This window comes from Lichenihabitans psoromatis (genome assembly GCF_004323635.1).
Lineage (GTDB): Bacteria > Pseudomonadota > Alphaproteobacteria > Rhizobiales > Beijerinckiaceae > Lichenihabitans > Lichenihabitans psoromatis.
On record NZ_CP036515.1, the window covers coordinates 4507724 to 4623066 of the forward strand.

Genomic DNA, 115343 nt, shown 5'->3' on the forward strand with positions numbered 1-115343 from the left:
CGCGCCGGATCGCGTTCCTGACAATCGGCCAGCTTGCCCGGCAGGTTAGCGACATCGAGCGCGCCCTTGCGGCGCGTCAACTCACGCGCCTTGCGGGCCGCCTCACGCGCTGCGGCGGCCTCGACCACCTTGCCGGCCACGATCTTGGCGTCGGCCGGATGTTCCTCGAGCCACGTGCCAAGCGTTTCGTTGACGATCCCCTCGACCACGGGACGCACTTCGGACGAGACGAGCTTATCTTTGGTCTGCGACGAGAATTTCGGGTCAGGCACCTTGACCGACAGCACGCAGGTCAGGCCTTCACGGCAATCGTCGCCGGTGACATCCACCTTCTCGCGCTTGCTGAGGCCCGAGCGATCCGCATACCCGGTCATCTGCCGTGTCAGCGCCGCCCGGAACCCGGCCAGATGGGTACCGCCATCCCGCTGCGGGATGTTGTTGGTGAAGACCAGGACATTCTCGTGATAGCTGTCGTTCCACCACAGCGCGACCTCGACCGTCATGCCGTCGCGCTCGCCGCGCATCAACAGAGGCGTGCCGATCAGCGGCGACTTCGTGCGATCGAGATAGCGCACGAACGCTTCGAGACCGCCCTCGTAATAGAGGTCTTCCATCTTCGGCTCGGCATGCCGCGCATCTGTCAGAATGATGTGAACGCCCGAGTTCAAAAAGGCGAGTTCACGCAGCCGATGCTCGATCGTCGCATAATCGAACTCCACCATCGTGAAGGTCTCGCCCGATGGCATGAACGTGACTTCGGTGCCGCGCTTGAGGCGATCGCCGTCCTTCGGCGCAGGACCGATGACGATCAGCGGCGACACCGCATCGCCATGGGCGAATTCGATCAGATGTTCCTTGTCGTCGCGCCAGATGCGGAGCTTGAGCCAGGTCGATAGCGCATTGACGACCGAAACGCCGACGCCATGCAGGCCACCCGACACCTTATAGCTGTTCTGGTCGAACTTCCCGCCGGCATGCAGCTGGGTCATGATGACCTCGGCGGCCGATACGCCTTCCTCGGTGTGGATCCCGGTTGGAATGCCCCGGCCGTTGTCGGTCACGGTCACCGAGCCATCGACGTTCAGCGTCACGGTCACCAGCGTCGCATGGCCGCCCAGGGCCTCGTCGATCGCATTGTCGACGACCTCATACACCATGTGATGCAGGCCGGACCCATCATCCGTATCCCCGATATACATGCCGGGGCGTTTACGAACCGCATCGAGACCACGAAGAACCTTGATGGAATCCGCACCGTAAGCGTCCGGTTGAGTGCCGTTCGAGGCATCCGACGGAAGGGGCGATTGAGCCATTTAAACCAGTAACTTTCTGCGGCCGTTGCCGACCGTGCCAAACTGAAGCGCGACTACGCCCTATATAGCCATTCTTGGCGCCAAGCGCAGTAGGGATTGCGTCGAGGTCGGCGATGGGCTGTGGGGAGTTCCGGCCACCACCCGAGCGCACGGGCGAGGCAGGCGTGTCGGAGGCGTCGGCGTGCACCGCCAATGGCCTGCGGGCTCGGCGGATTGTCGAGCACGGCGGAGTTTGGCGACGCTCCGGCGCCGCCACGATCGGCTGTTTCTCACCGTCCGAGGCCGTTCAGGCTGGCGGTGGTCGGTTTTCGGCACCGCTTCGGAATGCGACGCCTTCGCAGGGTGAGCTCCGGCCGGCTGCCGATGCGCAGCCGGTGGCGATGAGGCTGACCTCAGGCCTTCGGGCCTCGGGGCTTTTTGGACGAGCGACGCGCCGGTACCTTTTCGGATTTGGTGCTGCCGGCTATCGCGACCGTCTTTGGCATGGCTTTCTTCGGGGCTGCTGCGAGATCGGCGGCGGCCTTCGTCGGAGCCGTGATGGCCGGCTCGCGATCGATCGACGTCAGATCGTGATCGCCGGTGTCGGTCAGGTTCGGCGCTTCGCCTTCGTTATCGATCGCGATCGACTTTTCTTCGACCGGCTCTTCCGCACCGGTGTCGCGCGGCAGCAACGTATCCTGCTCGCTGTCCTGGATCGCGATGATCTCCTTGGCTTCATCCCAATGGAGTTGATCGCGACCGTGCGGGTGGCCCTCAGCCTCCCACAATTCATGCGCTTTCTTGGCAATTCGTTCGTTATCGTCTTGTCCAGCCATCATAATCTCCCAGGAGTATCGGTCGGGAGGTCTTCCGCCTGGTGGCGAATTTCCTCGTCCATGTCGTCCAGCCCGTCCGCCGTTTCATCCGGCAAGGTCGGGCGGCTATTATTGGCCTCGATCCAATCGTCAAGCGTGGCGTCTTCGGGATCCGTGGACGGATCGTCGCTGGTGTTCGATTGCTGGTCGGCGATGCTCGGACGACCGTTGTCGAGCGGCTTGTCCTCGTCCTGATTCGGGGTTTTGGAGGTCATGCCCAAGTCCTTCATTAGTTTGAGATCGTTAACGCACCGTTAACCTTGATGGTCGCTGAAGCAGCCATGCTGATGATGACGCGAGGAGTGAACGCCGTGCTGGCGAACCGGGTTGCCGAGACGTTTCGGCGGAAGCCGGACCTGCTTAGGACAGCCGGCTCTCGGGGTCGTAGGCGAGATGCAGGCGATCCGCGGCCGCCTGCGCGAAGCGGATCAGCAGGGCGCGGCGGGTCGCTCCGGCAAGACGATGTTCCGGCGCCTCGCGCAGGATCTCGGCCCCATAGGCGTCGGCGACGATCAGTCCGGCGTCCGGCGGCATGAGGCCGACCGGCATGTCCGGCGAGACCGCGAAGTAGAGCCGGTCGCAATGCGCCCGATAGATCGGCCATTTCGTATCGGCGCGAAAGTCAGCCACGGAGGATTTGACTTCGATGATGGCCAGCGTCCCGTTGGCGCCGAGCGCCATCACGTCGGCGCGGCGCCCATCGGGCAACACGAGTTCGGTCACGCTGGCAAGGTTGCGGCTCCGCAACATGCGGCGCAAACCCTTGCAGATCACCCGCGCCATCTCCGACTGGCGCCCATCATCGGGCAGCCCGTCGATCGCCTCGTTTCTAAACGCCATCGGCTCCTGATCAACCCTGCTACGGCCGCGATTCGCAAGTAACCATAGAGGAGGCGCAAGCGGAACAAAACCGGAATAGATCGACGAGGGACGAAGCTCAGTCACGGTCGGCGACACAGGAGGGAGGCGCCTACGCCTCGACTGCCCAGCAGGCGACATCCCGGCCCTGTTTGGCAACCAGCGGGGGTTCGTCGACCCGGCATTTGTCGAAAGCAATGGGGCAGCGGGTGTGGAAGACACAGCCTTTCGGCGGATTATAGGGCGAGGGCAACTCACCCTTCAGCACGATCCTGTCGCGTTTGGCACCGGGATCCGCCACCGGCGTCGCCGACAGAAGCGCCTTCGTATAAGGATGCTGCGGATTGGCGAACAGGGTCTGGCTCGACCCGATCTCAACCGTGTGGCCGAGATAGATCACCATGATCCGGTTGGCGATGTGACGCACCACGGACAGGTCGTGCGAGATGAACACATAGGCGAGCCGGAACTCATCCTGCAGATCGGCCAAGAGGTTGAGGACCTGTGCCCGGATCGAAACGTCGAGCGCCGACACCGGTTCGTCCAGCACCAGGATCTTGGGTCGCAGCATCAGAGCGCGCGCGATCGCGATGCGTTGGCGTTGCCCACCCGAGAACATATGCGGGTAGCGGTCATAATATTCTGCCCTGAGCCCGACCTTCACCATCATGTCGCGCGCTGCCGCTTCGCGCGCTTTGGCCGGCGTATCGGTGTTGACCAGCAAAGGCTCTTCGAGCGCCTTGCCGATTTTCTGGCGCGGGTTCAGCGATCCATAGGGGTTCTGAAACACCATCTGGACCTCGCGCCGCAGCCGCTTGCGCGTCGCCGCATCGGCCTGAGCCACATCGGCGCCCTCGATGTCGAGCACGCCGGAGGTCGGCGGCTCGATCAGGGTCAGCAGGCGGCCCAGTGTCGACTTGCCAGAGCCTGACTCCCCGACCACCGCGAGCGTCTCGCCGCGATCGAGCGTGAAGCTCGCGCCCGCCAGCGCCTTCACGGTCACGGGCTTGCCGAAGAGCCCGCGCCGACCCTCATAGTGCCGATGCAGATCCTTGGCTTCGAGCACGCGGGCCGTCGTGTCGAGCACGGGACGTTCAATCGCGAGGCTCATGCGGGTTCCCGCGCAGGTTCAAGCATTCGGGCCGACGGCACGCCGTCGATCAGCGGCGTGTGGCACAGGGCCTGACCGAGGGCGGGACTGGCTTTGCGCGGCACGATCGTGTGGCAGTCGTCGAACACGAAAGCGCAGCGGGGCGAGAAGGTGCATCCGGCCGGCCGATCGAACTGCCCCGGCACCACGCCGGGAATGGCCGGCAGGCGCCGCTGGGTTGCCCGCTCGGGCAACGCCGCCATCAGCGCATCGGTATAGGGATGATGTCGGCCGGCGAAGAGTTCCGCAGTTGTGTTGGTCTCGACCTGACGCCCGGCATATTGCACCACGACGCGGCTCGCGGTTTCGGCCACCACGCCCATGTCATGCGTGATCAGCACGAGGCCCATCCCGGTCTCCTTGCGAAGATCGAGCAACAGATCGAGGATCTGCGCCTGGATCGTGACATCGAGCGCCGTCGTCGGTTCATCCGCAATCAGCAGTTTCGGATTGCAGGAGATCGCCATGGCGATCATGACGCGCTGGCTCATGCCGCCCGACAATTGATGCGGGAACATCCCAAGCCGACGCGCCGGATCGGGAATGCCGACCTTCTCGAGCAGATCGATGCAACGCGCCTTACGGGCCGATCGCGAGAGCCCAAGATGCGCCTTGAGCGACTCGCCGATCTGGAACCCGACCGTGAAGCACGGGTTCAGCGACGACATCGGCTCTTGAAAGATCATCGCCATGTCGCGGCCGATCACCGATCGACGCGCCTTGGGGGTCAGCTTGCGGAGATCCTGGCCGCAGAAATCCATCCGGTCCGCCGTGATGGTCGCGGTCCAGGGGAGTAGGCCCATGATGGCCAGCATCGCGACGGATTTGCCCGAGCCGGACTCGCCGACGATCGCCAAAACCTCGTCGCCATCAACCGTCAGATCAACGCCATCCACAGCCGTGAACGCACCATTGCGGGTTGCGAACCTCACCGTCAGGTTACGAATCTCGAGAAGGCGCATCAGCCTCTCCGCATCTTGGGGTCGAACGCGTCCCGCAGGCCATCGCCCAGCAGGTTGATCGACACGACCGTGATGAGAATCGCGAGCCCGGGCAGCGTCACGATCCAGGGTTGCGAGCGAATGAACTCGCGCGAATCAGCCAGCATGGAGCCCCATTCGGGGGTTGGCGGTTGCGCGCCGAGACCCAGAAACCCCAGCGCCGCGGCTTCGAGAATGGCATCCGACAAACCGAGCGCCGCCTGCACGATGAGCGGCGCCAGGCAATTCGGCAGCACGGTGGACACCATCAGGCGGAACGGTCCGACGCCCGCGACCTTGGCGGCCGTAACATAATCCTTGTCGAGTTCCGTCAAGGCGGAGGCGCGCACAAGCCGCACGTAGCGCGGAACGTAGACGATCGTGACCGCCACGATCGTGTTTACGAGGCTCGGCCCCAGCACCGCCACGGCAAGAATCGCCAGCACCAGATCCGGCACCGACATGATGAGGTCCATGACGCGGGTGATGACGACGTCGACGAACGATCCGTAATAAGCTGCCAACAGGCCGAGCACGATGCCGACCACGAAGGACACGCACATGACCGAGACGCCGATGAACAACGAGACGCGGGCGCCATAGATGATGCGGGACAACATGTCCCGGCCGACGCCATCCGTGCCGAACACGAAGCGCCATGTGCCGCCGCCGACCCAGACCGGCGGTGCCTTCACGGCATCGCGGAACTGCTCGACGGGCGAATAGGGCGCGATCAGCGGCGCGAAGATCGCCATCAGCACGACCAGCGTGACGATCACGAGGCCGAGCACCGCGCCCTTGTTCTCACGGAACGACAGCCAGAAGCTGTAGATCGAGGAGGCGGGCTTCGGCGCCGTCGTCAGGCTGCTCGGGGCGGCCGAAAGGGTCGCAAGATCAGCGGCCATGCCGGATCCTCGGGTTGATGAGGCCATACGTCGTATCGACCAACAGATTGACCAGAATGACGACCGCCGACACCAGCATGATGCCGCCCTGCAAGGCCGGATAGTCGCGGCGCGAGATGGCCTCGATGAGGTAATGGCCGACGCCGGGCCAGGAGAAGATCGACTCGGTGAGCACCGCCCCGGCCAGCAAGCTGCCGGTCATCAGGCCGATCACGGTCGTGACCGGGATGAGCGCGTTGCGAAGGGCGTGGACGCCGATGACGCGGAACGGCGAAAGGCCCTTGGCGCGCGCGGTGCGAACATAATCCTCGCTCAGCACCTCCAGCATCGAGGATCGCGTCATTCGGGCGATCACGGCCAGTGGAATCGTGCCGAGCACGATGGACGGGAGAATGAGGTGGCGCACCGCATCGACGAACGCGCCTGGCTCGTCCGACAGCAGGCTGTCGATCAGCATGAAGCCGGTCGGGGTGTCGTAGTCGAACCGAATGAGATCGATGCGACCAGACACGGGGGTGAGGTGCCACTGCTCGGCCACCAGCATGATGAGCAACAGACCCCACCAGAAAATCGGCATGGAATAACCGGTGACTGAAAGGCCCATCAGCACCTGATCGTACCATGTGCCGCGTTTGACGGCGGCCACGACGCCCATCGGGATCCCGATCGCGATCGCCAGCATCATGGCCACGGCCGAGAGTTCGACGGTGGCGGGGAAGAGCGTGAGAAATTCCGTCAAGACGGGATTGCTGGTCGACAGCGACGTGCCGAAGTCGCCGTGCAGCAGATGCCATCCATAATCGAGGAATTGCTTCCAGACGGGCTGGTCCAGCCCGAGTTGGTGGCGGAACATCTCGAGCCGCTCGGGCGAGATGCCATGCTCGCCAACCCGCACCTCGACGGGATCCCCCGGCACCAGCCGGATCGCCATAAAGGTCAGAAACGTCAGCGCGATGAAGGTCGGAATGGTCAGCGCGAGGCGCTTGAGGAAGAAGCGGATCACGATCGCGGATCCGCTGCCTGGCCAGCCGGACCACGATGGTCCGGCTGATTGATGATGAAAAGAATGACGATCACCTCGATTACTTCAGGTCGACGCCATCGAACTGGTTACGACCCAACGGGCTCATTTTGTAATCTACGACATTTTTGCGCATCGGCTGATACACGACCGAGTGGGCAATGTTGAGCACGGGTTCGTCGTCATGCTCGATGACCTGCATCTCGCCATAGAGCTTCGTGCGCTCGGCCTGATCGGTGATCTGCTTGGCCTTGTCCAAGCGCGCATCGAACTCCGTGTTGCACCATTTGCCGACGTTGCTGGCCGCCGGCTTTCCGCCCGGGCAACCGAGGAAGAAGAAGAAATTGTCCGGATCGCCATTGTCGCCCGTCCAACCGAACAACGCCGCCGTCGCTTCGCCATTCTGCAACCGCTTGCGATATTCGCCCCACTCGTAGGTCACAAGCTTCGCATTGACGCCGATCTTGGCGAGATCCGACTGCATCATCTCGGCGATGCGCTTGGCGTCCGGGTTATAGGGCCGCTGCACGGGCATGTACCAGAGGTCGATGTCGAGCGGCGTGGTGACACCGGCGGTCTTCAGCAGTGCCTTGGCCTTCTCAGGATCGAACGGATAATCGACGACCTTGTCGTTATAGGCCCACATGGTCGGCGGAATGAGGTTCTTGGCGGCTTGGCCGGCCCCGAGATAAACGTCCTTGATGATCGACGGCTTATCGATCGCCATGCTGAGAGCCTGACGGACTTCCTTCTTGTCGAAGGGCGGCTTCTGCGCGTTAAAGGCCAGATAGCCGATGTTGAGGCCCGGCTGCGACATGACCGTGAGATCGGGATCCTTCTGCATTTCGGGCAGATCGGCCGGACGCGGGAAGGTCGAAACCTGACATTCGCCGGTCTTCAGCTTCGACAGGCGCGCGGTCGGGTCAGGCGTGATCGCGAAAACGAGGTCGTCGATCGGCGGCTTGCCGCCCCAGTAATCCTTGTTGGCCTTGAAGCGGATCACGGCGTCCTTCTGATAGGACGAGAAGGTGAACGGCCCGGTGCCGACCGGAACCTGATCGAATTGCTCGGGCTTGCCCTTTTTCATCAAGCTGTCGGCATATTCGGCCGACTGGATCGTCGCGAAGTCCATGGCGAGATTCGCCAAAATCGCGACATTCGGCTCGCTGAGCGTCATGACGATCGTATAATCGTCCTTCTTCTCGATCGACTTGACGAGCTTCGGCATATCCATGTCGGAGTAATAGTCGTACTTGCCGCCCGAGACCTTATAGTAGGGGTTCTTCTCGTCATATTGGCGACCGAACGAGAACAACACGTCGTCGGCATTGAAATCACGGGTCGGCTTGAAGTCGCGGATCGCGCCGAATTTCACACCCTTCCGCAGCTTGAACGTAATCGTCATGCCATCGGGGCTGACGATCCAGCTTTCAGCGAGGCCGGGCTTCAGGGTGGTGGCGCCACGGTCAAATTCAACGAGCTGGTCGAATACCGGGCGGGCGGCGTCGAAGCTGGTGCCAGTGGTGTTCAGCGCAGGGGTGAAATTTTCCGGCGAACCTTCGGAGCAATAAACCAAGGTCTTGGCCGAGGCTGCGCTCGATCCGAGCAACAAAGCCGCAACCCCAAAACCGATCATTTTCAAATGGTTCATTCGTCACCTTCAGTTACGAGCCAAAGCCTGCAGCAACCCGCTTCCGGTTGCGGCCTCGATCAACACCATGTCAGGATGCTCAAATACGCGCCATATCGAAGCGTGATTTGAGCAGCGTTGCAATCGGATTCGAGAGACACGCGACGATCCGCGCTGCCCGCCCGAGGGAAGCAATCGTCATACCATTCCGACATTAGCGCCTTCTATCCATATAAAGACTTCGACATATGTTTATTGCCTCAGCGTCTTTCGGCTGATACGAGGTTTGCGAACGCACTCTCGGGGATCCGACCACATGAGCTCAGCCCAAACCACATCCGCTCACGATTATGCCATTGCCGATATCGGTCTCGCCGACTGGGGCCGTAAGGAAATCGCGATCGCCGAGACGGAAATGCCCGGTCTCATGTCGACGCGGGCCGAGTTTGGCGCGTCGCAGCCGCTGAAAGGCGCCCGCATCGCCGGATCGCTGCATATGACGATTCAGACCGCTGTGCTGATCGAAACCTTGAAGCATCTCGGCGCCGACGTGCGTTGGGCCTCGTGCAACATCTATTCGACGCAGGACCATGCCGCCGCCGCCATTGCGGCCACGGGCACCCCGGTCTTCGCCATCAAGGGCGAGAACCTCACGGATTACTGGGACTACACGCATAAGATTTTCGAGTGGGCCGATGGCGGCACCCCGAACATGATCCTCGACGACGGCGGCGACGCGACGCTGCTGATCCATCTCGGCATCCGTGCCGAAGCCGGCGACGTCGCCTTCCTCGAGGGCGCCACCAACGAAGAAGAAGAAGTCCTCTTCGCGGCCATCAAGGCGCGGATCGCCTCCAACCATGGTTGGTATGGCCGGGTCGGCAAAGCCATCAAGGGTGTGACCGAGGAAACCACGACGGGCGTTCACCGCCTCTACATCATGGAGAAGGAAGGCAAGCTTCTCTTCCCGGCCATCAACGTCAACGACAGCGTCACCAAGTCCAAATTCGACAATCTCTACGGCTGCCGCGAAAGCCTCGTCGACGGCATTCGCCGTGGCACCGACGTCATGATGTCCGGCAAGGTCGCCATGGTGGCGGGCTTCGGCGACGTGGGCAAAGGCTCGGCCGCCTCGCTCCGCAACGCCGGCTGCCGCGTCATGGTGTCGGAGGTCGACCCGATCTGCGCCCTGCAGGCCGCCATGGAAGGCTATGAAGTCACCACGATGGAAGATGCGGCACCCCGCGCCGACATCTTCTGCACCGCGACCGGCAACGTCGACGTCATCACGATCGATCACATGCGCGCCATGAAGGACCGGGCGATCGTTTGCAACATCGGTCATTTCGACTCGGAAATTCAGGTCGCGTCGCTCAAGAATTTCAAGTGGCACAACGTCAAGCCGCAGGTCGACGAGGTCGAATTCGCCGACGGCAAGCGCATCATCCTGCTCAGCGAAGGGCGTCTTGTGAACCTCGGCAACGCCACGGGTCATCCCTCCTTCGTGATGTCGGCCTCCTTCACCAACCAGACGCTCGCGCAAATCGAGCTTTGGACCAAGCAGGGCGATTACGAGAAGAAGGTTTACGTGCTGCCGAAGACACTCGACGAGAAGGTCGCCTCGCTCCACCTCGCCAAGATCGGCGTGAAGCTGACCAAATTGTCGGATCAGCAGGCCACCTATCTTGGCCTGTCGCAGACTGGCCCGTTCAAGCCGGATACCTATCGCTACTGAGACCAACCGGGGTCGTTTGAGGCGGCCCACTCGGTCGGTCGCACGGACGAGCGTTGCATGAACAACACCCTCGTGGCGGGAACACCTCGAGGGTGTTTTGTTATGCGTTAACCACTTTCTCAGTCGCTTCGTGAAAGGCTAAGTTGAAGCGAATCAGGTCGCAGCGTCGTTGTCGCTGGGGTTGGTCCTCACGGCGTCAGGCGTGGGCTCCACGGCCGCGACGCAAAGGGACTTTGGAATGGGATTCGGGAAGCGCCTTGGCGTGGCGATTTCTGTGCAGGCGCGTCGGAGCGGCTGCTCGGCCGACCAGCGCCGACCGGCTTCGCGCTCTCGTCTGCGCTCTGGTGCCGCCCCTGCAACGCCCGTTGCTTCCACCGCGCCGATCGTGAGCCGCATCGGCCAGGCCGCGCTGATCCTTATCCTGCTCAGCGGCCCGGGATCGGCAGCCGACATTCGCCTCATGTCGCTCGGCTCCATGCTCGACCATGGGGAATCCGCCGGCCTCGCCATCATCGTGGCCCTGGTTCTCATCGCAACCGTCGTCGCGCTCCTGCACTTGACCGCCCGTCGCCGCTGGGCGGAGCGCGAACAGCAGATGACGGCCGAACTCGCCGAAGCGCGCGCCAAGGTCGATCGGGCGCAGGTATTCATGACGGCCGAACCGCAGATCGTCGTCGCCTGGCGTTCCGCCACCAGCGAGCCGGAGATCGAGGGGGATCTCTCGCTCGTGGCCGATGCCCTCGTGGCGCGCCGCATCCTCGGCTTCGGAACATGGTTGCCGCCCGCGACGGCCCAATCGCTCGAACATGCGGTGGATCACCTGCGCGCGCGGGGCGAAGGCTTTCGCATGGCCGTGCTCACGGTGGCGGGTCGTCATCTTGAAATCGAAGGCCGCGCGGTCGGTGGTCGGGCGATCCTGCGCATCCGCGATGTCTCGGGTGACCGGCTCGAGTTGACGCGCTTGCGCGACCGGCACGGCCAGGTGCTCGACGAGATCGAGGCCCTGCGGCAGATGCTCGACATCATTCCCGATCCGGCCTGGATGCGGAATGAGGCCGGCCGCCTGAGTTGGGTCAACAAAGCCTATGGCAAAGCGGTCGAGGCAAAGGATCCCACCGACGCGGTGGTCCGCAGCCTCGAATTGCTCGATCAATCCGCGCGCGCCACGGCCGACGCGACCCGCGCGACCGGAACCGCGTGGATCGCCCGCTCGCATGCGGTTGTGGCGGGCGAGCGCCATCTCCTGCACGTCATCGACGTTCCATCGGCGAAATGTTCCGCCGGCATCGCGATCGACCTCTCCGAACTCGAATCGGCTCGCTCCGAACTCGAGCGGCAGATGACGTCCCACTCCCGCACGCTCGATCAACTCTCGACCGCGGTCGCGATCTTCGACCGATCGAAGAAACTGGTGTTTCATAATTCGGCCTACCGAGACCTTTGGTCGCTCGACGCCGCTTTTCTGGACAGCCAGCCGCTCGACGGCGAAATCCTCGACCGCCTCCGCGCCGAAGGACGCCTGCCCGAACAGGCCGATTACCGCGCCTGGAAAGCCAGCGTTCTTGCGGCCTATCAAGCGGTCGAGCCGAGCGAAACTGCCTGGTATCTGCCCGGCGGCCGCACGCTGCGGGCCGTCACCAACCCCAACCCGAACGGCGGCATCACCTACCTGTTCGACGATGTGACCGAGCGCTACCACCTCGAATCGAAATATAACGCGCTCATCCGCGTCCAGGGCGAGACTCTCGACACGTTGAAGGAAGCCGTGGCGGTGTTCGGCACGGACGGCCGCCTCAAACTGTTCAATCCGGCTTTTGCTGAGATCTGGCGGCTCGATGGCGCAACGTTGCTGGAGCGCCCCCATATCGATGAGATCGCAGGCCTATGCGGTCCACTCTGCGGCGATGGCACCGCCTGGACCGCGATGCGGACCATCGTGGCGGGCCTCGAAGACGAACGGCGCGGCTTCGAACAGCGGCTGCAGCGGCGGGATGGAACGATCCTCGACTATGCGGCGGCCCCGTTGCCCGACGGCGCGACGCTGCTGACCTTTACCAACGTCACGGCTGGCGTGAACGTCGAGCGTGCCTTGAAGGAGCGTAACCAGGCGCTGATCGATGCCGAGAAGATCCGCAACGATTTCGTGCACCACGTCTCTTACGAATTGCGATCGCCCCTGACCAACATCATCGGTTTTGTGCAGCTCCTCGGCGACCGGTCGGTCGGCTCGCTGAATGCCAAACAACTCGAATATGCGGGCTACGTCACCAAATCCTCATCGGCCCTGTTGGCGATCATCAACGACATTCTCGATCTCGCCACCATCGACATCGACGCGATGGAGCTGAGCGTCGGCGATGTCGACATCCGTCAGATCATGGATGAAGCGTCCGAAGGTGTGCAGGACCGGCTGTCGGATGCAGGCATCACACTGCAGATCGTTGCCCGCGAGGGGATCGGCGTCTTCGAGGCCGACGGCCAACGCGTGCGGCAGATCCTGTTCAACCTTCTGTCCAACGCGATCGGCTTCTCGTCGGCAGGCCAGACCGTGACGCTGGCGGCCATGCGGCGGCAGGATCAGGTCGTCTTTAAGGTTACCGACGAGGGTCGCGGCATGTCGAGCGATATGCTGGATCGCGTTTTCGATCGCTTCGAGAGCGACACGATTGGATCCCGGCATCGCGGCGTCGGCCTCGGACTGTCGATCGTGCGGGCTTTCGTCGAATTACACGGCGGCCAGGTGCTCATCGATTCGGCCCTCGGCGAGGGCACGACCGTGACATGTATCTTTCAGGCGCAGGCCATCGAAAGCGACGCCGTGCTGCCGACCAGCCTTCGCTCCCACTAAGCAGCAAGGACATGATCGGCCGCCGCCGCTCCTTTGCGACTCGCGATGGCATTGTTCTGTTGCCGCTGATCCTTTATCGACGGGTCAGCATGCTGCGGCGCTCTGGCTAGAGGTGGGGACCATGACTGAAACGGGAGCGGCGACGCGGTGGCAGTTCGTGCTGCGCGACGAAACCGTGACCGTCATGCTGGCCAGCAAAGTTGCGGGCTGGGTGAAGGCCGGCGACCTCCTGACCCTGTCGGGCGATCTCGGTGCCGGCAAGAGCACATTCGCGCGAGCCTTGATCCGGGAGCTCACGAACGATCCGACGCTTGACGTGCCGAGCCCAACCTTCACGCTCGTTCAAGTCTACGACGGTCGCGCCTTCCCGATCGTCCATGCCGATCTCTACCGCATCGAGACGGTGGACGAGCTCGCCGAACTCGGCTGGGACGAAGCGGCCGATGGCGCGCTGGTGATTGTCGAATGGGCCGATCGCATCGGCAATGGGATCGCGCCGGATCGGCTCGATCTCCAATTTTCAATCCCGGCCGACGCCGACCCGCGCCGCCGCGACATGGTGATGACGGGCTATGGCCGGTTCGCCCCCCGTCTCGGCGAGATCAAGGCGATCGAGGACCTCCTGCCCGAAGCGGGCTTCGATGGGGCGGCTCGGCGATATATGACCGGCGATGCCTCGACGCGCGCCTATGAGCGGTTGACCCGGTCGGATGGGCGAACGGCTGTCCTGATGATCTCGCCGCCGCGCGCTGATGCGCCGGTGGTGCGTTATGGCAAGCCCTATCACCTGATCGCGCAACTCGCGGCCGACATCCGGCCCTTCATCGCGATCGATAAAGCGCTCCGCCAGCAGGGCATCTCGGCCCCGGAGATCTATGCGGCCAACATCGACGCGGGCCTCGCGGTGCTGGAGGATCTGGGGTCGGAGCCGTGTGTCACGGCCGATGGCCCGATCGCGGAACGCTACCTCGAAGCGGTCGGGCTCCTCGGCAAACTGCATGGCGCGACGCTGCCGACCACGGTGCCGATCGACGATGCGACGCCGTATCAAATCCCGCCCTATGACCTCGACGCTCTGCTGATCGAAGCCGAATTGATGATCGATTGGTATGCGCCGCAAATCGCCAAGGTCGCGGTGTCGGCCAGCGCCCGCGCGACGTTCCTGGCCATCTACACGCGCCTGTTGCAGCCGCTGATCGACGCCCCGGCAACCTGGTGCCTGCGCGACGTCCATTCTCCCAATCTGATCTGGCTGCCCGACCGGCGCGGCACGGCGAGAATCGGCATCGTCGATTTCCAGGATTGTGTGATGGGCCATCCGGCCTACGACGTTGCCGCCTTGCTGCAGGATGCGCGCGTGACCGTGCCGGACGCTCTCGAACTCCGCCTGCTTGGAGCCTATGCTCAAATGCGAAAAGCCGCCGATCCCCGCTTCGACATGGCCGGCTTTGTCCAAGCCTATGCGGTGATGGGCGTGCAGCGCGCCACCAAGATCCTCGGTATTTTTGCGAGACTCGATAAGCGCGACCGCAAACCGCAATACCTCGAGAACCTGCCGCGGATCGAAGCCTATCTGACCAAGGGCCTCGCTCATCCCGCCCTTGCGGAGCTCAAGGCTTGGTTTGAGGCCTATGTGCCGCGCGCGCTCGGGGCCGAGCGATCCTGATGCCAATCCCCGACGTCGCCATGGTGTTTGCGGCAGGGCTCGGCACGCGGATGCGTCCGCTCACCGAAACCATGCCCAAGCCCCTCATTTCCGTGGCGAAGCGGTCGATGCTGGACCATACGCTCGACCGTCTGGCCGATGCCGGCGTTCGGCACGCCATCGTCAACGTGCACTATCTGGCCGACCAGATCGAGGCGAGTCTGGCGGGCCGCACGGCGCCCTCGATCATCATCTCGGACGAGCGCGACCGTCTGCTCGATCAGGGTGGCGGCATCAAGAAGGCGCTGCCTTTGCTCGGCCCGGCTCCATTTCTCATCTGCAACACCGACGCACTCTGGCTCGAAGGCCCGACCTCGAACCTTCGCCGGCTCGCCGCACATTGGGATCCGCACCGGATGGATATCCTGCTGCTCGTCGCCTCCACGACGACCAGCATCGGGGTCGACTGGCCCGGCGATTTCGCCATGGACGAAGACGGCCGCCTGTCGCGTCGGCAGGAACATGCGGTGACGCCGTTCGTCTATTCGGGGATCGGCATCGTCAAGCCGGAGCTTTTCGCCGAAACGCAAGCGGACGTGTTCAGGCTGGCGCCGTTCTTCTTCGCTGCGGCCGAGGCGGGGCGGCTCTTCGGCACACGGCTCGAGGGCCTGTGGCTGCATGTCGGCACGCCCGAGGCCTTGGCCGAAGCCGAAGACGTCATCGAACATTCGAACCGCTGAACCGAGACAAGCATGCGACAACCCCGGCTGTTCACGATCCCGCCGGGCGCACCGTTTCTCGACACGCTTGCCACGACCCTGCTGGACGGAACGCTGGTGCACGGTTTTTCAGCAGCAGCCGGCCCGCTCGGGCTTGCCTCCGCCACCATCTTTGTGCCGACCCGTCGCGCCGCCCGGGCCTTGGCCGCGACCCTGGCGAGCCACATCGCGGCGCCCTCGGTCCTGCTGCCCCGCATCCTGCCGCTCGGTGGGCTCGATGCGGTCGAGACGGACGTGCTGTTCGACGATCCCGGTTTCGATGATCCGCTCACGCCCGACCTTCCGATCGCGATCGGTGATCTCACCCGCCGCATGATCATGACCCGCATGATCCTTGGTTGGGCGCAGGCCGTGCGACGCGCCATCATCTCGGTCGATGGCGAGGGTCGGCGCACGCTCCACGCCAACGAGGATCTTCTGGTCGCCACCTCGGCGGCCGATGCCTGGGCCTTATCGGGCGATCTCGCCGCGCTCAGCGACGAGTTGCTGACCGAGGGCATCCATTGGGCCAGCATCGAGCCGCTCGGCACCGATGCGTTCGATCGTTACTGGCGGATCACGCTCGACTTTTTGAACATCGCCATCGCAGGCTGGCCCGCCATCTTGGCGGAACGCGGTGAAGTCGACCGCGCGGCGCGGCAGGTCGCGCTGATCGACGCGGAGATCAGGCGGCTCGAACATACCGCAAGTGGACCGGTGATCGTGGCCGGATCGACGGGATCCAACAAGGCGACGGCGCGCTTGATCGCGGCCATTTCGCGCCTGCCGCAAGGAGCCGTCGTGCTGCCCGGGCTCGATCACAGCCTCGACGAGCCGAGTTGGCGCGCCATCGCGGGGCTGAACGGTGCCGATCCGGCCGCCAGCCATCCGCAAGCCGCGCTGAAGCGCCTGCTCGGCACGATCGGGGTCGAGCGCGACGCGGTCGTGCCGCTCGGCATGGTGCCGCCCACGCTCACGATGCGGCGGCGCTTCGTCAGCGAAGCGATGCGCCCAGCCGAAACGACCGACCTGTGGCGGGCCTTTGCGGACCAGGCGGAGCCGCTCGATCTCGAGGCGGCCCTCGCAGACCTGCTCGTGATCGAGGCCGCCGATGAACGCGAGGAAGCGCTGGCGCTGGCGATCGCGATGCGCGAGGCGCTCGAGCAGGACGGCACCGCCGTTCTCGTGACGCCGGACCATGCGCTCGGCCGACGCGTCCGCGAGGAACTTGCCCGGTGGTCGATCGAAATCGACGAATCGGGCGGCGAGCAACTCGGAACGACGCCGGCCGGCGCTTTCGCGCGGCTCGTGGTCGATTGCGCCCTAAGCGATCTCGCGCCCGTAGAGGTGCTGGCTCTCCTGGCGCATCCGCTCGCCCGGTTCGGTCGCCCGCGCCACGCGGTGGCGGACCTAGCCCGCACCTTGGAGATCGCCATCCTGCGCGGAGTGCTGCCGCCGCGCGCCCTGCATGATCCCGCCGGGCTGGTCGAGCGCGCGCGGGCAAAGCGCCAGCAACCTTATGCGCCAGACCCGCTGAAACGTCTGGACGAGGCCGCTTTCGACCGGCTGGCCGCCTTTCTTGCGGATGTGACAGAGGCGCTCGCGCCCGTGCATCGCCTCGGCGCCGGCACGCCCCTGCCCGATTGGCTCGATGCCCATGCCGAAGCGATCTGGACCATGACGCTCACCCCGGATGGCGAAACGGCGATGACCGGCATCGACGGCCACGCGGTCGCGGCCCTGTTTGATGCGCTGCGCGAGGCCGCCGATGCGGCGATCACGCTGGACGGAGCCGGTTACGCGGCTCTGTTCGACCGCTTCGCCGCCGAAACGCCCGTGCGTGGCCCGAACCGCAGCCATCCACGCCTCAAAATCCTCGGGCTGCTCGAAGCCCGCTTGCTCTCTGCGGATCTGGTGTTGCTGGCCGGGCTCGACGAGACGATCTGGCCGCCGCTGGTGCAGACCGACGCATTTTTAAACCGGCCGATGCGCGCCGCCCTCGGCCTGCCGCCGCCGGAGCGACGCATCGGTCAGACGGCGCATGATCTCGACATGGCGCTCGGCCAGCCGCGCGTCATCCTCAGCCGCGCCCGCAAACGCGGCGGCGCGCCGACCGTGCCGTCGCGTTTCCTGCAACGCATGGCCGCCGTAGCCGGCCCGCACTGGGCCACCTGTCGCCAACGCGGCTCCCGCTATGTGGCACTCGCAGCGGCGCTCGATCGTCCCGCCGAGAGCCAGACGCTCAAGCGACCCGTGCCGCGACCCGACGTGGCGCTGCGACCGACGCGCCTCAGCGTGACCCGCATCGAAACATTACGGCGCGACCCTTACGCGATCTATGCCGAGAGCATCCTAAAACTCCGCCCGGTCGACCCGATCGGCGCCATCATGGGACCGCGCGAATACGGCACCGATTTCCACGCCGTTCTGCGCGACTTCACGCGGCACTATGCCGAAGGGCCGCTGCCCCCCGGTGCCGCCGACGACCTGCTCGGTCGCGCCGAAACGATCTTCGAGGGCTCGCTGGACGAGCCCCTGTTTCGCTCGTTTCTGTGGCCGCGCATTGCCGGCTGGACGCGCGCCTTCGTGGCCTGGGAAGCCGGGCGTCGCGCCCGTGCCGCACAGCTGGCGGTCGAGGAGCGGGGCGAATTGCTGATTCCGCTCTCCGACGGATCGGTCTTCAAGCTGACCGCCAATGCAGACCGGATCGAGACCGGACCCGATGGCCTCGTCACCATCATCGACTATAAAACAGGGGCATCGCCGTCGCTAAGCGCGGTGAAGGTCGGCTTCGCGCCGCAGCTCACGCTCGAAGCCGCCATGGTGGAGCGCGGCGCCTTTCCGACGATCGGCGAGGGCCGTCGGGTCGAGGGCGCGACCTACGTGAAATTCGGCACTTCCGACAGCGTCGAGCTGCGCGCTCTCACCTGGAAGGACCGCAGCTTCGAAGATGTGGTCGCCGACCATTTCGAGGGTCTCGTGCAAATGCTCGACAGCTTTCGCGATCCCGCAACGGGCTATCCGGCGCGGCCCTATCCGCAATTTGCGGCGCGCTTCAATGCCTATGATCACCTCTCGCGCGTGAAGGAATGGTCGGCCGCCGGGGGCGGCGACGACGGTGAGGACGCCGCATGAGCCAGAACATTCCGGTCGATACGATCGTCAACCAGCAGCGCGCGTCGGATCCGACTGGCTCGGCCTGGGTTTCGGCCAATGCCGGGTCGGGCAAAACCTTCGTGCTGACCCGACGCGTGATCCGGCTGTTGCTCGGCGGGGTCGCACCGAGCCGCATCCTCTGCCTCACCTTCACCAAGGCGGCAGCCGCCAACATGTCGATCCGGGTCTTCGACACCCTGGCCCGCTGGGTCACGATGGACGATGTGGCGCTGTCGGCCGCCATGATCGAAACGGGCGCCCCGCGTCCCACCCCGGCCGATCTTGCGGCGGCGCGACGCCTGTTCGCCCGGACGGTCGAGACGCCGGGCGGCTTGAAGATCCTGACGATCCACGCCTTCTGCGAGAAGATGCTGCACGCCTTCCCGTTCGAGGCCAATGTGGCGGCCCGCTTCACCGTCATCGAGGCAACACAGCAAGCCGAATTGCTGTCCCGCGCGCGAGAAGCCGCTTTGGCCGAGGCCGTCGATGACCCTGACTCCGCCCTCGGGCAGGCTGTCGAGCGGCTCGGGCGAACTTTGTCGACCGCCGTCTTCGACGGGCTCGTGGCGGAGGTGTCGACGCATTATGGTTCGTTGCGCGCCAGTCTACAGGCGGCCGGCGGCATCGATCGTCTGGGTGACGCGCTGGGACAGGCGCTCGGCACGGGCGGCCTCGGGATCGCCGACGTCGAACGCGCCATGCTGGACGATGGCCTAGCGCGCTCCGAATGGGAGAGCATCGGCCAGCATCTCGCCAGCCTTGGCAGCCCGACTGGCGAACGGCTGATCGAGGCGGCGCAGGCCACCGGCCCCGGGGTAATCGCGGCCTATCTCGACGTCTTCCTCACGCAGAAGCTCGGCAAACGGGCCGATAGCTATCTGGCCAAGAAAGTGCGGGCGGCCGAGGCGTCTCTCTGCGCATCTTTGGATGCCGAGCGCGATCGGCTCGTGGACCTGTTGGCGAAACGGCGGGCCGCCGAGGCGTTCGAGGGCACGATGGCACTGCTGACGGTGGCGGGCGCCATCCTCGACACGTACGAGGGCCTGAAGCGCCGTCGCGGCTTGTTGGATTTTTCCGATCTGATCGAACGCAGCCGCATGTTGCTGCAGCGCTCGGACAGCGCCTGGGTGCTCTACAAGCTCGATTCGGGCATCGACCATGTCTTGGTCGACGAGGCGCAGGATACATCCCCCGATCAATGGGACATCCTGCGCGCCATCAGCCGGGACTTCTTCTCCGGCGAGGGGCAAAGCCGAAGCAACCGCACCTTCTTTGCGGTCGGTGACGAGAAGCAATCGATCTATTCGTTCCAGGGCGCCCGCCCCGCCATGTTCGATGCCGCTCACCAGGATTATAAAAAGCGCGCGATCGCGGCGGGCCTTCGGTTCGAGAGCGTGCGGCTTCAGCTGTCGTTCCGCTCGGCCCGCACGGTGTTGGATGTGGTCGACCGGATCTTTGCCCATGAGGGGCATGCGCGCGGGCTCTCGGCTGGAGCCGATGGCGTGATGCCGCATGAAGCTTTGAAGCGCGCCATTCCGGGCCTCGTGGAACTGTGGAGGCCGATCGGGCCGACACCGGCGCCCGAACCCGCCGATTGGCGGTTGCCGGTCGATCTGCCCGACGCGTCCGATCCTGCCGTCGTGATGGCACGTCGCGTCGCCGACACGATCGCGCGGCTCATCGCACCCGGCTCGACCGAAACCGTTCACGACGGCCCCTCCGACCGTCGCCGGTCCGTGCACCCCGGTGACATCCTGATTCTCGTGCGCTCGCGCGGGCCGTTCTTCAATGCGGTGATCCGGGCCTTGAAGGACAAACGCGTGCCCGTCGCGGGGGCCGATCGCGTCAATCTCACGGATCATATCGCCGTCATGGATCTCACGGCGGCGGGGCGCGCTGCCTTGCTGCCCGACGACGACCTGACGCTCGCTTGCGCGCTGAAATCGCCGCTGATCGGGTTCGACGACGACGATTTGCTGCGGCTCGCCCCACAGCGAGGCGGTAGCCTTGCCGAGGCGATCGCGGCATCCACGAACGACCGGGACCGGACGGCTGATAACTGGCTTTCGATTTGGCGCGACCGGGCCGCGACACTGACGCCCTTCGCGTTCTATACGCGGCTGCTCGGTCAGGACGGAGGCCGTCGCAAGCTCCTGTCGCGCCTCGGCCCCGAAGCCGGCGACGTGATCGACGAGTTCATGGCCCTGACGCTGGCGCATGAGCGCGATGGCGCGCCGTCGCTCCTGGCCTTCTTGGCCCGGCTGGAAGGCACTGAGCTTTCAGTCAAACGCGACATGGACGCGGCCGGCGACGCGGTTCGGGTCATGACGGTTCATGCGGCCAAAGGTCTCGAAGCCAAGATCGTGTTCCTGCCCGATACCTGTGGCGTGCCGATGAAGCAACACGATCCGAAGTTGTTCTGGCTCGACGGCGAGCGGCTCGAAGAGGAGCGGCTCGACGGCGAGCAATCGAGCGGATCTCGTCCGGGTCTGCTGGTCTGGTCGCCCAAAAGCGATGCCGACACGCCAGCGGTGGCCGATCGGCGCTTGGCCGGCTGGGAGGCGACGCTCGATGAACATCGGCGTCTCCTTTATGTGGCGCTGACGCGAGCCGAGGAACGCCTCTATATCGGCGGGTTCCACGGCAAAAACGACCCCGCCCCCGATAGCTGGTACAAGATGATCGAGGCGGTCGACCTCGGCCTTGAGCCGGTACCGGCTCCATGGGATGCCAATGATACGATCCTCAGGCGCAGCGATCCGATGGGCGAGGCCACGATGGCGGTCGCGGCACCAGCGGGTTTGCCTGTGGAAGCCCCGGCATGGCTGAACCGCCCCGCTCCGCGCGAGGTTGCGGTCGCGCCGCCAATCCGCCCGTCCAACGCGCTTGGGGCAGCCGACCAACCTCCCCGCGACGCGGGCGACCTCGCGGTCGGTCCTCGCCCAACCGCCCAGCGCGAGGCGGCCCTCGTCGGGCGGCTTATGCATCGGCTGCTGCAGCATCTCCCCGCCGTCGCCACCCCTCGCCGCCGCGATGCCGGCTTGCGCTATCTCGCGGCGCAGGGCCGCGGGCTCACGGCGGAGAAGCGAGACCAGCTCGTCACGACGGCGTTACGCGTGCTCGACGAACCGGCGCTTTTGCCGTTGTTCGGGCCGGGCTCGCAGGCCGAGGTGGCGATCGCGGCCCGCGTCGACGTCGCCGGACATGAGGTCGATGTCACCGGGCAGATCGATCGGATCGCGGTGACCGACGACGCGATTTGGATTGGTGATTACAAGACCGGGGCTGCTCCGCGTGGCGGCACCGTTCCGCCGTCCTACATGGTCCAATTGGCGCTCTACCGTGCCGCCGTGTCGCCGCTCTACCACGGCCGGGTCGTGCGGGCTTTCCTGATCTGGACCGAAGGGCCGCACGTGATGGAACTTGCGTCCGGCGATCTCGATGCGGCGCTTTCGACGCTCGGGCCGCGTTGACGTCATTGAAGGGGGCGACTCGACGCCTGAGTGGCCGAGCAGGCAGCCCCCGTTGCACCAAAACAATCGGAGTTTGACATGGATATCGGTTTTATCGGGCTTGGGCATATGGGACGCGCCATGGCCACCAACTTGTTGCGCGCCGGCCATCAGGTGCGGGTTTGGAACCGCTCACCCGGACCGGCTCAGGATCTCACGACGGCCGGGGCCGTGGCGGTCGCGACTGCGGCCGACGCTTTTGCGGGCGATGCGGTCATTACCATGCTGGCCGATGACGCGGCCCTCGAACAGACGCTTGCCGGGTTGCTCGACAAAGCGCCCAAGGGATTGCTCCACATCAACATGGCGACCATCTCGGTGGCGCTGGCGAAAGCTTTGACCGACACGCATGCTGCATCGGGACTGGGCTATATTGCCGCCCCCGTGTTCGGCCGAACCGAGGTCGCCGTCGCGGCGCAGCTCAACATCCTGGCGGCCGGCGATCCGACCCTGATCGAAAAGGCGATGCCGCTCTTTGAAGCCATGGGTCAGAAGGTCTGGCGGCTCGGCCCCGAGCCCTATCGCGCCAACGTGGTCAAACTCGCGGGCAATTACATGATCGCGGCCTCGGTGCAGACGATAGCGGAAGCGATGGCGCTCGGGCAGGGCAATGGGGTCGATCCGCATGACCTGATGGAGGTGCTGACCGGGACGCTCTTCGGCGGCCGGATCCACACGGGCTATGGCAAGCTGATCGCGGATCAAGCCTTCGAGCCGGCCGCCTTCAAGCTGACGCTCGGCGCGAAAGATGTGCGCTTGACCATGCAGGCGGCCGAAGCCGTGAATGTCCCGATGCCGATCGCCAGCCTTCTCCGCGATGGGTTCATCGATGCGATCGCGCATGGCGACGGCGGCCTCGATTGGACCGCCTTATCGAAAGTCACATTCCGACGCGCCGGGCAGGATCACTAATCCGAGCGCTCAGCCGCTCGACCCAAGAGGGCGAGCGATAAAGAGTGATCCGCCGCGCCTCTTCGCTCGCAAGCCTTGTCTCTGGGAGGCCTAGTCTCTGGCAGGTTAAGCTTAATTCACGGTCGACGTGGTCGCCATCGCCGACTTGGGCAAGGGGGCATGGTCCGTCGTCGCCTTCGGCAACGTGCTGGTCAAGTCGTGAGTCTTGGTTGGAGCGGCCGCTTCGCGATTATGCGCCTTGCTGGCCGCCGCACCCAGTTTCCGGGCCGTCAACGGGCCATGATTGATGCTCTCCGGTCCGGTGGTGATCAGTTGCACCGGGGGAGCCGAGGCCTGCACGACAGGCGCGGCCTCAGGCTTCGGCCCATTCAGGTTGATCCACTTGTTCAAGAAGCCAAGCGGCTCATCTTTCGTCTCTGTTTTGGCATAGGCCGACGGCGCAGCATTGAAGGTGGCCGGCATTTCGGCCTGCGCGGTCTTCATCGGCAAGACGGCACCGACGGGCGCCGATGCAGCGACCGTGGTCGTGTTAGTGGCAACCGCGATCGGTGCGGACGGCACCGCGACCGGCTTGATCGAGCCGGTTTCGTTGATCGCGACGGTCGGCGGAACGTAACCAACATTGCCTTTCGCCAGCAGCACCTTCGAAGCGGCTTTGGCGGCAGCGACCTGAACCGCAACAGATTTCGACTTCGGCCCTGCATCGAGAGCGATCTCGGTGGCACCTGCCGCGAGCGCATCGGCGCGGCTCACGTCGGCGATCTGATGCGCGAACGACTCGTGCTGGCCACCATCCGCATAGATGATCCGCACAGGCTTGACGCCTTTGGTGACCAGCGCCGCGACTTCAGCATTGTCCCGCTGTTCCTTCGCCGCGACCTCGGCCTTGACGGCCGGATCTTCGTTCAAGGGCGGGCAGCTCGACAAAGCATCGAAGCGCGCATCTCCCTTCGGGCTCGCACCGAAGACATAGTGACGGTTGCAAACGCCGACTGGCGTTTCCGTCTTCGTCACGTCGAAGAGATCGGAACCCTTCTTCAATTCGCGCCAGAACGGCATGTTGGGGTCGAGACGCAATTTGGCGATGTTCTCGGCCGTCATGCGGAACGGGTAAGATTGCATCTGGATCGCGCGCTGACCGCCAGCGAACGACTCACGGGCCAGAGCGTAGATCTCTTCGATTTCCTTATCGGTCATCGAGAAACAACCGGCCGACGAGCAGATGCCATGCACCATGATCGAGCCGCCGGTATGCCCATTAGCCCGATCGTAAGCGTTGGGATAGCCGACGTTGAACGACAGGTAGTAATGCGAATTCGGGTTCATCTGGCCCGGCGTGATCGTGTAAAATCCCTCCGGCACCTGCCGGTCTCCCTCGGTCACCTTGGGACCGAGTTGGCCCGACCAGCGGCACATCGGAAAGGTCTTCAGGTAAACGTATTTCCCATCGGGCTTGCGCTTCCAGACCTCGAGTTCCGCTTCCTTCTTATAGGCGCGGATTAGCATCGGGGCGTCTTTCATCGTCCCTTTGGTGGCCATCAGTTGTTCGGTCGCAGGCGGGATCGGAGCGAAAGCGCGATAGCTCGTCGACGATCCGGTCTCTTCACAACCCGCCAAGAGAGCCGCTCCGGCGAGCGCGAGCGCCAGGACAACGAGTCTGCGGATCGTATGGCTTACCGACATGCTGATGAGTTCCGCTGCATTTGAGCACCGCTAAAGCGCTAAATCGAACGTGCCGCTTGTACCCTTACCGCCACGTTACCACAACGAAATCGCAGGCCAGATTCAGGGAATTTGAAAAAGTTCCTGTGTGACTTAAATATTCTAGAGTCTACGGCTTGCGGCCCATGGCGAGGAATTTCTCGGCGCGCGCCTCGATGATGGCGTCACGCGATTGGCCTTCAAAGGCCTTGAGCGACTTGGCGACGGCATCGGCCGTCGAGGCAAAGATCGCATCGGGATCCCGATGCGCGCCACCCGGTGGCTCGGCCACGATACCGTCGATGATGCCAAACCGCAGCAAATCCTGCGCCGTAATTTTCATATTGGTGGCCGCATCCTCGGCCCGGGACGAATCGCGCCAAAGAATCGACGCCGAGGCTTCCGGCGACGCGACCGTATAAATCGCATGTTCGAGCATTAGCACACGGTTGGCCGTCGCAATCGCGACCGCGCCGCCCGAGCCACCCTCGCCGATCACGACCGCGACATTGGGCGATCCCAGCGCCAGACAAGCTTCGGTGGACCGCGCAATCGCCTCGGCCTGTCCGCGCTCCTCGGCGTCGATGCCCGGGAAGGCACCGGCCGTGTCGATCAGCGAGATGACCGGAATGCCAAATCGATCGGCCATATCCATCAACCGCGCGGCCTTGCGGTACCCCTCAGGCCGAGCCATCCCGAAATTATGCTTCAGCCGCGTTTCGGTGTCGGAGCCCTTCTCCTGCCCGATGACGCAAACAGACCGCCCCTGGAAGCGGCCGAACCCGCCGATGATCGCCTGATCCTCCGCGAAGTTGCGGTCGCCCGCCAAGGCGGTGAAGTCGGTGATCAGCGCTTTCACGTAATCGATGAAATGCGGGCGCTGGGGATGCCGCGCCACCTGGGTTTTCTGCCACGGCGTCAGACCGACATAGAGGTCTGCGAGCGCCTTGGCGGCTTTGACCTCGAGGCGAGTCAATTCCTCGCCGATCGGCACCGCATTATCGGCCGCCGCGACGGTTCGCAACTCCTCGATCTTGGCCTCGATCTCGGCCACGGGCTTTTCAAAATCGAGATATGTACGCATGAAGCTCGAACCGGATCGCCTGATTTTGAGGGAAGGAGAAGGACGATCTGACGCTGGCGGCGCCAGGTCGCGGGAAGCGCCGGGAACCTGACGGCTCGCCCCGGTGAAGTCAAGCCGGAGCAGGAGTTCGCGCTGGTGCGTCAGCCGGCCGACATGGCGCAACGGCATTGACGCGAGGCGTCCGCCATCCAACATTGCGCCGACCCCGACAATCCGCGAGATCCACGCCGATGAAAGTCTCACTCCTGCAGATGAACTCGGTCAGCGACAAGACCGCCAATCTCGCGACCGCCCGCAGTTTGATCGAGCGCGCCGTCGCCGAGGATGGCCCCGATTGGGTGCTGCTGCCGGAAGTGTTCGACTATATGGGCGGCGACCGGCAATCGAAGCGCGCGGCGGCCGAAGTGCTGCCGAGCGGCCCGGCCTATACGATGCTCCAAGAGCTTGCGGCCAAGCATCGGATCGTCATCCACGCCGGATCGATCCTCGAGGCGCTCCCGCATGACGATCGATTGCATAACACGACGCTGGTGTTCGGCCGCGACGGTCGCGAATTGGCGCGGTACCGCAAAATTCATCTCTTCGACATCACGACACCGGACGGCGTCGACTACAAGGAGAGCACCGCCATCAAGCCGGGCGATGCCGTCGTGACCTACGATTGCGAGGGCGTCACGGTCGGTTGCGCGATCTGTTACGACCTGCGGTTTCCGGCTCTGTTCCAGGCCCTCGCCGATAAAGGCGCCACCATGATCGCACTGCCGGCCGCCTTTACGATGCAGACCGGCAAGGACCATTGGGACGTGCTCTGCCGCGCCCGTGCGATCGAGACCGAAACCTATTTCTGCGCGGCCGCGCAGACGGGGGCTTTCCAGCAGGGCAATGAAATCCGTCATACCTACGGCAACTCCCTGGTGGTCGACCCGTGGGGACTGGTGGTGGCCCGCGCGAGCGATGGTCCCGGCCTGGTCTCGGCCCGTATCGATCCGGCCCGCGTCGACAAGGTGCGGGCCATGATCCCGGTGGCGCGTCACCGCGTTCCCCTCCCGATCTGACCTTGACGAGAAAGACCGTTTTTGTGACCAACAGGTCGATTGCCCCGTCCTCCGTCGATCTCGACATCCTGCTCGGGCCGGACGCCAAGCGCTCGCCCGACATGCAAGCCGTGTGGGATTGGCTCATCGAGCAGGATGGCACGATGCCAAACTGGCTCGACATGTCGCCTGCCGAGGCGCGGCAGCAGCAAGACCGCGCTTACGCGCGCTGGAATAGCGAACTGCCGGTCATGGCCTCTGTCGAGATGGTGACGCTGGCCGGGAGCCCGGCCGTTCAGGCGGAGTTGCTGGTGCCGAAAGGTGCGATCCCGGGCTGTATTCTGTTCTTTCATGGTGGCGGCTGGGCCTTCGGCGGCTTGCAATCGCATGCTCGTTTCATGCGGCTGCTGGCGGAGGCCACGCAAACCCGCGTGCTCGGAGTGGATTATCGGTTGGCGCCGGAACATCCGTACCCAGCACCGCTGGAGGATTGCGTCTCGGCATGGCGAGCGATCGTGGCGAACCGGAACGATCCCGGCTTCGATGGACCGTTGGCTGTCGCGGGCGACAGCGCGGGCGCGAATCTCGCGCTGGCCGTCATCCTCAGCGAGATCGACGCGGACCGACGCAAGCCCGACCTCGGCCTGCTGTTCTACGGCGCCTACGACAACGACTTCGAGAGCCCGTCCTACACGCGCTTTGCCGAGGGTTTCGGCCTGACGCGAAGCGGCATGCAGCGATTTTGGGAGTGGTATGTTCCACCCGGCAGCACGGCGCGGGACAACCCGCTGGTTTGGCCAGCCGAGGCATCCGAGCCGGATCTGGCGCGGCTACCGCCTGTCTTCCTCAACGCCGCAGGCCTCGACCCCCTCCTCTGCGATACGGTGGCGCTCGCCAAACGAATCGAGGCCGCTGGCGTGCCGCACCGGTTGGCGATCCACGATGGCGTGCATCACGGCTTCATGCAGATGAGCCTGCGGCTGCCAGAAGCCCGGAACGCCATCCGGCAGGCTGCTGTGTTCTTCACTGAGACGGTGGGCTAGCTGGCGCGACCACCGCTATCTCACCGACAGATTGACCTTGATCAACTCTGCATTGCCGGTGGAGAGCACGCGTTCGACGACATAGCGGTCAAAACCCACATACCCCGCGGCCGAACGGTAATAGACCTGCACACCCGTGATTTTACGAGCGTTACAAGCCGAATAGGCGCTCTGCCCACCAAAGGTCATTTCGCCGACCTTATCCTTGATCAAGACCTCTCCGTGAAGCGGCGCGACGACGAGGTTGATCGCAATGGCTCCGAGCGAGCGGCACTCATGCGAGACTTGGTAGTGAAACCCCATCGGAGCGACATCGCCAGAGCGCACCACCTTATAGCCGACGCCGATGACCTCGGCGGAGGCGCCGACCGGAACTGACGCAAGCGACACGACCAACCCCAAGAAACAAGCGGCGTTCAAATTCGGCGTGTGCTTGTCTCCGCCAGTCGTCCGCGAAAGCCGACAAGACGTCGTCTTCACACTGGCGCCCCCTAGTTTATACGACAATAAGACGTGCTGATAACAAAGATCCATGAAGTCGGTCGGAGGCACCCACGCCCCGCAGACATCCTGAAGCATCGCCCAATTGAAGCCGCCGACCATCGACGACAGCACCGTCGATCAACCGTCGCCGAGTTTAGACGTCCAGGCTGGATCCCGCTCTAGCCTTGCGCCTCGGCGCCGCTCAAGGCTTCGCGGCGTGTCCGGACCGCTTGCGCTTCCGTTCGGCCTTAACTTCGAGACTATCGCCCAGCTTGGCGCGCAGCACGGAGGCGCGCGCTTCGGTCATCGTCGTGGCGCAGAAGCCGTGCCGTCCCTCACCGACATAATCGCGGCAGGTTTCCTCACGCGTCGACGAGAATTGAGCCTGTTCGCGGGCGAAACCCATGATGGCGGTCCGATCCTTCGTGGACTTCGCCAGAGCCTTGAAGTTTTCACGGACCGCGGCTTCTGCCCGAGCACGGAGATGCTCGATCTCCTTGACCCGATCCGGACCGAGATCGCCCGCTTGTGGGCCCCAAAGGCCCACCGGGTTGACCTGACAATTAGCGTCTTTGAACACGCAGACGGCTTGACTCTTGTTCACGAGCGCCGCGCCATCGAGAACATCGAACGTGATGGGGCAAGCCGGAAAGGTGATCTGAACGCGTTCGATGCCGTCCTGTCGACCCGGCATCGTCACCGGTATCGCCGTCGAAGGCGTTTCGATCTGACAGGTTTCGCGCGGATTGGAGATGAGTTCGCCTGTCAATGTCAGATGTGGCACGCTCAATGTCTTGTCGCGTGCCTCGAAGGTGATTTGCGATTTGCCGCCGTTCAGCGACAAGGTCTTGCCCGCCAGAGCGGTCGCCGGGATGACCTGCAGCGGCGCCGCATGGCGCTCGTCCGGCGGCGCTTTTGACTTGGCGCGGGTAGGTTTGGGCGTTTCACTCGTGCCCGCGGGTGCGGGCGCAACGGCTCCGGGCAGCACCATTTGGGCGCGGGCGACCCCACCCCCGACCATCGCTAGCATGATCGCGACAAGCGACGTCGCGACTCGGGCGACCCATCTTCGGTTGGACTTGGAATGCTCGATCGGCAAACGGCTACTCATGTGGATGGGTTGACCAGCAGCAACGTCAATGCCGGCGCGGCGACGTCGTTCCGCGCACAGCCGTCGCAGTTCGGCCTCAATCGGCACCGTGCGGACGGTTCGTCACAATGTCAAAGCCGCATTGCCGCGCAGCCGAACGGATTTGCGCAAGTGTGGCGCGGCTACATCCCACGAGTTTGGGAGAAGGGTGCTTCGGGTTCGGCGGCATCACGCAAGCGTCATCCATCCGCATCCGAGAGGGCTCGTCCGAAGCGAAAGCACCGGCCTATGACATGGCTGGAGCTTATTTTTGCGACCCTTTGTGGCTTCACGACGGGTTGAGCCCGACGGGCAACCGAGCGTAGACTGTCGCTCAGGGCTGACCGGTCTCCCTTGCGCCAGCCGAGAACCCGGACCGGAACGACCGTGCATTATTCGATTTTCTCAGTTCTTTCGCAGGCCTGGAAGGGACAGACGGGGTGGACGCCGATGTGGCGCGAGCCGCAGCCGAAACGCGCCTACGACGCCATCATCGTGGGCGGCGGCGGGCACGGCCTTGCGACCGCTTATTACCTCGCCAAGAACCACGGCGTCACCAATGTGGCGGTGCTCGAAAAAGGCTGGATCGGCGGCGGCAACGTCGGTCGCAACACCACGATCATCCGCTCCAATTATCGCGAGCCGGGCAACCTTCCCTTCTACGAGAAATCGTTGCAGCTCTGGGAGGGCCTGGAGCAAGACATCAACTACAACGCGATGGTCAGCCAGCGTGGGGTTCTCAACCTGTTTCATTCCGATGCGCAGCGCGACGCTTTTGCGTATCGCGGCAATGCAATGAGGCTGCATGGCGTGGACGCGACCCTACTCGATCGCGAGGCCGTTCGCGCAATGGTGCCGACACTCGACCTCGATAACGCGCGCTTTCCGATCCACGGCGGCTTGCTTCAAAAACGCGGCGGAACCGTGCGACACGACGCCGTCGCCTGGGGCTATGCTCGCGCGGCCGATCGGCTTGGTGTCGACATCATCCAGAATTGCGAAGTGACCGGCATTCGCATCGTGGCCGGCGCCGTCACTGGGGTCGAGACCACGCGCGGCTTCATCGGCGCCAAAAAACTCGGCCTCGCGGCAGCTGGCAATTCATCGCGCGTCGCCGCCATGGCAGGGCTCCGGCTGCCGATCGAGAGCCATGTTCTGCAGGCCTTCGTGTCCGAAGGCATCAAGCCGCTGGTCGATACGGTCGTGACGTTCGGCGCGGGCCATTTCTACGTCAGCCAGTCCGACAAGGGCGGCTTGGTGTTCGGTGGCTCGCTCGACGGTTACAATTCTTACGCGCAGCGCGGCAACTTACCGATGGTCGAAGATGTGCTGGAGGAAGCCGTGGCGATCATGCCGTCCCTCAGCCGGCTGCGGATGCTGCGATCCTGGGGCGGCATCATGGATATGTCGATGGATGGGTCACCCATCATCGACAAGACCGACATCACCGGGCTCTATCTGAATTGCGGCTGGTGCTACGGCGGCTTCAAGGCGACGCCGGCCTCGGGCTTCTGCTTCGCGCATACGATCGCCAACGACGCGCCGCACGATCTCAACGCCGCCTATCGGCTTGACCGTTTCGCCACGGGCCACCTCATCAACGAAGGCGGCGCCGGCGCGCAGCCGAACCTGCACTGAAGGCGAATAACCGATGCGCATCCGGTGCCCCTTCTGTGGCGAACGCAGTCACGCGGAATTCTCCTACCTCGGTGACGCGGCTCCCACGCGCCCCAATATCGGCACCCGCGCGACCGTGCCGGATACGACGCTGTTCGTCGACTATGTCTACATGCGCGACAACAGCCCGGGCGTGATGCGCGAATATTGGCAACATGTCGGCGGCTGCCGAAGCTGGTTGATCGTCGAGCGCAACGTGACGACCCACGCGATCTCTAACGTCGCCAGCGCGCGCGAGCAGGTCCTCGCGGCGACCGAAGGTGAGCATCCATGAGCGACCTGACGCATCCGGCTCATACGGCCGTCCCCGCGACGGCAGAGCGCTCCAGCATCGAACCGGCCGCGCCTGTGGGCATGGTGACGCAACCGTTCCGGATAAAAACGGCGGAGCGGGACGACCGCAAGCCGCTGTCCTTCACGTTCGACGGGCAAGCGCTATCCGGCCTCAGCGGCGACACGCTCGCCTCCGCGGTTCTGGCCAACGGCGTTCGATTGGTCGGCCGGTCGTTCAAATATCACCGCCCGCGCGGCATCCTTTCGGCCGGACCGGAGGAGCCGAACGCGCTGGTTGAATTGCGCGGCGGTGCGCGGCGGGAGCCCAATACGCGCGCCACGACGGCGGAACTCTTCGACGGCCTCGACGCCGTGAGCCAGAACCGCTGGCCCTCGCTGCGCTACGATCTGATGGCCATCAACTCCCGGATCTCGCCGATCCTCTCGGCCGGCTTCTACTATAAGACGTTCATGTGGCCGGCCGCCTTCTGGGAGAAGGTTTACGAGCCGATCATCCGCAGGGCGGCTGGCCTTGGGCGTGCCGCGACTGCGCCGGACCCCGATACATACGACAAGGTCTCGACCTTCTGCGATGTCCTGGTGATCGGCGGTGGCCCCGCCGGTCTGATGGCGGCCCTGACGGCCGGGCGTTCGGGCGCCCGTGTCGTTCTGGTGGACGAAGATTTCAACCTCGGCGGGCGGCTCCTTACCGAAGATCGCTCGGTCGGCGGCCAGCCCGCGTCGCGCCTTGCCGACACCATCGCCCGGGAATTGGCCAGCATGCCGGAGGTGCGGGTGCTGACCCGGACCACGCTGTTCGGCGTTTATGACGGGGGCGATTACGCGGCCGTGGAACGGGTCGCCGATCATGTCGCGGTTCCGCCCGCGCATCAGCCGCGCCAGCGCCTGTGGCGGATCACGACCAGTCGCTCAATTCTGGCGACGGGCTCGATCGAACGTCCGCTGGTGTTCGGCGACAACGATCGCCCCGGCGTCATGTTGGCCGGCGCGGTGCGATCCTATGTCAACCGCTTCGGCGTCCGCCCCGGCTCCAGCGTCGTGCTGTTCGGCAACAACGACGATGCCCATCGCACGATCCGCGATTGCGCGGCGGCCGGCCTGCGGGTGATGGCGGTGGTCGATCCGCGTCCCGACGCGTTGACGGGTCTCGACCATCTCCCTGGGCTTTCGGATCTTCGCCGGATCGAGGGCGTGGTGACCCGCGCGCTCGGCACGCTCGGCGTCGAGGGCGTCGAAATCCAGCCGGCGTCGGGGCCCGCCTTCACGCTCGCCTGCGATCTTTTGGCTGTGTCCGGCGGGTGGCAACCCACAATCCATCTGTCGACCCATCTCGGCGGCAAGCCCACATGGGATGCGGCGCTCGCGGCTTTCGTGCCAGGCACCCTCCCGCCCGGCATGGAAGTGGCCGGCGCCGCCAAAGGTGATTTCGCACTCGCGGCCTGTCTCGCTGACGGCGTTCGGAGCGGCTCCGACGCCGCCGCCGCCTGCGGCTTCCACCCACGCTCCGTCATCGTGCCGTCGGCCGATGGCGAGAGTACCGCGGTGACCCCCTTGTGGCGAGTGAAATCCCCGCGCCGCAAGGCTTTCGTGGATTTCCAGAATGACGTCACGGTGTCTGACGTTGCCCTCGCCGAGCGGGAAGGTTTCCGGTCGGTCGAGCATCTCAAGCGCTACACGACGCTCGGCATGGCGACCGATCAAGGCAAGACCGCCAACGTCAACGGTCTGGCCCTGATGGCTGAAATCACCGGAACATCGATTCCGAATGTCGGCACGACGCGATTTCGCCCCCCCTATACGCCCATCTCGTTCGGCGCCCTCGCCGGCCACCATCGCGAAAAGCAGTTCCGGCCGACCCGCCTCACGGCCGCCCACGGGTGGGCGACCGACCAGAAGGCTGTCTTCGTTGAATCCGGGTTATGGCTCCGCGCGCAATATTTTCCGCATGAAGGGGACAAGGGCTGGCGCGACGCGTGCGACCGCGAGGTGACGGCGGTGCGCGAGCGCGTCGGACTGTGCGATGTCTCGACCCTTGGCAAGATCGAGGTGGTGGGTCCCGACGCCGGCGCCTTTCTCGACAAGCTTTACTGCAATGTCATGTCGTCGCTTCCGGTCGGTCGGGCGCGTTACGGGGTCATGTTGCGGGAAGATGGTTTTATCCTGGACGACGGCACCGCGGCGCGGCTGTCCGAGGAGCGCTACGTGATCTCGACCACGACCGCTCAAGCGGTTGGCGTCATGGCTCATCTGGAGTTCTGCGCCCAGGTTTTGTGGCCGACGCTCGATGTCGCCTGCGTGTCGGTGACGGAGCAATGGGCGCAATTTGCGGTGGCGGGCCCGCGCTCGCGCGAGGTTCTGTCCAGCGTGTTGCCCGCGTCGTTCGATCTGTCCAACGACGCTTTTGCGTTCATGGCCGTGGCGCAACTCACCTTGGCGGGTGGAATTCCGGCTCGACTGTTCCGCATCTCGTTCTCGGGCGAACTCGCCTATGAGATTGCGGTGCCGGCGCGGTTCGGCGACGCCCTCGCTCGCGCCATCCAGGCGGCGGGAGAGCCGCACGGACTGCTGCCCTATGGGCTCGAAGCCCTCAATGTGCTGCGGATCGAGAAGGGACATGCGGCGGGCGGGGAACTCGACGGCCGCACGACGGCGCGCGATCTCGGCCTCGGCAAGATGATGTCGACCAAAAAGGATTATATTGGCGCGGCCTTGGCGCAACGCCCTGCCCTCACGGCGCATGAGCGGCCGATCCTCATGGGCTTCAAGCCAATGAATCCGACCGAACCGATCGCGGCGGGCGCGCATTTTCTGCGCCCAGGCTCGGAGAACAAACTCCGGAGCCAGGAGGGCCACATGACGTCGACCGCTTGGTCGGCGACGCTGCAGAGCCATATCGGCCTCGGCCTCATCGTGCGCGGCACCCAGCGGATCGGCGAACAGGTGCGAGCCTACGACCCGGTGCGTGGACGCGACACGTTGGTCGAGATCTGCTCGCCCGTCTTCTACGATCCGCAGGGAGCGAAATTGCGTGGTTGATCTCGATCTTCAGCCACACTCGGCCTTAGCGGCATCGCGGCATCCGGGTCTGTCGGGTCGCCCGCTTGGCGAGCCGGGCGTCGTCCTGGCCGAAAGGCTCGACCTCGACGCGTTCATGCTGCTGGCCCGCAAGGGTCAAGGGGACGCGCTGCGCGACAGGCTCGTCTCGGTCGGTCTCGATCTCCCTGAGGGGCCACGCTGGTCCGAGGCGCTGGGCATCGCCCTCGTGGGCGTCGGCCCTGACGTCTGGCTCGGGATCACGACTCGGGACGAGATGACAGAGGCTCGTCAGCGCTTCGAGCCGCTCGCACTGCTGTGCACGCTGGTCGAAGCCGGAGACGCGAGGACGATCCTCACCGTTTCGGGTCCACGCGCCCGGGACGCACTCGCCAAACTGCTGACGATCGATCTCCATCCGCGCGCCTTCGCGGTCGGCAGCGTGGCCGCAACGGTCGCGGGCGGAATACCGGTGCTGATCTGGCAGGTCGATCCGGCGCCGAGCTATACGATCGCGGTGCCGCGCAGCTTTGCCAAGGATCTGTGGCATTGGCTTACCGATGCGGCGGCCGAATACGGATGCCTCACTGCGGAGTGAGGCGGCCCATCACGCGATCGAGCCCGACCAGAAGAAAGCCGGCGCCGAGAAAGCCAAGCCCCATCGATAGCGCGTTGACGGCCGTCGCGGCCCAGCCGATCCGGCTCACATCCATAAAGGGATAGGCGTAGAGGCCATCGGCCGCGCCGCGCACCAGCGCATAGGCCAGATAGGCGAGCGGTACCATCGCCCAGAACCAGGGGTCGGACCATTGAAGCCGACCCTTCGGCGCCAGGGTCAGCCAAAACAGCGGCACCAGGACGGGCGTGACGCTGTGTAGAATGAAATCCGCCAGGATCGCGCCACCACTCAACTCGAAGATCCCGCGAAGCAAGGCCGCATAGACAATGCCGACCAACAGCATCGCAAGCGTGACGCCGCCGAGCATCCGAGGGTGAAAGACGCGCTGCTGACCGAGCGCGAGCCCGGTGAAGATGATCGCGGTCGTCAGATTGGCCAAAACCGTGAAGTAACGCAGCATCACCCACACGGTCACGCCGACAAGCCCGACCTGTTGAAAGCTGGCGGCGAACTGCACCGCAAGTCCGCTCCATGCCGTGACCGCAACGACGCCGGCGGCGAGACGCACAAGCCACGCGATGCGGCTCGGCCGGCCCGCCTGACCGGTGTCCGGCGCGGGGTTGCCCGGCCTTTCAGACATCGCTAAACGAAAGCCTGACAGGTAGCGGGCCGATGACGCGCTCGTGCCAGTTGCCGGAGCCTTCATGCGCGCTTTGCTCGATGTCGTTCTTCTCGTTCTGCATCTCTACAGCTACGTCATCATCGGGGTTGCGATCCTGTCTTGGCTGCTGGCGTTCGACGTCATCAATTTCCGCAACGATCTCGTCCGGTCGATCTGGAATTTTCTCAATGCCTTGACGGAGCCTTTGCTCCGGCCGATCCGCAACATCCTGCCCAATCTCGGGGGCATCGACGTATCGCCCATCATCCTGCTGCTGCTGCTGTTCCTCGTCGAGGACATCATCCAGCGCTACGTCTACCCCTACGTCTATTGAGCGGCGGGGCCAGCTTAACCCTGGCTTTGGCTTTGCCCGCCGGACCCCTGGCTCTGACTTTGTCCACCCTGACTCTGGCTCTGTCCACCTTGGGTTTGGCTTTGCCGCTGGCCACCGTCGAACCCAAATAAAGTCGTGATATCCAGGCGGTCGGTCAACTCGGCCGCATAGGTGCCGCGCACGGGCGCAGCCGCGAGACCATCGAGGCCGCTCGCAACGCGGATGTGCCGCTCCTGCGGACAAATCGCATGCGCCGCATCGAATCCGATCCAACCAAGGCCCCCGACATAAGCCTCGCTCCAGGCATGCGAGGTGCCATTTTCTTCCTCGCCAAGGTAGTAGCCGCTCGCGAACCGCGCCGGAAATCCGAGATGGCGGGCGCAGGCGATGAAAACATGAGCAACAGCGCCGCTCGTGCCTGTTTTTGCCGCAAATGTCTCGCTCGCGCTTTTCAGATCGCCGCTCTCACCCGCGATCGGCAGCGCCACATGAACCGCATCGAGCAGGGCATGCAGTTTGCCGAGATCGGTCGTCTCCTCGGCCACGGCGGTTTCGGCAAAGCGGCGCAGCGGCTCATCGGCGGTCGTCAGATCGCTGCCGCGCAAGAACAGATCGACAGGAAGCCGTTCCGCCGAGCCGCGGATAAGCCCAGCCGTGTCGAAATTCTCGATTTCACCGAAGAGCGAGATGGCCAATTCTTCCGAAAGGCCCTTGGCCGTGAAGGTGTGGGTGATGTTGCCAAACCCGTCCACGCCGGCCTTCAACATGCAATCGACATCGACGTCGATGCGCCAGTTCATGATGTGCTGGCCTTCATGCGAACGCGGAGTCATCCGCAGAATTTGGGTCACGTTGCGAACCGGCTCGGCAAACCGGTAGTGCAAGTGGTGACGGATACGCAGCCTCATGCTCGACCTCAGACCAGAAATTGTTCCGCGATTGCGGCGCCGAGTTTATTGTTATCGTCCAGAAAGCCCGTGATGAACTCATGCAGGCCCTGCTGGAAAATTTCCTCGATCGAGGCATTCTCCAATTGCGCCATCACACGCCTCGCCTGACGCTGGGCCGCACCTTGCCGGCCGTAGGCCTTACCCAGCGAGTCGAGGCATCGATTGATATTCTCGTAGCAGGACAGCAGCGAGCGCGGCATCTCGAGGCGCAGAATGAGCAGATCCGCGATCAGCCAAGGCTTGATGCTCTCGCGATAGACCCAGTGATAGGCCGTCAGGGCCGAGACGGCGCGAAGGATCGCGGTCCACTGGAAATAGTCGAGCGAGCCGCCCACAGCCTCGGTCTCGGGCAACAGCACATGATATTTCACGTCCAGAATACGGGCGGTGTTGTCGGCGCGTTCAACGAAAACGCCGAGACGCGAGAACCAGTAGGACGGGTCCCGCAACATCGTGCGATAGACGGAGCCGTCGAAAACCAGCGACGTCTGCTTTACGAAATCCAGAAAATGCGTGATCTCTTCCCGCCGCGCGGCATCGTCCCGGGTTCGCGATCCCTCGAAGCGCTTGAGTTCGAGCCAGGCGCCATTGATGGCATCCCACATTTCGGCCGTGAGCGCCGTCCGCACGGCTCGCCCATTGGTGCGGGCGAGTTCGATGCAGTTGCGGATCGACGAGGGGTTTGCGGCGTCGAAGATGATGAAATCCATCACCTTGTCGGGTTCGACCACCTCATATTTGGCGCGGTAAGGATCACCGGCGCCGGAGGACTCAAGCGCACTTTCCCACTCGGTTCCGGCCTGATTGTAGACGGCCGGAAGAGCGGCGAGCCGCTGTGTCGCCTCGACCGTACGGGCGAGGAAATCGGCCCGCTCCATATAGCGGGCCAGCCAGTAGAGATTGTCGGCCGTCCGCGACAGCATGGTGAATTTGCGAACGGGACGCCGCATCGAAAAAGCGGCGCGTTCGCCGTCGCTGTCGGTCCGGTTCATGAACGGGTCCCCGCGTCTTCGATGATCCAGGTATCCTTCGTGCCGCCGCCTTGGCTGGAATTGACCACCAGCGAGCCGTCCTGCATGGCGACACGCGTCAACCCGCCCGGCACCACCCGGACGCCCTTCGAGCCGGTCAGCACGAACGGGCGAAAATCGACATGCCGGGGCGAAATCCCGCCCGGCATCGCGGTGGGGCATGTCGATAGCGCGAGCGTTGGCTGAGCGATGAAATTGGCGGGGTCGAGCGTGAGTTTCTTGGCGAAAAGCTCGATCTCGGCGCGCGTGGCATGGGGGCCCACCAGCATACCGTAGCCGCCCGAGCCGTTGACCTCTTTGACCACGAGTTCAGGAAGATGCTCGAGGACGTAGCGTAACGTCTCTGGCTCCCTGCACCGATAGGTCGGCACGTTCTTCAGGAGCGGCACTTCGCCCAAATAAAATTGAATGATTTCGGGCATATAGGTGTAGAGCGCCTTATCGTCCGCCACCCCGGTTCCGACCGCATTGGCCAGCGTGACGGTTCCGGCCCGGTAGGCGCTCATCAGCCCCGGCACGCCGAGCGTACTATCGGGCCTGAACGCAAGCGGATCGAGGAAGTCGTCGTCGAGCCGTCGATAGATGACGTCGACCTGCTTCGGCCCCTCCGTGGTCCGCATGTAAACGACATCGTCGTCGACGAAGAGATCGCGACCTTCGACGAGTTCGATCCCGAGCTTGTCGGCCAGGAACGAGTGTTCGTAATAGGCGGAGTTATATTGGCCGGGCGTCAGCAACACGACGACCGGATCGGCGTCCGCGGTCCGCGGCGCGACGCTGCGGAGGGATTGCAGCAGCAGATCGGCATAATTCTCGACCGGAGCCACCCGATGGGCCGCAAACAACTCCGGAAAGAGCCGCATCATGACTTCGCGATTTTCCAGCATGTAAGACACGCCGGACGGCGTGCGGGCATTGTCTTCGAGCACGTAGAAATCGTCCGCATCGATGCGAACGATGTCGATCCCGGCAATATGCACATAGGTGTCGAACGGCACGCGCACGTTGACCATCTCGGGCCGGAAGTACGGATTCTGATAGACCAGCGCCGACGGCACAATGCCGGCCCGGAGGATTTCGCGCGGACCGTAGATGTCGGCCAGGAACATGTTCATGGCCTTCACGCGCTGCACCAGGCCGACCTCAAGTCGCCGCCACTCGCTCTGGCTGATCAGACGCGGCACGATGTCGAACGGAATCAACCGCTCGGCCGCATCTTTCTCGCCATAGACCGCGAACGTAATGCCGATGCGGCGGAAGAGCAGATCGGCTTGGGCCCGGCGCGAGGCCAGCAACTCGGGCGGGGCTTCTGCAAGCCACCGCGACAACCGCGCATAAACCTCGCGCGGCTCTCCATCGGGTCCCGTCATTTCGTCGAAAAACTGACCTTTGGGCGACACGTGATGTTGGTCTCCAGGAGGCGATTGGACACAGCGATCGAGCAAAGCTTATGCCAGGGACAGGACGAATGGCTATGCCAAAGAGTTCCGTCATAATAGGTTGGCGCGGCGCGCCGACGTCGATCATCCGCGCGAGGAGCAGATCGCATCGATGACACAGCCCGAGAGCCTCGATCGCGACGGGCACGGACGCATGCAGGCGCTTGGAACGGCCGCGTTCTATCGTAGCCTCGTTCCCCTCTCTGGTTTTCACGGCATTGCCGATTCGGCATCCTTCGTGCCGCTGCCCGACGACTGGGTGGTCGGGATCGCCGATGTGGTGTCGTCGAGCCAAGCCATCGCGGAAGGTCGCTACAAGACCGTCAACACGGCCGGCGCGGCGGTCATCTCGGCGGTGTCCAACGCACTCGGGACTCTCGAATTCCCCTTCATCTTCGGCGGTGACGGCGCAAGTTTCGCGGTCGGACCGGAGGACGCCGAACAGGCCAGCGCAGCGCTGGCCGCGACGGTCGCCTGGGTTGGACGCGAGTTGAACCTCGTCCTCCGTGGGGGCATTGTCTCGGTCAGCGACATCCGCGCCCAGTCTCTCGATGTTCGCGTGGCGCGGTTCGCGGTCTCAAACAACGTCACCTACGCGATGTTTGCGGGCGGCGGCCTCGCCTGGGCCGAGCGGCGCCTCAAGGCGGGCGACGTCGCGGTCGCGCCCGCGCCGAAGGATGCCCACCCCGATCTGACCGGCCTCACCTGCCGGTTCCACGATCTCGTCGCCAAGCATGGCGTGATCCTCTCGGTGCTGGTGCGGCCCACCTCCGGCCCCGACGACCCGCGTTTCCAAGCCCTCGTGCGCGAGGTGCTGCATATCGCCGAGCAAGGCCCGGACGAGGCCCGGCCGATGCCTGTGTTTCGGCCGGGGTTGCGGCAGCAATTGGCCGCGATCGGGATCGACGCGAGGATGCAGCCTGCAAGCTCCTCGATGATCCACCGCTGGTTGGCGGAGGCCGCCTATTCGGTTTTGGCGACCGTTCTGCTGACGACCGGCTGGAGCGTTGGCGGCTTCTCGCCGAAACGTTATCTCCGCGAGGTGGTCGAGAATTCCGATTTCCGGAAATATGATGATGGGCTGATGATGACACTCGATTGTACGCCAGCGCACGCCGATCGGATCGAGACACGGCTGCAAGACGCGGCTCGCGACGCCATCGCGGTCTATGGCCTGCATCGTCAGGATGCCGCAACGATCACCTGCGTGATCCCCTCGGTGGTGCAATCCAACCACGTGCATTTTATCGACGGCGCGTCCGGCGGCTATGCGGAGGCGGCCCGCGATCTTAAATCGAGACTGCTGGCCTGATGGGCCGGCCCGCGACGGAATGAATAGGTCTGCTTAAATTCCGTGGTGCGCTAGCTTCCGCCCGCGCCGTGTGACATCGTTAAGGCACAGAGGTTTCGATCGAGCGGCATCATTTGACCGAGAACATCTTGCAGAGTGCGAAGCCAGACATCCTACGGGTCGACAACCTGAAGGTTGCGTTCCGATTGCAGGATCGGCCGATCGAGGTCGTGAAGGGCGTATCCTTCCGGGTGCCGGCTGGCAAGACCGTGGCGCTGGTGGGCGAATCGGGTTCGGGCAAAACCGTCATCTCCCAAGCCATCATGGGGTTATTGCCCAAGGCAGGCTCGGTCACGGGCGGCCAGATCCTGTTCAGCGACCCGAAGAAAGCCTCCGAACCGCCGGTCGACATCGCATTGATGCCACGTGACGGCAGAGAGATACGCCATCTTCGCGGCGGTCGCATCGGCATGATCTTCCAAGAGCCGATGTCGTCCCTGTCGCCGGTCCATACGATCGGCAATCAGATTGAGGAAGCACTCCGGTTGCACCGACCGGTTCCGCACGGCGAGGCCCGCAACATGACCGAGCACATGCTCGGCCTCGTCGGCTTCAAGAACCCGGCGCGCGCTTACAGCATGTATTCCTTCGAACTCTCCGGCGGTCTGCGTCAACGCGCCATGCTAGCCATGGCGTTGATCTGCCGCCCCGCTCTTTTGATCGCCGACGAGCCGACCACCGCTCTTGATGTCACCATCCAGGCGCAGGTGCTTAATCTGATGCGCGAGTTGCAGACCGAGTTTGGCATGGCAATTCTGATGATCACGCATGATCTCGGGGTGGTCGCCAACATGGCCGACGAGGTCGTGGTCGTCTACCATGGCGAAGTCATGGAGGCCGGCGCCGCCGACGATATCTTCCGCCGGCCGGGTCACCCCTATCTCCGCGCTCTCCTGAAGGCGGTTCCGCATTTCGACATGAAGCCGAATGAGCGGCTCGTCGCCTTGCGCGATGCCCAGGAGGACATCAGTCCGCTCGTCAGCACACGTCCGCCCCGGCCGGAAAGCGGCAACGAGCCCCTGCTGAGCGTCCGCAATCTCCGGAAGGTCTACGGCTCGCGCAGCAGCGGCTTGTTCGGCAAGGCGGCGGAGCCCGTGGTCGCGGTCGATGACGTGAGCTTCGACATCATGCGCGGCGAATGCCTCGGTCTCGTGGGCGAGAGCGGATGTGGCAAGACGAGCGTGTCGAAGCTGATCATGCGGGCCATGAAGGCCGACGGCGGTTCGGTGACGTTCAATGATGGCACCAAGGCGATCGACGTCCTGAAGCTGCGCGGTCGGGCCGAACGAGACTTTCGCCAGCACGTCCAGATGATCTTTCAGGATCCCGTTAGTTCGCTGTCGCCCCGCATGACGGTGCTGAACATCTTGTGCGAACCGCTCGAAATTCACGGCATGGGCAATCACGACGAGCAGGTTCGCCGGGTGGGCGATTTGATGAGCGCCGTCGGGCTCGACCGCCGTTTTCTCAATCGCTACCCGCATAGTTTCTCGGGCGGGCAGCGCCAGCGCATCGGCATCGCAAGGGCTCTCGCGCTCAACCCCGATCTGATCATCTGCGACGAGCCGGTTTCGGCGCTCGACGTCTCGGTCCAGGCTCAAGTTCTCAACCTGCTGAAAGACCTGCAGCGCGAACTTGGCCTGACCTACCTGTTCATCTCGCATAATCTTGCTGTGGTGGATTATGTGGCGGACCGGATCGCAGTGCTGGCGCACGGCCGCATCGTCGAGATCGCCCCACGTGACGTTCTGTTCCGGCAGCCGGCGCATTCCTACACCAAGGCGCTGCTGGCCGCCGTGCCGTTCCCGGATCTTGACCGACCGCTCGACTTTGGAAGCCTCAAAGGCAAAAGCGCATCCGACCCGGCGCGATGGGCCCCGGCGTTCAGGGACAATGGCCGGCCCGAGACCCTCAAGCCGATCGACCTCGGCAATGGCCACATTGTTCTGGCGCAACCCAACGTGGATTTCCGGGAGTTGGCGAAATGCGTCGCATGAGCCTGCTGTTCGGGCTGTTGGCCCTGCTGCTGGCCGCCTGCTCCGCGCAAGCCGAGATCGCGACACCGCGGGAGACGCCGTATTTCGAGTATGACGTCGGCGACGGCAAGCTTCCGCCGGTCGCCCTGCGCCTGCCGCTGCATCCGCGCATCATCGACCTTCCCTCGATGAACCGCGAGACCGGACACCCCGGCGGCACATGGAAGATGCTGATGGGCGACCAGCGCGATCTTCGCATGATGACGATCTATTCCTACGCGCGGCTCGTGGTCTTCGACGACAAGCTGAACTTCGTTCCCGATATTCTCGAGAGTATCCAGATCGAGGACGACAAAGTTTTCACGCTGCATCTTCGCGAAGGGCATAAGTGGTCGGACGGGCAGCCGTTCACGACGGAAGACTTTCGTTATTATTGGGAGGACGTTGCCAATAACGCGACGCTGTCGCCCTCCGGTCCGAGCCCAAGTCTCCTCGTGCGAGGGAAGCCGCCGCGCGTCGAGATCATCGATGCGACGACCGTGCGCTACAGCTGGGACGAACCGAACCCGGCCTTCCTGCCTGCCCTAGCGGGATCGCAGCCGCTCTTCATCTTCATGCCGGCGCATTATCTCAAGCAGTTCAATGCGAAATACGCCGACACAGCCGCGCTCGATAAATTGGTCAAGAAGGCGCGCGTGATGAACTGGGGCTCGCTGCACGAGCGGATGTCGCGTCAGTACAGATGCGACAACCCCGATCTGCCGACGCTCGATCCGTGGCGCAATCGCACCTCGGCACCAGCCGAACTGTTTGTGTTCGAGCGAAACCCGTATTTCCATCGCGTTGATCAGACCGGCCAGCAACTGCCGTATCTCGACCGCGTCACGCTTTCGCTCGGCACCACGAGCCTGATTCCGGCCAAGACCGCGAGCGGCGACAGCACGTTACAGGCCCGCTATCTCGGTTTCGAGGATTACACGTTCCTTAAGCAGAACGAGGATTTAAACCACTACAAAGTCAATCTGTGGGAGAACGGTCAGGGTTCGTTTGCGGCGCTGATGCCAAACTTGAATGCCAAGGATCCCGTCTGGCAAAGGCTGCTGCGCGACGTACGCTTCCGGCGCGCTTTGTCGCTCGGGATCAATCGTCACGACATCAACCAAGCGCTCTTCTTCGGCCTTGCGCGCGAGAGCGCCGATACAGTGCTGCCGCAAAGCCCTCTCTTCAAGGAGACCTACGCGAAGGCGTGGAGCACCTATGATCCGGCCGCCGCCAACAAGCTGCTCGATGAAGCGGGGCTCGACAAGCGGGGCAGCGATGGGTTCCGTCTGCTCCCCGACGGTCGCAGAGCGGACCTCATTGTCGAGACGGCGGGCGATGTTGCCGAATATGTCGATATCCTCGAACTCGTCGGGGATGACTGGGCCAAGATCGGCCTGCGGGCCTTCACGCATCCCGCGCATCGCGACGTGTTCCGCAAACGCATCCTCGATGGCGACACGATCATGTCGATCGGCTCGGGGATCGACAATGGCAACCCAACCTCGGCGATCGAGCCGGACGATCTCGCCCCCATGCATGAATCGCAATTCCAGTGGCCGCGGTGGGGCTTATATCAAGAATCAGACGGCCACGAGGGCGATGCGGTCGACGTGCCGGAAGCCGCGCAACTGGTCGATCTCTACCGGGCGTGGCGTCGCTCCACCAACAAGGCGCAGCGGCAGGATATCTGGGGCAAGATGTTGTCGATCAACTCTGATCAAGTTTTCTCGATCGGGATCATCAACGGTACGAAACAGCCGGTGGTGATTTCCGATCAGATGAGAAATGTGCCCGTCGACGCCCTTTATGCGTTCGACCCAAGTGGCTTCTTCGGCATCTACATGCCCGATACGTTCTGGTTGGCCAATGCGCCCGGAGGCTGACGCGCGATGCTGACCTATCTGGTGCGACGCGTGCTGATCATGATTCCGACGCTCTTCGTCACAAGTGCGATCATCTTCAGCGTGATGGCGCTGTCCCCGAGCGACTATTTCTCGAACTATGCCGCCGAAATGCAGGCCCAGGGCGAGAAGGTCGATAACAGCCGCATCGATTTCATGAAGAAGGAATACGGCTTGGATAAGCCGCCGGTGGAGCGATACTTTCGCTGGATCGGTGGGTTTTTCGTCGGCGATTTCGGCTATTCGTTCGAGTACCAAATGCCGGTTAGCAACGTCGTTGGCGACCGGCTTTATCTCACGATGCTTCTCTCATTCACGACAATTATCTTCACTTGGCTGGTCGCTTTTCCGATCGGTATTTACTCGGCTACTCATCAATATAGCTGGGGCGATTACGGCCTGACCACACTGGGACTGCTGGGTCTGGCGATCCCGCATTTTCTGCTGGCGCTGCTGTTCCTCTACTTTGCGAACGTTTGGTTCGGCATTTCCATCGGCGGCCTGATGGATCCGAAGTATTTTGATCAGCCGATGAGCTGGGCGAAACTTCAATCGATCTTGGCGCATCTCTGGATCCCGGTCATCATCATCGGCACGGCCGGCACAGGCAGCATGATCCGCACGATCCGCGCCAATCTGCTCGAAGAATTGCAGAAGCAATATGTGACCACGGCGCGGGCTAAGGGCCTGCACCCGATGCGCGCCTTGATGAAATATCCGTTTCGCATGGCCATGAACTTCTTCATTTCAGATATCGGCAGCATCCTGCCGTCGATCGTCTCGGGGGCGGAACTCGTCGCGATCGTTCTATCGCTGCAGACCACCGGCCCCCTCCTGGTTCATGCCTTGCAAAGTCAGGACATCTACCTGGCCGGATCATTCCTGATGTTTCTCGCGACCCTGACGATCGTCGGCGTGTTGATCTCCGACATCGCGCTGGCCTTCCTCGACCCGCGCATCCGCCTGATCGGAGGAACAACGAAATGACAGGCGTGGCTCCTTTGCAGGGCGCGCCTCTGGCGCATTTCGTCTCGAAGGCTCCCTTCGATCCGCTCTCGGTGACGCGACTGTCCCCGGCGCAGGAGCGTATCTATCTGGCGTCGCAATGGCGGCTGATGTGGTGGAAGTTCAAACGCCACCGCATGGCCGTAGTTTCGGGCATCTTCCTGCTCGTGCTCTACGCAACGGTCCCGTTTTCGGAGTTTTTCGCGCCCTATGCTGGAGGCACGCGAGACACGGATTTCATTCGCTCACCGCCGCAGAGGATTCACTTCTTCGATAAAGGATCGTTTGTCGGCCCGTTCGTCTATGGCTCGACCTTCCATCTCGACATGAAGAACCTGCGCCGACAATATCCTCTGGACACGTCCAAGGTCGATAAGATCCGCTTCTTCTGCCACGGCGATCCTTACCTCTTTTGGGGCTTGATCCCGGGTGACACGCACCTGTTCTGCCCGGCCGAAGGCGGCAACGTCTTTTTGTTCGGCACCGACCGTCTCGGGCGCGATGTGCTGTCGCGCATTCTCTACGGCGCGCGCGTGTCGTTGACCGTTGGTCTCATCGGCATTTCGATCAGCTTCTGTCTCGGGCTCATCATCGGCGGCCTCGCGGGCTATTACGGCGGCTGGTTCGATCTTATCAGCCAGCGCCTGATCGAGATCGTGCATTCGATTCCGCACATCCCGATCTGGCTCGCGCTGGCCGCCATCATGCCGGTGACGTGGAGCCCGCTTCTGGTCTATTTCGGCATCACGGTGATCCTCGGGATGATGGATTGGACCGGGCTGGCCCGAGCAGTGCGGGCCAAACTCCTGGCCTTGCGCGAGGAAGATTACGTGATGGCGGCGCAGCTGATGGGCGCGCGTACCCCGCGCGTCATCGCGCGGCATCTGTTGCCGGGCTTCATCAGCCATCTCATTGCCTCGGCCACCATCACGATCCCGTCGATGATCCTCGGCGAAACCGCATTGAGCTTTCTCGGCCTCGGCCTACGGCCACCCATTATCTCGTGGGGCGTCATGCTCAATGAAGCGCAGAACATGAACGTGGTCGTGCTCTATCCCTGGCTGATGTTGCCGGTCGTGCCCGTCATCTTGGTGATCCTCGCCTTCAACTTCCTCGGCGATGGCCTGCGCGACGCGGCGGATCCTTATAATGCGTGATCGACCCACGCATCGCGCGGTTCCGCGCCGAGGGCGCTGAGCCCGCAATGCAGATTGGTTTTTATGCGCCCCTGAAGGCGCCGAATCATCCTGTGCCGTCGGGCGACCGACAGATGGCACGCCTGCTGATCGAGGCGCTTCGCCTGGGCGGCCATGCCGTGTCGCTGATCTCGACGTTCCGCTGTTTCAGCGCGACGCCGGATGACGCCGAACGAGCCCGCATCGCCGAGGGCGCGCGAGACGAGGTGGCGTCCATCGCGGCGCAATGGGGCGACCGACCGGCCCTGACGCCGGATCTGATCTTTGCCTATCACCTCTATTACAAAGCACCGGACTTGATCGGCGCGGCCTTGGCGCGGCGCTTCGACCTGCCCTATGTGACGGCCGAAGCGTCTCATGCGGCCAAGCGTGAGGGCGGCCCATGGCAGGCCGGACATGCGCTGGTCGAGGCGGCGATCCGCGAGGCTGCCGTCAACTTCTGCTTCACGGCCAACGATCGTCTCGGCCTCGCCGAGATCGTGCATGAGTCGGACCGCCTGATCGATCTCCCGCCTTTCATCGAGACGAGCCGCTATACGCGATCGCCTCATCCGGAGACGCGTCACGGCACGCAACTCGTGACGGTCGCGATGATGCGGCCGGGAGACAAGCTTCACAGCTACAGATTTTTGGCCGCGGCCTTGATGCGCCTTCAGCATCTCGACTGGCGCTTGACGATCATCGGCGACGGTCCGGCGCGGTCGGAGGTCGAAGCGGCTTTCGCGCCTCTTCCTCCCGACCGTCTGGTTTGGCGCGGCGCATTGGCGGGAGACGCCGTGGCCGACGCGCTCATGACAGCCGATCTGTTCGTCTGGCCGGGGTTCAACGAAGCCTTCGGCTTGAGTTACCTCGAGGCTCAGGCCTGTGGACGTCCCGTCATCGCGGTGCGCGGCGAGGGGACACCGAGCGTGGTGCGCGACGGAACGACAGGGCTGCTTACCGCGAACCATCTGGCGGACTATGCGGCGGCGATCGCGCGCCTGCTGACCGACCCCGCGCTTCGCGCGGCGTTCGGCGAAGCCGCCTCTGCGTTCGTGCACGGCGAGCGGACCCTCGCGGGCGCAGCCGCCCGGCTGCAGAGCGGCCTCGACCGCGCGCGTCAGCCGATGAACGGAGCCGCACCATGATGATCTCGGGACAGTCGGACGATCCCTGGATCGCGGTGCGAGAGGCCTTGGATCGAACGGCCGATGACGGAGGCACGACACGGTTTTGGCTGCGCGACGACGACGCGATCGCCGTGACGCCCGCTCTCAATCGCCTCGGTGACCTCAGCGGCAGCCATTCCATGCCGGTGATGCTCGCCGTTATTCCGGCCGGCGCGACGGCGCCGCTCGCGGCTTGGGTCGCTGAGCGAAGGTGGGTGACGCCTTGCCAGCACGGCTGGGCGCACACGAACCATGCCCGTCCGGGCGAGCGCGCCTGCGAACTCGGCGGCGATCGGTCGGATGAGGTCGTGCTGGCTGAATTGGCGGAGGGGCGGCGCGCTCTGCATGATCTGTTCGGGTCGGGGTCGGCCGATACGCTCGTGCCGCCCTGGAATCGCATCAGGCCGAGCGTATTGCCCGCGCTTCCGCAAGCAGGCTATCGCACGCTCTCGACGTTCGATCGGCCGACGCCCGGCGGGGTCGATGGCCTTAAGCTTCTGAATTGCGATCTCGATCTCATCGATTGGCGCAACGGACACCGCGGACGCAGCATCCCCGACCTCTGTGGACGGCTCGTTCGCGCCATCGATGCGGCGCGCCTGCATCGCGGACCGATCGGGCTTTTAGCCCATCACCTCGCTCATGACGAAGCGGCGTGGGACTTTCTCGAGCAATTTCTCGACGAGGTTCGGCCAAGCCCAGCCGTTTCTTTTATGGCCGTCGCGGCCGCCGACTGAACGATCCGCGCCGTTGAGCCCACGTCAATGCAGGTTTTCGCGCTCGTGCTGAACCTGGGCAAGTGCCCGGTTGGTTCGTTCGAGCCGCGTTGCCAAGACTCGCATCATGGCGATCCCCATATCGGGGAAACTCCTCAACAAGCCCATCAACTGAGACTTACCGATCACCAGCGTCTCGCAGCGGCATGCGGCCGTCACGGTCGCGGTTCGCGGCATATCGCAGAGAATCGCCATATCGCCGATGAAATCGTTCCGGCCGACGGTCGCGACCGTCACCTCGCTATCGCCGGCACGGACCGAGACATCCGCCTGGCCCTTGATGATCACATAAGCGGTTTCTCCGCTCTCACCCTCGCGGCATAGGGTTTGGCCCGTATCGAAGGCCATGCGTTGGGACGCGAATGCCAAAAGTTTAAGCTTCGACAATTCGACCGACGCAAAGATGGGGACTTCGCGGAGGACTTCGATGTCTTCCTTCAACAAACTCACGACACGTCCTTTCTCCGAACGCTGGAAGATGGCACGTCTTCAGGCAGACGCCCGAACTCGGGGATAATCAGCAACATTCACGACGGTGGCCGGCGTTTTCTTTTGATCTGTCGCAACTCTACCGTGCTCCATCCGGATCAAGCGAGGGAATTGTTCACCAAGAGCGGGGTTTTCAAGGTTCCACAAGATACCGAACCCAGGACCATCCTCGCCACGCGCTAGGGCCAGCACCCGCTTGAGGATCGCGGCCTGCGCCCGGCCATCGAGTTGTCCCAACGGCCGATGCGCCAAGAGCAGGTCGGGTCGCCGCAAAATCGCGCGGGCCAGGGCCAGCTTCTGACGCTGCACGGCCGTGAGGCGCTTGCCGCCACTCCCGATGTTAAACGCGAGCCCTGCCTCGAACACCACGGGGCGGAGGTCCAGATCATCGACGATCTGCTGCACGATCCCGGAAATCCGCGCTTCGGCTTCGGCGACCCCGAAGGCGACGCGGCCCATGAGCAGATTATCCTTCACGGTGGCGGCGAGGTTGTAATGCGCCGGATCGTAGAAGGCGATGTCCTGCTGGTCATCACCAAGCATGTCGTGAAAGATATGTCGCGTCTCGAGCAAGCGGTCGATCCGATCGCGATCGAGCAAGCCAAGCCGATCGCGTTCTTCGATGTAGCCGAACGCGAGATCGAGAAAGATCGCCTGGTCGGCGGCCGAGGCTTGCTGGAACTTCTTGTTGCCGATCCGCTTGATGGCAGCCTGATAATCCGGGAATTGCTCGGGCGTCATCAAGCTCAGTTGCTCAAACAGCGGGTTGTCGGGCTGCAGGCCCTCGAACACCTCCATGATCGTATTGGCGATCTCGCGACCCATCTCGAAGAGATCGACATCGAGCTTTTGGGACGCCAGAACGCGGCGCAGGACCGGATTGCTGCCAAGCCTCCGCGCGCTAAAGTCCTCGTTGATCGGCGTTCCGAAAATCAAGTTCTCGCCGATCGACGATTGCATGTTGTAGCGCCAGGGATCGAAGGCCTCCACCAATTGGGTGAGGCCCGCCGCCTCGAGCCGCTCGCGGAAGATGGCACGCGCATCGACGAACCGCGTGCGGATCTCCTCGGAATCGGTCGCGAGTTGACGATTCAACCCGAAGCTGACGATGTCGTTTTCAAGATCGACGACCTGAACGACCCGCCGAAGACGCTCGACGATATCGGCCGGCCCGGTCGCGCCAGCCGCTTCGTAGTCGGTCCAGTCGGCCAGAAAGTCGAGGCTGTTGCCCCGGCCCTTAATGATCTTATGGCGCGAGGTGTCGCTGTCGGGCAGCGCATTGGTGTGTCGCAACCCATAAAGGAGCGCATCGGCGATATCCGATTGCGGAAAGAAGGTTTCGGTGCCGACGAACGAAATGCGTCGCCCGGTGATGGCCAAGGGCCATTCCTTGAGATCGCGCCCCGCCAATACGACGCGACCGCTCATCAGGGACACGAGACGTGAGGCGACAGCCACCAGGGTTTCGCCGCCGCCGGTCGAACTCCCCTCGATCGCGACCTGCTCGTTTAGGTCCATGGTAAAGCTGCACGCATCGAGGAGGCGCGTTCCGGTGCTATCCAGCACCGCCACGTTGCTGAACGCCAATTCGCCCTCGAGATGGGGGATCGGCCCCTCAAAATCCGGCGGCGCCAAGAGCTCGATCGAGTCGTCGACCGAGAATTGCTCCATCACCTGCGTGTATTTGACCTCGACGTCGAGACGCTGCTGGTCCCAATCGATCAGGTCCTTCACGGGGGACGGGAGATCTTTGTAGGCCGAGATGACCGCGACGAGCTGGCCGATGTTGAGATGGCCCGAGATCGCGAGGAACCCCCCCACCATATAAAACAGGAACGGCGTCACCTGAGCCAAGAGGTTGTTCAGGAATTTGACGAAGAATTTCCATTGATAGAGCGCGAAGCGGATCGCGAAGATGGCCGTGAGTCGGTTGGCAAGCTCGGCGCGCTGATAGTTCGATGTGTCGTTGGTATGGATGCTTTCGATATCGTCAATGATCTCGCCGATGCGGCCGGCTAGGGCGCGCGACGTCAATTGCCGCTGCCGGCCAAGAATCAACTGCTTGCGCCTCAGGCGCGGGATGACGACGCCCTGCACCAGCAGCAGCGAAACCGCGATCAGCCCCAGCGAAAAATTCTGCAGGAGAATGAACACGATCGACGTGATGATCTGGCCGCCGAGGAACACCGGCTGCACGTAGCTGTCGCCGATGAAGCCGCCGAGTGGTTCGACCTCGTCCTTGATCATGGTGGCAATCTCGGCCGGCTTGACGCGGCGGAACTCGCTTGGCGGAAAACGCAAGACCCGGTCGATCAACTCATAGCGCAACTGCTGAAGCATGCGCTCGCCGAGGCGACCCTTGTAGGTGTTGATGTAGAATTTGAACAAGCCGTTGATGATGACAAGAAGCAAGAACAAGCCGCTGAGCACGATGAGCGACCACAGACGATTGAGGTCGAATCCGTGCATCACCTCATAGGAGCCGCCCTCGACGAGCCCGAACGGCACCGGCACCTTGACTTGAAAGAAGTGCTGCGTGGCGTTTGCGGTCTCAAAACCTTTCGCCTGGATCGGCCCATTCACGATATATTTCGGCAGGTCCAACATGAGAAAGTTGAACGGCATCGACGCAAGAATGATGAACAGAATCCAGATCTGTTCCTTGCGGGTCTGAGTCCAAATATATCTGAAGAGGCTTGCGTTCATGCGCGACAACTTGATTTCGTGCGCGTCATGGAAGCGGCGCGTAACCTGTTAACGGCGTCTAGCCGGTGATGAAGATACGTCATCATGGGCCAGTCGGGCCGATCGATCCTACAACAAAGCGCGTCAGGGTGCGACCGGATCGGTTTGGCGCCATCTCTGCTCGAGCAGACGCGCCGTCTCGACAGCCCCATTGAAGTCGAAAGTGGTTTCGCGCGGAGGCAGATCAAGGGCCCGATCGATTCCGGCTGCGAGCCGAGTCGGATCGAGGGTCGCCTCATCGACGACCACAGCCCACCCCCGTCGCTCCAGCAAAGTGGCGCGGCGCTCTTGTTCGGTTTCACCCGTCATCGCGTGCGGAACCAAAACGGCCCGGCAGGTCGGGGCGGACAGGAGATCCGCCACCGTATTATAGCCGGCCTGCGAAATCGACAGGGTCGCGGCGCGGAGGCGAGCGGGTAAATCAGCCTCGAAGGTTCGGAGCGTCACACCGGACGGATCGACGAGACGATCGGAGGCCGGAAGGTTGGGGCCGGTCAGCACCAACCAAGAGAGGCTCGCGGCGCGCGACAAAGGTTTGGCCGCGAGGGCCGCATGCAGCAAGGACGCGCCGACAGCACCACCGCCGACCGACACGATGACGTCGAAAGGCTCGGTCACCGGCATCTCGGAAGGCGCGGGACCCACGAGGCCGCTATACACGATGGTGTCGGCGATCTCGCCCGCGAGCGGGAAACTATCGCCGAGCGTTCCTAGCGTCGGGTCACCATGCACAATGACGAGATCGACATAGCGCTGCACCAGCGCGACGGTTTCGGCATCCCGGCTCGGCTTGCGATTCTCTTGCAGGATATCGCGCAACGACACCGCGATCAGCGGTGGGTGGGCGCGAGCCTGCAGGGCCTCGAGAAGCGGCAGCAACTCGAAACGCATCTGACGTCGCCCGAACGGAAAGGCCTCGATCAGCACGATATCGGGCTTGATCGTCTCGGCATGTCGCAGGAGTTGGTCACGGCGCGCGTCCCGCGCCTCTGGCCCGAACACCTCGCCATCGGGGGTCACGAGATCGGCGAACCCGCCTGGCCCGGCCTTGACGGGCGGCAGACAGGCGATGGCGGCATCGCCGAAATCAAGACGTGGTGGAAGGGTGCCGCCAACCACGACGGTCACGTCGAACGGACCGGCCGCCATGGCTTTGGCGATGCGCGAGCCGCGCACCAAATGCCCGATCCCCAACAGATGTTGGACGTAGAAGAGGAGGCGCGGACGGTTCAGGGACGTGATGCCGCGCGCGACACGGTGGAGGCGGTTTCGTTCATCGGTGGAAGCCTTGTCTCGTCGATCATACCGTCTGACCATGTCCGCATGCCGGCCTCTGGAGCAAGCCCCGTCGCATCCGTGTCGGCCGCCGATCCATCGAACAGCGCGGCCAGCGCCGACAGGCTGGTCCGGGCGTCGAAATCAGCGGCAACGCGCCGGCCGCCGGCGTCGCCGAGACGTCGGCGGATCGAGGGATCGCGGATGAGGCGATGGATGGCGTCCGCAAGGGCCTCGGGCTGGTCGGGTGGAACTAGCAGGCCATTGCGATCATGCTCGATCAATTCGGCGACGCCGCCGACATCGGTCGAGATGCAGACCAGCGACTGGCTCTGCGCTTCGACCAGCACATTCGGCAGCCCGTCGCGATCGCCATCCTGCGCGACTCGGCACGGCAGGATGAAGAGATCCGAGGCGCGATAGCGCTCGAGCACGACCGTCTGGTCCTGCGCGCCCAGGAAGGAAAGGCGCGCGCTCATCCCAAGCCGCTCGGCCTGTTGCTTGAGGGCGGGAAGAAGCGGCCCGCCGCCGATATGCGTCCACGCCCAAGCGCAATCGCGCGGCAGCAGCGCCAGCGCATCGAGGAGCGTGTCGAAGCCCTTCTTCTCGACCGCGCGACCGACACTGAGAAGCCGCACCGGCTGCGCCTGATCGAGGCCATCCCGTTGACCTCGGAACGGCGCAAGAGGTCTGAACCGATCGAGCTTCAGCCCGTGATAGACGAGATGAACCGCCTTGCCGACCGGGCTAAGGCATTGCAGCCGGTTTAGCCCGGCGCGCGTGCAGGTCACGGTCCAGATCGCGCGGCGCAACTTGCCCGCGAGCTCCCAATCCGGCGAGGTCCAGATATCCTTGGCATGCGCCGAGCACGTCCAGGGACGACCGAGGATGAGGCTGGCATAATCGACCACGCTGGCCGGCGTGTGGATGAAATGCGCGTGGAGGCGTGTGACATCCGGCGGCAGGTCGGCGGCCAGCACCATCGCCTGCCCTATGCGGCGAAAGCGGTTGCGGCTGATGTCGCGCGGAAGGTCGGCGCGGAACTGCCGCCACGCCTCCGCCAATCCCGGCCGTTGTCTCAGGCTCCACCACGCTTTCAGAACCCGCAGCGGCTCCTGGTGCAGATATTCGGGCAGATAGCTGACCGGCGCCACGATGGCGCGGTGAACCGGATGCAGCTTGGTATCGGTGGGACGGCGCAGCGCCACGATCCTAAGATCGAAGCCGGCTTGCTCCAGCCCCAGGATCTCCTCGGCAATGAATGTCTCAGAGAGGCGCGGATACCCCTTGAGCACGAAGGCGATTGGTTCCCTCAAGCCTCGCCCGCCCGCCGATCTCGTTCGACGAGACTGGGCTCGAGCAGGCTTGCCGCAAGATCCTCGCGCGCGGAGATGTAATCGTGAACGAGATCGCCGATGCGCAGCAGCCCGTCGAGTGGACGGCCATAGGCGGTTTCGGACGGTTTTGCCCGCACCGCAAGCTGGCGGAGCGCCTCGGCCATGACGGCCGGGTCGTCCGCCTCATCGGGCATGAGCATGTCGACGAGCCCCAGGCCCTGAGCGCGGCGGGCGCGAATCAACTGCTCCTCCCGCGGCGTGACGCGAGGGATGATAAGGGCGCGTTTGTCGAGCGAGAGGATTTCGCAAAACGTGTTGTACCCCCCATCGACACCACCCCGGCGGCGGCCTGAATCAAAGCCTCCATCCGATTGTCGAAATCGATGAGATGGAGGTTCGGGAAAGCCGCCGCCCGCCGATAGACCTCGTCGCGTTCCTCCGCCTTCATGAAGGGGCCGAGAACCATCACGACCGGCCCGCTCAGGCCGGGCGTGTGTTCGTGCGCGGCGATCACCTGATGCATGATGCGGGCGCCATCGCCCCCACCTCCCGCCGTCACCAGCAGGAAGTCGTCGGGCAGGCTCGGCCCATGAAACGCCGTGACGGCCGGCACCTCGCGCCGCAGATACCCGGTCCAGCAGAGCCGGTCATGCAAAGAGGCCGGCGGATCGAGGCCGGTCAGCGGATCGTAGAAGTCCTTCGGGCCATAGACCCAGACGGCGTCGTAGAACGCGTCGAGCTTGCGGAGAACATCGTTGCGGGCCCATTCGGCCTTCAGATGCGCGGGCGAATCCATGACCTCGCGCAAACCGAGCACCAGCATGGTGCCGCGCGCCTTGAGATAGGCGAGCGTGCCTTCGAGTTCTCCGCGCAGGCCGAGCGGCTCCTTATCGACGATAAAAAGATCCGGCTGAAACGATTCAGCCGTGCTCTGGATGATTGAGCGGCGTAGCGCCAGCGTCTCATGCACATCCGTATGCTGGCCAAGCGGCGTATATTCGCCGTTGATGAGCTTGATGATGCTCGGAATTTTAAGAAAGTCGACGCGGGTGCGAAACTCAAACGCGCCGACGATCGGCGAGCCGGAGACGATCAGGACATTGAGGCCCTTGAAACGCTCGACCAGCGCATGCGCGATGGCGCGGCAGCGGCGCAAATGGCCGAGCCCGAAGGTGTCGTGGCTGTACATCAGCACGCGCGCGTGGCGAAACCGTCCGGTCGCGGGGCCGTCCTCATCCGCCTCGTCGCGGATCGTTCCAGGATGAAACGGCAGAACGCCCGACCGATCAGAGTCCGACAAGATCATCGACCGCGACAAGGATGAACCCAGGATTTGACGTTTGGTCGCTCTCGTGGCGCGGCCCGTCCGTCGAACCATGCATCGCTCTGCTGTCCGCCATCCTTGCGCCAACCCCCGCCGACCGGAACCTGGCGTCCCGAATGCGACAGCTTAGAGCGGCGCTCCGGCCGTTACAATAAGGCGATCGCAACCCCTCACCGCCTGTGGCCGCGATGCCGCTGTGGGGCGCGCAAAACGATCTCCGCTGTCGCGAGCGAGCCCGACGCCGTATAGGCGGGAGCGTCGCGGTCGCGGCTCGCCCCAAAATCGCCCGCCACGATCGCATGTCACCGATCCCGATCAGGACCCCTGATGACCTTTATACCGCTCGCCCTCGTGCCGCTGTCGCTCCTTTTACACTATGTCGTCGGCGTGCCCTCGTTCGTGGATTTCGCGCTGGGCGCAGTCGCCATCGCGGTCCTGGCGGATTGGACGCGTCGCGCCACCGAGCAACTCGCCGAACGTGCAGGGCCGACGATCGGCGGCCTGCTCAACGTCAGCTTCGGCAGTATCGCCGAGGTGATCCTCGCTTTGTTCGTGCTGATCGACGGCCAGGCCGAGGTGGTGCGGGCGCAATTGACCGGGTCAATCATGGGCACCAGCCTGCTCGGCCTCGGTATCGCGATTCTGGTCGGAGGCGTCGGTCGCGAGAAACAGGTGTTCAACCGCGAACGGGCGGGCCAACTCTCCACGATGCTCATGCTGGTCGTGATCGCATTGCTGATGCCGGCGATCTTTGATCTCACCGGGCGCACCGTCACGCATACGGGCAATCTCGGCCTTTCGGACGAATTGCTGAGCCTCGCGGTCTCGGTCGTCCTGCTGGCGCTCTACGGTGGCAATCTCGTCTACACGTTGGTGACCCATCGCGACATCTTCGCCAGCGCGGACGAGCGCGGCACGGCAGACTGGTCGTTGCCGCTGTCGCTCGGCGTGCTGGTCGGCGCCACACTCTTCGTGGCGATCGAGGCCGAAATCGTGTCCGGGGCGCTCAAGACGACCGCATACGGGCTGCATCTGTCGCCGATGTTTCTCGGCGTCGTCGTCTTGGCCCTCGTCGGCACCGGGGGCGATCTAATCGCTGCGGTGTTTTTCGCCCGGCAAGACAAGATGGGCCTCGTGCTCAACATCTCGATCGGCTCCGCCATCCAGATCGCGCTTGTGGTGGCGCCGCTGCTCGTGTTGATCTCGTGGGCGCTCGGCCACCCGATGACGCTGGTCTTCTCCAATCCGCTGCAACTCTTCGCCATCGCCAGCACGGCCTTCATCGTGCGGGCCATTGCGGCCGATGGGGAAACGACCTGGTTCGAAGGCCTGCTGCTGGTGGGTGTCTATTCCTTGTTCGCCCTCGGGTTTTTCTTCGTCGACCGCGGCTAACCGAAGACGATGATAAAACGGCTGATCCACGACCTGCTATAACGGAGCCCGATGGAACTCTTCGAACTGGTGATCGGGCTGCTGATCGGGGCAGCTTTGCTGACGACCCTCTCGACGCGGGTGGGCGCGCCCTACCCCGTGGTGCTCGCGGTCGCCGGGGCCGCTCTCGCTTTGCTGCCGACCGAGAAGATCTCGGCGCGGCTTGATCCGGACCTCGCTTTGGCGTTGTTCGTCGCGCCGGTTCTGCTGAACGCAGCCTTCGATACGTCGCCCCGCGATCTCAAGGCCAATTGGGCGCCGGTGTTCAGCCTCGTGATGTTCTGCGTCGTCGTCACGGTCGCGGCCGTTGCGGTGGTGGCCCGCTGGTTGGTGCCCGATATGCCGTGGGCGGTCGCCATCGCGCTTGGAGCGATCGTGGCGCCGCCGGACGCCACCGCCGCCACCTCGATCCTGCGCCTCATCGCGCCGCCCCATCGCATGATGGTGATCCTCGAGGGCGAAAGCCTGCTCAACGACGCAAGTGCGCTGCTGATCTACCGTTTTGCGGTAGGGGCGGCGTTGGGCGCGTCGGTCACGCCGTTCCAGGCTATTCCCGCGCTCCTGTTTTCAGCGGGCGGCGGCGTCCTGCTCGGCATCGCCCTTGGCTGGTTGTTTCCGTTCCTGACGCGACGCGTCGAGGACATCCCGGTTCATGTGTCAGTGCAATTTGCCGGCACTTTCGCGGTGTGGATCGTGGCCGAGACGATCGGGGTCTCGCCCATCCTCACCGTCGTGGCCTATGCGATCATGCTGTCCCAGGTCACAGCCCGCGACCAGACGGCCGGAAACCGACGCGCTTCCTTCGCAGTCTGGGATGTCGCGATCTATGTGTTAAACGCGCTCGCGTTCATTCTCGTGGGCTTACAGCTTCACCCCATTCTTCGCGACGTGAGCGGCAAGGTCGGGCTCTATGCCGGCTTTTCGGCTGCCGTCCTCGCGACCGTGATTCTGGCGCGAATCGGCTGGGTCATGATCTACAATCGCGGCCTGACGCTCCGTCGCCACCTTGCGGCTCGCGGCGAGGGCGACGTCGTTGAAGCGCCGTCGCTGAAAGCCAGCATCGCGGTTTCCTGGTGCGGGATGCGCGGCGTCGTCACGCTGGCGACGGCGCTCGCGCTTCCTTACGGCGATGGTGCTCAGGGTGGCTTTCCCTATCGCGATCTTCTCATCACGGCGGCTTTTGCGGTGGTGCTCGGCACGCTGGTGATCCAGGGCCTGACGCTCGGGCCGATGCTGCGCTGGTTCGATTTGGCGGATGACGGCGAGAGCGATCGCGAGGAGAAAATTGCGCGGCGCGAGACGGCACGGTCCGCTTTCGCATTGCTGAAGACCAAGAGCGAGAGCGAGGCTGACTTGCTCCGGCGCGAATATGCGGTGCGGATGCAGGAGCAGACGACCGATCACAGGGTCGATGCGGAGGTGATCGGCGGGCTGCGGATGGAGGCGATCGCGGCCGAACGCGGCGCGCTCGATCGTCTGCGCCGCAATCGCACCATCGGGGATGATACCTATCGCACCATCGAGGAAGAACTCGATTGGGCCGAGGGGCATGCGTTGCGCGCAAGGACGCGCTTGCCGAGTTGGGTCCGCTGGACAAAGGTGCCGCCGACGACAAAGTCTGAGGAGACATCAGTGCCCATCCTGGTTCGCGACGCCACCGACCATGACCTCCCCGCGATCCTGGCGATCCATAACGACGCGATCCTGAACGGCACCGCGATCTGGTCGACGCAGCCGGTCGATCTCGATAATAGACGCGCCGTGATCGAGGACCGCCGGTCCAAATCCTACCCGTTCCTGATCGCCGACCGGGACGGCGAGGTCGCGGGCTATGCCTCCTTCGGTGACTTTCGCCCGCACGACGGCTTTTTCAAAACCGTCGAACACTCGATCTATATCCATCAGGATCACCAGCGCGCCGGCGTCGGCTCGCTTCTCATGCCACCGTTGATCGCGGCGGCACGCGCCGGCGGCAAACACGTCATGGTGGGCGGCATCGATGCCACTAACGCGGCTTCACTGGCCTTCCACGCTCGCTACGGCTTCGTCGAGACCGGGCGTATGCCGGCGGTGGGTTTCAAATTCGGCCGCTATCTCGATCTTGTCTGGATGCAAAAGATATTGGATGACGCCTGAGGCAGTTGCCGCTTGGTCCGCCGAAATCGACGCGTCAGGGGACGCTATTGCGCGGCATCCAACCACGGCTCTGCACGCCATGATGAGCGGAGACGCGTCAGATCCTGCAGCGGCGGCGCGCCGAACATCCTCCGATAGTCGCGGCTGAACTGGGACGGACTCTCGTAGCCGACCGCGTGCCCGGCATGGGCGGCATCGCCCGCTTGGTTCAGCATCAGGCGACGCGCCTCGTGCAAGCGGAGGTGCTTTTGATATTGCAGCGGACTGAGGCCGGTGACCGTCTTGAAATGCTGGTTCAGGGACGATTGACTCATGCCGGTCGCAGAGGCCACGGCCTGCAACGAAAACGGCTGACGATACGTGCGCTTGAGATACGTGATGGCCTTGCTCACGCGTTGCATCGCGCTGCCAGCCGATAAGATGGCGAGTAAGCCTCCCGAGCCCGGAGATTGAAGAACGCGATACAAGAATTCGCGCTCCGTCGATCGCGCGAGAACAGCCGCGTCGCGTGGCGCATCGAGCAGGCGAACCAGTCGTGTGGCAGCCTCGACGATCTCGGGCGTGGCCTCTCCGAGCGTCACGGCCGAGCGAGGCGGGTCGTTGCTTCGACCGTCCAAGCCGCTTTCGTCCATCGTCGTCCCGAGCAGGCCAAGATCGAGATCGAGGCGCAGGCAGAGATAAGGGCTCGTCACGCTCGCCTCGGTCACCTGGCCGATCACAGGAGCGTCCAACGACACGGCGAGAAGCTGTCCGCGACCATAGTGGAAAATCTCGCGTCCCAGCATGACGTGCTTGCGGCCCTGAGCCACGAGACAGAGGGCCGGCGTGTGGAGAGCTTGGATCGGCTCGGTCGGCCTGCTGCTGCGGATGAGATGCAGACGCGGCACGATGGACGCGACACTGCCGTCGGCGACGACGTGCCGGGCGATCGCAGCCGCAAACGCATGGGAGGGACGGTCGTCGATCACGGCACTCCGATCGGGCAAGACTGATGACAACGCGAGCTCAACCCGCGGCTTGTTTCGGGAGATCGTGCAAGGAGGGTGTGAGACTCGTCTACCGCACGAGAGCGTCCCGCGTCCATCTTTCCGTGTGGCGGGACGTAGCCCGCATGGATCACGGGAAGAGACGATGTCAAATTTGAGCGGCAAGGTCGTTGCGATCACGGGCGCGAGCAGCGGAATTGGGGAAGCAGCGGCGCGGTATCTCGCGGCGTCCGGTGCGCGATTGGTGATAGGCGCGCGGCGAACGGATCGGCTGGAGCATCTGGCCGCCACGATCGCGTCGCAGGGTGGGGACATCCGGTTCGCGGCGCTCGATGTGACGCGCAGATCCGACCTGGAAGCCTTTGTCGGGCTGGCGCTCTCGGCCTATGGACGCCTGGATGTGCTGGTCAACAACGCAGGCGTGATGCCGCTGTCGCCGCTCGATGCCTTGAAGGTCGACGAGTGGGACCGCATGATCGACGTCAATATCAAAGGCGTTCTCTATGGCATCGCGGCCGCGCTTCCCGTGATGAAGCAGCAGGGTTTCGGGCAGATCGTAATGTGTCCTCGATCGGCGGCCATCGCGTCAGCCCGACGGCGGCAGTCTATTGTGCTACCAAATACGCCGTGCGCGCGATCTCGGACGGGCTCCGACAGGAGAATGATCGCATCCGCGTGACCGTCATCTCGCCAGGCGTCACCACGTCCGACCTCGCCGATACGATTTCCGACCCGGTCGCACGCGAGACCATGAAAAGCTTTCGGGCCATCGCGATCGGGCCGGAGGCGATCGCCCGAGCCATCGCTTATGCGGTGGAGCAACCCGACGATGTCGACGTGAGCGAGATCGTGGTGCGCCCGACCGCGAGCCCCCATTGATGGATCAACATCGCTTCAGCGGCCTCTGGATCACGGACGACGGCTCGATCCGGCACGAGCTTCTGCCGAACGGCCGGTCCGTCGAGGCACGGGCACGCGTGAGCGCGCCTATGAAGGCCGCTTCGTCGTGAAGGGCCAGCATATCGAGTATTGGGACGACTCGGGATTTACCGCCGACGGCACCTTCATCGACGGCGTTCTGCACCACGCCGGCATGGTGCTGAGGCGCATCGATCCGCAAGGGCGTTAGCGGGCTCGGGCTATTCCTTCAGCAGTCGCTCGAGGTTCGCCAGCGTGTCGGCCTCGGCGGTCGGCTTATCCCAGCGAATGCGATTGACGCGCGGAAATCGCATCGCCACGCCGGACTTGTGACGTGACGATCGGTTGAGGCCCTCAAAGGCGATCTCCAGCACCAAACCGCCGGTCATCCCATGCGCCACCTCGCGCACGGGGCCGAACCGGCCGGTCGTGTTGGTCCGCACATAGCGGTCGAGCTTGGTGAGTTCCTGGTCGGTGAAGCCCGAATAAGCCTTCCCGACCGGCACCAGTTCAGGCCCGGCCGCGCCGTCGCGCCACACCCCGAACGTGTAATCCGAATAGAAGGACGCGCGCTTGCCATGCCCGCGCTGAGCATACATCAGCACCGCATCGACGTTGAACGGCTCGCGCTTCCATTTGTACCAGAGCCCCTTTGGCCGACCCGGCACATAGGGACTGTCGAGACGCTTCAGCATCAGCCCCTCGATCGCATCGGCGGCCTCGCCCGCGCCGGCGCTTGCCGGATCGAGACGAATCGCGGCGAGATGGGCCCAGTCGCTGAACCTCACGAGCGGCGATAGATCGATAACGGTCAGCCCGGCGCGCTGCACGAACGCGTCGAGCCGTTCGCGTCTCTCCGCAAAGGCGAGTGGCCGCAAATCCTCGCCATTGTCGAACAGCAGATCGTAAACCCGCAGATGGATCGGATAATCGGCCATTAGCTTCGGCGTCACGGCTTTGCGGTTCAGCCGCTGCTGCAAGGTGCCGAAGGATTCCACATGGCCCTCGCGAACGACCAGCAATTCGCCATCGAGCGCCACGCTACCGAGACCACCCGCCAGCAAGGCATCCGCCAAATCTGGGAATGCGCCTGAAATAACCTCGCCCGTGCGGGAGAACAGCCGCACGACGGATCGACCACCCGTCTCGACGCCGGTCACGGCCTGGACGCGGATCCCATCCCATTTCCATTCGGCCGAAAAGGCGGCGGGATCGAGCTGCGCGACGTCGCGTTCCTCCAACGCATGGGCCAGCATCGGTGTGCGGAACGGAGCCGGATCGGTCGCATCGGGTCGCGGACCCTGCCCACTCACCCAAGCGAACAGCGCCTCGTAGGGAGGCGCCATGCCGTGCCAGACTTCCTCGATCTCGTCCGGCTCGAACCCACCCAGCATCGCGACGGCGGTCTTGGCGAGGCGCGCCGACACGCCGATCCGCAGCGACCCTGTGATCAGCTTCAGCAATGCCCAGCGGCCGATCTCGTCGAGACTATCGAGCCAGGCCGCGAGTTGTTTCGGAAGCGCGACGCGGCCCGTCGTGGCCAGCACCCGCACGACGTCGGAGAGCAATGGCGCTGACGCGATCGGCCCCGTCTGCGGCCACATCAGCGCGACCGTCTCGGAGAGATCACCGACGTAATCATAGGAGAGGCCGAACAGGGTCGGGTCGGTCCGCTCGGCCGCCAGCGTGCGGATCAGCGCCGGCTTGGCGTTGGTGAAACTGAGGCTGCTGGTCAGCGCCGCCAGCGCGAAGCCACGCTCGGGATCGGGCGTCACGCGAAAATAGGCTTCCATCAGGCGCAGCTTGCCGTTGCGGGACGGCTCGAATGACAGACGGTCCAGAAGGCGGGAAAAGTCCTTCATGCGGCGGCGGGCGGGTCGATCGGCTCGTCGTCAGCCTCGTCGCCATAGCCGATCATATGCAGCGGCTGGGCGTCGAGACCTCTCGCTGTCGCCCAATAAACGAGCGCATCGGCCTCCCCATGCGTGACCCAGAGCTCGCTGCATCCCGTCTCGATCACGGTGGCGCAGAGTTCGTCCCAATCGGCATGGTCCGAGATGATCAGCGGCAGTTCCACGCCGCTCTGGCGCGCCCGAGCGCGAACCCGCATCCATCCGGAGGCCGCGACCGTCATCGGATCGGGAAATTTCTGCGCCCAAACATCTTTGATGGCACCGGGCGGGCACAGCACGATCTGCCCTGCCAAACTCTTTCGCTCGGCCGGCACGACGCGTCTGACGTCGCCGAGGTCGATGCCTAAGGATCGATACAGATCGGTCAGACGCTCCAACGCACCGTGAATGTGGATCGGTCGATCGTCCCCGGCTTGGCGCAACAGCGCCATCACACGCTGCGCCTTGCCAAGCGCATAGGCGCCGACAATATGGGTCCGCTCTGGAAAGAGGGATTGCGAGGCCAGCAACCGGACGACCTCGCCGGCCGCATCCGGATGACGAAAGACCGGCAGCCCGAAGGTCGCTTCCGTGATGAAAGCATGGCAGCGGAGCGGCTCGAACGGCAGGCAGGTCGGATCGGATGCCCGTTTATAGTCGCCCGAGACCACCACTCGAAATCCGGCCTGAATGATCGAAATCTGTGCCGAGCCCAACACATGGCCAGCCGGATGAAACGACACCTCGACGCCGCCGACCGTCTGGATCACCCCGAGTTCCGCGCTCTGTCGCGTTCCGGTGAAATCCTCGCCATAGCGGGTTGCCATGATCGCGAGCGTTTCGGGCGTCGCCATCACGGCGCCATGGCCGGCACGGGCGTGATCACTATGACCGTGCGTGATCAGGGCGCGCTCGACCGGGCGCACCGGATCGACAAAAAAATCGCCGGCCGGACAGTAAAGTCCAGCCGGCGTCAGCGTGAGAACGTCACTCGCGCTCATTTTAGAAAGTTGATCTCAGTCGTTGCAGACAAGCGTCTTTTTCGGATGCGTGACCCCGTCCGGACGCGACACACGCCGCGTCACGAACACGCAATCCTCATCGTCCGGTCCGTAAGCTTTCACCACCTTGATCGAATGGCCGATCGTGAGGGGCCGAAACGAAATCTGACCGAGCACGGGAGCGGCCGCCAAGGGAGCGCCGACGAAACATACCATGAGCAAAAGCCCAAGGCGCTTCATCGATTGTGATGTGCCAAGTCGTTCCATCGGTTCAACTCCCCTTGCTCGATGCCAAATCTGACCTGTTAGTCGCAGACGCGCACGCGGCGACGACCAATGACTTCGCCATACTCGTCATAGACGGGCTGACGGGTGAAGTAGCAGCCGCCGCCGTAAACCGGCTGGGGCGGCGGGGGCGCGTAGCCGTAAGCCGGCGCGCCATAACCATAACCGCTGTTTGATGCAGCCGAACCGGCAATGGCGCCAAGCGCCAAGCCGCCGATCACACCAGCCGCAATGGCGCCACCGTCACGAGCGGACGCCGGTACAGTGCTCACGCCGACTGCGCCGACCATGGTCAAAGCAGCGAGGCTGCCTGCGAAAATCTTCTTTTGGAACGAAGTCATAGCTCTCTCCTCTGCCTGTTCCCTGCGTCTAACAACGACTGCACAACGCTTTTGTTGCAAAGCTCTCGCCTGGTCGGACTTGCGGACTGCAAGACGCACAACCTTCGACGCTTCGCGGAACGGTCAGCGATGCTTCTAACTGATTGAAGATGAACGTAGGATATCGGCGCAAATAAATTCCGTTCTGCCGCTCCATCGCGGACTGTCGCTTCGATTGGGGTTAACACCAGCTTACGACGCAAGCGGATGCGTCCTCTCCGAAATGGTCGATCGCGTTTGAAACCTTCCTCCCAATCCTCTGGCGATCTTCTGGCCGATCGCCGGTTCGCTTATGCCGAAACTCTTCTGGCCGAAGGCGACGCGGAAGCCGCCGCCGATCTGCTCAAGCAAACGCTCGAACGCGTCCCGGCTTGGGTTCCGGCCTGGATGATGCTGGCCCATGCCGAGGAGCGGCGAGGCCGCCTCGAGGCAGCCACTGGGGCATTTCGCCAAGCCGCAACTCTCGATCCGTCGGGCATCTTCGGCGCGACGCTCCATCTCGCGCGACTGCATGGAGGAACGATCGAGGCCGATCTGTCGGATGCCTACGTGACAGCTCTCTTCGACGATTATGCGCCCCGGTTCGAGCGCCACCTGATCGACACGCTGGGCTACGACGGACCGGCCCTGATCCTCGCAGCTCTCGACCAAACGGCCGCGAGCCGTCGGTTTTCCGCCGCGCTCGATCTTGGCTGTGGCAGCGGGCTGATGGGCAGGACGATCCGGCCTCGCGTCGATCTCGTCGATGGCCTCGATCTCTCGCCCGCCATGGTGGCGCTCGCGACGGCGACCGGAGCTTACCGGCAGGTGGTGGCTGAAAGCGTGGAGGCCGGCCTGCGGCGGCGGGCTGCGGGAAGCTACGATCTCGTTTTGGCCGCTGACGTCTTTGTCTACGTCGGCGCGCTCGACCGCGTCGTCGCGGACATCGCCCGCGTTTTGACCGGTGGCGGCCTGCTGGCGTTCAGCATCGAGGAAAGCCACGGCGACGCAATCAGGCTCAACGACAGCCTGCGCTACGCCCATTCCCGTGTCTATGTGGCCGACGTGTTGGCCGGCGCCGGCCTAGCGCTTGACACGATGCAGGCGGCGGCGATCCGCCGCGAGCATGGTGTCGGATCGCCGGGGCTCGTCGTCGTGGCGCATAAAGACTAATTAGAGAGGGTGCTCGACCGCCCTGCCCCCGTTACGCGCCTGCCACAACGCTTCCTTGCTTGGTTCGAGGCGCGCCAATGGTCGCCGCGGCCCCATCAGTTGCGGTTGCTCGCGGAAGCGGAAGCCGGGCGCAGCGCGCTGCTGATCGCCCCGACCGGCGCCGGCAAGACGCTGGCGGGATTTCTCCCAAGCCTCGTCGATCTCGCGTCAGCGCCGCAGGATCGGCCCGCGAGCTTGCATACGCTCTACATCTCGCCGTTGAAGGCGCTATCGGTCGATGTCGCGCGCAATGTAGAAATTCCGGTCGCCGAGATGGGCCTTGGGATTCGCGTCGAAACGCGGACGGGGGACACGTCCGCCAGCAAGCGCCAGCGGCAGCGTCGCGACCCACCCGATATCCTGCTGACGACGCCCGAACAGATCGCGCTGCTGCTCGCCACCGCAGACGCAGGTCCGTTGTTCAAGCCACTCCGCCGCATCGTGCTGGACGAGGTGCATGCGTTGGTGACCTCGAAACGCGGCGATCTACTCTCGTTGGGGCTGGCGCGGCTGCGGGCGCTCGCCCCAACCGTTCAGGTCATCGGCCTGTCGGCGACGGTGCGCGAGCCTGACGAGCTGCGACGGTATATTTCGGGCCGAGACGCAGAGGCGACCGCCCTCGTGATCGCCCCCGAAGGCGCCAAGGCCGAGATCGACATGCTCGATACGCGGGAGCGGCTGCCTTGGGCCGGGCATGGGGCACGCCATGCCATTCCCGAAATCTATACGGCGATTCGCGCCGCCAAGATGGCTCTGCTGTTCGTCAACACACGCTTTCAGGCCGAGCAATTGTTCTTCGACCTGTGGCAGGTCAACACCGATAATCTGCCGATCGCGCTCCACCACGGTTCGCTGGATGTTGGCCAGCGCCGACGTGTCGAAGAGGCGATGTCGGCCGGTCGCATCAAGGCCGTGGTCTGCACCTCGACGCTCGATCTCGGCATCGATTGGGGCGATGTCGACCTCGTGGTCAATATCGGCGCGCCCAAGGGATCGAGCCGCCTGACGCAGCGAATCGGCCGGGCCAACCATCGGCTCGACGAGCCCTCCCGCGCGCTGCTGATCCCGGCCAACCGGTTCGAAGTTCTGGAATGCCGGGCCGCGATCGAGGCCGCAGCGGCTGGCGTGCAGGATACGCCAGTGCCGCGCATCGGCGCACTCGATGTCCTCTCCCAGCATCTTCTCGGCATGGCCTGCAGCGAGCCGTTCGAGGCCGACGCGCTCTATGCCGAAGTGCGCGCGGCAGCGCCCTATGCTGGACTATCGCGTCAGGATTTCGACGACTGTCTGTCCTTCGTGGCAACCGGCGGCTACGCGCTCAAAGCTTACGAACGTTTCGCCAAAATCCGCCAGACGACGGACGGCCGATGGCGGGTCAGCAACGGCCGTATCGCGCAGACCTATCGCATGAACGTCGGCACGATCGTCGAAGCCACCATGTTGAAGGTGCGGCTAGTGCGCGGCAACCGAAAGCCGTCGGTCGACGCCGGGGCTTCGACGACCGGCCCGGTCGGACGAGGCGGACGTGTGCTCGGCGAGATCGAGGATGGGTTCCTCGAGACCCTAGTGGCGGGCGACACATTTTTGTTTGCCGGCGAAATTCTGGCCCTGCACTCGATCGTCGAGAACGAGGCGCTGGTGACACGGTCTGCCAGCGATACACCGAAGATTCCCTCCTATGCCGGCGGCAAATTCCCGCTCTCGACCTATTTGGCCAAGGGCGTGCGGGAGTTGCTGTCGAACCCCGACCATTGGGCGGCCCTGCCCCCACAGGTGGCCGATTGGCTGCGGTTGCAGCAGGTGAAATCGACCCTTCCGCCTGCCAGCTCGCTGCTGGTCGAGACGTTTCGGCGCGGCGGCCGCTATTATCTGATCGCCTATCCGTTCGAGGGGCGGCTTGCGCATCAGACGCTCGGCATGCTGCTGACCCGCCGCATGGAACGCGCGCGACTGCAACCACTCGGCTTCGTGGCCAATGATTATGCCATCGCGGTCTGGTGCAACGTCGATCTCGGGGCACGAATCGGACATGGCCTTGTATCGCTGGACGACCTCTTCGCGCAGGACATGCTGGGCGACGATCTCGAGGGCTGGCTCCAGGAATCGGCGCTGATGAAGCGGACGTTCCGGCAATGCGCCATCATCGCCGGGCTGATCGAGCGGCGTTTTCCTGGCCGCGAAAAGACCGGGCGCCAGATGACGGTCTCGACCGATCTCGTCTACGATGTGCTGCGGCGCTATGAGCCGGATCACGTGCTGCTGCGCGCCGCGCGCGACGATGCGGCAACCGGACTCCTCGACCTCGCCCGGCTCGGTCAATTATTGTCGCGCATCGAGGGGCGAATCATCCATAAGAACCTCGCGCGGATCTCGCCTTTGGCGGTACCGATCATGCTCGAGATCGGGCGGGAGCCGGTCTACGGCGAAGCGCAGGATGCCATTCTGGCCGAGGCGGCCGAGTTTTTGGTGGAGGAAGCCTCTGGTGCGGACGACGGCGATGCCCTTCCGGGCCACAGACCCGGACCCGATCGTCCGATCCCCGGTGCCTCTGCCCGCCCTCGCGGGTGGCGTGGCTACTAACAGGAGCCGCTCGATCCACACGCATATCGACGTTGCCGGCATGCATCTGCTGGCCGATGCCGCGGGCGCGTTGCTGGCCGAGAACGATCGCGTCTTGCTGGTGGCCGACCTCCATTTAGAGAAAGGCTCCTCGCTGGCGCGACGCGGCATGCTGCTGCCGCCTTATGATACGGCGGCCACGTTGCACCGGCTCGGCACGTTGATCGCGCGCTATGCGCCGCGTCGCGTGGTGGCGCTCGGCGACAGTTTTCATGATCGCCGTGCGACGGAGCGGCTATCGATCGCCGACCGAGAGACGCTTGCGGCGCTTCAGGCGGGGCGGGATTGGCTTTGGATCGCCGGCAACCACGACCCCGAGCCGCCAGCCGGTCTCTGGGGAGAGATCGCCACGGAATGGCAGTTCGGCCCCCTGCTTCTACGCCATGAGCCGCAAGCCGGGATGGCAACCGGCGAGATCGCGGGCCATCTTCATCCCGCCGCCATCGTGGCCGGACGCGGCGGAACAGTCCGGCGGCGGTGCTTCGTGTCGGACGGGAGCCGTTGCGTCATGCCGGCCTTCGGCGCCTATGCGGGCGGCTTGAACCTGCACGACAAAGCCTTCACGGCCCTCTTCGCGCGCGGCCCGCGCATCGCACATGCGCTCGGCCGCGACCGCGTCTATCCGGTGCCGGAGCATCGCTGCCTGCCGGAAGGCTGACGCCCCGAGAGGCTCACGCTGCCGGGATGCGGCGGTTGATGATCGTCATGGCATTGGTGAGAATCTCAAGGGTGGACTCGGCCGCCGACGACACCTGCATCAGACGATCGCTCAAGCCATTGAAGTGATGGCTCCCGGTCAGCGCCGCCAATTCATAGGTGGTGTCGCGCACGGACTCCAAGACATCGCGCCGACCCGGCCCCGGCAGAAACTCGTCGTCGGCCAATTGCATCATCTCGCAAAGGACGAGATCGCCAGACGGGTCCGTGCTCCGCAACATGCTGCACTGCGCCGCGATCAGCACGCTGCTTCCGTCGCTCTTCAACAAGCGCGTGTGGATCGAATAGGCTTTTTGCGTGAGGAGAAAGCCATCGAACAAGTCTGAGGCCCGCAACAGGTCCTCCCGAGTCAGCCAGTCTTCCCAGCTTTGGCCGATTGTGTCGCCTCGCGTGCGGCCCAGCATGTCGAGGTGGACGTCATTGGCGTATAAAATCTTTTTGCCCAGCGTCGAAATGGTGAAAGCCGAGCGCTCACGAAAACCTGCAAGGTCGAGCATAAGTTGTGATCCGATTTGATTACAACTTACAATAGTTCATTCTGGTGACGGTGCAATCGGCGCGATAGATTTCACGCGGCAAAGAGGCACGATGCTCGGTCAGAAAGCCGTGCGGGATCGCATGGCCGCCGCCAGGGTTCCTTCATCGAGGTAGTCGAGTTCCCCACCGACCGGGACGCCATGCGCCAGTCGGGTCACCTTGAGATCGAGGTGAGCCAAAAGGTCGGTCACGTAATGGGCCGTGGTTTGACCATCCACGGTTGCGTTCACGGCCAGGATGATCTCGGATAGTCCCGCACCCGACACGCGATCGACAAGGCCAGCGAGGTTGAGATCGTCCGGCCCGACACCGTCGAGCGGCGATAGCACCCCCCCGAGCACATGGTAACGGCCGCGCACGACGGCGGCGCGTTCGAGCGCCCAAAGGTCGGCCACCGTCTCGACCACCACCACCGTGGTCGTGTCGCGCCGCACATCACAGCAGATCGTACACGGATCGATCGTGTCGATGTTGCCACAAGCCGAACAGGTCACGATGCGCTCGCGCGCGAGCGCCATCGCGTCCGCCAGCGGGCCGAGCAGGTCCTCGCGCTTCCGCATCAGATGTAAGGCGGCGCGACGGGCCGAGCGCGGCCCGAGCCCCGGCAGACGAGCCAGGAGCTGGATCAGGCGCTCGATCTCGGGCCCGGCGACACGATCGGCCATTCTGAAAAGCCGCTTAGAACGGCAGCTTCATGCCGGGCGGCAGGGGAATGCCCGCCGTCACAGCCTTCATCCGCTCTTCGGCGACCCGCTCGGCCTTGCGGCGCGCATCGTCGCTGGCCGTCACGATCAGATCCTCGAGGATTTCACGCTCGTCTTCCTTCATCAGCGAGGGATCGATCGTGATGCTCTTCATCTGGCCCTTGGCGGTCAGCACGAGCCTGACGAGGCCGCCTCCCGACACGCCTTCGACCTGCAACTGTTCGAGTTCGGCCTGGACTTCGCCCAGACGCGCCTGCATGGCCTGCGCCTGTTTCATCAAACCCATCACGTCCTTCATGACCCGCTCCTGCTGCGACACCCCAGAATCATCATCGATTCTAGAGGTCGTCCTCGCTCAATCCATCATCCGGGTCGCCCGCATTGGGGTCCCCCGCATCTGCGTAACCCACTTCGTCGTCGCCCATCACCGGCACCGTCGGTTCGGGTGGCGGCAGATCCGGCTTCATGTCGGTCACATCGACGATGCGGCTCCCGGGAAACAGTTCCATGATCCGGCTGACCACGGGATGCGCTTCCAGAGATTTGCGCCGCGACGCGGTCTCGGCATCCGCCAATTCGCGCAAGGTCGCACCGCCGCCATCGCGTGCGACCGCCACCATCCAACGAATGCCGGTCCACTCGTTGAGCCGACGCATCACATGGGCCGCGAGCTGTGGAGACGCGCCCGGAACCGTCTCGAACTCGATACTGCCCGGCTCGAAACGAACGATGCGAACATCCTTCTCGAGCGCCATCTTCAGCTGAATGTCACGATTGGCAATCGCCAGAGCCACGACATCCTGCAGTGTCTGCGGGAGAACAGGCGGCGACGCAGGCGCGGCCTGCGGAGCGAGGCTCGCCTGAGGCGGGCTGGCCACCAGTGCGGCCTGCGGCACGGATTGCGGCAGGGCCCCGCCAGAACCAAGCCGACGCAACCCGCCAACCGGTGGCTCCCCGGATGAAACCCCCGAAGGCGCGGTCACGCTTGCAACGACGGCTTGTGGCGCGGCACCACCAGCCTGAGCGGCGGACAGCCGCCGGATGACGTCATCCGGCGTCGGCAGATCGGCCGCATAGGCGAGGCGCACCAGCACCATATCGGCGGCCGCCAGCGGTCTCGGCGCATCCTTCACGTCGGCCAAACCCTTGGCCAGCATCTGCCACGCGCGCGTCAGCACCGGCAAGCTGAGCTTGCCAGCGAAATCGAGCCCGCGAGCGCGCTCCTCGCCAGTCAACGATGAGTCCTTGGCTGCATCGGGCACGAGCTTCAGGCGCGTCACGAGATGGACGAAGTCAGCCAGCGCCGCCAGCATCCCGCCGGGGTCGGCGCCTTCGTCATAGAGCGCCTTCATCCCATCGAGAGCGGTCGCGATGTCCCCCTTCATCACAGCCTCGAACAGATCGATGATGCGGGCCCGATCGGCGAGACCGAGCATCACCCGGATCGCGGCCGGGTCGATCGCTCCGTTCGCTCCCCCGCCGCCATGGGCAATGGCTTGGTCGAGCAACGACAGTGCGTCGCGGACGGAGCCCTCGGCCGCACGAGCGATCAGGGCCAAGGCCTCCGGATCGATGCGGACGTCCTCCTTAGCGCAGATGCCGGCCAGATGGCCGATCATGTCGGGCGCCTCGACGCGGCGGAGGTCGAACCGCTGACAGCGCGACCTCACCGTGATCGGCACCTTGTCGATCTCGGTCGTGGCGAACAGAAATTTCACATGTTCGGGCGGCTCCTCAAGCGTCTTCAGCAGCCCATTGAAGGCCGCCTTGGACAGCATGTGAACCTCGTCGATGATGTAGACTTTGGTCCGCGCCATGACAGGGCGATAGCGCGCGCCGTCGATCAATTCGCGGATATCGTCGATGCCGGTATGCGAGGCCGCGTCCATCTCGATCACGTCGACGTGGCGCGATTCGATGATGGCCTGACAATGTGTGCCGAGCGCCGGCATGACGATGCTTGGCGCATCGAGAGCGGGCCGATCCGCGGACGCCGGTAAATGGTAGTTCAAAGCTCGCGCCATGATGCGGGCCGTCGTGGTCTTGCCGACGCCGCGCACGCCACAGAGCAGATAGGCCTGATGGATCCGGTTGAGATCGAAGGCGTTAGACAGGGTTCTGACCATCGCGCTTTGCCCGATCAGATCGTCAAAGCTGGACGGGCGATATTTGCGGGCGAGAACGCGATACGGCGTCGTCGGGACCGGCGCAGGACGGTCGGAGACGATGCCGGACAGCATTGCGGATGCGGGTGGCACGTCGCTCATGATCGTCTCGAAAAAGGGGCCGGCACACGATGGCCAGCGGCCCGGGGCGGCAGACGACCTGTCGCGCCAACGCGACGAAAAGCCGAAGTAGGAGGCTGGACGGAAACCCGCTCGGTCTCGTTAGGGCTGCTTCCTTCCGGACCTGACCCGGTTGGCGAGTGAAACGTCAACCGCCAACCTCCCAAGCGCTATTTGGACCATCGAGCCGCGTTCCGCAAGATGGGCCTGGTGCTTCTGCACGACAAGGGATCACCGGTTCGGCCAATCCAGACGAATGATTTCGCTTCGCGAAAAATCGCCGTAGGAAGGGTGCAACACCCGCCTCCGACGGAATCCGACATGACCGACAGCATCAGGACCACGGCCGCCTTCGGCGCGTCGCTGGGCTTTATCGACAATCCTCTCGACCGGATGTCCGGCCGGCGCGACAATCCCGAGGAGGTCGCGTCTTTCCGCGCCGCTCCGCAGACCGTCAGCCTTGTCCTGGCCGGCGACAGCGTCGTGCTCGGGCACCAGGACTCGCCGTGGTTCGGCCTCGCGGTCGCCGAAGCCATGGGCTCGGTCCAACACAGCACGTTCTTGGGCGAGCGGAACGGCCAAGCCTATTTCGCCACCGCCCTCATGCCCGACGCGGCCGAACACCTCGCCGAGCGGAGCGACGTCCAGATCATCGATCTCCGGTCGATCGCGACGCGAGGCTTGGTGTCGAATGACGATCTCGGCGCGCTGGCGCAAGCCAAGGCCGTAACGCACTGGCATCGCCAGCATCGGTTCTGCTCAAATTGCGGAACGCCAACGGAGGTGGCCGGGGCCGGATGGCGGCGCGAATGCCCCGCCTGCGGCACGCATCACTTTCCGCGCACCGACCCGGTCGTCATCATGCTGGCGGTCGATGGCGAACGTTGCCTGCTGGGGCGGCAGGCGCGCTTTCCGGAGCGGATGTATTCCTGCCTCGCTGGTTTTCTCGAACCCGGTGAAACCTTCGAGGACGCGGTGCGGCGGGAACTTCACGAAGAGGCCGGGATCACCACCGGCTACGTCGCCTATCTCGGCTCGCAGCCCTGGCCGTTTCCCGCCTCGATCATGCTGGGCTGCGTCGCACAGGCGATCGAAACCGACATCACGATCGACACCACCGAGCTCGAGGATGCGCGCTGGTTTACGCGCGAGGAGACGCGCGCCTTGCTGGAGGGACGCCACGAGGGCGGCCTGACCTGCCCGCCTCCCATGGCGATCGCGCATCACATCATGCGGGCTTGGGCGATCGAAGGCATCGCCCCGCGCGCGCCGTCCGTCTGAGCCCACTCGCTACGCTTCCGGGTGTCCCTGGCTCACAAGCCGAAACGGGTGCGCCGGATAGGTCCCGAGGATGCGGACCTCACGCGAGAAGAACGACAGTTCCTCGAGCGCCCGCCGCACCGCCGGATCATCCGGATGGCCGTCGACGTCGGACAGAAATTGCGTGGCCGTGAACTCGCCCTCGACCATGTAGCTTTCGAGCTTCGTCATATTGACCGCATTTGTCGCGAAGCCGCCGAGCGCCTTGTAGAGCGCGGCCGGCACGTTGCGGACGCGGAACACGAAAGTGGTGACGACCGGACCATTGCCGGCCGGGGCGACGACCGCGGTCTTCGACAGGATCACGAAGCGCGTCGTATTGTGAGCCTCGTCCTCGACGTCGCTCGCGAGGGTGTCGAGGCCATAGATCTCGGCGGCGAGGCGCGGCGCGAGGGACGCGCGGGTCGGGTCCTTCGCTTCGGCGACCTCACGCGCCGAACCGGCCGTGTCGCCCGCCACATGAGCCGAGAGCCCGAGCTTGCGGATGATCTTGCGGCATTGGCCGAGCGCATGGATGTGGCTGTGCACGCTCCGCAACCCCTCCAAGGTCGCACCCTTGAGGCCCAACAATTGGAAGTGGATCGGCAGAAAATACTCGCCGACGATATGCAGGTTGGAGCCCGGCATCAGCGCGTGAATATCGGCGACCCGGCCCGCGATCGAATTCTCGATCGGGATCATGGCCAGATCGGCACGCCCCTCCGTCACAGCCGTAAAGGCATCCTCGAAGGTGGCGCAAGGAAGCGGCGTCCAGCCTGGATAGACATCCGCGCAAGCGATGTGGGAATTGGCGCCGGGTTCCCCCTGGTAGGCGATGGTCCGGGACGTCACGTCGGTTCGTTCCTCATTCCTAGGGGTGCGCCGCCATGATGATGCGGGCGCGTTCGAGATCGGCCGGCGTGTCGATGCCGAGTGGCACGGTGTCGATCACGGCGACATCGATCCGCATCCCGGCCTCGAGAGCCCGCAATTGCTCAAGCTTCTCGCGCAATTCGAGGCTCGATGGCCGCAAGGCGACGAAGCGGCGTAGCGCTTTTCGCCGGTAGGCGTAAAGGCCGATATGGTGCAGCAGCGGCCCAGGCCCGAACGGCGCCGTGACGCGCGTGAAATACAAAGCCCGCAGCAATCCGGGCCCAATCGGGCTTCCGACCACCTTCACGACGTTCGGATCGTCGCGCTCTTCCTCACGCACGATGACGGCGGCCAGCGTCGCGATATCGACCGCAGGGTCGTCGAGCGGCCGCAGTGCGGCCCGAATCGCATCGGCCTCGATGCTCGGTAGATCGCCCTGCACATTGACCACGATATCGTAGTGACGCTCCGCATCGAACCGCTCGACCGCCTCGTGGATGCGATCCGATCCGGCCGGATGATCCGAGCGTGTGAGCACGACCTCGCCGCCCACGGATCGAACCGCCTCGGCGACTCGGTCATCATCCGTCGCAACCACGACGGGGCCGATATCGGCCTCCCGGCCGCGTCGCCAGACATGCACGATCATGGGCTCGCCACCGATATCGGCGAGCGGTTTCCCGGGAAGGCGCGACGAGCCCATTCGGGCCGGGATCAACACGATGGGGTTCGACATGGTGCGGCTCGCATGGGCGTCGGGGCCTTGGAACATGATCGCATCCCACATGTCGACCATCTTCTGCCCGTCCCCTTGCTTGCCACAGACCCACGACGGCCACGCGTCGAGCGGCAAAAAGTAGCGTGACGACCCCATCAAACGGGTTGCCAAGCTCACGGCAAAAAACGTAATCACAAATTGTCGCAGTCGGCCAACGCCTGCCACAGGTCTACCTGCAACCGGGTCCGCGTCGTGGCCTGGATCAGGTCCGCCACACGAGGAGCGCATCGACTATGGATTCATTCGAATTCAACAAGATTGCCGGAGCGATCTTGGGAACGTTGATGCTCACCATGGCGCTGGGATTATTCTCCGGCTTCATCTTCGCGCCGAATGCGCCGGCCAAGCCGGGTTACGACTTGCCGATGGCCGTCGCCGAGGAAGCCGCTCCGGCCGCAGCGGATGCGCCGGCCGTGCCGCTCCCGGTGTTGCTCGCCAAGGCTGACGTTCACAAAGGCGAGACCTTCGCCAAAGTGTGCGGCGCCTGCCACAACTTCCCCAAAGGCGCGGGTGCCAAGATCGGGCCGCCGCTCTGGGACGTTGTCGGACGCCCCGTCGCCTCGGTGGTAAATTTCGACTATTCCGACGCGCTGAAGAAGAAGGGTGGCAACTGGACCCTGGCGGACATCAACCAGTTCATCACCAACCCGAAAGCCTATGCGCCCGGCACCAAGATGGGCTTCGCCGGCGAAGCCAATCCCGAAAAGCGAGCCGACATCGTCGATTATCTCCATACGTTGAGCGACAGCCCGCAGCCGCTTCCGGCGCCCTGACGCTCAACATCCTCTGCGAATGCGATACCATAGCAGGGTCGACGACCCTGCTGTTTCGATTCGGGATGGCTTGATCGGCAGACGTGAGCCGTGCATGAGGCCGGAAAAGCGACACAATCCGGATCGCACATCCGCCTGTGACGCTCTTGGTACCACGCCGCTTCAAGGAGAACCGATGTCGCAAAACGGGCCGATGATGCCAGGAATGACGCGCCGCGCCGCTTTGGCGTTGGGCGGAACGTTGGCGGCCGCGACAGGTTTGCGGAGCCTGCCTTGGGCCGGCTCATCAGTGGCCCAGGCGGCCGACGGTGAAACGGAACAACATGGCCTCTCGATCTTCGGCGAACTCGGTCTGCCGGCGGACTTCAAGTCCTTCGCCTATGTCGACCCGAACGCCCCGAAGGGCGGCAGCATCTCGCTGCAGGTCAATGCGACCGGCGGCAACCAGAATTTCGACACCTTCGACACGCTGAACATCTACATCCTGCGCGGTAATGGCGCGGCCGGCATGGGCGCGATTTTCGACACGTTGATGACCGGCAGTCTCGACGAACCGGATGCGCTCTACGGGCTCGTGGCCCGCACGGTGCGATGGTCGGCCGACCGCCTGACCTATCGATTTGTGCTGCGACCCGAAGCGAGGTTCCACGACGGCTCGAAACTGACAGCGGCCGATGTGGCGTTTTCGCTTAACCTGCTGAAAACCAAAGGCCACCCGGTCATTCGGTCGACGCTGCGTAATCTCGAGGCTGCCGAGGCTGAGGGCGACGATGTCGTCATGGTGCGTCTCAATGCAGCGCATAGCCGCGAATTGCCGCTGATCGTCGCCGGTCAACCGATCTTCTCCAAGGCATTCTACACGACCCATTCGTTCGAGGACCCGACGCTCGATCCGCCGCTCGGTTCGGGCGCCTATACGGTCGGAGCCTTCGAGCAAGGCCGGCACATCAACTTCGATCGGGTCAAGGATTACTGGGCCAAGGACCTGCCCGTGAATGTCGGCCAGAATAACTTCGATACGATCCGCTATGAATATTTTCGCGAGCGGCAGATCGCATTCGAGGCGTTTAAATCCGGCGTCTTCACGTTCCGCGAGGACGCAACCTCGATCATCTGGGCACAGGGCTATGATTTTCCGGCCGCCAAAGATGGCCGCGTCAAACGGGAGACGATCCCGGACCAGGGACCGCGCGGCGCCCAAGGCTGGTTCCTGAACACCCGTCGCGACAAATTCAAGAACCCAAAAATCCGCGAGGCACTCGGTCTCTGCTTCGATTTTAACTGGACCAACCAGAACATCATGTTCGGCCTCTACCAGCGGACCTGGTCCTACTTTCAGAACACGCCGATGGCCGCGACCGGTAAGCCCGGCCCAGACGAACTGGCGCTGCTCGACCCGCTGCGCGACAGGCTGTCGCCCGACGTGTTCAAGGATGCCTATATGCCGCCGACCTCGGATGGCTCGGGCCAGGACCGTGCGTTGCTCGGGCGGGCCTTCAAAATGCTGCAGGAGGCCGGCTGCAAGCGAGACGGCTCCATCCTCAAGCTCCCCGATGGACAACCCTTCACGATCGAGTTTCTCGACTATAGCCAGGCGCTGGAGCGGCACACGGCTCCGTTCATCAAGAATCTGCGGCTGCTGGGCATCGAGGCCACGTTCCGCCTCGTCGATACGGCCCAATTCCAGAGCCGCACCCAGACATTCGATTTCGACGTGGTGACGCGCAATAACGGCGCCAGCTTCACACCGGGGGAAGGGCTGCGGGTCGTCTACGGGTCGGACGCCGCCAAGACGCCGGGATCGCTCAATCTGACCGGCATCGCCGATCCGGTCGTCGATCTTCTGATCGACAAGGCGCTTGTGGCTGCAACCCGCCCAGAGCTCGAGACCATCTGCCGATCGCTGGATCGCGTCCTTCGCGCCGGGCACTATTGGGTGCCGATGTGGAACCTGCCGGCGCATTGGCTCGCCTATTGGGACATCTACGACCGGCCGAAACAGCCGCCGAAATATGATCCCGGCGTGCTCTCGACCTGGTGGGTCGATCCGGCCAAGGCCGCTCGCGTCAAGCTGCCGGGCTGAGCGCCGACGATGCTGGCCTATATCGCACGGCGGCTCCTGCTGATGATCCCGACCATCTTCGGGATCATGCTGATTTCCTTTATCGTGGTGCAGTTCGCGCCCGGCGGCCCCGTCGAGCGCATCATCGCGCAACTGCAAGGGTTCGACTCCGGCGGCAGTGCGCGGCTCGGGGGCGGCCAGGATGTGGGCGCCGCGAGTTCGTCGCAGACCGTGGGGGGTGGCGAGAGCGGCGGAAAATATCGCGGCTCCCAGGGCCTCGATCCCAAGTTCATCAAGGACCTCGAAGTCCAGTTCGGCTTCGACAAGCCGGTCTATGAGCGCTTCTGGATCATGATCCGGAATTACGCGACCTTCGATTTCGGCCAGAGCTATTTCGGCCACGCCTCGGTCATGCAGCTCATTCGCGAGAAGCTGCCTGTTTCGATCTCGCTCGGACTGTGGATGACACTCCTGTCCTATGCGATCTCGATCCCGCTGGGCATTTCGAAGGCCGTGCGGGATGGATCGCGCTTCGATGTCTGGACCTCGGCCGTCATCACGGTCGGTTATGCGCTGCCGAGCTTCCTGTTCGCCGTGCTGCTCATCATCCTGTTCGCGGGTGGGTCTTTCTACGACCTGTTTCCGTTGCGCGGCCTCACGTCGGACAATTGGGCCGACCTCTCCTGGCCACACAAGACCATGGATTATCTCTGGCACATCACGCTGCCGGTCACCGCCATGACGATCGGCTCTTTCGCGACCGCGACCTTCCTGACCAAGAATTCGTTTCTTGAGGAAATCCGTAAGCAATATGTCCAAACCGCGCGGATGAAGGGTCTTAGCGAGCGCCGCGTGCTCTACGGACACGTGTTCCGCAACGCCATGATGATCGTGGTGGCGGGGTTCCCGGGCGCGTTCGTCAGCGCCTTTTTTACCGGCTCGTTGTTGATCGAGAGCATCTTCTCGCTCGATGGGCTTGGGCTTCTATCCTACGATTCCATCCTCAACCGAGACTATCCGGTGGTGTTCGCCACGCTGTATATCTTCGCGTTGCTCGGGCTCTTCGTGAACCTGATTTCCGACCTCACCTATGCGTGGATCGATCCCCGCATCGATTTTGAAACCCGTGAGGTCTGACGTGAGCGCCTCCTTCGACGCGACCCTCGACCCCGCCGCCTCGACGCGAGCGCATGCGCCGACGCTCCCCAGCAAGGGCTGGCTGAAGCTCTCGCCCATCAACCGGCGTCGGCTCGACAACTTCCGTGGCAATCGGCGCGGCTATTGGTCCCTGGTCGTCTTCATGGTCATCTTCATCCTGTCGCTGTTTGCGGAATTTATCGCCAACGACCGACCGATCCTTGCGGTCTACAAGGGCGAGGTGCTGATGCCGATCTTCCAGACCTATCCGGAGGAGAAGTTTGGCGGCTTCCTGGCGCAGACGGATTATCGCGACCCAACCATCGCGGACGAAATCCAGGCCCATGGCTGGATGGTGTGGCCGCCGATCCGCTACGCCGACAACACCCACAACCTGTCCCCGCCGACCGCCGTCCCCTCGCCGCCGACCTGGCTCCTGAGCGACGCGCAATGCCGCGCCGCGATCGAGCGTCAGCACGGCACACCGCCGGCGACCTCGCCATGCCGGGCGCTGGAGACGAACTGGCTCGGTACGGACGACCAGAGCCGCGACGTGCTGGCCCGGCTGATCTACGGGTTTCGGATCTCCATCCTGTTCGGCCTGCTTCTGGCCGGCATCTCCTCGGTGATCGGCATCGCGGCCGGGGCGATCCAGGGCTATTTCGGTGGTTGGGTCGATCTCATCTTCCAGCGCTTCATCGAGATCTGGTCCTCGTTGCCTCATCTCTATCTGCTCATCATCATCTCGGCCGTGCTGACGCCGGGCTTTTTCGTGCTGCTCGGCATCCTGCTGTTGTTCTCCTGGGTGAACCTCGTTCACGTGGTGCGGGCCGAGTTTCTGCGCGCCCGCAACTTCGAATATGTGACGGCAGCGCGGGCGCTCGGTCTCTCCGACCGCAAGATCATGCTGAAACACCTGCTGCCGAACGCCATGGTGGCGACGCTGACGTTCCTGCCTTTTGTGCTGAACGGCTCGATCACGACGTTGACGTCGCTCGACTTCCTCGGCTTCGGCCTGCCGCCCGGTTCGCCGTCGCTGGGCGAACTGCTGCTGCAAGGCAAGTCCTACACGCAGGCGCCATGGCTCGGCCTGACGGGCTTCTTCACCATTGCGATCATGCTGTCGCTGCTGATCTTCATCGGCGAGGCCGTGCGCGACGCTTTCGATCCGCGAAAGACCTTCCGGTGATTGACGGTTATGCCGCGTGATTGAACCCCTCCTCGACGTCCGCAATCTATCGATCGGCTTTCGGCAGGGCGGGCGCACGACGCAAGCGGTCGACGGGATCTCGTTTTCGCTCCAGGCCGGGCGGACGCTTGCGCTCGTCGGTGAGTCCGGCTCCGGCAAATCGGTCACGGCTTTGTCGATCGCGCGACTACACGGCGCCTCGGCCGCCGAAATCTCCGGCGAGATCCTGTTCGAGGGCAAAGACCTCCGCACGGCCTCCGAAAGCGAGATGCGCGCGGTGCGCGGGCAGGACATCACCATGGTGTTCCAGGAACCCATGACGTCGCTGAACCCGCTCCATACGATCGAGCGTCAGGTCGGCGAAATTTTGGAGCTGCACGGCGCACGTGGCGCGGCCAAGATCCGCGAGCGGGTCGTGGCGTTGCTGCAGGATGTCGGTATTCCCGATCCGGCAAGCCGCCTGACCGCTTTTCCGCATCAATTATCCGGCGGTCAGCGGCAGCGCGTCATGATCGCCATGGCGCTCGCCAATCGCCCGAAACTGTTCATCGCGGATGAGCCGACCACCGCGCTCGACGTCACGGTGCAGGCGCAGATCCTCGCCTTGTTGAAGGATCTTCAAGGCCGCCTCGGCATGGCGATGCTGTTCATCACGCATGATCTCGGCATTGTGCGCCGCATCGCCGACGATGTCGCCGTGATGCAGCAAGGCCGCATCGTGGAGGCTGGGCCGGTCGAGCAGGTGTTCCGCGACCCGCAGCACGCCTACACACGCATGTTGCTCGCGGCCGAGCCGAAAGGCGCTCCACCGCCGGTCGATCTCGCGGCCAAGACGGTCGTGTCGGCGGACGACATCAAGGTCTGGTTTCCGATCAAACGCGGCTTCCTCCGCAAAACCGTCGGCTACGTAAAAGCGGTCGACGGCATCTCGCTGACGATCCGCGAAGGCGAAACAGTCGGCGTCGTCGGCGAATCCGGCTCGGGCAAGACGACGCTCGGCCTCGCGATCCTGCGACTGATCCGGTCCGAGGGTCGGATCGCCTATCTCGGCTCTCGGATCGACGGGTTGGATCGCCAAGCCATGCGGCCGCTGCGACGGGACATTCAGGTGGTGTTCCAGGATCCCTACGGATCGCTGTCGCCGCGATTATCGGTCGCCGAAATCGTCGAGGAGGGTCTGCTGATCCAGAACAGCGCCCTCAGCTATGCGGCGCGACGCGATATCGTGGCGCAGGCACTGGCCGACACAGGTCTCGACCCCGCCTCCATGGATCGTTACCCGCATGAATTCTCTGGTGGCCAGCGCCAGCGCATCGCGATCGCGCGTGCCATGGTGCTGAATCCCAAATTCGTGGTGCTCGACGAGCCGACCTCGGCGCTTGATATGTCGGTCCAGGCGCAGATCGTCGATCTGCTGCGGGATTTGCAGCGCAAGCGCGGGCTCGCCTATCTGTTCATCAGCCACGATCTCAAGGTCGTCAGAGCTTTGGCGGCCGAGATCATCGTGATGCGTCAGGGCCGGATCGTCGAAGCTGGTCCCGCCGTGGACATCTTCCGCGACCCGCAAACGGACTATACCAAAGCGCTGTTCGCGGCCGCATTTCGCGTCGATGCCGCGCCCGTCGGCGTCGTTTCACAGGACAGCGGCGGGTGAAACGCGCCATCATCATCGTTCTGGACTCGGTCGGCTGCGGCAGCGCTCCCGACGCGGCCGACTATGGCGACGCAGGCGCGGACACGCTTGGCCATCTAGCGGAGGCCTGCGCGGTCGGGCGTGGCGACCGCAATGGTCTGCGGTCTGGACCGCTCACGCTACCGCATCTCTGCGCCCTCGGACTAGGATCGGCCGCCGAAGCGGCGACGGGCCGCCTGCCGCACGGCCTGACCCGTGCCGGGCCAGAGGCCTCCTGGGGCTATGGCATCGAACGCTCCGCCGGCAAGGACACGCCATCCGGCCATTGGGAAATCGCCGGGACGCCGGTCCCGTTCGCCTGGGGCTATTTCCCCCGGACGGAGCCATGCTTTCCCCCTGCGCTGATCACGAGCCTCATCGAGCAAGCCGGATTGCCTGGCAGCCTCGGCAATCGTCACGCGTCGGGGACGACCATTATCGAGGCTCTTGGGCTGGAGCACATCCGCACCGGCCGCCCCATTTGCTATACATCGATCGATAGCGTGTTTCAGATCGCGGCACATGAAGATGCATTCGGGCTCGAGCGGCTTTACGAGCTTTGCGGCATCGCGCGGCGCTTATGCGATCCGCTGACGATCGGCCGCGTCATCGCGAGGCCATTCCGGGGGACCGCGGCGAGCGACTTCCGCCGCACCGCGAACCGTCGCGATTTCGCGGTGCCGCCGCCACCCGGAACGATTTTCGCACGCGCCGATGCGGCGGGTCTTCCGATCGTCAGCATCGGCAAAACGGCCGACATCTTTGCTCATTCGCACACGGGCGAGGCCCGCAGAGGCAAGACGAACGACGACAACATCGATCTCGTGATCGACGCGCTTCGCTCGCAAGATAGTGGCTTGATCTTCGCCAATCTGGTCGATTTCGACAGCGACTATGGCCATCGGCGCGACAGTCCCGGCTATGCGGCCTGTCTCGAATCATTCGATGCGCGACTGCCCCACATCCTCGCGGCAGTTCGCTCCGACGATCTCTTGATCGTGACGGCGGACCACGGCAACGATCCGACGTGGGAGGGGACAGATCATACGCGAGAGGTGGTGCCGATCCTGTCTCGATCTGGCGCCTCTGGTACTCTGATGATTGGCCGACGCGACACGCTGGCCGATATTGGAGCCAGCGTGACGGTACATCTTGGCCTCGAGCCGACACCTTCGGGGCTGTCTTGGCTCTAAAGCTCTAAATTGACCGCTCTAAGGCGACATCCCAGGTTTGACCCGGGATGTTTTCAGCCCTCATTCGTCGTCGGGTTGATAGTAGCGGCGCGGGCGGCGAGGGGCATAATCGTCGTCGTTCGGGCGCGGCTGACCATAGCCGTAACCCTGCGGTTGCCCATAACCACCACGACCCGGCTGCACATAGTCCGAATCTTGGTTGCGACGGCGCCCACCGCCATCATAGCCACCGTCGTTGCCATTATCGCCGTAGCCGTTGTTTCTCGACCGACCACCCGGGGCAGCGGAGCCCTGAACATTGCCGCAGGCCAGACGTCCGTAGGAGTTGGCGACGCCCTGGCCGCGGCAGCGACCCAGATCCAGCGTCGAACGCACCGTGCCGCCACCTGGCACCTTGCAATCCGCCGTGAGTGAGTTGCCGTCTTGCTGCACGTTACGGCAGGACTGCTGATAGCTGCCCGATACCTGAGCCGATGCGCCGCCAAGCGGCAAGAGGCACAAGACCGGTAAGGCCAACCAAAGTTTCGTCATGCGTTCACCTGCGTTTGACTAAGAAGCTTAGCTTGAACGCCGCAATACACGAATTCGTTCGATCAGGCTGATCGCTGCAGATCGTTCACCGAAACAGACGAGGCATTCGCCGCCTCTTTGGCGCTCGCCTTCGCGGCATAGAAGGAGGCGTTATGCTCGCCGCGCAGCGCCTCTCGCGTGAAGCGGATCAGGTGATGGCAGACGAAACCCATGTTGAAGATCGCTTCGATCTGCCCCTTCTTGGCCGCGTGCCAAGCCGAGCGCCAGAACTCTCCCCGATAGTCGGATTTCACGCCGATCTGCCAAATGATGTTCTTGCCCATGATGAACGCACGACGCAGGTTCGAACGAGTCAGCTTGCCGCGCGCCGGCGTCTTCATCCGGTTGCCGTAAGTATGATCCATTTGATAGCGGAACCGTGCGAAGATGTTTTCAGGCGCATAGGCATGCGCGATCGCCCGACGCCAACTGGCTACCACCTCATCATGGGGCCGAAGGAAGCGGACGTTGGACTCGAGCGATGGATCGTTGACGAGCCGATTTTCCTTCGTGAGCCGATCCCATAGCGGCGTCTTGGGCAGTGCCTGAAGAAGATTGATGGTCAGCACCGGAACGGCGGACCGATCGACGAATTCCTTGAGGAGGTTCTCGGACGCGTCGGTCTCCGTATCGAGCCCGAGAATGATGCCGGAGGTCACCTCCAGCCCGTAATCGTTCAAGGTCTTGATCGCGCCCATCATGGGGACGGCGTTGTTGTGATCCTTGGCGATCGACTTGAGCGCATCGAGTTCGGGCGTCTCGATCCCCACGAAGACGGTGAAGAACCCCGCCTCACGCATCAACTCGAGAATGTCAGTCTGCTTGGCGATGTTCAGCGTCGCTTCGCAGGCAAATTGCAACGGATAGGCATGTTTCTTCTGCCACGCGACGAGATGCGGCAGCATGTCCTTCGTGGCCTTGCGATTACCGATAAAATTGTCGTCGACGAAATAGATTACGGCCGGATGCGACGGTTGCGCGATGAACGCGTCGAGTTCCGCCAATAACTGCTCGACCGATTTTAGGCGAGGCTGCCGCCCATAGAGGGCCGGGATATCGCAAAACTCGCATCGATACGGGCAGCCGCTCGAAAATTGCAGCGATCCGAGCAGGTACTTCTTGAGCGGCAGCGCCGAATAGGACGGCAGTGGAAAATCGCTGAGCGGCGTCCGGTCCTTGGTCTCTAGTATGATTTGAGAGGCCGGCGGCGTTACATCCGCGTCGAGGATCTCGACCAAGCGGTCGGTCGCGTCGCCGAGTTCGCCGATGTGCAGATAGTCGAAAAAGGCATATTTTTCGGGTGCGGCCGAAGCGGACGACCCGCCAAGCGCCGTGACCTTGCCGTGCCGCTTGGCGCGCTCATGGATGTCGCGGATCTGCGGCTCCTGCACATGCATGCCGCTGACGAACACCGCGTCGGCCCATGCGAAATCCTCATCAGTGGCGGCGCGAAGATTTTCGTCGATGAACCGCATCGACCAGCGCTCGGGCAGGTAGGCCGCGATGACCAGGAGCCCTTGGGGCGGCATGAACGCCTGGACGTTCATCAAGGAATAGGCACCCGAGAACGTGCCGAAGGAGGGAGTATAAGCCGGGAAAACGCACAAAATGCGCCTCTCGCGGGTCACAGGGACGGTGCAGCGCAAACGGTCACTCCTTCGACGCGGCGTGGCGTATGTTGATTTTGCACAGATTACCACGAAACGGGTGAATTGTTGCGCCGCCGCGCGCACAATCGAACTTGTCGCGGTGGGCCTGAGGGTCGATACAGCCTCTCAACAGGGGAACGCGCGAGCCGCCCGTCGCAGCAATCCAGGTCGAGTTTCGAGGAGTTGAAAATGCCAGACGTTCCCGAAGGCGTGCACGTCGTCGACCATCCGCTCGTTCAGCATAAGCTGACGCTTATGCGGACGGCCTCGCGCTCGACCAAAGGCTTTCGGCAATTGCTGAACGAGATCGGTATGCTGCTCTGCTACGAAGTGACGCGCGATCTGCCGGTCGAGTATGTCGACGTCGAAACGCCGATCACCACCATGAAAGCCCCGATGATCGCGGGCAAAAAGCTGGTTTTCGCGCCAATCCTGCGGGCTGGCGTCGGCTTTCTCGACGGGATGCTCGACCTCGTCCCCTCGGCCCGCGTGGCCCATATCGGCCTCTATCGTGACCCCGAAACCCTGCAGGCCGTCGAATATTACTTCAAGGCGCCGACCGATCTTGCCGAGCGTCTGACCATCATCATGGACCCGATGCTGGCGACCGCCAATTCGGCCACGGCCGCGATCGAACGCCTGAAGGCGCGCGGCGCCAAGGACATCCGCTTCGTGTGCCTGCTGGCGGCGCCCGAGGGGATCGCAAAGCTCCGCGCCGAACATCCAGACGTGTTGATCTGGACGGCCGCGATCGACAGTCACCTCAATGACCACGGCTATATCGTGCCGGGACTTGGCGATGCCGGCGACCGCATGTTCGGCACGCGCTAGACATCACCGGCGGCGCCGATCGCGAGCGATTCCTCAACCCACGGTCGAAATCGACATGGCTGCTATGCGCCGAGGCTAGCCAAGCGTCTCGGACGTGCTAATAGTAAGATGATCGGCGAAAGATCGATCATCAACTTGGTGGGAGGAACTATGCGAAACCTCGTCCTCGCGGGCGTTGCGGCCGCGTTGCTTTGCTCGACGGCGCAGGCCGCGGACAAAAAAGCTCTTGTGTTCGTCGTGAACGGCGCTTCCGATTTTTGGAAGTCGGCCGAAGCGGGCGTCAAGAAGGCGCAAGCGGAACTGCCGAACTATACGCTCTCGCTCAAATATCCGGAGCAATCCTCCGCCGCCATCCAGAACCGTCTGCTAGACGATCTCCTGGCCAATGGCACGGCCGGCATCATGGTCAGCGCGGTCGACCCCAAGACGCAGACAGAGGAACTCAACAAGGTCGCGAGCCAGGCCGTGCTGTTCACGACCGATAGCGACGCGCCCTCCACCAAGCGCATTGCTTATATCGGGTCGAGCAACGTCGAGGCCGGCAAGCAGGCTGGCGAGTTGATGAAGAAGGCGTTGCCGAACGGCGGCAAGTGCATGGGCTTCGTGGGTCTGCCCGGCGCCGATAATGCGCGTGAGCGCGTCGAAGGCATCAAGGCCGGCATCGCGGGCACCAAGATCACCATGGTGGACGTGCGCGCCGACGACATCGATCAGGCGCGCGCCAAGCGCAATGTAGAGGATACGTTGACCGCCAACCCAGACATCAACTGCATGGTGGGCATCTATTCCTACAACACGCCGCAGATCTATCAGGCCTTGAAAGAGGGCGGCAAGCTCGGTCAGATCACCGTCATCGGCTTCGACGAGGATCCGATCACGCTCGGCGGCGTCAAGGAAGGCACGATCGCCGGCACCGTCGTGCAGCAGCCCTACGAGTGGGGCTATCAGGGCATGAAGGATATGGCCAAGGTCATCGAGGGAGACTCCTCGGTTGTTCCGGCCGGAAAGCTGATGATCATCCCGACCAAGCTCATCGAGAAAGACAATGTCGATGCGTTCTGGGCGGAACTGAAGCAGCGCCAAGGCCGCAAGTAAGCGCGTCACCCGTGGGTTGACACGGGGATCGTTCCTCTGGGCTACCGACGTCGCGACGTGGGTGGTCCGGAGGAGCGCTTCAAGGACCGTAGGACACCGATGCCCGAGCCTCTGCTGCAACTCCTGAATGTCAGCAAGACCTATCCCGGCGTTCGCGCCCTCAAGGATGTCAGCTTCCACATCGATCCCGGCGAAGTGGTCGGTTTGATCGGCGAGAACGGGGCGGGCAAGAGCACGCTGATGAAGATTCTCGGCGGCGTCGTCGAGCCGAGCGCCGGCACCATCAGGGTCGAGGGCCGTGATCACGCCGCCATGACGGTCAGCCAGTCGCTGGCCTCCGGCATTGCCTTCGTGCATCAGGAACTCAACCTGTTCGACAATCTCGATGCGGCCGCCAACGTCTTCATCGGGCGAGAGCCGCGTTACGGCGGCCCGCTGCGCCTGATCGATCGTCGCGCCTTGCACAAAGCCGTGACGCCGCTTTTGAAGCGGCTTGGCTGCGATTTCGCGGCTGACACGCCTGTCGCGGACCTGTCGTTGGCGCAATGCCAGATGCTCGAAATCGTGAAAGCGCTGTCGCTCGAGGCGCGCGTCATCATCATGGACGAGCCGACGTCGAGCCTAACCATGACCGAGACCAACAAGCTGCTCGAGGTCGTGGCCGACCTCAAGGCCAGCGGGGTCGCCGTCATCTTCATTTCGCATCGCCTCAATGAGATCGAGCGGTGCGCCGACCGCGTGGTCGTGCTGCGCGACGGCGAGGTGGTGGGCACGCTGCAGCGGGGCGCCATTCGCCACGACACGATGATTCGTATGATGATCGGGCGGGACCTCAAGACGCTCTACACGCCGCCCGCCGGTGCGCCCGGCAATGCGGTTGTCCAGCTCGTCGGGCTGACGACCCCCGCCTATCCGGGCCGTCCCGTCACGCTCGATTTCAGAGCTGGCGAAATCCTCGGTCTCGGCGGCCTTGTCGGAGCCGGCCGCACCGAACTCGCTCGCGTCGTCTTCGGCATCGATCCGCCCGGCGCGGGCGCCATCCGCATGGCCGGGCAAGCGATCAAGATCCGGTCTCCGCGCGACGCGATCGACCGCGGCATCTATCTGGTGCCGGAAGACCGCAAAAAATCCGGCCTGATCCTCGAGGATTCGATCACCGAGAACATCTCGCTCGCAAGCCTCTTGCGATTTTCCCGCGCCACGCTCGTGAGCGGCGCGGCGGAACAGCGCAACGCGGAGGCGCAATCGCGCTCGCTCCGCATCAAGACCCCCACGGTCGCGACGCGGGCCGGCTCGCTGTCGGGCGGCAACCAGCAAAAGGTGGTGCTCGGCAAGTGGCTGTCGATGCAGCCGAAACTGATGATCTTCGATGAGCCGACGCGTGGCATCGACGTCGGATCGAAGAGCGAAATCTATGCGCTGATGCGAAAGCTCGCCGATAGTGGCGTCGCGATTTTGATGATCTCCAGCGACATGGAGGAGGTCATCGGGGTCAGCGATCGTGTCGCCGTCATGCACGAAGGCGCGATCGCCGGCGTCCTCGGCCGCGATCAGCTCAGCGAACAAAACCTCATGCAACTCGCGGTCGGCAACGCGCTCAACTGAGACCCAATCATGCTCAAGAAAGATCTCGGTCTCCTCATCCTCATCCTCGTGGTGGGTGCCGTCGTGGCCTTCATCAATCCACGCTTCATCTCGCCCATCAACCTGTCCAACACCGCGAATCTGATCGGCCTCTACGGCTTGTTCTCGATCGGCGAAGGTTTCGTGATCATCACGGGCGGCATCGATCTCTCGATCGGCTCCGTCTTCGCCCTATTCGGGGTCGTGTTCATCACGCTGCTGACGAGCTACGGCATGAACTGGGTCTTGGCCGTTGTGCTGATGATCGCGGCCGGCGCGCTGCTTGGTCTATTCCACGGCTTTCTCATCACGCGGATGCGGCTACAACCCTTCGTCGTCACGCTTTGCGGCCTGCTGATCTACCGGGGCGTCGCGCGCTATTATACCGACGACGGAACAGCGGGTTTCGACTTCGGCCAGAGCTTCCCGACACTGGAATGGCTGACGACCGGCCGCGTCTATGGTGTGCCCAACAGCTTCACGGTCTTCGTCATTCTGGCGCTCGTCATGGCCGTGGTGCTGCATCGCTCCGTCTTCGGCCGTTATCTTTTCGCGGTCGGCAAGAACGAGGAAGCCGCGCGCTATTCAGGCATCAACACTCGCGCCGTGATCGTCGCCGCCTATGTGATCTGCAGCGCCTTGGCGGGACTCTCGTCGATCTATTTTGCCATGTATACGCGGTCGATTTCGCCCGCCAGCCACGGCAATTTCTACGAACTCTATGGCATCGCGGCGGCGGTGCTGGGCGGCTGCTCGCTGCGTGGCGGCGAAGGCTCGATCCTGGGCATCGCGCTCGGTGCGGTTCTGCTCCAGATCCTTCAGAATCTCGTCAATCTGCTCGGTATTCCATCATCGCTGAATTTTGCCGTCATGGGGACCGTGATCCTGATCGGCGTCTTGGCGGATGGGCAGTTGGAGCGGTTTCGCCGGTTCCGGGCCAGCAAGCCCGCCGCGCCGGTCGCGGCCGCGCCGCAGCCGCAATTGGGTCACGAGGGGTAGTGACCCCCTGCCGATCCATCAGGTGGGAAGGGGCATAAATCCTGCTTGGCCGAGGATGGTGCGTCATGCCATGTTGCCACCGCACGGGAGCCGACTTTTCGCATCGGCCGCCTGGGACGAGTTTATCTGAGGAGCGTTGATCGATGATGGTTCGGACTGCCCTGCAATCGCTTCTCTTTGGTGCCGGTCTCACCGCGCTCGTCGCAGCCTCCGCGCTCGCTGCCGACGTCAAGCCGGCGATCGTCTATGATCTCGGTGGCAAGTTCGACAAATCCTTCAACGAAGGCGTGTTGCACGGAGCCGAGCGTTTCAAGCAAGAAACCGGCATCGACTTCCGCGATTTCGAAATCACCAACGATGCGCAGCGCGAGCAGGCTCTCCGCCGCTTTGCGCGTGACGGCTTCAACCCGATCGTCGCGGTCGGCTTCAGCCAGGAAAGCGCCGTCGAGAAGGTCGCGGCCGAGTTCCCGAACTCGAAGTTTGCGATCATCGACTCGGTCGTCAAATTGCCGAATGTCCAATCGATCGTGTTCAAGGAGCAGGAAGGCTCGTTCATCGTCGGGCTTTTGGCCGCCAAGGCCTCGAAGACCGGCAAAGTCGGCTTCGTGGGCGGCATGGACATTCCGCTGATCCGTCGCTTCGCCTGCGGCTATGTGCAGGGCGTGAAATATGCCAACCCGCAAGCCGAAGTGTTCCAGAACATGACCGGTACGACCGGCGATGCCTGGAAAGATCCGGTCAAGGGTGGCGAACTCGCCAAGTCGCAGATCGATCGTGGCGCTGATGTCGTTTATCACGCGGCTGGCGGCACCGGCGTCGGCGTGCTCCGGGCTGCGGCGGACGCCGGCAAACTCGGCATCGGCGTCGATTCCGACCAGGATGGCTTGTTCCCCGGCAAAGTGCTGACCTCGATGCTGAAGCGCGTCGACAATGCCACCTACAAGACCTTCATGGACGCCAAAGCCGGCACGTGGGCTCCCGGCATTCAGGCTCTGGGCCTCAAGGAGAATGGCGTCGGCTATTCGGAGGATGAGTATAACAAGGCGTTGATCTCGGCCGACATGAAGGCCGCCGCATCGGCAGCATCCGCCGACATCATCTCGGGCAAGATCGAGGTGCACGACTATATGGCCGATTCGAAGTGCCCCTGAACCGGGGTCTCGGTCCTCGCATCGCGAAGCCGGTCGGCGATGGAGCCGGCCAGCCGGAGCGCTAGCTTGACGACGCCAGCGATCGAATTGCGCGCCATCAACAAAAGCTTCGGCACGGTTCAGGCCAACCGCGACGTCAATCTGCTGGTCCAAGCCGGGTCGATCCACGGCATCGTCGGCGAAAACGGGGCCGGCAAGTCGACCCTCATGTCGATCCTCTACGGCTTCTACGAGGCCGATAGCGGCACCATCCTGATTGGCGACAAGCCGGTCAGGATCGCCTCATCGCGCGACGCGATCGCGCAAGGCATCGGCATGGTTCACCAGCATTTCATGCTGGTCGATAGCTTGACCGTCCTCGACAATGTGATGCTGGGGGCCGAAGGCGGCGCCCTGGTGGCCAAGGGCGCCGCGCGAATTCGCGGAAAACTGGCCGAACTGGCACGCGACTACGGCCTGGTGGTCGACCCCGACGCTCTCGTGGGTGATCTTGGCGTCGGCTTGCAACAGCGCGTCGAAATCCTGAAGGCCCTGGTGCGCGGCGCTCAAGTGCTGATCCTCGACGAACCGACCGCCGTGCTGACCCCGCCCGAGGCCGACCAGCTCTTCGCCATGCTCGACACGTTGCGGCGCGAGGGCAAGACGGTGGTGTTCATCACCCATAAGCTGCGCGAGATCATGCACATCACCGATCGGGTGTCGGTGATGCGGCGCGGCGAAATCGTGCTGACGACCGAAACATCCGCGACCTCTCCGCCAGCGCTGGCCGACGCCATGGTGGGCCGACGCGTGCTGCTCACGGTCGATAAGACGCCGTCTCGTCCGGGGCCGGCTCGGCTCGAGGTGCGCGACATCGTTGTGATGGGCGACAATGGCGTGCCGCTGGTCGACCACGTGTCGTTCACGTTGCGCGGCGGCGAGATCACCGGACTGGCCGGCGTGGCCGGCAACGGCCAATCGGAACTGCTCGAAGCGCTGGCCGGCATCCGACCGATCGCCTCCGGCGAGGTTTTGATCGACGGCAAGCGGGTCGATCCTGCCGCCCTCAACCCCAAGGCCATGCGGGCGCTCGGGGTCAGCCACATTCCGGAGGACCGGCACCGGATGGGGCTCGTCATGTCATTCGAGGCCAGCGAAAGCGCCATCCTCGGTTTCCATCAGGACCCGATGTATGGCGCCGGCCCCTGGCTGTCGCGGGCCAGGGTCGTGGCCGATCTCGCCCGCAAGATGCTGGCCTATGACGTCCGCCCGCCGTTACCACGGCTCAAGACTGCGAATTTTTCCGGCGGCAACCAGCAGAAGATCGTGCTGGCGCGGGAGATGGAGCGGGACCCCGGAATCGTGCTGGCCGGCCAACCGACCCGCGGGGTCGATATCGGCGCCATTGAATTCATCCATAAGCGCCTCGTCGCGCTCCGCGACGCCGGCAAGGCCGTCCTGGTGGTGTCGGTAGAACTCGACGAAATCATGGCTCTATCGGACAAGATCATCGTGCTTTGCGGCGGCAAGCTGACCGGCGAGCGGACCCCCTCGCCCGATCGGCATGAGGGTGAAACCCTGGTCGGCGAACTCGGCCTGTTGATGGCCGGCGTGACGGACCGCGCCGCATGAGCCAGCCGATCGCCCTGCCCCGTTGGGCCGATCTCGTTCTCGTGCCGCTTCTCAGTGTCGTCACGGCCTTCATCGTCGCGGCCCTGGTGGTGCTCGCGATCGGGGTCGACCCTTGGGCCGCGACCGTCAGCATGGTGCAGGGCAGTCTCGGCACGCCTGAAGGCATCGGCTTCACGCTCTACTACACGACGGACTTCATCTTCACGGGGCTGGCGGTCGCGCTCGCGTTCCAGGCGGGGCTTTTCAACATCGGGGCGGAGGGTCAAGCCTATATGGGCGGGCTCGGGGCGGCGCTCGTCTGCCTGAACGGCGGGTCGCTCCCATCCTGGCTGCTGATCCCGCTCGGCATCATCGGCGCGGGCGTATTCGGGGGCTTGTGGGCCTATATTCCCGGCCTGCTCCAAGCCAAGCGCGGTAGCCACATCGTCATCACGACCATCATGTTCAACTGGCTGGCCACGACCCTGATGGCCTACCTCCTGGTCAACACGCTGCGGGAGCCGACATCCATGCAGCCCGGCACGGCACGGTTTCCAGCGGCCTCGATCATCCCCTCGGTGCAGTCGGTCCTCGCCGGTTTCGGCATCACCACGGTCGAGACGCCCCTCAACCTCTCGTTCGTGCTGGCTCTGGCCTGTGCGGTCGCATTGTGGATCTTCGTCTGGCGCACCCGCACCGGCTATGAGATCCGCACCGTCGGCCAGAACGCGACGGCGGCGGTCTATGGCGGGATCGCACCTTCGCGCATCATCGTCTTGACCATGGCGCTATCGGGCGTGCTGGCCTCCGGCGTCGCCGTCAACGAGATCATGGGCGTCCAAAATCGGCTGCTGCTGGAGTTCACGGCCGGCTACGGCTTCGTCGGCATCGCGGTGGCGCTGATGGGCCGCGCTCATCCGGTCGGCGTCGTGCTGGCGAGCTTGCTGTTCGGCATCCTCTACCAGGGAGGAGCGGAACTCGCCTTCGATCAGCCGAAGATCACGCGCGACATGATCGTGGTGATCCAGGGCCTCGTCGTCTTGTTTGCCGGCGCGCTCGAAGGCTTATTCCGCCGCCCGCTTGCCTCGATGTTCGCGGGTCTGCTGCCGGCGCGGCAACCGCCCACCGGTCCGTCGACGCCTCCGGCGTTTCTCGAACCCGCCTCCGAGGAGGCAGAACCCGCTGTGGCACAACCTGGCGCGGGCGTGATCTGATGCAGGATCTCGCCACCACCATCGCGCTTGTTCTATCCTCCAGCGTCCGGCTCGCGGTGCCGCTGATCTTCGCCAGCCTCGCGGGTCTCTGGTCCGAGCGGGCGGGCGTCGTCGATATCGGTCTCGAAGGCAAGATGCTGGTGGCGGCCTTTGCGGCCGCCACGACTGCGAGCGAGACCGGCAATGCGTGGCTCGGTCTGCTGGCCGGCATCGTGGCGTCGGTGGCGTTCGGTCTCGTGCATGGGTTTGCGGCAATCGATCAGCGCGGCAATCAGATCGTCTCGGGCGCGGCCATCAACCTCGTGGCGGCTGGGCTGACGGCGCTGCTCGGCAATGCCTGGTTCGGCGAAGGCGGCAGAACCCCACAGCTCGACCTCCCGGCGTCGCGCTTCACCCCGATCGTTTGGCCCGGCGCCGACACCATCGCGACTGTGCCGATCCTCGGGCCGGTCTACCATGATCTCATCTCGGGCCACGATATCCTGACCTATCTGGCATTTCTAACCGTACCGCTGACCGCCTTCATGCTCTACCGGACTCGGTTTGGCCTGCGGCTGCGGGCGACAGGCGAAAACCCGGCCGCCGTCGATACGGCCGGTATCTCGGTGCGGCAGCTGCGCTACGGCGGCGTGATCATCTGCGGCATCCTCTGCGGCTTCGCCGGCACGTATCTGTCGGTGTCGCAGGCCGCGGGCTTCTTGCCGCAGATGACAGCCGGCAAAGGCTATATCGCCCTTGCCGCCATGGTGTTCGCCAAATGGCGGCCGATTCCCGCGCTCCTGACCTGTTTGCTGTTCGGTTTTCTCGACGCAATCTCGATCCGGCTGCAGGGCGTCGTGATCCCGAATGTCGGCGAGATCCCGGTCCAAGCCATCCAATCCCTGCCCTATCTGCTCACGGTCATCCTGCTGGCCGGTTTCGTCGGTCGGGCCATTCCGCCCAAAGCCTCGGGCATTCCCTATGTGAAGGAGCGGTGATGACCGTCATCGACGACCTCTTCGCGGCCGCCCTCGCGGCTCAGATCCGCGCCCATGCGCCCTATTCGCGGTTTCGCGTGGGTGCGGCCATCCGGTCCTCATCCGGCACGCTCTACAGCGGCTGCAACGTCGAAAATGCCGCCTACCCGGTCGGCTCCTGTGCCGAGGCCGGAGCGATCTCGGCTATGGTGGCGGGCGGCGATACGGCGATCGGCGAAATCCTCATCGTCGGCGATGGCGACCATTTAGTAACACCCTGCGGCGCATGCCGGCAGCGGATCCGGGAATTCGCGACGCCTGCGACGCCGATCCATATCGCCGGGCCCGAGGGCCTGCGCCAGAGTTTCACGCTCGAGGCGTTGCTGCCGCACTCGTTCGGCCCCGATAATCTGACCAAGGTCACGCCATGACGACCGACAGTCTTCGCGCGCTGGCGGTGTTGCGCGAGCGCGGTGTGACGCAACCGCTCGATCTAGGCATCGTGCTCGGGACGGGCCTCGGCTCGATCGCCGACGAGCTCACGGACGCGATCGTCGTGCCTTATGCCGATCTCCCGGGGTTTCCTTCGGGCCACGTGTCGGGCCATGTCGGACAACTCGCGATCGGCCGCCTCGGCGGATTGCCGGTCGCGATCATGCAAGGCCGCGCCCATTACTACGAATCCGGCAATCCGGCCGCTATGGCGAGCCCGTTGCGGACCTTGGCGGCGCTCGGGGTCGGAACCATGGTGCTCACCAATTCGGCCGGGTCGGTTCAGCCGGGTTGGACGCCCGGCACCCTGGCGCTCATCGCCGACCACATCAACGTCTCGGGCCTTAATCCGCTGATCGGCGCGACGGCGGACGATCGGTTCGTGCCGCTCGCTAATGCCTATGATGCAGACCTGCGATCGATGCTGCGGGCCGTTGCTATCGAGGCGCGGATCGAGCCGCTCCACGAAGGCACCTACATGTGGTTCGCGGGGCCATCGTTCGAGACACCGGCGGAGGTGCGGGTCGCCAAACTGCTCGGGGCCGATCTCGTCGGCATGTCGACGGTGCCGGAGACGATCCTGGCGCGACAATTAGGATTGCGGGTCGCCGCCGTCTCGGTGATCACCAATTTTGCGACCGGTGTCTCGGGAGGCGACCCGAATCACGCCGAAACCAAAGTGGTCGCGCGGCTCGGGTCGGATGCGCTGCGGCGGCTCACGCGGGGGCTGGCCGAGCGGTTGAGCCAAATCAGGGCCGTATAGGAATGTTGCCGCAGGAGATCATCCGCAAGAAGCGCGACGGCCGTCGGCTCGATGCCGCCGAGATCACCGCCTTCATGCTCGGCTTGTCGTCGGGCGCTGTGACCGGCGAGCAGGCCGCCGCTTTCGCGATGGCGGTGTTTCTGCGCGGCATGGACCCGCCTGAAATCGTGGCGCTCACGGCCGCCATGACGGCCTCGGGTCGCACCCTGACGTGGAGCGACCTCGACTTGCCCGGTCCGGTGGTCGACAAACACTCGACCGGCGGCGTCGGCGACAATGTCAGCCTGATGCTCGCGCCACTGGTGGCGGCCTGCGGCGGCTTCGTGCCAATGATCTCGGGCCGGGGCCTCGGCCATAGCGGCGGCACGCTCGACAAGCTCGACAGTATTCCGGGCTACGATTGCACGCCGGACCTCGTCCGGTTTCGCAGCACGGTGCGGACCATCGGATGCGCGATCATCGGGCAGACGGCGGATCTGGCGCCGGCCGACCGCCACCTCTATGCGATCCGTGACGTGACCGCGACCGTCGAGTCTATTCCGCTCATCACGGCATCGATCCTGTCGAAGAAGATCGCGGCCGGCCTTGGTGCGCTCGTCATGGACGTCAAAACTGGGTCGGGCGCCTTCATGAGCGATCTCGCCTCGGCCCGGGCTCTCGCAACCAGCATCGTGGCGGTTGCGAACGGCGCCGGCTTGCCCACGACCGCGCTGATCACCGATATGAACGAGCCGCTCGCGAGCGCCGCCGGCAATGCGCTCGAGATCCACCACGCCATTCGATATCTGACAGGGGCGACACGCGAGACGCGGCTGCACGAGGTCGTCCTGGCACTCGGAAGCGAAATGCTGGTGACCAGCAAGATTGCCGGAAATCTGCCCGACGCGCGAGCGCGGCTCGAAGCGGCCTTGGCGAGCGGCCACGCCGCCGAGCGCTTTTCGCGCATGGTCGCGGCTCTCGGTGGCCCGCATGATCTCCTCAAGCGGCCAGGAGTACACCTCATCGATGCGCCCATACGCCTGAAGGTCATGGCGGCGCGATCCGGATATGTGCAGCATATCGAGACACGCGCGCTGGGGCTTGCGGTCGTGGCTCTGGGCGGCGGCCGCACCCGCCCCGGCGATGCCATCGATCATCGCGTCGGCTTCGACAGCCTTGCGCCGATCGGCGCAATCATGCCGGACATGCCGCTTGGCATCGTCCATGCAGCAGACGACGATCAGGCTGCCCATGCCGCAGAGGCGTTGCGGCGGGCCTATATGATCGGCGACCAACGACCGGCCCTCGCGGCTCCCGTGATCGAGCGCATCAGCTAAGGATTTGACGATGGACCAAGACGAACGCCACATCGTCGTCGTGGCAATGCCGGCGGGCGATGACCCGGGCACCTGGATCGAGGCCTTGCGGCCGCGTCTGCCGAACTTCGACGTGCTGTCCCTCGATGCGGCGACCGACACGGCCCGGGTCGCCTATGTGGTGGCATGGAAACATCCGCGCGGCGCACTCGCGCGGTTCCCAAACCTGAAGGCCGTGTTCTCGCTCGGTGCGGGCGTCGATCATCTGCTCAGCGACCCGGATCTCCCCGTCGCTTTGCCGATCGTCCGCGTCGTCGATCCGGATCTCACCAGCCGCATGAGCGAATGGGTGATGCTGCATGTGTTGATGCACCATCGTCAGCAACGCCTCTACGAGTGGCAGCAATTCGAAAAAATCTGGGCCGACGATGCCACGCAGCCAGCCGCCAAGGACGTGCGGGTCGGCATCATGGGGCTTGGCGTCATGGGGCAGGATTCCGCCCACAAGCTCGCGATGATGGGCTTCGACGTCGCTGGCTGGAGCCGCACGCCGAAGACGCTGCCCGGCATCGAGACATTCTCGGGCGATGCCGGGCTCGGCCCCTTCCTGGCCCGCACGCAGATCCTGGTCTCGTTGCTTCCGCTCACCTCGGCCACGCGCGGCATTCTCGATCTCGGCCTGTTCCGACAACTCGCACGCGATTCGCATGTCGGCGGTCCGGTGTTGATCAACGCCGGACGCGGCGGCCTTCAAAACGAAGCCGACATCCTGACGGCCCTCGACGAGGGGCTGCTCCGAGCCGCCACGCTCGACGTGTTCGAGACCGAACCGCTGCCGCAGACGTCAGAGTTCTGGCACCATCCCGCCGTCATGGTGACGCCGCATAATGCGGCGATCTCCAGCCCGCAGACGATTGCGGCCTTCATCGCGGATCAGATCGAAGCAGCCGAGGACGGCGAGCCCCTCGAGCACGTCGTCGATCGAAACGCCGAATATTGAGCGGTGCCGATTCGGCCGAACGGTCTATAATCGCCGAACGCTGGTGATCTCGCCGCTTCCGGCGGCCATGATCCGCGCCCGCGCGTCGGCGAGCGGCTCGGACGCTACCGTCATAGTGTGGCCGTTGGCATGCAGAAGCGTCATCGGGTTCCGCATGAGGCCGACATGACCCTTCCAGAAGACGAGATCGCCGCGCTTGAACGGGCCATTCAGATCGACGGGTGCGCCGAGGCTCCGTTCCTGCATGTCGCTGTCGCGAGGCGTTGGCCGGCCGGTTGAGGCCAGCGCAGTTTGGACAAGGCCGGAGCAATCGAGGCCCAGGCTGGTCTTGCCGCCCCACAGATAGGGCACACCGAGAAAGCGTTTCGCGACGTCCACGGCATCGCTCTCGAACTGATCGATTGGCCGCAGATGACCGGCCCAGATGTATCCACTCTCCACGGCCGCAAAGGCGCCAGCCCGTTCCTGCACCGCAACCTGCGACCCGAAGGCCAACACGCCATCGGCCGGCAACTTCATGTCCGGACCGGGATAGATGAAGCTCCGAAGCGCCGCGATCTTATGCGTGGCGGCCGCCGGAGCCGTGATGCCGAGCGCCACGGTCGGCAGCCACCCGACGTAGCCATCCTGTTCGGCCTGCCCCCAGGACCAGCCCTCGGCGTCGGTTTCATAGACCGTGAAAATTTCTCCGAAGAGCAATTCGGTGTCGAGAGAGAGATCGGGCCGGGGCTCGCGCCGGAGCGGCGTCGACGTGATCGCGACGGCGCGGCGCTCTCCCTCGACGAACCGGTCCGCCTCCACGGTCCCACGCAGATGCGCGGCCGCCAGATCCGGGCGGGCCGGGGTGATCCGTCGATCGACGCCCGCGGTGGCGCTCATGCCGGGTAGCGTGCGCTGAGGAGATCGAACAGCAACCGTGCCGTCTGCGTCTCGCCGCCCTCCGGTCGCCCAGGCTTGGTGGTGGGGTTCCAACCAAAGATATCGAAATGCACCCAAGCCGTATCAGGCTCGACGAAGCGGCGCAGGAACAGCGCCGCCGTGACCGACCCCGCGAAAGGACCTCCGGAAATATTATTGATCTCGCCGGTCTTCCCCTCGAGCAGCGCGTCATAGGGCGCCCAGAGCGGCATTCGCCAAACAGGATCGTGGGCCGCCTTGCCGCATCGGGCGATCTCATCCGCGAGCGCATCGTCGTCGGTATAGAACGGTGGCAGATCGGGCCCGAGCGCGACGCGCGCCGCCCCGGTCAGGGTCGCGAAATCGAGCAACAGGGCAGGACTTTCCTCGCAAGCCAGCGCCAGCGCATCGGCCAGGATCAACCGGCCTTCAGCATCGGTATTGCCGATCTCGACCGTCGGCCCCTTGCGGCTGCGATAGACGTCGCCCGGGCGGAACGCACTGGACGAAATGGCATTTTCGACAATCGGGACGATGACCCGCAGCCGGATTTTCAACCCGGCATCCATCACCATATGGGCGAGTGCCAAGGCGGTTGCCGCGCCACCCATATCCTTCTTCATCAGAGCCATACCGCTCTCGGGCTTGATATCGAGACCGCCGGTGTCGAACGTCACGCCTTTGCCGACCAGCGTGACCTTCGGGGCATCCATGGGCCCCCAGGCGAAATCGACCAGCCTCGGGTGTTCGGCGGCGGCCTGTCCGACCGCGTGGACGAGCGGGAAGCCGGTCCGCAGCATATCGCCACTGAACACCCGCACCTCTGCGCCGTGCCGCGTCGCAAGCGCGACGGCTGCGGCTTCGAGCGCCTCGGGTCCGAGATCGTTGGCCGGTGTATTGACGAGATCCCGCGCTAACGCGACAGCCTCGACGATTCGCTGCAGCCGCGCACCGTCTGTGCCGGTCGGCACGCAGAGCAGCGGACCATCGTCGGTGCGCGACTTATAGCGTGTGAACCGATAGGCCGACAGCGCCCATCCGAGGGCGGTCAAGCTCGGATCGGGCCAGCCGCCGACGAGTTGGTAGCGACCGGCGGGCAGCAGGGTCGATAAACGACCGGCGGCAAAGGGGTCAAAGCCCCGCGCCGTCGCGTCTACACTGCCGTAGAGCACACGCCCGATCGCCCCATCGGCTCCCGGCACAATGAGATGAGATCCGGGCTTCGCCGTGAAGCCAAGGGCCTGAGCAAAGCTTCGCTCGATCGGCTCCAGCGCGTCGGCGAACGCCGGCCACTTATCGGCCAGGACCGCATGGATCGGGATCGCCTCGGGGTCGGGCGCGGCGAAACTGGCGGGCATCGAACATCCTTTCGGCTCTCGCAGCGCTGTGGCGCGACCCTGCAGCTCCGCCCTTCAGCGCCGCGGCTCGTTTGACAGGGCCGCTTACGGAAGCGCCTCGAATCCTTCCTTGAAGCCGGCGAGCGTGAGCGGAATGCCGACACCCTCCTCCGGAGTCTGAAAGATGATGAATGTCGCGGTTGTGCCGGTCCGCAATTGGTCGATCAGTTTATCTTCCATGGTGACCTCCGCGATACAGCCGGTCGGCAGGCAACGCACGAATCCAGCACGCCCGATATCGACTTGGTCGACCTTGAGGCCCAGACCGGACGGCAGCAGGACGCCGAGCGGCGCCACCACGCGAAGCAGGCGGCTTTTTCCGTCGGCCGTCTTCAACACGATGACGACGATGCTGATATTCGGGCGATCCTCGGCCGCAACGCTCTGAATCAGCGCGCATTGCTCCTTGGCGGCGCCAGGGGGCGTCTCGCAGCGGGTTTCCCAGTCACCATGTTTGGCTTTGACGACGCCTTGGGCTGAGGCCGGGGTCAGGGCTCCAAAAGCGCTGAACACCAGCGCGACGGCCGCCAACCACACCACCCGGCGCCGTGAGGCCGGAACCGAGCCTTGAGTACCATCGACCATTGCGCTTCCCGTCATCCGAATCGCGGATCGCGACGATCCGCACCGGCGATCCGTTGCGCCACGATCCACGACGATGCCGATTGGCGTAGCAAATGACCGGGGGCTGTCAAGCGCAACTGGCTTTAAGCCGTCACCCTGCAGAGCCACAAAGGGAAAAGCCGACCTTTTCTTGACCGGCGAGCGCCGTAATGACGCACGAATGTGTTCCGACTAACATTGCGCTTGGTTCAGCTTTATGTTTTTGACAACATTCACGACCGACGCGGCGAACCGACGATCATCATCGACGGATTCGACGAACGACGCGGCGGCATGGGAGCGGCGATCTTTATGCGACGAACGTCAATCGGTTCGGTTCTATCCGCTGCCGCGTCATTGCTGGCGATTTCGAGCTTGGGAGCCTCCGCCTGGGCTGCTGGCATCGGCTACGCAGAGCCGGGACAGATCGGCTTTCAGGTCGGCGTCACGCCCATCGCAGATGAAATCCACTGGTTCCATGACGGTATCCTGATGCCGATTATCACGTTGATCTGCGTCTTCGTCGCGGTCCTGATCGGCATCTGCATGGTCCGTTTCAACGAAAAGGCTCATCCGGTCCCCTCGCGCACGACGCACAACACGCTGCTCGAGGTCGCCTGGACCGTGATCCCGGTTTTGTTGCTCGTCGTCATCGCGATCCCCTCGTTCCGCCTGCTGACCCACCAGCTCGTCATCCCAAAGGCGGATGTGACCATCAAGGCGACCGGGAAACAGTGGTATTGGTCGTATAGCTATCCAAAGGATCAGGCTGGCGGCTTTGATTTCGATTCGGCGCTGCTTCCGGACGATCAGTTGAAGGCGGGCGACATCCACCTCCTCTCGGTCGACAACGAAGCCGTCGTGCCGGTCAACAAGGTCGTTGCGGTTCAGGTGACCGGGGCGGACGTGATTCATTCCTTCGTCGTGCAGTCGCTGGGTATTCGGATCGATGCCGTACCGGGCCGCCTCAACGAAACGTGGTTCAAGGCCGATCGCGAAGGCATCTATTACGGCCAGTGCTCCAAGCTTTGCGGCAAGGATCATGCCTATATGCCGATCGCGGTGCGCGTCGTCAGCCAGCCGCAATATGATGCCTGGTTGCAGGACGCGAAGAAGAAATACGCCAGCAATGGAGGCCAGACTCTGACCTTCGCGGCGAATTCGCCAGCCACCGCCCAATAAGCCGACCACCTGCCCCGCTCAAGATAATCGACGATCGAGCCTCGAGGACATTATGGCCACCTCTGCAATCGCCACGCATGACGCGCCAGATCATCCGCATGGGTGGCGTCGGTACCTCTATTCGACCAACCACAAGGATATCGGGACCCTCTACCTGATCTTCGCCATTTTCGCGGGTTGCGTGGGTGGCGCGATCTCGATCCTGATGCGGATTCAGTTGATGAACCCGCATTGGCAGTTCATGGCGCATCTGGCGCAATGGATCGGCGAGGCGACCCCCGACAACGCGGTCGATGTCGGCAAGAATCTCTACAATGTCCAGATCACGACCCATGGCCTGATCATGATCTTCTTCATGGTGATGCCGGCGCTGATCGGCGGCTTCGGCAATTGGTTCGTGCCGTTGATGATCGGCGCGCCCGATATGGCCTTCCCGCGCCTGAACAACATTTCGTTTTGGCTGCTGCCTTTCTCGTTCATCCTGCTGATCATCTCGCTCCACGTCGAAGGCGCCCCCGGCATGAAGGGCTTCGGCGGAGGCTGGGTCATGTATCCGCCGCTGTCGTCCAATACGGGCCATCCGGGTCCCGCGATGGATTTCGTCATCCTGGCGCTTCACATGGCCGGCATCTCGTCGATCCTTGGCGCCATCAACTTCATCACGACCATCTTCAACATGCGCGCGCCGGGCATGACGCTGCATAAGATGCCGCTTTTCGCCTGGGGCATGCTGGTCACGGCTTTCCTGCTCGTTCTGTCGCTGCCTGTTCTAGCTGGCGCCATCACGATGCTGCTGACCGATCGGAATTTCGGCACCACCTTCTTCGATCCGGCCGGCGGCGGCGATCCGCTGCTGTTCCAGCATCTGTTCTGGTTCTTCGGCCATCCCGAAGTTTACATCATGATTCTGCCCGGCTTCGGGATTGTGAGCCACATCATCTCGACCTTCTCGCGCAAGCCGATCTTCGGTTATCTCGGCATGGCCTATGCCATGGTGGCGATTGGCGTGGTCGGCTTCGTCGTGTGGGCTCACCACATGTTCACGGTCGGCTTATCGCTGAACACACAGCGCTATTTCGTCTTTGCCACGATGGTGATCGCGGTGCCGACCGGGGTGAAGATCTTCTCCTGGATCGCGACAATGTGGGGCGGTTCGATCTCGTTCCGCACGCCGATGCTCTGGGCTGTCGGCTTCATCATGCTGTTCACGATTGGCGGCGTGACGGGCGTGGTCTTGGCGAATGCAGGCGTCGATCGCGCGCTGCACGAGACCTATTATGTCGTGGCCCACTTCCATTATGTGCTGTCGCTTGGCGCGGTCTTCGCGCTCTTCGCCGGCTTCTATTACTGGTTCCCGAAAATGTCGGGCTACATGTATAATGAGACGCTCGGCAAGACGCATTTCTGGCTGATGTTCATCGGCGTCAACTTGACCTTCTTCCCGCAGCATTTTCTGGGTCTAGCCGGTATGCCGCGTCGTTATGTCGACTATCCGGATGCTTATGCGCTGTGGAACGAGGTGTCGTCGGTTGGAGCATTCCTCTCGGGCGCGACCGTTATTCTGTTCCTCTATATCGTCTATGATGCCTTCGCGAAGAAGCGTGTCGCCGGCGACAACCCATGGGGTCCGGGCGCAACGACGCTGGAATGGACGCTGTCGTCACCGCCGCCGTTCCATCAGTTCAACACCCTGCCGCGTATCTCCGGTAGCGATCATTGAGCAGGAGGCGTTAGAACCGTCTCGCGCGGCTGGGCGGGTCCGTCGGATCCGCCCCGCACTTCTTCTTGGAACTTGGGTTATTCATGAGCTTGGTCAGTGAAGTCACCCCTCTCGACAGGGACGCCTATGCGGGCGCGTCGACGGCCACGCCATCGGATTATCTCGAACTGCTGAAGCCCCGCGTCATGTCGCTGGTGGTCTTCACGGCGCTCTGCGGCATGGCGGTCGCGCCAGGAAGCATCAACCCGGTCACGGGGCTCGCGTCGTTGCTGGCCATCGCGGTCGGCGCAGGTGCGTCTGGCGCGCTCAACATGGCCTATGATTCAGATATCGATGCCATCATGACGCGCACCAAGACGCGTCCGATTCCACAGGGCCGCGTTTCGAAGCAGGAGGCCAATGCGTTCGGCCTCACGCTGTCGCTCTTCTCCGTGATGCTGCTTGCCATCTCGGCCAACTACCTGTCGGCAGCCTTGTTGGCCGGCACGATCGTGTTCTACGCCGTGATCTATACGATGTGGCTGAAGCGCTGGACGCCGCAGAATATCGTGATCGGCGGCGCGGCTGGTGCCTTCCCGCCGATGATCGGTTATGCGGTCGTGACCGGCAACGTGACGATCGCGAGCGTGTTGCTGTTCGCCATCATCTTCATTTGGACGCCGCCGCATTTTTGGGCTCTCGCCCTGCTGCGGTCGGACGATTACGCCCGAGCCGGCATTCCGATGATGCCGAACGTGAAGGGGCCCGATCGCACGCGGCTCGAAATCCTGCTTTACACGCTGGTCCTGGCGCCGGTCGCGGTTTTGCCCTGGGCGATCGGCATCGGCGGAACCGTCTACGGCGTCGCCGCCATCGTGACGGGCGCTCTGATGGTCCATTTCGCCGTGCAAGTGTATCGCAAACGCGAGGGCGAAGCCGCCGACAAAGCCGCCAAACACCTGTTTGGCTTCTCGATCCTCTATCTCTTCGTGCTGTTCGCTATTCTTCTGGCCGAACACTCGCTCGGCCTTTTGAGCCACCTCGGATGGTAGTCGACACCAACAAGCCACAGGCGCCTCAACAGCCTGCGCCATCCCCCCTGACCGGGATCGTGCTGACGCCGGCGCAACTGAAAAGCCGCCGGCAGCGCAATCTGGCGATCGGGCTGCTGGTCGGTTTCATCGTGCTGCTCTTCTACGTCATCACCATCGCGAAACTCGGCCCCGGCGTTCTCGACAGGCCGCTTTGAGGTAATTCGTTGTCAGACGACCAAGCCGAACGCTCTTACCGCCGTCGCCGGACACTGATCGCCTCGAGCGTCGTTGCCGGTGTGGCGCTCGCGCTCGGCATGTCGTTTGCGGCCGTGCCGCTGTATCGCATGTTCTGCCAAGCCACCGGTTACGCCGGGACGACGCAGGTCGCCACCGGCGCGTCGGCCAACACAGGCAAGCGAACGCTGACGGTTCGGTTCGACGCCAATGTCGCGCCCGGGCTGAACTGGAGCTTTGAGCCCGAAACACCCTCGATCAGCCTGAAGACCGGCACCACCGCAACGGTCTATTTTCACGTCAAGAACAAGACCGACAAGCCGACCGTCGCCAATGCGCGTTACAACGTTTCGCCCGACGTGGTCGGTCCCTACTTCGATAAGATCGCGTGTTTCTGCTTCACCGAGCAGACACTTGCGCCGCATGAAGAGCTCGACATGCCGGTCGTGTTCTTCCTCAATCCCGAACTCGAGGGCGACGAGACCATGGCGGGGGTCGATACCGTCACGTTGTCCTACACGTTCTTTGCGCCGAAAGTGTCTCTCGGTGCCGCGACACCCACGGACGGAACACCGCGACCGAAACTATGACCAGCACGACCTTGACCGTGCAGCTGAACCGATACAATGACGTGATGCCCGACGACGCGTTGCCCAACCGGGCCATGCCAGACGGAGCAAAGCAAAGGATCGCGTCGCCGGCCGCATCTTGAGGCCGATAAGACGAGACGAATAATGTGGTGTCGGGCATCATGGGCGTGAACGTCTTCGATGCTTGATGATCGTGACGCACGCGAAGGGGAAACGAGACATGGCCGACGCCCATGCCAAACCGAATCACGACTACCATCTCGTTAACCCGAGCCCATGGCCGCTGATCGGCTCCGCCAGCGTGTTCGTCACCGCCATCGGCGCGATCCTCTGGATGAAGCACATCCCGTTCGGGTCGGCGCAGATGGGTCCCTACATCTTCGCGGCCGGGATGCTCGGCGTCCTCTACACCATGATGTCGTGGTGGATGGACGTGATCCACGAAGCGAATGTCGATCATGCCCATACGCGCGTGGTGCAGATCAGCCATCGCTACGGCATGCTGCTGTTCATCGCTTCCGAGGTCATGTTCTTCGTCGCGTGGTTCTGGGCTTATTTCGACGTCAGCCTCTATCCGAGCGAAGCCATCGAATATACCCGCACGGCTTTTACGGGCGGCCATTGGCCTCCGAAGGGCATCGAGCCATTCGACCCGTGGCACCTGCCTTTGTTCAACACGCTGATCCTGCTGACGTCAGGAACGACCGTGACGTGGGCGCATCACGCCCTCCTGCACAATGATCGTCGCTCGCTCAAGATCGGCCTCATCATCACGGTGCTGCTCGGTGCGCTCTTCACCTGCGTCCAGGCCTATGAATATTCGCACGCGGACTTCGGGTTCTCGGGCAATATCTTCGGTGCGACCTTCTTCATGGCGACCGGCTTCCATGGCGTGCATGTCGTCATCGGCACCATCTTCCTCCTGGTCTGCCTGATCCGCGCCTATGCGGGGCAGTTCACCCCGCGCCAGCATCTCGGCTTCGAGTTCGCGGCCTGGTATTGGCACTTCGTGGACGTGGTTTGGCTCTTCCTCTTCGCCAGCATCTATGTCTTCGGATCGTGGGGCGCGGCGGTCGAAGCGGCCCGCTGACGCAGCAGGCGCTCGGAGCAAGTCTCGCGCGCCATCCCTTTCCTTGATCCAGCCTTCGGGTCACGCCTCGAGGCATCATGTCCACAGACCGCGACAACACCGCCTCCACCTCCGCTGTCTCGGTCGGGCTCCGCGGCCGTTGCCCGCGCTGTGGCAAGGGTCCATTGTTCAAAGGCTTCCTTGATCTTGCGCCATCCTGCACGGTCTGCGGGCTCGATTACGGCTTCGCCGATGCAGGCGACGGCCCAGCGGTCTTCGTCACCATGATCGCGGGCACGATCGTGGTTGGTCTAGCGCTGTGGACCGAGGTGACCTACGAGCCGCCCTTCTGGGTCCATCTCGCCATCTTCCTGCCGCTGACGCTGGTGCTCTGCCTTGGGACTTTGCGCCCGATCAAGGGGCTCCTGATCGCCCTGCAGTATCGCAACAAAGCCGAACAGGGGCGGTTCGACTCGTGACCGTGACGATGGGTGACAGCCGGGTCCGCCGAAGGCCAAGCCTGCTCTGGCCGACCCTATCGACCCTGATCGCGCTAGCGATCCTGATCGCGCTCGGAGTCTGGCAATTGGAGCGGCTGGCCTGGAAGAATGGCCTCGTCGCCATGATCGCGGCGCGGACGACCGCTCCTCCCGCTCCCCTCCCGCCCGAAGCGGACTGGATGCGACTGTCGCCCGACGCCTATGCCTATCGCCATGTGACGGTCGAGGGCAGGTTCGAGCATGACAAGGAAGCCCATGTGTTTCGGCCCCTGTCGGACCCGCGCGGGCGCTACAGTGGGCTCGGTGATCTTGTGTTGACGCCGCTTCGCCTTGCATCCGGCGCGGTCGTGATCGTCAATCGTGGTTTCGTGCCGGACAACAAGGTCGATCCGTCGACCCGTCTGCTGGGTCAGATCGAAGGCCCGGTGACGGTGACCGGCCTGATGCGCGAGCCCGAATCCCGCAACGCCTTCACGCCCGCCGACGACCCGGCCCACAGCCTCTGGTTCACACGCGACCCGGGTTCGATCGCGCAGGCGTTCGGCCTCGATCGCGTCGCCCCGTTCACAATCGATCAGGATGCTTCGGCCATTCCCGGCGGTCTTCCCCAGGGTGGCGAAACGGTCTTGTCGCTGCCCAACGACCATCTGTCCTATGCTTTAACTTGGTTTGGCTTGGCGTTCGGGCTGCTCCTGGTCTATGCGGTCTTTGTCTGGCGTGCGCTGTTCAGCGCACCGGTCGAGCCGGCCGTTTGAGTCCGGCGAATGGAATGGCATGCCGGGGCGATCCATGAAACGATGGACAGTTCCGTTGAACCCTCATCACACGGCGCGGCAATCGCGCGGGAGTGACCTTTAGTGAACTATGTGTCGACCCGAGGCGAAACAACGAGCGTCTCGTTTACCGAGGCCCTGCTGGCGGGCTTGGCGCGAGACGGCGGGCTTTACGTTCCGGAGACCGTCCCGGTCCTCACGCCGTCCACCATCGCGAGCTTTGCGGGCCGACCCTTTGTCGAGGTGATCGAGACGGTGATTTCGCCCTTCGCCACGGATGCATTCGATCCCGCCGATCTGCGCCGCATGATCGAGACCGCCTACGCGACCTTCCGGCACCCGGCCGTCACGCCCCTCGTACAACTCGACACCAACCTCTTCGTGCTCGAACTCTTTCACGGCCGCACGCTGGCGTTCAAGGATGTGGCCATGCAATTGCTGGGTCGCATGATGGACGCGACCCTGAAGCGGAGCGGACGCCGCGCCACCATCGTGGGCGCGACCTCGGGCGATACGGGCGCAGCCGCGATCGACGCCTTTCGCGGGCTCGATCAGGTCGATGTGTTCATTCTCTATCCCCATGGCCGCGTATCCGACGTGCAGCGGCGACAGATGACCACGATCGATGACGGCAATGTCCACACGATCGCGATCGAGGGGACGTTCGACGATTGCCAGGCCATCGTGAAGGGCCTGTTCAACCATCATACGTTCCGAGACCGCGTCGGCTTATCCGGCGTCAATTCGATCAACTGGGCCCGGATCGTCGCGCAGATCGGCTATTATTTCGTGGCCGGCGCCGTCCTCGGGTCGCCGCATCGCGCCTTGTCCTATGTGGTGCCGACCGGAAACTTCGGTGACATCCTGGCCGGTCATTACGCCAAAGCGATGGGCCTACCGATCGACCGGTTGGTGATCGCCACCAATGAGAACGACATTCTGGACCGCTGCCTCAAGACCGGAACCTATGGGATCCAGGGTGTGCGGCCGACCCAATCCCCCTCAATGGATATCCAGATCTCATCGAATTTCGAACGGCTTCTCTTCGGTGCCTATGGGCGCGACAGCACGGCCTTGCGCGAGCTGATGGCCAATCTGGCCCAGGCCGGGCAATTCACCATCGCGCCCGAACCGCTGGCGCGGATCAGGGAGGATTTCGATTCAGAGCGGGTCGATGAGGCTGGAACCCAGGCCGAAATGGTCCGCACGTTCAAGGAGACGGGTCACATCTTGGATCCCCATACCGCGATCGGCGTCGCAGCCGCCCGCACCACGTTGGCTCGCGATCCCAAAACGCCGGTCGTGGCGCTCGGGACCGCCCATCCAGCGAAATTCCCCGATGCGGTGGCGCGCGCCACCGGCAAGCATCCGGCTCTGCCGGAGCATCTCGCCAACCTGATGAGCCAGCGGGAGCGGATCAATCGCCTGCCGAACGACATCGCGGCCGTTGAGTCCTTCGTGACCGACCGCGCCCGCATCCTCGCGGATGCCTCCGCATGAGCGTCGATCTCACGACCCTGCCAAACGGGCTCCGCATTCTGACCGACTCGATGCCTAACCTCGAGACCACCTCGCTCGGCATATGGGTTGGGGTCGGATCGCGCCATGAGACGCGAGCCGAACATGGCCTGTCGCATTTCCTCGAACATATGGCCTTCAAGGGCACGCGGCGGCGGTCGGCCCGACGCATCGCCGAGGAAATCGAATCCGCCGGCGGCGACCTGAACGCCGCAACCTCGACCGAGCAGACCACCTACTATGCCCGCGTGCTCGCGGCCGATACGGGACTGGCGCTCGACATCCTCGCAGATATTCTAACCGAGAGCGTGTTCGACCCGATCGAGCTTGAGCGCGAAAAAGACGTCGTGCTGCAGGAGATCGGCGCCGTCGACGACACGCCGGACGACCTCGTCTTCGAGGTCTTCACCGCCACGGCCTTCCCGGACCAGCCGATCGGCCGCGCCATTCTCGGCACACCCGACGGCGTCAGCAGCTTCGACCGTGACGCGATCGCGCGCTACCTCGCGGCCCATTACAACCCATCCGCCATGATCGTCGGCGCCGCCGGGGCGCTGGAGCATGACCGCATCGTCGAGGACGCCGAAAAGCGGTTCGGCGGCATGGCGGCGCAGGCGGCCTTACCCGCTGTTCCGGCCGTCTACAAGGGTGGTGAGCAGCGTATTCGGCGCAAGATCGAGCAAGCCCATCTGGTGATCGGGTGGGAGGGGCCGTCATTCAACGACCCCACCCATTACGCCGCTCATGTCTTCTCGCATGCGGCAGGGGGCGGCATGTCCTCGAGGCTGTTTCAGGACGTGCGGGAAAACCGCGGGCTTGCCTATTCGATCTACACGTTCGACTGGGCCTATGCGGATACCGGACTGTTCGGTTTTTATGCCGCGACGGCGCCGAAACACATGGGCGAATTGCTTCCCGTGTCGCTGGATTGCCTCGCCGGCGCGACCGCGACCCTGACCGAGGAAGAGGTCGAGCGCGCGAAAGCTCAGCTCAAGGTATCGGTGCTCGTGGCCCTCGAATCCTCCGGCGCGCGCGCCGAGCAGATCGCTCGCCAACATCTCGCCTTCGGCCGCATCATCGATCGGCACGAGGTCATCGCCAAGATCGACGCGATCGGCGTCGAGGATGCACGCCGGGCTGGATTGAAGATGCTGCAAAGCGCGCCGACCGTGGTATCGGTGGGCCCCACCAAGGGGTTGCTGACCCCCGACCAAGTGATGGCACGGCTCGGATCGACGCGAGGCTAGAATGGCGCTGTTCCGTATCGGCTCCCCCAACGAGGCCTCGACCTTTCTCAGAGGTGACCGGGTTTTTCTGCGCCCGGCCGAGATGCGCGATTACGAGCAATGGTCGACGCTGCGGGATCGCAGCCGGACGTTTCTGACGCCTTGGGAGCCGATCTGGCCGGCCGACGACCTGACCCGCGCGTCGTTCCGTCGCCGCATTCGCGCCCATGCGGAAGAGATCGAGGCCGACGATGCCTATCCGTTCCTGATCTTCCGCGAAGACGAGACGCTGATCGGCGGCCTCACGATCGGCCAGGTGACGCGCGGCGTGTCGCAAACCGCGACGCTTGGCTATTGGATGGGGCAGCCTTACGCGGGTCACGGCTATATGAGCCGGGCTGTGCGCGCGGCCGCGCATTTCACCTTTGGGACGCTACGGCTGCATCGGTTCGAAGCCGCCTGCCTCGCCCATAACAATGCGTCCATCCGCGTGTTGGAGCGGGTCGGGTTTCAGCGCGAGGGATTTGCACGATCCTACCTCCGCATTAACGGGCGCTGGCAGGATCATATCCTCTTTGCCCTGCTGGAAAGCGACCCGATCGCCGGGCCGAACCACCGGCCGGAATGACCCCGACCCCATGAGGAGCCTTCCATGCGGCTGAAGATCCTGGTCGGTGCCGCACTATCGCTCATCGTGTCGACGCCGCTGCGAGCCGCTTCGCCTGAGCCGGTCGGCGCGGATCACGCCATGGTCGTTTCGGCGCAGTCGCTAGCCTCGGATGTCGGGGTGGATATCCTCAAGCGGGGTGGCAATGTCGTCGATGCGGCTGTCGCTGTCGGCTATGCTCTCGCGGTCGTCTATCCCGCAGCCGGTAATCTCGGTGGCGGCGGCTTCATGACAATCCGGTTCGCCGACGGCCGGACGACGTTCCTCGACTTCCGCGAAAAGGCGCCGCTTGCCGCAACCGCATCGCTGTTCCTCGATTCGAGCGGCAACGTGGTTCATGGCCGGTCCACCGATTCATGGCTTGCGGTCGGCGTTCCCGGGTCGGTCGCGGGGCTTGAGGCGGCGCGAGAGCGTTATGGTTCACTGAGCCGCGAGGCGCTGATCGCGCCGGCGCTCGCGTTGGCGCGCGATGGCTTCGTGCTGACCGATGCCGATGCGCGGCTGTTTCGTCTGGCTGCGGATGACCTCGCCAAGAACCCCGCCGCTTCCGCGATCTTCGTCAAAGACGGGCATGCATTATCGGCGGGCGATCGCTTGCAACAGCCCGATCTCGCTCAGACGCTCGAGACGATCAGCCACGATGGGGCAGCCGCCGTCTACGGTGGCCCGATCGGGACCGCGATCGTCGCGGCCAGCCAAGCCGGCGGCGGCATTCTCGAGGATCGTGATTTCGCGACCTACAAGGTCCGCGAGTTGGCGCCCGTGCGATGTTCCTATCGCGGGTTCGACATTCACGCGGCACCGCCACCGAGCTCCGGCGGCGTCACGCTTTGCGAAATCCTGAACATCGTCGAGGGATTCGATCTGCGCGGCATGGGGTTCCATTCGGCCGCCGAGGTCCATGTGCTGACCGAAGCGATGCGGATCGCTTATCGCGACCGCAACAGCGCCCTCGGGGATCCGGATTTCGTCACCAATCCCGTGGCGCATCTCATCGATAAAAGCTACGCCGCCAAGGTGCGGGCGGGCTTGCCGCTCGAACACGCCAGTACAATGGCAGATCTCGCGGCGCATGCGGCCGAGGGGCGGCAGACGACGCATTACTCGATCGCGGATGCAGCCGGAAACGCGGTGTCGGTCACGACCACGCTCAATGCTTGGTTCGGAGCGCGACGCGTCGCGGGAACAACCGGCATTCTGGTCAATAATGAGATGGACGATTTCACCGCCAAAATTGGGTCCGCCAACATGTTCGGCCTCGTCCAAGGCGAGAATAACGTTATCGCGCCCGGCAAAACGCCGCTGAGTTCGATGACCCCGACCATCATCACGCGCGGCGACAAGCTGGTGGCGGTCATCGGCAGTCCCGGCGGATCGCGCATCATCACGACCGTGGTCGAGGTCATCATCAACATGGTCGACCATGGCATGACCATTGCCGAGGCCATCGATGCGCCGCGCATCCATGTGCAGGATGCACCGGCCACGATCGCAATCGAACCTTTCGCGCTCTCCCCCGACACCCGACATCTTCTCGAACGGTCTGGCCATGTCTTTGAAGACAGCGCCGTGTGGAGCATGGCGCAGGGGATTCTGACCGGCGCACCGGCGCTGTCGCCTCCGCCCGTCGACACGCATGCGCTGTCGATCCCGGATAATTTCGCCCAGCGCTATCAGCTCTATGGCGCACGGGATGAGCGGGGCCCCACCGGCGCCGCAAGGGGCTTCTGATGTCGCTCCCGACCAGGCGCCAGGGGCCGGACGCGCGCCAGCCGATCCGCATGGAACGGCTCGCCACGCTGCCGATCTTTCTCAAGCTCGGGCAAAAACGCGCCGTCATGGCGGGCGGATCTCTTCCCGCCGTCTGGAAAGCCGAATTGCTGTCGGCCTGCGGTGCCGATGTCACGATCTTCACGGCCGAGCCCTGCCCCGAACTCCTCGACCTCGTCGTCTCTCCGCCCGGTGGACCGATCGACATCGTGGCGCGGGACTGGCGGCCGGATGACCTCGTCGGAGCCGCTGTCGCGATCGGCGCGATCGAGGAGGAGGCGGATGCGACCGCCTTTCGGGATGCGGCGCGGCAAGCCGGCGTTCCGGTCAACGTCATCGACAAGCCGGCCTTCTGTGACTTTCAATTCGGGACCATCGTCGGCCGCTCACCAATGGTGATCGGCATCTCGACCGACGGAGCCGCACCGGTCTTCGGTCAGGTCGTCCGCGCTCGGATCGAGGCTCTCCTGCCCCAAGGCCTGCGGCGCTGGGCGGAAGCCGCGCGCGACTGGCGTCCGGCTGTTCAGGCCTATGGTTTCGATTT

At 63.8% G+C, this 115343-nt stretch carries 95 protein-coding genes, 1 other RNA gene and 3 pseudogenes (2 of these 99 running past the window's edge); 60 read left to right on the forward strand and 39 right to left on the reverse strand.

Translation table 11 applies throughout. From position 1 onward, the window contains the following. From gyrB to EY713_RS21060, 9 genes are all read right to left on the reverse strand, one after another. A protein-coding gene (gene gyrB / locus EY713_RS21020; RefSeq protein WP_131118877.1) for a DNA topoisomerase (ATP-hydrolyzing) subunit B crosses the window boundary here: on the reverse strand, positions 1-1313 show its 5' portion. Its footprint begins 1150 nt before the window's first position; the window shows 1313 of its 2463 coding nt (coding positions 1-1313); the start codon lies at positions 1311-1313; its stop codon lies beyond the left edge, outside the window. 392 nt (positions 1314-1705) lie between these two features. Further along, positions 1706-2131, reverse strand: a complete 426-nt coding sequence (locus EY713_RS21025) for a DUF2934 domain-containing protein (RefSeq protein WP_131118879.1) — start codon at positions 2129-2131, stop codon at positions 1706-1708. Further along, entirely contained in the window at positions 2128-2388 is a 261-nt protein-coding gene (locus tag EY713_RS21030) for a hypothetical protein (protein ID WP_131118881.1), read from the reverse strand. Before EY713_RS21030 ends, EY713_RS21025 begins: the two co-directional genes overlap by 4 nt. 139 nt (positions 2389-2527) lie before the next feature. Next, positions 2528-3007 (reverse strand): MmcB family DNA repair protein, encoded by a 480-nt coding sequence (locus tag EY713_RS21035; RefSeq protein WP_131118883.1) that lies wholly within the window; start codon positions 3005-3007, stop codon positions 2528-2530. Between the two features lie 130 nt (positions 3008-3137). Continuing rightward, entirely contained in the window at positions 3138-4136 is a 999-nt protein-coding gene (locus EY713_RS21040) for a dipeptide ABC transporter ATP-binding protein (protein ID WP_131118885.1), read from the reverse strand. After that, the gene (locus tag EY713_RS21045) at positions 4133-5137 is read right to left on the reverse strand and encodes an ABC transporter ATP-binding protein (protein WP_131118887.1); all 1005 of its coding nucleotides are present in this window, start codon (positions 5135-5137) and stop codon (positions 4133-4135) included. The genes EY713_RS21040 and EY713_RS21045 overlap by 4 nt, the downstream gene beginning before the upstream one ends. Beyond that, positions 5137-6060, reverse strand: a complete 924-nt coding sequence (locus EY713_RS21050; protein ID WP_131118889.1) for an ABC transporter permease subunit — start codon at positions 6058-6060, stop codon at positions 5137-5139. The genes EY713_RS21045 and EY713_RS21050 overlap by 1 nt, the downstream gene beginning before the upstream one ends. Further along, positions 6050-7063, reverse strand: a complete 1014-nt coding sequence (locus tag EY713_RS21055) for an ABC transporter permease subunit (protein WP_131118891.1) — start codon at positions 7061-7063, stop codon at positions 6050-6052. The genes EY713_RS21050 and EY713_RS21055 overlap by 11 nt, the downstream gene beginning before the upstream one ends. A 79-nt stretch (positions 7064-7142) precedes the next feature. After that, a complete protein-coding gene (locus tag EY713_RS21060) occupies positions 7143-8732 on the reverse strand; it encodes an ABC transporter substrate-binding protein (RefSeq protein WP_165491215.1) in 1590 nt (529 codons plus the stop codon). 295 nt (positions 8733-9027) lie between these two features. Here EY713_RS21060 and ahcY point away from each other — a divergent pair, with 295 nt between their 5' ends. The 7 genes from ahcY to EY713_RS21095 all read left to right on the forward strand — a co-directional run bounded on the left by ahcY (position 9028) and on the right by EY713_RS21095 (position 23277). Continuing rightward, on the forward strand, positions 9028-10446 hold the full coding sequence (gene ahcY / locus EY713_RS21065) for an adenosylhomocysteinase (protein WP_131118893.1): 1419 nt from the start codon (positions 9028-9030) through the stop codon (positions 10444-10446). A gap of 460 nt (positions 10447-10906) precedes the next feature. Continuing rightward, positions 10907-13294, forward strand: a complete 2388-nt coding sequence (locus EY713_RS21070; RefSeq protein WP_131120042.1) for a sensor histidine kinase — start codon at positions 10907-10909, stop codon at positions 13292-13294. A gap of 121 nt (positions 13295-13415) precedes the next feature. Continuing rightward, on the forward strand, positions 13416-14960 hold the full coding sequence (gene tsaE / locus EY713_RS21075) for a tRNA (adenosine(37)-N6)-threonylcarbamoyltransferase complex ATPase subunit type 1 TsaE (RefSeq protein ID WP_131118895.1): 1545 nt from the start codon (positions 13416-13418) through the stop codon (positions 14958-14960). After that, positions 14960-15679: a nucleotidyltransferase family protein gene (locus EY713_RS21080; RefSeq protein WP_131118897.1), complete on the forward strand. Its 720-nt coding sequence runs from the start codon at positions 14960-14962 to the stop codon at positions 15677-15679. The genes tsaE and EY713_RS21080 overlap by 1 nt, the downstream gene beginning before the upstream one ends. A 12-nt stretch (positions 15680-15691) precedes the next feature. Continuing rightward, positions 15692-18832, forward strand: a complete 3141-nt coding sequence (addB, locus tag EY713_RS21085; RefSeq protein ID WP_131118901.1) for a double-strand break repair protein AddB — start codon at positions 15692-15694, stop codon at positions 18830-18832. After that, positions 18829-22326 carry a double-strand break repair helicase AddA gene (gene addA, locus EY713_RS21090; RefSeq protein ID WP_131118903.1) on the forward strand — a complete coding sequence of 1166 codons (3498 nt, stop codon included), beginning with the start codon at positions 18829-18831 and terminating at the stop codon, positions 22324-22326. The genes addB and addA overlap by 4 nt, the downstream gene beginning before the upstream one ends. 78 nt (positions 22327-22404) lie before the next feature. Further along, on the forward strand, positions 22405-23277 hold the full coding sequence (locus tag EY713_RS21095) for an NAD(P)-dependent oxidoreductase (protein WP_131118905.1): 873 nt from the start codon (positions 22405-22407) through the stop codon (positions 23275-23277). 111 nt (positions 23278-23388) lie between these two features. Here EY713_RS21095 and EY713_RS21100 read toward each other — a convergent pair whose 3' ends face one another. Both EY713_RS21100 and EY713_RS21105 read right to left on the reverse strand, forming a co-directional pair. Beyond that, positions 23389-24960 (reverse strand): L,D-transpeptidase family protein, encoded by a 1572-nt coding sequence (locus tag EY713_RS21100; RefSeq protein WP_131118907.1) that lies wholly within the window; start codon positions 24958-24960, stop codon positions 23389-23391. Positions 24961-25108: 148 nt separating this feature from the next. Continuing rightward, positions 25109-26062, reverse strand: coding sequence for an acetyl-CoA carboxylase carboxyltransferase subunit alpha (locus EY713_RS21105; RefSeq protein WP_131118909.1), 954 nt, complete (start codon positions 26060-26062; stop codon positions 25109-25111). Between the two features lie 230 nt (positions 26063-26292). On the opposite strand from EY713_RS21105, the gene EY713_RS21110 reads away from it, so the two are divergent. After that, entirely contained in the window at positions 26293-27117 is an 825-nt protein-coding gene (locus tag EY713_RS21110) for a carbon-nitrogen hydrolase family protein (RefSeq protein WP_131118911.1), read from the forward strand. Between the two features lie 23 nt (positions 27118-27140). Then, positions 27141-28139, forward strand: coding sequence for an alpha/beta hydrolase (locus EY713_RS21115; RefSeq protein WP_131118913.1), 999 nt, complete (start codon positions 27141-27143; stop codon positions 28137-28139). A 15-nt stretch (positions 28140-28154) separates the two neighbouring features. Here EY713_RS21115 and EY713_RS21120 read toward each other — a convergent pair whose 3' ends face one another. Further along, the gene (locus tag EY713_RS21120; RefSeq protein ID WP_131118915.1) at positions 28155-28529 is read right to left on the reverse strand and encodes a hypothetical protein; all 375 of its coding nucleotides are present in this window, start codon (positions 28527-28529) and stop codon (positions 28155-28157) included. Between the two features lie 295 nt (positions 28530-28824). Then, entirely contained in the window at positions 28825-29733 is a 909-nt protein-coding gene (locus EY713_RS21125; protein ID WP_131118917.1) for a hypothetical protein, read from the reverse strand. Positions 29734-30138: 405 nt separating this feature from the next. Here EY713_RS21125 and EY713_RS21130 point away from each other — a divergent pair, with 405 nt between their 5' ends. The 4 genes from EY713_RS21130 to EY713_RS21145 all read left to right on the forward strand — a co-directional run bounded on the left by EY713_RS21130 (position 30139) and on the right by EY713_RS21145 (position 35353). Beyond that, positions 30139-31389 (forward strand): sarcosine oxidase subunit beta family protein, encoded by a 1251-nt coding sequence (locus EY713_RS21130; protein WP_131118919.1) that lies wholly within the window; start codon positions 30139-30141, stop codon positions 31387-31389. A gap of 13 nt (positions 31390-31402) precedes the next feature. Beyond that, positions 31403-31702, forward strand: coding sequence for a sarcosine oxidase subunit delta (locus EY713_RS21135; protein WP_131118921.1), 300 nt, complete (start codon positions 31403-31405; stop codon positions 31700-31702). Between the two features lie 80 nt (positions 31703-31782). Next, positions 31783-34758 (forward strand): sarcosine oxidase subunit alpha family protein, encoded by a 2976-nt coding sequence (locus EY713_RS21140; RefSeq protein ID WP_131120044.1) that lies wholly within the window; start codon positions 31783-31785, stop codon positions 34756-34758. Further along, entirely contained in the window at positions 34751-35353 is a 603-nt protein-coding gene (locus EY713_RS21145) for a sarcosine oxidase subunit gamma (protein ID WP_131118923.1), read from the forward strand. Before EY713_RS21140 ends, EY713_RS21145 begins: the two co-directional genes overlap by 8 nt. Here the strand turns inward: EY713_RS21145 and EY713_RS21150 are convergent. Continuing rightward, a complete protein-coding gene (locus EY713_RS21150) occupies positions 35340-36014 on the reverse strand; it encodes a Pr6Pr family membrane protein (RefSeq protein WP_170314096.1) in 675 nt (224 codons plus the stop codon). The two genes, EY713_RS21145 and EY713_RS21150, sit on opposite strands and share 14 nt — an antisense overlap. 64 nt (positions 36015-36078) lie before the next feature. Between EY713_RS21150 and EY713_RS21155 the strand changes: the two genes are divergently transcribed. Continuing rightward, on the forward strand, positions 36079-36369 hold the full coding sequence (locus tag EY713_RS21155) for a YggT family protein (RefSeq protein ID WP_131118925.1): 291 nt from the start codon (positions 36079-36081) through the stop codon (positions 36367-36369). A 14-nt stretch (positions 36370-36383) separates the two neighbouring features. Here EY713_RS21155 and EY713_RS21160 read toward each other — a convergent pair whose 3' ends face one another. From EY713_RS21160 to EY713_RS21170, 3 genes are all read right to left on the reverse strand, one after another. Then, complete coding sequence (locus EY713_RS21160; protein WP_131118927.1) at positions 36384-37277, reverse strand: transglutaminase family protein; 894 nt, start codon at positions 37275-37277, stop codon at positions 36384-36386. A gap of 8 nt (positions 37278-37285) precedes the next feature. Next, positions 37286-38242 carry an alpha-E domain-containing protein gene (locus EY713_RS21165; RefSeq protein WP_131120048.1) on the reverse strand — a complete coding sequence of 319 codons (957 nt, stop codon included), beginning with the start codon at positions 38240-38242 and terminating at the stop codon, positions 37286-37288. Between the two features lie 65 nt (positions 38243-38307). Next, positions 38308-39720, reverse strand: a complete 1413-nt coding sequence (locus EY713_RS21170) for a circularly permuted type 2 ATP-grasp protein (protein ID WP_131120050.1) — start codon at positions 39718-39720, stop codon at positions 38308-38310. A gap of 181 nt (positions 39721-39901) precedes the next feature. On the opposite strand from EY713_RS21170, the gene EY713_RS21175 reads away from it, so the two are divergent. The 7 genes from EY713_RS21175 to EY713_RS21205 all read left to right on the forward strand — a co-directional run bounded on the left by EY713_RS21175 (position 39902) and on the right by EY713_RS21205 (position 49145). Then, positions 39902-41101, forward strand: a complete 1200-nt coding sequence (locus EY713_RS21175) for a DUF3095 domain-containing protein (RefSeq protein WP_245572820.1) — start codon at positions 39902-39904, stop codon at positions 41099-41101. Between the two features lie 113 nt (positions 41102-41214). Next, positions 41215-43137 carry an ABC transporter ATP-binding protein gene (locus EY713_RS21180; RefSeq protein WP_245572821.1) on the forward strand — a complete coding sequence of 641 codons (1923 nt, stop codon included), beginning with the start codon at positions 41215-41217 and terminating at the stop codon, positions 43135-43137. Further along, positions 43125-45041: an ABC transporter substrate-binding protein gene (locus EY713_RS21185; protein WP_245572822.1), complete on the forward strand. Its 1917-nt coding sequence runs from the start codon at positions 43125-43127 to the stop codon at positions 45039-45041. Before EY713_RS21180 ends, EY713_RS21185 begins: the two co-directional genes overlap by 13 nt. Before the next feature lie 6 nt (positions 45042-45047). Then, entirely contained in the window at positions 45048-46046 is a 999-nt protein-coding gene (locus tag EY713_RS21190; RefSeq protein ID WP_131118929.1) for an ABC transporter permease, read from the forward strand. Continuing rightward, complete coding sequence (locus EY713_RS21195; protein ID WP_131118931.1) at positions 46043-47221, forward strand: ABC transporter permease; 1179 nt, start codon at positions 46043-46045, stop codon at positions 47219-47221. The genes EY713_RS21190 and EY713_RS21195 overlap by 4 nt, the downstream gene beginning before the upstream one ends. Next, positions 47218-48387 carry a glycosyltransferase family 4 protein gene (locus EY713_RS21200; RefSeq protein ID WP_342635965.1) on the forward strand — a complete coding sequence of 390 codons (1170 nt, stop codon included), beginning with the start codon at positions 47218-47220 and terminating at the stop codon, positions 48385-48387. Before EY713_RS21195 ends, EY713_RS21200 begins: the two co-directional genes overlap by 4 nt. Beyond that, positions 48384-49145, forward strand: a complete 762-nt coding sequence (locus tag EY713_RS21205) for a polysaccharide deacetylase family protein (protein ID WP_131118933.1) — start codon at positions 48384-48386, stop codon at positions 49143-49145. The genes EY713_RS21200 and EY713_RS21205 overlap by 4 nt, the downstream gene beginning before the upstream one ends. 24 nt (positions 49146-49169) lie before the next feature. On the opposite strand, the gene EY713_RS21210 is transcribed toward EY713_RS21205, so the two are convergent. The 5 genes and pseudogenes from EY713_RS21210 to EY713_RS21230 all read right to left on the reverse strand — a co-directional run bounded on the left by EY713_RS21210 (position 49170) and on the right by EY713_RS21230 (position 56219). Beyond that, the gene (locus tag EY713_RS21210; RefSeq protein WP_131118935.1) at positions 49170-49634 is read right to left on the reverse strand and encodes a cyclic nucleotide-binding domain-containing protein; all 465 of its coding nucleotides are present in this window, start codon (positions 49632-49634) and stop codon (positions 49170-49172) included. A gap of 39 nt (positions 49635-49673) precedes the next feature. Continuing rightward, the gene (locus EY713_RS21215) at positions 49674-52379 is read right to left on the reverse strand and encodes an ABC transporter transmembrane domain-containing protein (protein WP_131118937.1); all 2706 of its coding nucleotides are present in this window, start codon (positions 52377-52379) and stop codon (positions 49674-49676) included. 123 nt (positions 52380-52502) lie between these two features. Then, positions 52503-53594 (reverse strand): glycosyltransferase family protein, encoded by a 1092-nt coding sequence (locus EY713_RS21220; protein ID WP_342635995.1) that lies wholly within the window; start codon positions 53592-53594, stop codon positions 52503-52505. 53 nt (positions 53595-53647) lie between these two features. After that, positions 53648-55009 (reverse strand): glycosyltransferase family 4 protein, encoded by a 1362-nt coding sequence (locus tag EY713_RS21225; RefSeq protein ID WP_131118941.1) that lies wholly within the window; start codon positions 55007-55009, stop codon positions 53648-53650. Beyond that, a pseudogene (locus EY713_RS21230) lies at positions 55006-56219 on the reverse strand (glycosyltransferase family protein). The gene EY713_RS21225 and the pseudogene EY713_RS21230 overlap by 4 nt, the downstream one beginning before the upstream one ends. 462 nt (positions 56220-56681) lie before the next feature. Between EY713_RS21230 and cax the strand changes: the two are divergent. Continuing rightward, positions 56682-57746: a calcium/proton exchanger gene (gene cax, locus EY713_RS21235; protein ID WP_131118943.1), complete on the forward strand. Its 1065-nt coding sequence runs from the start codon at positions 56682-56684 to the stop codon at positions 57744-57746. Between the two features lie 51 nt (positions 57747-57797). Next, positions 57798-59921, forward strand: coding sequence for a GNAT family N-acetyltransferase (locus tag EY713_RS23410; protein WP_281015365.1), 2124 nt, complete (start codon positions 57798-57800; stop codon positions 59919-59921). A 44-nt stretch (positions 59922-59965) separates the two neighbouring features. Here the strand turns inward: EY713_RS23410 and EY713_RS21250 are convergent, their stop codons facing one another. Continuing rightward, positions 59966-60889 (reverse strand): AraC family transcriptional regulator, encoded by a 924-nt coding sequence (locus EY713_RS21250; protein ID WP_131118945.1) that lies wholly within the window; start codon positions 60887-60889, stop codon positions 59966-59968. Between the two features lie 163 nt (positions 60890-61052). Here EY713_RS21250 and EY713_RS21255 point away from each other — a divergent pair. Then, positions 61053-61786 (forward strand): annotated as a pseudogene (locus tag EY713_RS21255) (SDR family oxidoreductase). Between the two features lie 14 nt (positions 61787-61800). After that, positions 61801-62036, forward strand: a pseudogene (locus EY713_RS21260) (Atu4866 domain-containing protein); the annotation flags it as partial. A 10-nt stretch (positions 62037-62046) separates the two neighbouring features. Here the strand turns inward: EY713_RS21260 and EY713_RS21265 are convergent. Genes EY713_RS21265 through EY713_RS21280 form a run of 4 tightly spaced genes read right to left on the reverse strand, consistent with a single transcriptional unit; the run spans position 62047 to position 65344 of the window. Continuing rightward, a complete protein-coding gene (locus EY713_RS21265; protein ID WP_131118947.1) occupies positions 62047-63687 on the reverse strand; it encodes a cisplatin damage response ATP-dependent DNA ligase in 1641 nt (546 codons plus the stop codon). Further along, complete coding sequence (locus EY713_RS21270; RefSeq protein ID WP_131118949.1) at positions 63684-64718, reverse strand: ligase-associated DNA damage response exonuclease; 1035 nt, start codon at positions 64716-64718, stop codon at positions 63684-63686. Before EY713_RS21270 ends, EY713_RS21265 begins: the two co-directional genes overlap by 4 nt. Positions 64719-64733: 15 nt before the next feature. After that, positions 64734-64985 carry a hypothetical protein gene (locus EY713_RS21275; protein WP_131118952.1) on the reverse strand — a complete coding sequence of 84 codons (252 nt, stop codon included), beginning with the start codon at positions 64983-64985 and terminating at the stop codon, positions 64734-64736. Between the two features lie 38 nt (positions 64986-65023). Further along, positions 65024-65344 carry a hypothetical protein gene (locus tag EY713_RS21280; protein WP_131118954.1) on the reverse strand — a complete coding sequence of 107 codons (321 nt, stop codon included), beginning with the start codon at positions 65342-65344 and terminating at the stop codon, positions 65024-65026. A 276-nt stretch (positions 65345-65620) separates the two neighbouring features. On the opposite strand from EY713_RS21280, the gene EY713_RS21285 reads away from it, so the two are divergent. The 3 genes from EY713_RS21285 to pdeM are packed head-to-tail and all read left to right on the forward strand — an operon-like array spanning position 65621 to position 69851. Then, positions 65621-66535 (forward strand): class I SAM-dependent DNA methyltransferase, encoded by a 915-nt coding sequence (locus EY713_RS21285; RefSeq protein WP_245572824.1) that lies wholly within the window; start codon positions 65621-65623, stop codon positions 66533-66535. Between the two features lie 9 nt (positions 66536-66544). Next, positions 66545-69154 carry a ligase-associated DNA damage response DEXH box helicase gene (locus EY713_RS21290; protein WP_131118958.1) on the forward strand — a complete coding sequence of 870 codons (2610 nt, stop codon included), beginning with the start codon at positions 66545-66547 and terminating at the stop codon, positions 69152-69154. Then, on the forward strand, positions 69123-69851 hold the full coding sequence (gene pdeM / locus EY713_RS21295) for a ligase-associated DNA damage response endonuclease PdeM (RefSeq protein WP_425374377.1): 729 nt from the start codon (positions 69123-69125) through the stop codon (positions 69849-69851). Before EY713_RS21290 ends, pdeM begins: the two co-directional genes overlap by 32 nt. A 13-nt stretch (positions 69852-69864) precedes the next feature. Here pdeM and EY713_RS21300 read toward each other — a convergent pair whose 3' ends face one another. From EY713_RS21300 to ffs, 5 genes are all read right to left on the reverse strand, one after another. Continuing rightward, positions 69865-70407, reverse strand: coding sequence for a PAS domain-containing protein (locus EY713_RS21300; protein ID WP_131118962.1), 543 nt, complete (start codon positions 70405-70407; stop codon positions 69865-69867). 99 nt (positions 70408-70506) lie between these two features. Continuing rightward, on the reverse strand, positions 70507-71112 hold the full coding sequence (recR, locus tag EY713_RS21305) for a recombination mediator RecR (RefSeq protein ID WP_131118964.1): 606 nt from the start codon (positions 71110-71112) through the stop codon (positions 70507-70509). Between the two features lie 13 nt (positions 71113-71125). Next, entirely contained in the window at positions 71126-71449 is a 324-nt protein-coding gene (locus tag EY713_RS21310; RefSeq protein ID WP_131118966.1) for a YbaB/EbfC family nucleoid-associated protein, read from the reverse strand. A gap of 40 nt (positions 71450-71489) precedes the next feature. After that, positions 71490-73418: a DNA polymerase III subunit gamma/tau gene (locus tag EY713_RS21315; RefSeq protein ID WP_425374327.1), complete on the reverse strand. Its 1929-nt coding sequence runs from the start codon at positions 73416-73418 to the stop codon at positions 71490-71492. Between the two features lie 85 nt (positions 73419-73503). Beyond that, an RNA gene (gene ffs / locus EY713_RS21320) (signal recognition particle sRNA small type) lies at positions 73504-73602 on the reverse strand. A 155-nt stretch (positions 73603-73757) separates the two neighbouring features. Between ffs and nudC the strand changes: the two genes are divergently transcribed. Next, on the forward strand, positions 73758-74717 hold the full coding sequence (gene nudC / locus EY713_RS21325) for an NAD(+) diphosphatase (RefSeq protein ID WP_131118968.1): 960 nt from the start codon (positions 73758-73760) through the stop codon (positions 74715-74717). Between the two features lie 9 nt (positions 74718-74726). Here nudC and EY713_RS21330 read toward each other — a convergent pair whose 3' ends face one another. Both EY713_RS21330 and EY713_RS21335 read right to left on the reverse strand, forming a co-directional pair. Next, positions 74727-75587, reverse strand: coding sequence for a prephenate dehydratase (locus EY713_RS21330; protein WP_131118970.1), 861 nt, complete (start codon positions 75585-75587; stop codon positions 74727-74729). A gap of 19 nt (positions 75588-75606) precedes the next feature. Continuing rightward, positions 75607-76344: a 3-deoxy-manno-octulosonate cytidylyltransferase gene (locus EY713_RS21335; RefSeq protein ID WP_131120065.1), complete on the reverse strand. Its 738-nt coding sequence runs from the start codon at positions 76342-76344 to the stop codon at positions 75607-75609. 275 nt (positions 76345-76619) lie between these two features. Between EY713_RS21335 and EY713_RS21340 the strand changes: the two genes are divergently transcribed. The 6 genes from EY713_RS21340 (at position 76620) to EY713_RS21365 (ending at position 84412) form a co-directional block, all read left to right on the forward strand. Continuing rightward, positions 76620-77159: a c-type cytochrome gene (locus tag EY713_RS21340; RefSeq protein WP_131118972.1), complete on the forward strand. Its 540-nt coding sequence runs from the start codon at positions 76620-76622 to the stop codon at positions 77157-77159. Between the two features lie 175 nt (positions 77160-77334). Next, positions 77335-79242 (forward strand): extracellular solute-binding protein, encoded by a 1908-nt coding sequence (locus tag EY713_RS21345; RefSeq protein WP_245572825.1) that lies wholly within the window; start codon positions 77335-77337, stop codon positions 79240-79242. 9 nt (positions 79243-79251) lie between these two features. Next, complete coding sequence (locus EY713_RS21350) at positions 79252-80358, forward strand: microcin C ABC transporter permease YejB (protein WP_131118974.1); 1107 nt, start codon at positions 79252-79254, stop codon at positions 80356-80358. 1 nt (position 80359) lies between these two features. Continuing rightward, positions 80360-81547, forward strand: coding sequence for an ABC transporter permease (locus EY713_RS21355; RefSeq protein WP_227401297.1), 1188 nt, complete (start codon positions 80360-80362; stop codon positions 81545-81547). A 16-nt stretch (positions 81548-81563) separates the two neighbouring features. Next, positions 81564-83201 (forward strand): ABC transporter ATP-binding protein, encoded by a 1638-nt coding sequence (locus EY713_RS21360; RefSeq protein WP_131118977.1) that lies wholly within the window; start codon positions 81564-81566, stop codon positions 83199-83201. After that, a complete protein-coding gene (locus EY713_RS21365; protein ID WP_131118979.1) occupies positions 83198-84412 on the forward strand; it encodes a phosphopentomutase in 1215 nt (404 codons plus the stop codon). The genes EY713_RS21360 and EY713_RS21365 overlap by 4 nt, the downstream gene beginning before the upstream one ends. Before the next feature lie 60 nt (positions 84413-84472). Here the strand turns inward: EY713_RS21365 and EY713_RS21370 are convergent, their stop codons facing one another. Next, the gene (locus EY713_RS21370; RefSeq protein WP_131118981.1) at positions 84473-84943 is read right to left on the reverse strand and encodes a CVNH domain-containing protein; all 471 of its coding nucleotides are present in this window, start codon (positions 84941-84943) and stop codon (positions 84473-84475) included. Positions 84944-85005: 62 nt separating this feature from the next. Then, the gene (locus tag EY713_RS21375; protein ID WP_131118982.1) at positions 85006-86628 is read right to left on the reverse strand and encodes a B12-binding domain-containing radical SAM protein; all 1623 of its coding nucleotides are present in this window, start codon (positions 86626-86628) and stop codon (positions 85006-85008) included. Positions 86629-86820: 192 nt separating this feature from the next. Between EY713_RS21375 and upp the strand changes: the two genes are divergently transcribed. The 12 genes from upp (at position 86821) to EY713_RS21435 (ending at position 99640) form a co-directional block, all read left to right on the forward strand. Next, positions 86821-87462, forward strand: a complete 642-nt coding sequence (gene upp, locus EY713_RS21380) for a uracil phosphoribosyltransferase (RefSeq protein ID WP_131118983.1) — start codon at positions 86821-86823, stop codon at positions 87460-87462. Positions 87463-87612: 150 nt separating this feature from the next. After that, a complete protein-coding gene (locus EY713_RS21385; RefSeq protein ID WP_131118984.1) occupies positions 87613-88557 on the forward strand; it encodes a sugar-binding protein in 945 nt (314 codons plus the stop codon). Positions 88558-88656: 99 nt separating this feature from the next. Beyond that, positions 88657-90162: a sugar ABC transporter ATP-binding protein gene (locus EY713_RS21390; protein ID WP_131118985.1), complete on the forward strand. Its 1506-nt coding sequence runs from the start codon at positions 88657-88659 to the stop codon at positions 90160-90162. Between the two features lie 9 nt (positions 90163-90171). Further along, positions 90172-91179, forward strand: coding sequence for an ABC transporter permease (locus EY713_RS21395; RefSeq protein ID WP_131118986.1), 1008 nt, complete (start codon positions 90172-90174; stop codon positions 91177-91179). 143 nt (positions 91180-91322) lie between these two features. Beyond that, a complete protein-coding gene (locus EY713_RS21400) occupies positions 91323-92330 on the forward strand; it encodes a BMP family lipoprotein (RefSeq protein WP_131118988.1) in 1008 nt (335 codons plus the stop codon). 39 nt (positions 92331-92369) lie between these two features. Next, positions 92370-93941, forward strand: coding sequence for an ABC transporter ATP-binding protein (locus tag EY713_RS21405; protein WP_131118990.1), 1572 nt, complete (start codon positions 92370-92372; stop codon positions 93939-93941). Next, positions 93938-95134 (forward strand): ABC transporter permease, encoded by a 1197-nt coding sequence (locus EY713_RS21410; protein ID WP_131118992.1) that lies wholly within the window; start codon positions 93938-93940, stop codon positions 95132-95134. Before EY713_RS21405 ends, EY713_RS21410 begins: the two co-directional genes overlap by 4 nt. Beyond that, a complete protein-coding gene (locus tag EY713_RS21415; protein ID WP_131118994.1) occupies positions 95134-96111 on the forward strand; it encodes an ABC transporter permease in 978 nt (325 codons plus the stop codon). Before EY713_RS21410 ends, EY713_RS21415 begins: the two co-directional genes overlap by 1 nt. Beyond that, positions 96111-96521 carry a cytidine deaminase gene (locus EY713_RS21420; protein WP_131118996.1) on the forward strand — a complete coding sequence of 137 codons (411 nt, stop codon included), beginning with the start codon at positions 96111-96113 and terminating at the stop codon, positions 96519-96521. Before EY713_RS21415 ends, EY713_RS21420 begins: the two co-directional genes overlap by 1 nt. Next, positions 96518-97345 (forward strand): purine-nucleoside phosphorylase, encoded by an 828-nt coding sequence (locus tag EY713_RS21425; RefSeq protein ID WP_131118998.1) that lies wholly within the window; start codon positions 96518-96520, stop codon positions 97343-97345. The genes EY713_RS21420 and EY713_RS21425 overlap by 4 nt, the downstream gene beginning before the upstream one ends. A gap of 2 nt (positions 97346-97347) precedes the next feature. Continuing rightward, positions 97348-98661, forward strand: a complete 1314-nt coding sequence (gene deoA / locus EY713_RS21430) for a thymidine phosphorylase (RefSeq protein ID WP_131119000.1) — start codon at positions 97348-97350, stop codon at positions 98659-98661. Positions 98662-98671: 10 nt separating this feature from the next. Then, positions 98672-99640, forward strand: a complete 969-nt coding sequence (locus EY713_RS21435; RefSeq protein WP_245572827.1) for a 2-hydroxyacid dehydrogenase — start codon at positions 98672-98674, stop codon at positions 99638-99640. A gap of 24 nt (positions 99641-99664) precedes the next feature. Here the strand turns inward: EY713_RS21435 and EY713_RS21440 are convergent, their stop codons facing one another. The 3 genes from EY713_RS21440 to EY713_RS21450 form a co-directional block, all read right to left on the reverse strand. Beyond that, on the reverse strand, positions 99665-100519 hold the full coding sequence (locus tag EY713_RS21440; protein WP_131119002.1) for a C40 family peptidase: 855 nt from the start codon (positions 100517-100519) through the stop codon (positions 99665-99667). Beyond that, the gene (locus EY713_RS21445) at positions 100516-101895 is read right to left on the reverse strand and encodes a leucyl aminopeptidase family protein (protein WP_131119004.1); all 1380 of its coding nucleotides are present in this window, start codon (positions 101893-101895) and stop codon (positions 100516-100518) included. The genes EY713_RS21440 and EY713_RS21445 overlap by 4 nt, the downstream gene beginning before the upstream one ends. Positions 101896-101979: 84 nt before the next feature. Continuing rightward, positions 101980-102534, reverse strand: a complete 555-nt coding sequence (locus tag EY713_RS21450) for an invasion associated locus B family protein (protein ID WP_131119006.1) — start codon at positions 102532-102534, stop codon at positions 101980-101982. Positions 102535-102849: 315 nt separating this feature from the next. On the opposite strand from EY713_RS21450, the gene coxB reads away from it, so the two are divergent. From coxB to EY713_RS21515, 13 genes are all read left to right on the forward strand, one after another. Next, positions 102850-103719 (forward strand): cytochrome c oxidase subunit II, encoded by an 870-nt coding sequence (gene coxB / locus EY713_RS21455; RefSeq protein ID WP_131119008.1) that lies wholly within the window; start codon positions 102850-102852, stop codon positions 103717-103719. A gap of 52 nt (positions 103720-103771) precedes the next feature. Next, the gene (gene ctaD / locus EY713_RS21460) at positions 103772-105439 is read left to right on the forward strand and encodes a cytochrome c oxidase subunit I (RefSeq protein WP_131119010.1); all 1668 of its coding nucleotides are present in this window, start codon (positions 103772-103774) and stop codon (positions 105437-105439) included. Between the two features lie 83 nt (positions 105440-105522). Beyond that, positions 105523-106470: a heme o synthase gene (locus EY713_RS21465; RefSeq protein ID WP_131119012.1), complete on the forward strand. Its 948-nt coding sequence runs from the start codon at positions 105523-105525 to the stop codon at positions 106468-106470. Beyond that, positions 106464-106667: a hypothetical protein gene (locus tag EY713_RS21470; RefSeq protein ID WP_131119013.1), complete on the forward strand. Its 204-nt coding sequence runs from the start codon at positions 106464-106466 to the stop codon at positions 106665-106667. The genes EY713_RS21465 and EY713_RS21470 overlap by 7 nt, the downstream gene beginning before the upstream one ends. Before the next feature lie 9 nt (positions 106668-106676). Beyond that, a complete protein-coding gene (locus EY713_RS21475; RefSeq protein ID WP_131119015.1) occupies positions 106677-107276 on the forward strand; it encodes a cytochrome c oxidase assembly protein in 600 nt (199 codons plus the stop codon). Positions 107277-107496: 220 nt separating this feature from the next. Then, on the forward strand, positions 107497-108366 hold the full coding sequence (locus EY713_RS21480; protein ID WP_131119017.1) for a cytochrome c oxidase subunit 3: 870 nt from the start codon (positions 107497-107499) through the stop codon (positions 108364-108366). A 77-nt stretch (positions 108367-108443) separates the two neighbouring features. Continuing rightward, positions 108444-108824, forward strand: a complete 381-nt coding sequence (locus EY713_RS21485; protein ID WP_131119019.1) for a DUF983 domain-containing protein — start codon at positions 108444-108446, stop codon at positions 108822-108824. An 8-nt stretch (positions 108825-108832) separates the two neighbouring features. After that, positions 108833-109600: an SURF1 family protein gene (locus tag EY713_RS21490; RefSeq protein WP_131120071.1), complete on the forward strand. Its 768-nt coding sequence runs from the start codon at positions 108833-108835 to the stop codon at positions 109598-109600. 102 nt (positions 109601-109702) lie between these two features. Continuing rightward, positions 109703-111118 (forward strand): threonine synthase, encoded by a 1416-nt coding sequence (gene thrC, locus EY713_RS21495; protein WP_131119021.1) that lies wholly within the window; start codon positions 109703-109705, stop codon positions 111116-111118. Beyond that, positions 111115-112383: a M16 family metallopeptidase gene (locus EY713_RS21500; protein WP_131119023.1), complete on the forward strand. Its 1269-nt coding sequence runs from the start codon at positions 111115-111117 to the stop codon at positions 112381-112383. Before thrC ends, EY713_RS21500 begins: the two co-directional genes overlap by 4 nt. Before the next feature lies 1 nt (position 112384). After that, entirely contained in the window at positions 112385-112990 is a 606-nt protein-coding gene (locus tag EY713_RS21505) for a GNAT family N-acetyltransferase (protein ID WP_131119025.1), read from the forward strand. 24 nt (positions 112991-113014) lie between these two features. Continuing rightward, on the forward strand, positions 113015-114760 hold the full coding sequence (gene ggt / locus EY713_RS21510; protein WP_131119027.1) for a gamma-glutamyltransferase: 1746 nt from the start codon (positions 113015-113017) through the stop codon (positions 114758-114760). After that, positions 114760-115343, forward strand: partial view of an NAD(P)-dependent oxidoreductase gene (locus EY713_RS21515; RefSeq protein WP_131119029.1) — the 5' portion only. The gene runs 517 nt beyond the window's last position; the window shows 584 of its 1101 coding nt (coding positions 1-584); the start codon lies at positions 114760-114762; its stop codon lies beyond the right edge, outside the window. The genes ggt and EY713_RS21515 overlap by 1 nt, the downstream gene beginning before the upstream one ends.

What these genes read in the sequence shown, in the direction of transcription:
- EY713_RS21025 (WP_131118879.1), bottom strand. Translation starts at nt 2,131, where the DNA reads ATGATGGCTGGACAAGACGATAACGAACGAATTGCCAAGAAAGCGCAT.
- EY713_RS21035 (WP_131118883.1), bottom strand. Translation starts at nt 3,007, where the DNA reads ATGGCGTTTAGAAACGAGGCGATCGACGGGCTGCCCGATGATGGGCGC.
- EY713_RS21040 (WP_131118885.1), bottom strand. Translation starts at nt 4,136, where the DNA reads ATGAGCCTCGCGATTGAACGTCCCGTGCTCGACACGACGGCCCGCGTG.
- EY713_RS21045 (WP_131118887.1), bottom strand. Translation starts at nt 5,137, where the DNA reads ATGCGCCTTCTCGAGATTCGTAACCTGACGGTGAGGTTCGCAACCCGC.
- EY713_RS21050 (WP_131118889.1), bottom strand. Translation starts at nt 6,060, where the DNA reads ATGGCCGCTGATCTTGCGACCCTTTCGGCCGCCCCGAGCAGCCTGACG.
- EY713_RS21060 (WP_165491215.1), bottom strand. Translation starts at nt 8,732, where the DNA reads ATGAACCATTTGAAAATGATCGGTTTTGGGGTTGCGGCTTTGTTGCTC.
- ahcY (WP_131118893.1), top strand. Translation starts at nt 9,028, where the DNA reads ATGAGCTCAGCCCAAACCACATCCGCTCACGATTATGCCATTGCCGAT.
- EY713_RS21070 (WP_131120042.1), top strand. Translation starts at nt 10,907, where the DNA reads ATGTCGCTCGGCTCCATGCTCGACCATGGGGAATCCGCCGGCCTCGCC.
- tsaE (WP_131118895.1), top strand. Translation starts at nt 13,416, where the DNA reads ATGACTGAAACGGGAGCGGCGACGCGGTGGCAGTTCGTGCTGCGCGAC.
- EY713_RS21080 (WP_131118897.1), top strand. Translation starts at nt 14,960, where the DNA reads ATGCCAATCCCCGACGTCGCCATGGTGTTTGCGGCAGGGCTCGGCACG.
- addB (WP_131118901.1), top strand. Translation starts at nt 15,692, where the DNA reads ATGCGACAACCCCGGCTGTTCACGATCCCGCCGGGCGCACCGTTTCTC.
- addA (WP_131118903.1), top strand. Translation starts at nt 18,829, where the DNA reads ATGAGCCAGAACATTCCGGTCGATACGATCGTCAACCAGCAGCGCGCG.
- EY713_RS21095 (WP_131118905.1), top strand. Translation starts at nt 22,405, where the DNA reads ATGGATATCGGTTTTATCGGGCTTGGGCATATGGGACGCGCCATGGCC.
- EY713_RS21100 (WP_131118907.1), bottom strand. Translation starts at nt 24,960, where the DNA reads ATGTCGGTAAGCCATACGATCCGCAGACTCGTTGTCCTGGCGCTCGCG.
- EY713_RS21105 (WP_131118909.1), bottom strand. Translation starts at nt 26,062, where the DNA reads ATGCGTACATATCTCGATTTTGAAAAGCCCGTGGCCGAGATCGAGGCC.
- EY713_RS21110 (WP_131118911.1), top strand. Translation starts at nt 26,293, where the DNA reads ATGAAAGTCTCACTCCTGCAGATGAACTCGGTCAGCGACAAGACCGCC.
- EY713_RS21125 (WP_131118917.1), bottom strand. Translation starts at nt 29,733, where the DNA reads ATGAGTAGCCGTTTGCCGATCGAGCATTCCAAGTCCAACCGAAGATGG.
- EY713_RS21135 (WP_131118921.1), top strand. Translation starts at nt 31,403, where the DNA reads ATGCGCATCCGGTGCCCCTTCTGTGGCGAACGCAGTCACGCGGAATTC.
- EY713_RS21140 (WP_131120044.1), top strand. Translation starts at nt 31,783, where the DNA reads ATGGTGACGCAACCGTTCCGGATAAAAACGGCGGAGCGGGACGACCGC.
- EY713_RS21150 (WP_170314096.1), bottom strand. Translation starts at nt 36,014, where the DNA reads ATGTCTGAAAGGCCGGGCAACCCCGCGCCGGACACCGGTCAGGCGGGC.
- EY713_RS21155 (WP_131118925.1), top strand. Translation starts at nt 36,079, where the DNA reads ATGCGCGCTTTGCTCGATGTCGTTCTTCTCGTTCTGCATCTCTACAGC.
- EY713_RS21160 (WP_131118927.1), bottom strand. Translation starts at nt 37,277, where the DNA reads ATGAGGCTGCGTATCCGTCACCACTTGCACTACCGGTTTGCCGAGCCG.
- EY713_RS21165 (WP_131120048.1), bottom strand. Translation starts at nt 38,242, where the DNA reads ATGCTGTCGCGGACGGCCGACAATCTCTACTGGCTGGCCCGCTATATG.
- EY713_RS21170 (WP_131120050.1), bottom strand. Translation starts at nt 39,720, where the DNA reads ATGACGGGACCCGATGGAGAGCCGCGCGAGGTTTATGCGCGGTTGTCG.
- EY713_RS21175 (WP_245572820.1), top strand. Translation starts at nt 39,902, where the DNA reads ATGACACAGCCCGAGAGCCTCGATCGCGACGGGCACGGACGCATGCAG.
- EY713_RS21185 (WP_245572822.1), top strand. Translation starts at nt 43,125, where the DNA reads ATGCGTCGCATGAGCCTGCTGTTCGGGCTGTTGGCCCTGCTGCTGGCC.
- EY713_RS21190 (WP_131118929.1), top strand. Translation starts at nt 45,048, where the DNA reads ATGCTGACCTATCTGGTGCGACGCGTGCTGATCATGATTCCGACGCTC.
- EY713_RS21195 (WP_131118931.1), top strand. Translation starts at nt 46,043, where the DNA reads ATGACAGGCGTGGCTCCTTTGCAGGGCGCGCCTCTGGCGCATTTCGTC.
- EY713_RS21205 (WP_131118933.1), top strand. Translation starts at nt 48,384, where the DNA reads ATGATGATCTCGGGACAGTCGGACGATCCCTGGATCGCGGTGCGAGAG.
- EY713_RS21215 (WP_131118937.1), bottom strand. Translation starts at nt 52,379, where the DNA reads ATGAACGCAAGCCTCTTCAGATATATTTGGACTCAGACCCGCAAGGAA.
- cax (WP_131118943.1), top strand. Translation starts at nt 56,682, where the DNA reads ATGACCTTTATACCGCTCGCCCTCGTGCCGCTGTCGCTCCTTTTACAC.
- EY713_RS23410 (WP_281015365.1), top strand. Translation starts at nt 57,798, where the DNA reads ATGGAACTCTTCGAACTGGTGATCGGGCTGCTGATCGGGGCAGCTTTG.
- EY713_RS21265 (WP_131118947.1), bottom strand. Translation starts at nt 63,687, where the DNA reads ATGAAGGACTTTTCCCGCCTTCTGGACCGTCTGTCATTCGAGCCGTCC.
- EY713_RS21270 (WP_131118949.1), bottom strand. Translation starts at nt 64,718, where the DNA reads ATGAGCGCGAGTGACGTTCTCACGCTGACGCCGGCTGGACTTTACTGT.
- EY713_RS21275 (WP_131118952.1), bottom strand. Translation starts at nt 64,985, where the DNA reads ATGGAACGACTTGGCACATCACAATCGATGAAGCGCCTTGGGCTTTTG.
- EY713_RS21280 (WP_131118954.1), bottom strand. Translation starts at nt 65,344, where the DNA reads ATGACTTCGTTCCAAAAGAAGATTTTCGCAGGCAGCCTCGCTGCTTTG.
- EY713_RS21300 (WP_131118962.1), bottom strand. Translation starts at nt 70,407, where the DNA reads ATGCTCGACCTTGCAGGTTTTCGTGAGCGCTCGGCTTTCACCATTTCG.
- recR (WP_131118964.1), bottom strand. Translation starts at nt 71,112, where the DNA reads ATGGCCGATCGTGTCGCCGGGCCCGAGATCGAGCGCCTGATCCAGCTC.
- EY713_RS21310 (WP_131118966.1), bottom strand. Translation starts at nt 71,449, where the DNA reads ATGAAGGACGTGATGGGTTTGATGAAACAGGCGCAGGCCATGCAGGCG.
- EY713_RS21315 (WP_425374327.1), bottom strand. Translation starts at nt 73,418, where the DNA reads ATGAGCGACGTGCCACCCGCATCCGCAATGCTGTCCGGCATCGTCTCC.
- nudC (WP_131118968.1), top strand. Translation starts at nt 73,758, where the DNA reads ATGACCGACAGCATCAGGACCACGGCCGCCTTCGGCGCGTCGCTGGGC.
- EY713_RS21335 (WP_131120065.1), bottom strand. Translation starts at nt 76,344, where the DNA reads ATGTCGAACCCCATCGTGTTGATCCCGGCCCGAATGGGCTCGTCGCGC.
- EY713_RS21340 (WP_131118972.1), top strand. Translation starts at nt 76,620, where the DNA reads ATGGATTCATTCGAATTCAACAAGATTGCCGGAGCGATCTTGGGAACG.
- EY713_RS21345 (WP_245572825.1), top strand. Translation starts at nt 77,335, where the DNA reads ATGTCGCAAAACGGGCCGATGATGCCAGGAATGACGCGCCGCGCCGCT.
- EY713_RS21350 (WP_131118974.1), top strand. Translation starts at nt 79,252, where the DNA reads ATGCTGGCCTATATCGCACGGCGGCTCCTGCTGATGATCCCGACCATC.
- EY713_RS21370 (WP_131118981.1), bottom strand. Translation starts at nt 84,943, where the DNA reads ATGACGAAACTTTGGTTGGCCTTACCGGTCTTGTGCCTCTTGCCGCTT.
- upp (WP_131118983.1), top strand. Translation starts at nt 86,821, where the DNA reads ATGCCAGACGTTCCCGAAGGCGTGCACGTCGTCGACCATCCGCTCGTT.
- EY713_RS21385 (WP_131118984.1), top strand. Translation starts at nt 87,613, where the DNA reads ATGCGAAACCTCGTCCTCGCGGGCGTTGCGGCCGCGTTGCTTTGCTCG.
- EY713_RS21390 (WP_131118985.1), top strand. Translation starts at nt 88,657, where the DNA reads ATGCCCGAGCCTCTGCTGCAACTCCTGAATGTCAGCAAGACCTATCCC.
- EY713_RS21395 (WP_131118986.1), top strand. Translation starts at nt 90,172, where the DNA reads ATGCTCAAGAAAGATCTCGGTCTCCTCATCCTCATCCTCGTGGTGGGT.
- EY713_RS21400 (WP_131118988.1), top strand. Translation starts at nt 91,323, where the DNA reads ATGATGGTTCGGACTGCCCTGCAATCGCTTCTCTTTGGTGCCGGTCTC.
- EY713_RS21405 (WP_131118990.1), top strand. Translation starts at nt 92,370, where the DNA reads ATGGAGCCGGCCAGCCGGAGCGCTAGCTTGACGACGCCAGCGATCGAA.
- EY713_RS21410 (WP_131118992.1), top strand. Translation starts at nt 93,938, where the DNA reads ATGAGCCAGCCGATCGCCCTGCCCCGTTGGGCCGATCTCGTTCTCGTG.
- EY713_RS21415 (WP_131118994.1), top strand. Translation starts at nt 95,134, where the DNA reads ATGCAGGATCTCGCCACCACCATCGCGCTTGTTCTATCCTCCAGCGTC.
- EY713_RS21420 (WP_131118996.1), top strand. Translation starts at nt 96,111, where the DNA reads ATGACCGTCATCGACGACCTCTTCGCGGCCGCCCTCGCGGCTCAGATC.
- EY713_RS21425 (WP_131118998.1), top strand. Translation starts at nt 96,518, where the DNA reads ATGACGACCGACAGTCTTCGCGCGCTGGCGGTGTTGCGCGAGCGCGGT.
- deoA (WP_131119000.1), top strand. Translation starts at nt 97,348, where the DNA reads ATGTTGCCGCAGGAGATCATCCGCAAGAAGCGCGACGGCCGTCGGCTC.
- EY713_RS21435 (WP_245572827.1), top strand. Translation starts at nt 98,672, where the DNA reads ATGGACCAAGACGAACGCCACATCGTCGTCGTGGCAATGCCGGCGGGC.
- EY713_RS21440 (WP_131119002.1), bottom strand. Translation starts at nt 100,519, where the DNA reads ATGAGCGCCACCGCGGGCGTCGATCGACGGATCACCCCGGCCCGCCCG.
- EY713_RS21445 (WP_131119004.1), bottom strand. Translation starts at nt 101,895, where the DNA reads ATGCCCGCCAGTTTCGCCGCGCCCGACCCCGAGGCGATCCCGATCCAT.
- EY713_RS21450 (WP_131119006.1), bottom strand. Translation starts at nt 102,534, where the DNA reads ATGACGGGAAGCGCAATGGTCGATGGTACTCAAGGCTCGGTTCCGGCC.
- coxB (WP_131119008.1), top strand. Translation starts at nt 102,850, where the DNA reads ATGCGACGAACGTCAATCGGTTCGGTTCTATCCGCTGCCGCGTCATTG.
- ctaD (WP_131119010.1), top strand. Translation starts at nt 103,772, where the DNA reads ATGGCCACCTCTGCAATCGCCACGCATGACGCGCCAGATCATCCGCAT.
- EY713_RS21465 (WP_131119012.1), top strand. Translation starts at nt 105,523, where the DNA reads ATGAGCTTGGTCAGTGAAGTCACCCCTCTCGACAGGGACGCCTATGCG.
- EY713_RS21470 (WP_131119013.1), top strand. Translation starts at nt 106,464, where the DNA reads ATGGTAGTCGACACCAACAAGCCACAGGCGCCTCAACAGCCTGCGCCA.
- EY713_RS21480 (WP_131119017.1), top strand. Translation starts at nt 107,497, where the DNA reads ATGGCCGACGCCCATGCCAAACCGAATCACGACTACCATCTCGTTAAC.
- EY713_RS21485 (WP_131119019.1), top strand. Translation starts at nt 108,444, where the DNA reads ATGTCCACAGACCGCGACAACACCGCCTCCACCTCCGCTGTCTCGGTC.
- EY713_RS21490 (WP_131120071.1), top strand. Translation starts at nt 108,833, where the DNA reads ATGGGTGACAGCCGGGTCCGCCGAAGGCCAAGCCTGCTCTGGCCGACC.
- EY713_RS21500 (WP_131119023.1), top strand. Translation starts at nt 111,115, where the DNA reads ATGAGCGTCGATCTCACGACCCTGCCAAACGGGCTCCGCATTCTGACC.
- EY713_RS21505 (WP_131119025.1), top strand. Translation starts at nt 112,385, where the DNA reads ATGGCGCTGTTCCGTATCGGCTCCCCCAACGAGGCCTCGACCTTTCTC.
- ggt (WP_131119027.1), top strand. Translation starts at nt 113,015, where the DNA reads ATGCGGCTGAAGATCCTGGTCGGTGCCGCACTATCGCTCATCGTGTCG.